Here is a 115,343-nt window from a genome sequence, read left to right on the forward strand (position 1 = left end):
TTCAATATTCTATCCCTGATCAGCTCATAACAATGGAGATACGCCGCTTGGAATCCTTGTTTAGACATTCATTATTCCCATCCTTCGTTTACACATAGAGCATGACTTATACACCGTCCTTAAATTATAGGGGAAAGCATGGTCCATTAAAAGCTTTCTTTCAATTTTTGTATCCACTACATCTACACTTGTATCCAATGATAATATTTTTGTATACAATTTTAAATTTATTGTGTACAATTAGTTCGAATTTTAAATATCGTTATCATCTAGGAGGAACTTACATGAATATTGGATTCATAGGTCTAGGTATCATGGGTAAACCGATGGCCGCAAACTTGTTGAACAAAGGTTACAGCCTTACCGTTTATGATCTGAATACAGAGGCCATCGATCATTTAACGCAATTGGGGGCAAAAAATGGACAATCACCTAAAGAGGTTGCAATTGAAAGCGATGTCATTATTACGATGCTTCCAAACAACGCCATTGTGAAACATGTCATTCTTGGAGAAGACGGTATCGTTCAAGGCGCTAAAGCCGGGACGGTTGTCATCGACATGAGTTCGATCTCACCGGTTGTTGCCAAGGAGGTCGCAGAGAGCCTGCAAGACCACGGCATAGAAATGCTGGATGCCCCGGTCAGCGGCGGCGAACCCAAAGCAATCGACGGTACACTGTCCGTTATGGCCGGCGGAAATGAAAGCGTTTTTGAGAAAATTAAGCCAGTACTGGCTTGCATGGGCAAGGACATTACGTGGGTGGGTCCCAGCGGCAGTGGTGCAACCGCCAAGCTCGCCAATCAGATTATGGTCAATGTCAATATTGCCGCTATGTCAGAGGCGCTTGTGCTTGCTGCCAAAGCTGGCATCGATATCGAAAAAATGTATCACGCTATTCGCGGGGGGCTTGCCGGGAGCGCCGTTCTTGATGCCAAGCTTCCAATGATCATCGAACGAAATTTCAAAGCCGGTGGACGCGTTGATATCAATCTGAAAGATTTGACAAATGTCATGGAGACGGCTGAAGCATTTGATATGTCCCTCCCATTGACCGAGCATGTCCGCCATATTTTTGAAACCTTGAAGGATGAAGGCAAACAGGCAAATGATCATGCGGGCATTGTCCAATACTATGAAAAAGCAGCAAATGTGGAAGTCAAAAAAATGCCGAACTAAAAATAATATCATTGTAAAGGTGGAAAATACATGTTAACAGGACCTATGCTCATCGTAGTATTCCTTATTGCGTTAGCCTTCTTGTTCCTGCTGATTATTAAATGGAAGGTAGAGCCGTTTCTGGCTCTGACCGTCATCGCATTCGGCACCGCGATTGCCATTGGCATCCCGCTCAAGGAAGTGCCGGGCATCGTAACGTCGGGATTTGGAAACACGCTGGTCGGGGTAGGCATTCTAATCGGTCTTGGCGTCATCTTCGGCCAGTTTCTTGGCGCTTCCGGTGCAGTTGAAAAGATTGCCGGCTCGCTTCTGAAAATATTCGGCATTAAAAATTCACCGGCCGGATTGGCCATGTCAGGTACCCTTGTTTCCATACCGGTGTTTTTCGATGCAGCCTTCGTCATCTTAAGCGGACTGCTCAAAAGCTTGGCAACTCGAACAGGCATCTCGATTGTTACATTTGTAACCGCTCTCGGCATCGGTCTCATTACTTCCCATAACATGATTGCGCCAACGCCTGGTCCGATGGTGGTTGCCGAGAATACCGGGGCTGATCTGGGATTGTTTATCTTGTACGGTATCCTGGTGGCAATCCCCGCAACATTAGTGGGCGGTTTTATTTACGGAATGTTTATAGGAAAACGCATCCAAACCACAGAAGAGGTCGTGGTTGCCGAGGAAGCCGAGAACAAAGCTCCGCGCAAAGAAATCAGTACCTCCTTGTCTTTCGGGATGCTGGCACTGCCCATTGTGCTTATTCTGGCTAATACCATCTCCAAAATGCTGTACCCGGGAACAGCCATAGAAACCTTCTTCGGTTTTATCGGCGATAAGAACATTGCACTGTTGATCAGCGTGTTCGCGGCTGTCATTTTCCTGCGTCCTTACATCGCGGAGGATTCGGGCAAGCTTTATTCCGAAGCTATCGCGACCGGCGGTATGATTGTACTTATTACCGGAGCGGGCGGAGCATTCGGGGCAGTCATTAACCATAGCGGCATTGGCGACTACCTGATCACAACGATGCAAAGCTGGAGCATTCCGGTGTTGATGCTGGCCTTCATATTCTCGCAGATTCTGCGCGCATCGCTGGGCTCCTCAACCGTGGCACTCGTTACGACCTCCAGTATTATGGGGCCGCTCGTTCTCGATCTGGGTGTTTCTCCTATTTTGCTCGGACTGGCCATCTGTGCGGGCGGTATCGGTTTATCGCTTCCGAACGACTCCGGCTTCTGGGTCGTGAACCGCTTCGGCAAGCTGACAGTAACCCAGACGCTGAAGGTATGGACACTCGGCGGTTTCATCGCCGGATTGACAGCGCTCGCATCGGTGTATGTATTAAGTTTGTTCAGCGGCATCTTACCAGGACTATAACGGGCACGACTATACAGATAAAGGGTGATGAGAACCTATGAATACGAAAAAGAGAATGGCAGCAGATGTGTTGGATCACCTGCCTCGCATCGATGAAACATGGGTAAGAGCCAAACTTGCGGACGAATTGGACGGATTTGACCGGAAAATCATCGTGCTGGATGATGACCCAACGGGGGTTCAAACGGTACATGGCATTTCGGTATATACCGATTGGACAGTCAACACCATGATCAAGGGATTTGAAGAGGAGCAGTCGATGTTCTTCATCCTGACCAATTCCCGCGGCCTTGTGGCAAGCGACACAAAAGCGGTGCATCGTGATATTGCCCTTCATGCGGAAGAGGCATCTCAAGCGACAAACAAGCCATATGTGATTATCAGCCGAGGTGATTCCACCCTGCGAGGCCATTACCCGCTCGAAACGGAAACACTGAAAGACACGGTGGAGGCACAATCCGGCATCTCGTTTGATGGCGAGGTTATAATCCCCTTTTTCAAGGCAGGCGGACGGTTTACGGTTGATAATGTGCATTATGTATTGTACGGTGAAGAACTGATTCCCGCCGGTGAAACGGAGTTCGCGCGCGACCGTACGTTTGGCTACACCAAATCCGACCTGGGGGAATGGGTCGAAGAGAAAACCAATGGCGTGTATACCGCCGCGAATACAACCTATATTTCACTTCAATCCCTTCGAGCCTTGGAAATCGAGACCATCGTGGATCAGCTCATGGCAGTTGAGCATTTCAACAAAGTTGTGGTCAACGCAGCCGATGATGTAGATGTCGAAGTATTCACCATTGCACTCATTCAAGCGATTAAAAAAGGGAAACATTTCATGTTCCGAAGCGCGGCTTCCTTCACCAAGGTGATCGGGGGTGTCAGCGACAAACCCTTGCTTACAAAAGAGGAGCTTATCCAAGAATCCTCCACAAGTGGTGGGCTCATCCTGGTAGGATCGCATGTCCAAAAAACGACAGAGCAGCTGGAACAATTGAAAACCGTTGATTCGATTACATTCATCGAATTTGATGTTCACCTGGTCACCGATGCGGCTGCATTCCAGTCGGAAACCGATCGTGTCATCGCTCTAGCCGAGAGTGCTATTGCTTCCGGCAAAACAGTTACGATTTATACCCGGCGCGAGCGGCTGGATCTGGGTGAAGGCAAACAAGAAGAAGAATTGAAGCAATCCATCAAAATTTCCGATGCCGTGACCAGCATCGTGGAGAGACTGCAAGCACGCCCTCGTTATATCATTGCAAAAGGCGGTATAACGTCCAGCGATATCGGCACGAAAGGTCTCCGGGTCAAACGTGCCACGGTAGCCGGACAAATCAAACCTGGCGTGCCGGTATGGATTACCGGAGATGAGAGTTTGTTCCCCGGTATGCCGTATATCATCTTTCCGGGCAATGTGGGAACACGGGATACACTAAAAGAAACAGTCGAACTGCTGGAACGGTAGAACCTGTATTTACGTTCTGCATAAACCAAGCTAAAGCCACCTCCCTAAATGGGAAGTGGCTTTGTTTGCTCTATATGAGAACCATGAACGTTGATCCAAGAAAAACTCCAACGGGCTGCGCCTATCGCTTCTGCTTGTAGAACTCGTGATACAGCTTCATCAGCGCCCTCTTCTCGATGCGTGACACATAGCTGCGTGAAATGCCAAGCTCCTTGGCAATTTCCCGCTGCGTCCGTTCCTCTCCGCCGGCTTCCAGGCCAAAGCGACCAATAACTACTTCCTTCTCGCGATCATCCAGTATATCGAGATTCCTATAGATCTTGCTCTTCTCAATCTTCAGCTGCACCGCATCCACGATATCATCCGCTTCTGTTCCGAGGATATCTATAAGTGTAATTTCGTTCCCTTCTTTGTCCGTTCCTATCGGATCGTGGAGGGATACGTCCTTGCGGGTTTTTTTAAGCGAGCGCAAATGCATCAATATCTCGTTTTCGATACATCGAGCTGCGAATGTGGCCAGCTTTGTGCCCTTGTTGGGCCGGAAACTTTCAATGGCCTTGATCAGACCGATGGTTCCGATGGATATGAGGTCTTCCAAATCCTCACCGGTGTTATCGAATTTTTTGACGATGTGTGCGACCAGCCGAAGATTATGCTCAATCAGTTTATTGCGCGACTGAGGATCGCCTTCGGCCATTCGCTGCAGATGTTTAGCTTCCTCCTCCTCAGTCAGAGGCTGAGGAAACGCGTTGTTTTTCACGTACGAAACGAGCAGGGTCAACTCTTTAATAAACAAAGCAATTGCGGTAAACAGTCCAGGCACTTTGGGACACCTCCTGCGAAGTTACAATGCAACCGGCCCTTATCGCGCTCGGTTTCTCGGTCTTCTCATTGTATGTAGGCAGCGGCCCAGAAGTGCCTGTACGGGGGAAAGTGATAAGTAAAAAACACAAGATGCAGACATATAACGGGACATATCATTACGCATTAACCATTTATGGCTTTCATAGTCGCACCAAGCTTTAAAAACGGATCCTAGGCAATGGCGGAGGCATATCAGGGCGGTTCAACTGCTCGAATAACCAATCGTAGGAATGCCTGCCGCTGATTTGATGGGCCCCCGGGAACAGATCGGTTTGCAGCTTCTCCTCAGAGCCTTCGCGCCGGTATATTTCCCTGAGCCGATCAACTGCAGCGTTAAAACCGGCAGCGGGAAATATCGGATCATGCGTTCCAGACTCCAGAAACAAGGGCCTGGGAGCCATCAGCCCCAGCCATTCGGGCAGCTCGGCATGTTTCAGAATACCGGGGATGTAATTGCACACGCAGTGGCGGATTTCCATGATACTGTCCTTGAAGGTGTTGGGATACCCAGCCAGCACAGCGGCCCGGATTCGTTCATCCAGCGCCGCGCACAGGAACGAGATCAGCCCGCCGCCCGAAAAACCCATAATGCCGATTCTGCCTGGCTGAACCTCGGGGCGCTCGGCCAGATGGCCCACTGCCCCAAGTGTCTCGGCCACGCGCAGACCGGCAACCGTCTTGCCATACATCATCAGCTGGGTAGACAACCGATGGCAGGAGTTCGGGGTATCCGGGTCCCGTGCGAGATCCGCCATAAGGCGACGTTCACCGAAACCGGCTACATCCGGGGCAATTACCACCATGCCCCGCCGCGCCAGCTCAACCGCGAAATGCCGATGGATGCCCGGTTGTTCGGTATCAGTTGATCCGTCCTCCCTCAGCCCCACAATCTCCCTGCTTCCATAGCCATGTCCATGAACGGCAACGACGGCAGGCATCGGCTTTCCCTGACTGCCATCCGGAATCAATACATAGGCAGCATAGGATACACCAGGTACGGCGGACAGCTCCACCCTTTCGCGAACATAGCCTTCACACGGCACCCGTTCAAGCAATACAGGCTTGTGGTTTACATTGATTTCGAATTCGCCAATCAATTGCCGAAGTACTTGCTTCAACAGCAGCTTCCTCTCTGATGGACTCATGGAAACCTGTCTGTCTTTCGCTTCTCTTATTGCTTCGTTATACATGTGCTCCAGCAAAGTATCTGCTTCCCACATCCCGAACTCACCTCCTTCGATTTACTCGCTGTTTCACATAAGGCGTCCCTTGCTTGGATTCATGTACATCCCTGGCCTACCGGGGGTATCAGGGCCCCATATTGCCGGGCTGACCACGACCACCCTGATCTGCTTTGCCATCTCTTATGTTCTGTTCCTCCGCCAGGAGATCAGAGGCCGATCCTAATCTTTCGGTCATACGAACAAGCTCATCTGAAGAATTCATCAGATGAGCTTGTTTTGTCATCAAGTGTTCTAAAGGTCATGCCCTTTCGGCCTTATTTTCCTTACACTTGTTGTATCGCGGCTTGCGACAAAAATCCAATCTTCCGAAGCCAGCCCTCGCACAGGCCCGTCCATTGCGCGACACTGACGTCCGCTTCGGCCAGCCCAAGTCCATGGCGCCCCTCCGGGAAGACATGAAGCTCAAACGGGATGCGCTGCTCGCTTAGTGCCCTGGCATACATCAGGCTGTTCTCGACCGGAACCGCCCCATCATCCGCGGTATGCCACAGAAAGGCAGGCGGGGTCTCCGGTTTCACCGCCCGCTCCAGAGACAGCGCCTGCCTCTTGTCCTCCGAAGGCTCCTCACCCAGCAGATTGAACATGGAGCCCTCATGGTAGTGATCTTTAAACGATATAACCGGGTAACACAGAATCGAAGCGTTCGGCCGTGAGCTATGCCGCTCCACAGCATCTGCCGACTCCGGGTTCCCTTCATCGAAATAAGTGCTGGCAGTAGCCGCGAGATGTCCGCCGGCAGAGAACCCCAGGATCCCGATGCGGTCCGGATCGATGTTCCATTCCTCAGCATGATGTCTTACCAGACGGATCGCTCGCTGAGCATCCAGCAGCGGATGGGGGTAGCGGTAAGGGGCCACGCGGTAATGAACCACAAAGGCCGATAAGCCAATCGAATTCAGCCACATGGCAACCGGATCGCCCTCGTGGTCTCACGTCCTCCATAACCACCGCCCGGCAGCACAAGCACGGCTCCGCGAGGCGAATCATTTTCCAAAAGATAAGGTTTCATGTACGGTGCGAATTTCTCTTCCACCGACTCATATCCGGGAATATCCTCTTCCCAAAGCTTCATTATACCCATTCCTTTCTGCCCTCTTGTCAATAGATTCACTTCCCTCCGTTCGCACCTTCCTCAGGTGCCAAGCAAATCCAGTCTGAGCGGTGTAAACGTATCCAAAAGAGCGGATGGCTCAAGGGCTTTCACCCCGTGCTCTGCTCCGCCGGGAATGACGATGGTGTCTCCCTGACGAACAAGGGTCTTCTCTCCGTTGATCTTAAATTCAATGGCACCCTTCAAACAGTAACTCATCTGCTCATGAGGATGGGCATGCAGTGCCCCTTCCGCCCCTTCTTCAAAATGAACCTCCATCATCATCAGCCCGATTCCCGGTTGAAACACCTTTCTTGTAACCCCAGGCTCCGCTTGCTCCCAAACTCCAATGGCCGCCATGTTCCTCCTCCTCTGCTAATCCATGTCTTAACTCTAAGCAATTTCTGCCTTCCGCAAGGAACAACAAGAAGAACAGCTGATGTCGATGTCCCCGCACCATCCCCGCTCTTCATGAAAAGGCGTCACTCCTGCGGCTTCCTTATGAACCTGTCTACTTCTTCGCCGCAGGTCCCGCGAATTCCTATATGAACGCCAGATTATTCACCGATCCTTTTCGCATCTGCCCAAAGAGGCAGCAGCTCGGCTTCCGCATAAGGCAGATGTCGTTCCGGCAGTCCTCCAAGCTCGCGCAGGGAGTAACGAATGAGAATGGCCTGCGTTCCGGCATTCATGTCCCCTTCCACCTCACCCATACCTAACGGAACAGCCGCGGGCATGTCGGGATAATACTCTCCCGGCTTTACCTGCGCCACATTCGGAGCTGGCGGGGAGTGATCGATCTCTCTGGAGAATCCTCCATCCTCACGCTTAAGCTGTGCCATGTTGTGCAGGGTAATCTCGGTGATCTCGGCCAATGCCTTCATTGGTAGTTCCATTCTCATCGATGACAGCAGACTGATCGGATTCCGAATATAACACATATCCACTGCCCTCTCATTTCGCAGGGCATGCCGCAATGACCGGTATATCTCTGTCGTCCGCGGCAGCGGAACATGGAATCGGTTATAGAAGGTCAGCAGCTTAAAGGTCCCTGAAATTTGGACGTAGGGGGCGCCTTCTCCCCACAACCCGGTCTCCGGATCCTGCATGCTGGCGAAATAAGACAGCGCTTCTCTTAAAAAGGGCTGCCGCTGCTCCGCTGTCATCTGCATCAGATGCGGAGCAGAATTGCACAATCTGTCGCAGCCGCGCCAGCTGTTCGCCAGACTGACCGAGCGGAGCCATTCGGCATAAACCTCCGGTGAATCGCAGTATTCCGGCGCCATATTGCGATGGCCCGGCAGCGGGTGCAAGGGGGCAGCTCCCAACTTGCCAAGAGCCCCCAGACTATAACCGAGTGCACGGCCGACCATCACATCGTCCCTTCTCATCCGGGGATCAGCATCATAGAAAAAACCCGTTACCGGGTCCTGCTTCGCTTGAAAAAAACGGACGATTCGAGCTCTCCTCTCTGCGCTCAGCAAGCTGCCTGCTCCGCAGCACTCGATGATATTCAGCGCTTGGGCCGTCGATTCGATATCGGGCGTAAACGCCTCTCCCTCCCTGGAGCTGCGTGCATAATAGAAACCGCCGCTCACTTCATCATACTGAAGCGCAAGCCACTCGAAGAAACCTTCAAACAGCCCGTCACCACGTTCAATAATGTCTTCTAAATAGGATTGCATTCAAAGCCCCCCCTTTCAGCTGCTTAGGACGTTATACGAAAAATTCCGGAAGATTACCTTGCCTTTACCAACGGCATCCAATCCGATGCGAAGGCTCTGAAATCCGCCAAACGTGTTGTGATGAAACCCTGAGACGTCCACCACCTTGTCGTACCGCACCCATTCCAACCCATCGAAGCTGTAATAGAATGAGACGATATGCGCATCGTTTACCAAACGCAAAAATGCCCTGCGCTGATCATTCGGCATCGTGCCGTATCCCTTGAAGGACCGGAAATGCCGGACTCCGTGCTCGTTGACTCCCATGCCGAGATATGCCGCATCATTATAATAGAGCAGCAGACGACCTTCTGCAGGTCCCTCCACAACGACCTCCACCTCTGCCGAATAACGCTTACTGCCCGCCATATAGAGCAGCGGAGAAGCTGTGGCTTCCTCCGCTGCCGCTTCAGCAACCAGCTCATGATTCCCCGAACGGAACCGGACCGCAGGCTCCACACCCTCGCATTGCCAGTGCAGGCCCAGTTCAGAATCGTCAAAGGTATCAAGAAACGACGCTGCCTCATCTGCTGGAATCGCACCTTCCACACCATCCGGATGATCGATCCCTTGACCGCTTCCCGCAGCACGAAACCACCCGTCCGGGGTCCACTCGACCGGCTCAAGCAGGGTCTGCCTGCCAAGCGAATGAAATCCGTTGGCATAGGCATGGTATACCATCCACCACTGACCGTCCGGAGAATCTATCAATGATACATGTCCTTTGGACCACCATGGCTCACTCCTGGATTCCGTGTGAACTATCGGGTTGTACGGAGAATGCTCCCACGGGCCCGAAGGCGTTCTGGATCTTGACGATACGGCCATATGGCTTGTAGGCGGACCAGCCGTCCCGCCTACAGCCACCGTCAAATAATAATAGTCATCGTGAAGGGTGATCTTCGGTCCTTCCAAACTGTATGCCTCCACTACCCAGTCATCCGGATATCGCCAGCCGTCATACACGTGTCTGATTTCGCCGGCAATCGCTAATCCATCCGCTGTCAGCTCTACACAATCACCTCCGGACATATGCAGATAACGCTTTCCGTCCGGTCCTGCCGTATGCCCTGGATCAATTCCCTTGATGCCCAGATTGATCGGTTTGCTCCATGGCCCTGCCGGACTGGGCGCCGTTACAACCCAGTTCGTTCTCCCCGCCGGATAATAGATATAGTACACCCCGTTATGCTCCACAAAATCCGGCGCCCACACGTCCCCCTCATAACGGGGGAGCGCAGCCCCAACCCTGCTCCAGTTCAGCAAATCGCGCGAATGCCAGATAATAAGCCCGGGCGTCAGCTTATAGGATGAATGCGTCATATAATAATCCGCGCCTACCCGGATGACCGAGGGGTCGGCATAATTCCCGGCAATAACAGGCGCATACTGTCTCTTTTCCATTAGCGATCCACAGCTCCTCTCTACCCCTTGATTGAACCCAGCAGCGCACCTTTCGCAAAATGCTTCTGCAGAAACGGATATACACACAGGATCGGCAGCGTCGCAATGACAATGACCGCCATCTTCACCGTCTGCTCCGGCGGACGGACAAATTCGTCCATACCGGACGTGTCCGCTGCCAATCCGCTGGCCAGAATGACAATCTGCCGCAGGATGACCTGGACAGGCCATTTGGCCGCATCATTCAGATACAGAATCGCCGACATATAGGTGTTCCAGTAGGTTACCGCATAGAAAAGCGATATCGTTGCAATGGCCGGCATCGACAGCGGGATGACAATCCGGAACAGAATGCCCCAATCGCCTGCGCCGTCGATCTTTGCGGATTCTTCCAATCCCTCAGGCAGGTTCTGGAAGAAGTTTCGCATGATAATGAGATTGAAGGCGTTGATGGCCGTCGGGACAATCAGCGCTGCATAGGTATCGATCAGGCCCATCTCCTTCACAACGAGGAACGTGGGAATCATACCGCCGCTGAAGAGCATCGTGAACAATACCATGAACATTATGAAGTTTCGGCCGTCCAGATCCCTCCGCGACAGTCCGTATGCCATCAGGCAGGTTAACAGCATGCTGAACAAGGTGCCGAAGAAGGTTACCCCCACGGAAACGCCAAGCGAGCGAAAAACGGTATTGGTTGAAAATACATATTTATAGGCATCCAGGGACCATACGGTCGGAAACAGGACAAACTGCTTCTGCGCCAGCTCCGTCACCGTTGTGAAGGATCCAGCGATGACATGAAGGAAAGGCAGAATCGTAACCAGGCCAATGATCGACAGCAGCGTATAGTTCACGATATCGAAGATTCGGCTCGAAATCGTTTTATCTTGTACCATAGCGGTCCACCTTTCTGTTATTTAATAGATGCCTTCTTCTCCGGCTTTTTTCGCCAGCTTGTTGGCCAGCATCACCAAGATCAGACCGATCAGTGATTTGAAGAACCCGACGGCTGTACTGAAGCTGAATTGTCCTTGCTTGAGACCCGCAGTATATACATACGTATCGAATATCTCCGCCACATCCCGGTTCATCGAGTTTAAGAGGAGATAAATATGTTCGAATCCAAGTTCCAGCACATCCCCGATTTTCAGAATCAACAGTACAACGATCACGCTGCGAATGGAGGGGAGGGTAATATGCCACATTTGCCGAAAACGGCTTGCCCCGTCCATTCGGGACGCTTCGTATAAACCGGGATCAATCGCGGCCATGGCGGCCAAATAAATGATGGTCCCCCAGCCCGCTTCCCGCCAGATGACCTGCATGACATACATTGGCCTGAACCAATCGCTGCTCATGAGGAAATTGATTTTGTCGAATCCGGCCATAACCATTAACTCATTAATGATTCCGCGGTCCATCGAGAGCATCACAAACGAAATGGATACAATGATGACCCAAGACATGAAGTGGGGAATGTACACCAGCGTCTGGATAAAACGTTTAAACACCTCGCGCCGCACCTCATTCAGCATCAAGGCTAGAATAATCGGCACAGGAAAATAGAACGCCAGGTTCAAGAAAAACAGCAGCAGTGTGTTGCCAAGGATCGTGAAGAACATCGGCTCGGTAAACAGCCGTTCGAAATGCTTGAGTCCAACCCAGGGGCTGCCCGTAACGCCAAGATAAGCCTGATAATCCTGGAAAGCTATGATCAATCCCGACATCGGGATATATTTAAAGATCAGAAAGTATAAAAATCCCGGAAGAATCATGAGGTAGATCGCCCGGTTTTTTATGATTCTTCTCATTCGGCCAGACTCCGGTATTTTGGGGGTGCTTTTGCGCATCCCGGCCTTCACTGCGGTTTCGCTCATGATCTAAAGACTTCCTTTCTGCCCCGAACCCCCGGGGGACTGCAGAGCATCGCAGTCCCCCGATTCCTCGGGATGCTGGCCTGTTCATTATTTAGAGGATGAGTAGGAAACATTGAATTCATCTATAATTTGTTGACCGCCGCTCTTTAGCCAGTTATCTACGACGGACTGAAATCCGGCCTCATCGATATCGCCAAGCATGTAGCGATACGTACCGTCCTTAATCATCTCCTGCAGCTGTACGCCTTTTTCGTTAAACGTCTTGGAATCGAGCGCGGCCGACGGGTCCTCAATCAGATAATCATTGTTCTCCGTAATCATCTCTTCGGATTTTGCTTTGACAGGGAGCATATGCTTCGGTTCATAAAATCCTTCGATTGTTAAAGGCCCGCCGACCTGGATCGCTTGATAGGGCTTCACTTCACGATCCGTCAGCTTGGTGTCCTCCGAAGGAATGACCTTGCCGTCCTCCAGCTTGTGATGCGTGCCTTCAACCCCCCAATAGATCAGGTTGCCAAGTTCTGGACTCATCAGTTGATCCATAAATGTAAGGACATTATTCAGATCCTCTTCTGTTTTAATGGCGGTTTTCGGGAAGAGAATAACCGAGCCATAGCCGGGCACAGACCAGATGCCATAGCCGTTCGGTCCGCCTTCGATTTTATTCTGGACGTCGAGCTCTGCATCCGGGTTCACTTCCACGACCTTCGGATGCAGGCTGGATACATCCCCCATCGCTCCGATGTAAACACCGGACTTGCCAGTGATGAACAGATTTTGCTGATCGGTTTTGCTGGTGACCGGAAAATCCTGATTAATCAGGCCTTCCTGGTGGAGCTTCTTGAAGAAATTCATCGTCTCCATATACTCAGGAAACATGAATTCGGGTGCCAGCTTGCCGTCCTTCTCGCCCCAGTTGTTAGGTGTACCGAGCCAGGAGCTTATCGTCTTGAAGGCACCATAGACCAAATCGTTTCGGTCCGTCAGCGGGATGGTATCATCTTTGCCGTTGCCGTCAGGATCGTTCTCCTTGAACTGCTTCAGCATGTTGTAGAATTCGTCGATATGGGTTGGAGCGCTGAGCCCAAGCTTGTCGGCCCAATCCTTGCGGTAAATGATGCCTTGGCGCGACAAGGGCACTTCACGGTAAAGCGCATAGATTTTGCCGTCCACCGCCGTGTTCTTTAACACCTCCGGTTTCAGCCGACTGAGGTTCGGGTACTGATCCAGCAGCGGGCCGATTTCCCAGAATTGACCGTTGCGGATCGCATCACGCATATTCACCAGCGAAGCTGCATTCTTTAGATATGTCACTTGCGGCAGCGTTCCTGTGGCAAAGGATGCATTAACCTTTTCGTCATATGTACCGTCCGGTACCCACTGAATCTCCAGCTTGGTGCCCGTTTTCTCTTCCAGCAGCTTCTCAATCATATCGGAGGGAACTTCAGGGGTATGGAGGTTGGCCATGATCGAGATGGCTACCGGTTCGCTCTTATTCTCCCCTTGCGCTGCACTGCCATTGGAAGTGCCGGTTGCCGCAGGCGCGGAGCTGCCGCCGCCACAACCCGCCACCACCGATAAAGCGGTTACAATTGCCAGGATGGAACTGGCTTTTTTCTTCTTCATCTTCTGACCTCCGTATTAAAATTTGAATGGGCCTGGCAAATAACAGCTTAGATTAGGGCGCTCCGTTACGTATATAATCCCAAGATTGGATGTAGCGATTTCGGGCTCGCCTCATATGTGGAACCACCTAATCAAATCTAATGATTATGCTGCCACTGTCATGGCACTCGCGCGCCAAGTCAAAAAAACCGCCAGGGAACGTGCTCCCCAGCGGTTTACTCATGCAGATACGCCCCAACCGTCCTTCGGTAAGACGCATTATATTCCTCGATAATTTGCCTGCCCCCATCTTCAAGCCAGCGATCAATCTCGGCTTCATATCCCTTCTCATCCATCATGCCGAGCATGAATTGATATGCGGCGTCCCGCATATGCTCATTCAATCTGACTCCGATCTCATTGTACAGCGGAGATTCCAGCGGGCCGGTCGGATCATAGATCAGGAAGCTTTCATTATCATAAATCAGCTGCTCTGCCTTATCCTTGACCTTATTCGCGTTAACCGGCTGCAGCATGCCCGGTATGGTGCTGAATCCTCCGACCATCAGGGCCTGGTAAGGCTTTACGTCCTTTTCCTTAAGCTCAAAAGCATCCACCGCCATGGCTTTGCCGTTCTGAACGGTGTAATGGGTTCCTTCGATTCCCCAATAAATCAGATTCGCAAGCTCGGGACTCATTAACGCATCATAGAAGGAGAGGATTTTCTTCAATTCCTCCTCCGTTGCAATGGCGGACTTCGGAAACAAGATCACCGTCCCATATCCCTCCGAGGCCCATATGCCGTACCCTTCCGGTCCGAGCACCCGATTATGCACATCCAGCTCTGCTGCTGGATCATGGGCAAGAAGCCTGGATTCCAAAGACAGCACGTCCCCCATCGCTCCGATATATACGCCGGCTTTTCCCGTAACAAACAGCTCCTGCTGATCCGTTTTACTGGTAATCGAAAAATCCTCGTTCATAAGTCCTTCACTATGGAGCTTGCGGAAGAACTTCATGGTCTCCATATAATTCGGGAACACAAACTCGGGCTGCAATGAATCATCGTACCATCCCCAATTATTCGGCGTTCCGTAATAGGAGCTGATGGTCTTGAATGCCCCGTAGATCAGATCATTCCGATCCGCCAAACCCATGGTATCATCAACGCCATTGTTGTCAGGGTCATTGTATGTAAACCCTTTCAGTATTTCGTACAGCTCATCCAGCGTTTCCGGTGCCGAAAGCCCGAGTCGGTCTGCCCAATCCTTACGGTAAATGATGCCTTGACGGGCTAAAGCGCGCTCCTGATACAGGCTGTACAGTTTACCGTCAATGGAGGTATTGTTCAGAACCTCCGGTTTCAGGTTCTTTAGATTCGGATAGTCCGCAAGCAGCGGTCCGATCTCCCAGAAGAGCCCGCTCCGAATCTCATCTCTGAAATAGGACAAGGATGCGGCATTTTTTAAATACAGCGCCTGCGGCAGCGTCCCTGTTGCAAGCGAAGCATATACCTTCTGGTCATAGCTGCCGTCCGGAACCCACTGAATGTCCAGCTGAGTGCCCGTTCGTTCCTCAAGCCATTTCTCAATCCAGTCGGATGGAACCTGTGCGGTGTGCAGGTTGGCCATAATAGAGATGCTGGTTAATCGACCAGAAGACGTACTTCCGTCATCCTCGCCTGAGGATCTGGCCATGCTGAGGCAAGCAGCAGAGACAATAAGGACAGCCAGCGTAAGAAATACATAGTTTGACAGACGGGTCATCACTTCCGTTCTACCTCCGTTCCCATCATGCTTCTTGCAATTCCCATATGAATGGGATGATCATACCATATGTACATCTTTTTACATGATAAGCCCATGATGATCAAATACAGTGATTATTCATTTCGAAATGATTATTGAATGAAACCAGGGTTGCCCATACAATGATTATACACTTTGTAAAATGGGAAGGTGTAACCTATTGCATCCAAAAAGTAGCTTTTATTCTAAAATGGTCCTGTTCGGCTGTGTCATCAGCATCCTCCCTCTTGCAGCCCTCGGCTTCTTCTCGTTCATGAAATCATCAACCTCTGTGCAAAACCATGTAAACGGCAGCAATATTCAGATTATGAATCAAACGAACAGCAATCTGGAGCAGGTGCTGCGGACGGTGGACTATACACTTAATTACGTGATTAATTCCAACATTCTGCAAAGTGCGCTGTATCGTCCGCTGTCCTACTATGACTTTCAATTGTATAACAAGCTGAGAGAAGAAATGAGCCTGCTGCAGTCTCCTGAAACTAAAGTAACGGATGTCATTCTCGCGAATACAACCACGAACTGGCTGATCAACAATCGGGGCATGTACCCATTTAATGAATACGCTTCCAAAGATACACTTTTGACACTGATGGAGCTTCAGGGGAATTCCAACTGGGTGATGCTGGATACGGAATCCCTGGGCTCCAGCGATACGCTCAGTTATGCCTGCCCTTACACCATTGCGCTTGTTAAGAAAATGCCGCTCTCCGCCTCCATCGCCCGGGGAGTCGCACTTGCCACCATTCCGAGCTGCAGTCTCGCCGCGATGATGGACAGCCCTTCCGATTCCCGTGAGGTCATGGTACTGGACCATGACTACCGGATTATCGTGCATCCCGAGCAAGCGAAGCTTGGTCAGTACCTGACGGATAACGGGTATGCGAAGGAGGCGCTGAACCATTTTGACAGCAAGTCGGGGCAATTCGAAACGAAGATACATAACAAGCCGGTGTCGGTTACCTATGTACGGTCCGATTTTAACGGCTGGCTGTATGCCTCCTTCACCGAAATGTCCGCCATTACCAAGGAGTCCCGCTCCATCGGCTGGTTTACGCTGTATATCTGCCTGCTGATGATCGGCCTTAGCGTTCTGCTGGTATGGGTAGGTACCCGCAAGATGTATACACCCATCCGCCGCATCTTCCAACATATCGTAGAGCGCCTGCCGGAAATTCAAGCGAATAAAAAGAGCGAGCTGCAAGTCATCGATGAACATATCCGTGATATGTTCAATTCGAACACCAAGCTCCGCAGCGAGCTGCGGCAGACCAGCCAGCAGCTGCGCACCTTTTTCCTCCATAAACTGTTCCTCGGCAAAATCAGTCCCCAGGAAGTGATGGAACAAATCGAATTGTTCGGCTTCGAGGAGCAAGTATCCGCTTGGGAGCACCTGGCGGTGTTTACCCTTCAGATCGACATGCTGGATGAAACGCGTTATGAACGCAAGGATTCCGATCTGCTGCTGTTTGCCATCAACAATATTATTGAGGAGATGATCCCCTCCGCCCATCGGCTGCCGTCCGTCATTATTGACCTAACGCAGGTTACACTGATCGGACGGGGCGGGATTTCCCTGGAGGAATTCAATAATGATCTCTATACGTTATCTGAAGAGATCCAGAAAACGACCCGCCATGTCCTGGATCTTGAAGTCAGCATCGGCATCAGTTTGCCATATGAGAGCTTATCCAAAACATCACGCGCGTATCAGGAAGGGCTCGAAGCGCTCAAGCACCGCATCAAGCTCGGCACCGGCGTCATCATTCCCTATTTCAGTCTCAACTCCGGCAAGCATACGCGGGTCTATTTCTATCCGATGCAGCTTGAGAACGAGCTGATTGATGCCATTAAGCTGGCTGACGAGGAACGGGCCATCGAGCTGCTGAAGCAGTGGCTTGATGAAGTGTTTCGCAAGGATCGGACGCCCCATGATTACCAAATCTCGCTCATCCGGCTGTTGAATGATCTGATGATTGTGATGCAAGAGAACGGGATCATGCTGGAGCAGCTTGATATCCGGGACAGCTCCCTGGTGGAGGAGCTCCTTCGGCTCTATACTAACCCCGATATCGAGAGCTGGTTCAAATCCCGTATTATCCGGCCGATGGTGAGTGTATTCCGGGATCGCCAAGACTCCCAATATCAGAATCTGTCGGAGCAGATGATTGAGATGATCCGCAATGAATTTGACCGCAATATTACGCTTGAGGAATGCGCGTCACGCCTGCACTACAACAATTTCTATCTAAGCAGTGTATTTAAAAAAGAAACCAACATGTCCTTCAGTGAATACCTGTCCCAATACCGCTTCAAAATGTCCAAGAAGTGGCTTGTCGAAACGGATATGCCGATTAAGGATATCGCCGAGAAGCTGAGTTACAACAATTCGCAGAATTTTATCCGCTCCTTCCGCAAGCTGGAGGGAATGACGCCCGGACAATATCGCAGCAAGTACAGAGCCGTGCCTTAAACCGCAGCAATACCGCATCAAATTACCAAAAAAGGTCACCTGTGTCCCGTACTTTTCCTTTGGTAGAGAACCTACAATTAGAATAGTCACTTTTTTGTTCTGATCATGTGGATCACTCTAAACCATCCCCAAAGGAGAATCTGTGTAATGACACAACAAATGCAGGCCGATATCGTCATTCTCGGCGGCGGGACAGGTGGAACAGCTGCCGCGCTCGCCGCTGCGAAATCAGGAAAAACCGTCATCATGACGGAGGAGACCGCCTGGATCGGAGGACAGCTGACAAGCCAGGCGGTTCCGCCCGACGAGCATCCATGGATTGAATCGTTTGGCTGCACGCGCAGCTACAGGCAGTTCCGCGAAGGCGTCCGCCAGTACTATCGCGATCATTTCCCCATGACTCCCAAAGCAAGATCCAATGTACAGCTAAACCCCGGCAGCGGCATTGTCAGCCGGTTGTGCCATGAGCCCCGGACCGCATTAGCTGTGCTGCAACAAATGCTGGCCCCCTATATTCACAGCGGGCGGCTCACGATCCTGTATCGATATGCGGCGGTGTCTGCCGACGTTAGCGGGGATCACGTGAACAGCGTAACCATTCAACATCTTGAGACCCAGGATCAAATCCTGCTCCAGGCCCCGTACTTCGTGGATGCCACCGAGCTCGGGGACCTGCTTCCGCTGGCGGGTATCGAATATGTTACCGGAGCGGAGTCCAAATCCCAGACAGGTGAACCGCATGCCGTCGATGGGGAGCCGCTGCCGCAGGACATGCAGGGCTTCACGTATTGTTTTGCCGTGGATTATCTGGAGGGCGAGGACCATACGATTGAGAAGCCAGAGCTGTATGATTTTTGGCGCGATTACAAGCCCGATTTCTGGCCGGATAAGCTGTTAAGCCTGACCGCCGTCAAGCCGTCCACGAATGAGCCGATTGAGTATGAGATTTTTCCGGGCCACGGCAAATTCCCTCTCTTTCAATACCGGCAAATTCTGGACCCGAAGCATTTTGCCGAAGGCACGTTTGAAGGCCCGGTTTCTCTGGTAAACTGGCCGCAAAACGACTATTGGCTGGGCTCCATTATCGATGTACCGAAGGAAGACGCGGACCATCGTATGTATCAGGCCAAGCAGCTGAGCCTGTCCCTGCTGTATTGGCTGCAAACCGAGGTGCCGCGGCCGGATGGCGGGCAGGGCTACCCCGGGCTGCGCCTGCGGCCGGATGTTGTGGGTACGGAAGACGGAATGGCCATGTATCCTTATATCCGTGAATCCAGAAGAATTCAAGCCGAGTTTACGGTACTGGAACAACATGTGGCAACTGAATCGCGGCCGGACGGTGTTGCCGAGACGTTCCAGGATTCGGTCGGCATCGGCTGTTATCGGATCGACTTACACCCGAGCACCGGAGAGCGCCCTTACATCGATATCTCTTCCCTGCCATTCCAGATTCCGCTGGGCAGCTTAATCCCGAAACGGATGAAGAATGTGCTGGCTGCAAGCAAGAACATAGGTGTAACCCATATCACCAATGGCTGTTACCGATTGCATCCCGTTGAATGGAACATCGGCGAAGCCGCCGGTTATTGCATCAGCTACTGTCTGGATCAAGACATCCTGCCGACAGACGTGCGAAACGATGCAGAAAGACTGGCCACGTTCCAGCAAAGGCTGGTCAGTGCAGGGATTGAGCTTGCGTGGCCGGCACTGCGCCCGGTCTGATCCCACTCATAACAGAAACGCCAAAAAACCAGCTCAGGGGCCATCCCCCGGGCTGGTTTTTTTCCTGACTATTCACAACTCCTCAGCCGTTACGAACCGGATGCGTTCGGGGAAATGCTGGCAGGTACTGCATACCGACAGCTTGTAGCCTTCTTCCAGTGCATACTGTTTAAAAGAATACGTCTCTCCACTCTCCCCAACAACAGGTGCCCACTTGCCCTCCTTCAATTCCAATGCAAAAGAATCCAGCGGCAGGTGCAGCCCCTTGCCCACTGCCTTAATATAACTTTCCTTTAACGTCCACAGATCAAAGAAGTGAGAAAGCCGCGCCGACGGTTCACGGTTTAACAGTGCGTGAAACTCGGTTTTATGGAAAAAGCGCTTGGCGATATCCATATCGATGGCCTTCATCTTCTCCACGTCGATCCCGACGGGCTCATGGCTGACGGCGCACACAATCCAATGCCCTGAATGCGAGATATTAAAATGCAGGTTCTCATAATCCTTCAGGAACGGCTTGCCATATGTATTTCTTATGATTTCTATGTGATTTCGACCTTGCCCCAGCTTCTCCCGAAGAACCCGGTGGACCATGGCATCTCCAAGCACTGAGCGGTGGTAATCGCCCACCCTTCTGAATTTGGATACGTATTCCTGCCTTTGGGGTGACAACGTCAGGAATAAGGCTCGGAACGTCTCATCACGGATATGGTCCAAATTCTTGATTGCATATACCTCGACAGCGCCGGGTTGTTCCTGATTCAATGTAGCCATAACTCCGTCCTTTCACCAAATAAATAGTCCACTGTTCACTTCGATGCACAGGTACAATTCCCCTGCTTGCCAGGTGCAGTCTGCCCCAATTACTGGTGTAACGGCTGCAGCCAACGCTGCCAATTGACAAGGAAATAATCCCCAAACATAATGGATGAATATCACATAAGTTAAAGGTGGGCATCAAGTTGGACACACCCTTGGTTTTGAATCGTGTTGTAGATTTATTTAAAGAGGAGCTTGGTGGCAATCTGGTCGGCATATATTTGCATGGGTCATTGGCAATGGGATGTTTCAACCCGGACACCAGCGATGTGGATCTGCTGCTCGTGGTACGGGACAAGCTGACCAGGGAGCAGATGAGACGGCTTGCCAAGAACATCATAAATTTACACGATACCATGCCCAATCAGCAGGGATTGGAGCTTAGCCTTGTTCTGGAATCCAGCCTGCAGAATTTCGTGTATCCGCCCCCGTTCGAATTCCACTATTCCGCCTTTCATCGCGAGAGGTACCTGACCGACAACGAATATGTTTGTGGTGGATTCGAGGACGCTGACTTGGCCGCTCATTACACCGTGATCTATCATCGCGGCATTGCTTTGTACGGGAAACCGGTTCGAGAAGTCTTTGATCTTATCGACCGGCAGTATTACATCCAGGCGATTGTACAGGATGTGGAAGGCGCGGTGCAGGACATCACCAACTCACCCATGTACTATACGCTGAACCTGTGCCGAGTGCTGTACTATCTGAAGGAGGGCGTGGTATCCTCCAAAAAAGAAGGCGGTGAATGGGGCCTGCACGCACTCCCCTCCAAGTATCGTCCCTTGATTCAGCGCGCTTTAGCTCAATATAGCGGCGGTGCCCGTAATGCTGCGGATTCCGCACCGGATGAACTCATGTCGTTTGCGAGCGATATGCTCGCTCAAATTTATGAGTCGCTGGAATAGACAAGGGATACGCAAACCTTATAGAATAATATCGTTTATGGTTTCAATGAATCGTTTTTGATCTTGAGGATTATAGGCATCAGGCAAAAGACGGAGCAATTCATCTGTTCGATTTTTCAAGTCTTCAAACGTGCTAATATCATAATCTTCTAAATTAAATGCAGACATCCGTTCAAACATTGCCTCGTCGATATAAGATAAAAATAGTTCTATGCTATGCGAGTTCATCTTGGTTGAAGCCATAGAATTCTCAAATCGTATAAACGAATGAATGGATAAGTTAAGCCTTTCATCTGCGTTAATCAACAGATTCATATTTTCAACTTTTCCATTTGTTTCTACGACCTCACCCATCGTTTGACTGAAATACTCAAGCCCGTGGATAAATATTCTGTACGAGTTGGTATCTCCGATTCCATAATTATTTTTATGATGTGTGTATTGATATAGAAATACAGCAGACAATAAAACATTCAAGATGATAGAAACGATTAGAGTGATTTTTAGAGGTTTTTTCAATTTTTTCATTCCATTCAAAGAGGATTCATGTATTGTATAATTAACAGGAGCAGCAATGATTCATCCATTGCCAGGATACGGTTAAAATCCTATCATTATTAAAATAAAGATAGTAAACGAAATATTTACTATTATTTGAAATAATCGGTTTTATATGAAAAAAATGACCGATCAAGAGGTGATTATGATGAACGGTAAGACATTTGTTATTATCATGGTTGTTGTTTTGCTGGTAATTGGCGCATTCGCTTTAATCGCAGCGGAGCTCCTGAATTCATTAGGTAGCCCGGATAGCAATTGACACCTGTTTTCGGCTGCTTCGGACTAAAGCTGCATCAAGATCTGTGCTATTCCAGAGGCCTAATACATAAAAAATCCCCGTTCGTTGATAACGAGCGGGGATTTTGACTTTATCGATTCATGAATTCTGCCATCTGCAGCATTCTGGTTAATACTACCGCTCCTTCAGCCCGGGTGGAATGAGCTCCCGGCACGAACCTGTCGGCCGAACGTCCCTCCATCAGGCCTAATCTTACGATGGCCGATACGGCCTCTTCCGACCAGGCTGCAATGCTGTCGCGATCCTTGAATCCTTCCAATATAGATGCGGGGTCTCCTGCCTCCAGTTCCGTTCCGGCAAGCTTCAGCGCCCGGAGCAGCAAGACACTCATCTGCTCACGTGTAATCTCTTCGTTCGGACGAAACGTACCATTGCTGAAGCCCTCGATCAGCCCATTCTCCACAGCAGTGGCCACAGCGGCTGCATACCAATCGTTTGTCTTCACGTCCTGGAAGCCCGCATCGGCTCCCTGCTCCTTCAGTCCAAGAGCACGAACGAGCATCGCGGTAAACTGCGCCCTCGTGATCGGCTCATTCGGACCAAAACGCGTATCACTTAAACCCTCGATCACTTTTTTCGAAGCCAGCAGCGATACGTCCTCGCGTGCCCAATGACTTGTTAAATCCGCAAACGTCTTCGCATAGGAGACAACGGAATACACTCCACTCTCCGTCCATTTAAACTCCGCATGGGATTTTCCGTTGGCCGTTCGAATGAGTGCCGGCACGAACACTGCCTTGCCGGATGCCGGATCCCATCGTAACACCGTCGTTTGGGATGGGCTGACGACACGGGACACCACCTTGGTAAACTTCGCGTAAGCTCCCTTCAGTGCTGGTAGCGTCGATAACTTGTCACCCTGTTTCCAGGCCAAGGTTATAGCAAGCGACGCATCCAGCATGGAGGCTCCATCCTCCATGGCTGCCTTCATCCGGTCCTCTTCTTCTTTCGAAGCAAAACCGATGCGAATTTGCAGGCTATCGGCCGTTCCCCGACGCTGCAGCGCTTCCGTCAGCGACTGCAGCGGAATTTCCAAGCGGCCAAGGGAGGATTCCAACAGGATGGATCCCTCTGGCAGCTCCTTCACCGCAGCGCTCAGTCCCTGAACCGGCAAGTGAAGAACGACGGAATCCGACGTGTCCGTCACCGTATACGTAAGCAGGCGCGAGGCCGCAGGCAGCTTGCTGAGACGTTCCACATCCGCGAGCATGGCGCTCTCGTTTGCATCCGCTACGATGACCGTACGACCACCCTCAGCCGTTTCTTTTTTGATACTCAGGCGCTCTGGCACAGGTGGTTTAGGAGGTGTCGTTCCACCAGATGAACCGGAGCCGCTACCAGGAGAACCTGGATGGCCTGGCTCCGATCCCCCATCACCCGTTGAGGTCCGGATCACCTCAAATGTTTTACTGTTTGTTTTGTATTCGTCAACGAATACATCCACCGTGATGGAGTTCACACCGGTCGCCAGCGGAATATTAGCAGTAAATTCTCCGCTCGCTGACATGACGGCCTCCGCACCATTAACCTTCACGGTTGCTTTGCCTGGTCCCAGAACTTCAACCATGCCTTTTAATGCAAGCTGGCTGTCGCGCGTTTCTTTGCCTTCATCATCCATCAGTCCGCTTAGTACCGCCGAACGAACCTGGTCGCCCGCATTATAGGCATTGGCAACAAGCTGCCGCAGCGTTCTTGTGCCTGAAGGATCCAGCGTCGAAATCACGAAGCCGCCTTGCGGAATGACGCTGTTGTTCTCCTCCGGCGATCCCCAGCTCCATTTAATGGCTTGGTTCCGATTGACCACGCGTGTGACGTGACCCGTGGGGTCCACAACCACTTCAACCCCGAAGCGGTTCGTACCGGTTGAGTAACCGAAGGCCTCCGTCATCACATTGACGTTGCCCTCAATCCGGTTAATATTATAGAAATTGCCTTCGAGGAACGAATCCGGACTTCCAGGCAAACTCATGCCAAGCTGGTAATCCTTCACCCACTCCTTATCCTGCAGAGCAGCTGCCGCAATCGGCCAGTTGACCTGGGATGCATCAAACAGCATAAGTCCGTTCGTGGATTTCAAGCCCGCCTGGAACACTTCGCGCTGAACGGCCGGTGCCTGCACATTGTTCATCGCAATGCCCGCATACAGCGGAATTTCCCCGTTCGTAACGATGTTGCCAAGCGTGATGTATTTCTGAATTTCCTGACTGGTGGTTTGATACGCCCCGATCATCAGGAAATCCAAATGCTCGATATACCCGGTCTGATAATATTCCGGCGTATACACCGATTCGTCCGGCATGCCGAGCGCGGGATTAAACCGGAAGTTCTTGCTGCCCCAGTTAACGCCGTTCAAATAATACGTTTCGTACCAGGATCCTACATAGGAGGAGACTTCGATCTTTCTTCCCTTTGACGCTTCGTAGGAATCCACCAGCGTCTTCACTTCGCCGAAGAAGCTCTGAATCGTCCCTGAGCGGAATTCCCACCAATCCTGAATCAGTGGGCCGTATACTCTTGCATTGTTTTCATAGTAGAAGATATCGTTTGGCCAATTGACAAGCTGCTTGCCCCGGGCCTGCAAAAACTGCTCGAACTTCACGCGGGTTTCGTCACTGAAATCGGCCCCTTCGTTGTCATACCGGCTCCGGTCATGGATAACGCCGTCCACATCATAGTTCTTCATGATTTCTTCAAAGGTTCTGAGCTGATAATTTCGGACCTCGTCATTGGACGGGTTGACAAAGGCTACCAAGCCCTGCTTTTTGCTTTCGCGAAGACGCTTGATCTCCCCGTTGTTTTCAGGAAAATACACGCGCTCCTCCCAGTCGAGGTGATCGTTCAGAACCGCATACTCGTTATGAGCGATCGATCCCTCGGCAAACACGTTGATTGCCGCATGAATCTCCAAACCAAGCGCATGGCCGTGGTCAATGAACTCCTGCAGCAGGTCCAGATCCGGGCTTGCTCCCGCTTTTTCGGGTGCCTTGATCTCACTGACGTAAGGTCTGCCTGTCAGGTCATTCTTTTTATACGATACATACCCTTCAACGCCTTTTACATCAAACGCAATCGAAGTAACACCCGTCTCCTTGGCTTTTGTCAGAAAAGCCAGAACATCCTCGCTGGTTTTGAACTTTCTCGCATTGGAAGCCTGGTCCACCCAGAGAATAACTTCTTTTTCCGGGGAAAACCCAGGTCTTGCAAACACCGCAAGATGACGAACATCCTGCTCGATGTCATTCTTCAGCACTTTGACTTCGATATAGTTGGTCCCATTCGCAAGCGTATAAGTGTAGGAGAATGAACCATCTGCTTGAAAAGAAATCTCGTTATCGTTCATCAGCAGTTTAATCGCCGTGATATCGTCCATGTTGTCAATGCGGCCAGAAATCACGGTGCTGCCTTCCGTTACCGTATACATCGCCTGGTTATCCAGCGTAAGCCGGGCAATAAGCCCGTTGCCGCTCATGATGTCGCGTACCTGTACCACTTCTCCGTTCTTGCGCAGCTTAATCATGTCCCCAACCTTAAAGTTCTCGGCCAAATACCGCTTGATGTTATTGCCTGCATAGCTGTTGTCCTGTGCCATCAGCACATAACCGCCTTCAGGTATTTCAAGATCGGTCGGTCCAGTCCATACCGGAGGTTTGCCGTCGATGGATGGATTAATGACCCTTAGTACACGATTGTTGGCATCCACCTGCACGGCAACATTGGTCTGAGGAATCGTGATGGCGGTGCCATAATCCCTTGTAAACACCGCCACGATGTTAGGCACGCCCGTGACATCCTTGTCAACGTAATCCAGCTGCTTGCGCGGACCTTCAATGTCGATGGTAATGTCCTTTGGCGCCGCCTCAACTTCAATATAATCCTGGTTCTCAATCGGTTCATACACGATGTTCAGCGTTTGAGCAGCCAGTTCGCCCTCTCCCTTGAACAGCTTAACTTCAGCTGCGTTCGGACCCGGCTCCAAATAAACATTCGTGCGAAACACCCCATCCGCTGTAAGCGTGCTCTCATCGCCATTGACGGTGACGCTTAAATCCAGGTCCTCGGCATAATTAGCCACAAAACCTGCAATCTCAACGACCGGAATATCCACGGTTGTATCGTTTGGTGTAATCAGATGCAGCTCCGGCGGCAGCGGATCCGGACCTGGGCCCGGGCCCGGGCCGGGCTGCTCCGGCAGGAAATCGGCCGCAGTCACCTCTACTCCAGCTTGCATCAGCTTCACCGAGTCTCCCGTTTTGTTATGATTAAAGAGAGGTTTCTGAAAAAGGGATTGATCCCACGCATTGGTGCCGCCAGCTACAACAACGTAACCCCCGACAGGAATCGGCAGCAATGTGCCGGGATCCCAGGCAGTCGGCGGATCGCTGTCCGGTCCAACGATATCCTGTACGATGCCGCTTGCATCCACAGCAACCGCAACCTGCAGCGTCGGAACCCACACCTCGCCGGTATATACGGAGCCCGTAACGGTTGCACCGCTGGTGTACAGTGCCAAATAATCATTTTCCCCTTCCAGCGGGTCACCTGCCACGTTAATATCCGTAAACTCCAGACTCTGTCCGCCTTGGGAGACCAGCGTAATCGGGTCGGGACTCGCGCTTTGAGCCGGGGAAGCTTCGTTATCCGCGAACGCGGAAGAACCAACCGGCACGATGAGTGATACGATCAGCGAAAGACTGAGGAGCAGAGCAATCCGCCTGCGAAATAAACGATACATTAATGATTACCACCCTTCTTGTATTAAGAATGAACCGTGCTCTTTAAATTCAACCAACACCTCTTTATTCTTAATTTTGAAAAAGCAGCTGCAAATGCAGACTGCTTCTTCAAATGAAATCATTTACTTCGTGGATTGGAACCATTCATTCGCTGCGTTTACCATATCGGCTCCACCTTCAGCTCTCCATTGAGCAAGGAATTGATCGTATGCATCAATCGGCTTCGCTCCGGAAATGAATTGCAGCACATTGTCATCCAGCATGGTTGTCAATTTCAACTGATATTTGGATACAGCTTCAATTGGCGGTGCTGTTGACATCGGATCCACTACGATAATACCCTCGGCATTTTTCTGGAAAGCTTCGAAATGTGCTTGCAGAACCGGATCCTTACGAACGCGTGCCTGCCAGTAGATCGGGTACTTCTCTTCATCGACACCTGTAAGGAAACTGCTTGCATTGTTGAGCTCATCATTAAAGATCGGCAGAATTGGATAGTACTTACCGTCCTTCACTTCATGATGGACGCCTTCTTTACCCAGCGCGATGCCTTTGAACGTCTCAGGCTCCAACTTCGCGTTCAGGAATTCCATCGCGGCTTCCTTGTTCTTTGAGGATTTCAGGATAGCTACATACCAAGTGGTGTTCGTTTTAACACCGACAACGGCTTTGCCGTCTTTGCCTTTCAGGTAAGGGATGATGGACGTTTTGGCATCCGGGAAGTTTTTCGTAAGCGCATCAATCGTTGTCCCGGCATTCCACCAGGCCAGCTCATACATCGCAGCTTTACCACCCGAAAACTTTTCAATGGATTTCTGTGCGGTATTAATCGGAGTCTCGTTATCGAGCAATCCTTCTTTATACAGTTTGTTCATAAAGGTTAGGTACTCTTTCATCTCTGGAAGCTCCGCCCGATGCATCAGCTTGCCGTCGACCTCTTTCCAATCCGTCAAAACACCAAATGTCGTGGCAATGTTGCCATAAATAGCAGGGGCCTTATTGCTCACCGTGAGCGGAATGACATTTTTCTTCTCTTTGATCGTTTTGAGCACATTGTAAAGCTCATCGGCGTTTGTCGGTGTGGACAGTCCCAATTCATCCATCCAATCCTGTCTAACCACCAGTTCCTCCCCGATACTTACGCCTGCTCCAGTCTCGGGAATGCCGTAAATCTTCCCGTCGATGGTGGCACTGCCGAAGGATTCCTGCTTAATGGATTGCTTAATATAATTGCCGTGGGATTCCAGCAGCTCATCAATTGGCTCAAGTGCTCCCGCAGATGCCAGATTGTAGAACTGGGCTGCATTCAATTTCACCAGATCATAATTGTCTTTGCTGGATACGAGCAGGTTCAGCTTCTCGTCCGCATTTTCTGCCGGCAGCAGTTCATATTCCACATTGAATCCGGTTCTTTCCTGGATGTACTTGGCCGCATATTCAGTCTTCGGATCAAACAATCCATATTGCATGATCATGCGCAGACCCGGTTTTTCAGCAGTTTTCCCTCCGTCCCCTTCATCTTTCGGGGTCGTAGCCGGCGTATCCGAAGGCTGAGCTGCCGGTGTATCGGTCGTGCCGCCTCCCCCGCCGCCGCATCCGGACAGCGCCAGCGTAAATCCGAGAATTCCAGCCAGTACTGCGGATTTTTTAATCTTGATCATGGATAACCCTCCTTGTGATTGAGAAATTCAATGAATCCTGCCACCTGAGCAATACGAAGCGCATCACCACCTTTATAAGAGAACCCCACAAAGTGGGGCCTTGCTCCGAAGTCCATTCAGGTACTTTGTGGGGACCCCGGAAATTATAATAATGTTAAGAAAAACGTCTATCGACGTGCTTTCTCTAGAGATCGACCGCTTATAGAGGACATTTTTCCTATGAAATAAGGTGGGTAACCTTCCGGTACTTCCTTGTCTCTTAAGAAACACCTGATGAATCTAGCCTTTAACCGAACCTACCAGCACGCCTTTGACAAAGTACTTTTGCAGGAATGGATACACCAGCAAAATCGGGATCGTTGCCAGCAGGATTGAAGAAGCCTGTATGGACTGAGGTGTTGCGTTAATCGCGGCGTCGACATTATCCTTCAGGAAATCCCCGCTGGACGAAACCAGCAGCTCCTTCAGGTACAACTGCATGGGTTTGATCGCCGGATCGGTAATGTAGATCATCGCCGCAAAATAGTCATTCCAGAAAGCGACCGCAAAGAACAATCCAATCGTTGCCATGACGGGAAGCGAGAGCGGCACAATGACCGAGACGAGGATGCGGATATTCCCCGCGCCGTCCAGCTTGGCGGATTCCTCCAGCTCATCCGGAAGACCCTCGAAATAGTTTTTAATAATGAGCATGTTGTACACATTCACCATCGCTGGCAGGAACAACACCGGAAAGGAGTTTACCAAGTTCAAGTTCTGCATAAGCAGGTAAGTCGGAATCAGGCCGCCGCTGAAGAGCATCGTGAATACGAAGATCAACAGCAGTCCTTTTCGTCCCCGCAGTCGGTATTTGGACAACGGATAAGCCGTGAGCGTAGTCAGGAACAGGCTGCAGGCCGTTCCCACCACTGTCAAAAAAATGGACACCTTGAGCGAATTCAGGAACATGGAATCCTGAAGCACATATTTGTAGGTTTCGAATTGAACCCCGACCGGGAGCAGCCCTACCTGCCCTGATATGACGGCGCCCTCGCTGCTCAAGGATTTGGCGATCAAATTCATGAAAGGCAGCAGCGTGGTTAAGCCCATCACAATGAAAAAAGCATAATTGAATACCGAGAAGCATTTTTCCGAAAACGAGGTTTGGATGACACCTCGGGTGGTGTTTGTTCCTTCCAAAGCTTTTTTGTGATCCATATGCGCCATCCTTTCTTTACCAGATCCCGCGCTGTAAGTATTTTCTGCTCATAGAATTGCCAATGATGACCAACGTGAAGGATATAATGGCTTCGAACAAGCCAACCGCGGTGGAGAAGCTGTAATCCTGGTTCCCGAGACCCTGCCGGTATACATAGGTTCCGATGACATCCGACACCTGGTACACCACCGGATTATACATGACAAGAATTTGCTCCGTTCCCGCTTCCAGCACGTTCCCGAGCCGCAGGATAAACATCAGGACAATAATCGGCGCGATCCCCGGCAGCGTGATATGCCACAGCTGCTTCCAGCGTCCGGCCCCGTCAATCTTCGCGGCTTCATACAGCATCGGGTCAATCATTGTAAACGCTGCCAAATATACGATCGTGCTCCAGCCCGTTTCCTTCCAGCCTGCGGACGTGATCAGCACGCCCCGGAACACGCTGTTATCCAGGAAAAAAGCAATCTGCTCCATCCCCAGGGATACCAGCAATTTGTTGACGATTCCTCCGTTTGTTGAGAGGAGATCGATAAACAATCCGCCAACGATGACCCAGGACAGGAAATGCGGAAGATAGATGACGGTTTGCACCGTGCGTTTAAATACCATATTCCTCAGCTCATTGAGCATCAGGGCAATCATAATGGGGAGAGGAAACAAAATCACGATTTTCAGGAAGCTGATGATAACCGTATTTTTGAATACCTGCGCAAAGTCCGGCGACGTGAACAGCTTCTCGAAATGCTTCCATCCTACCCACGGGCTGTCGGCAAATCCGGTGAAGATGTTGAAATCCTTAAATGCAATCGTAATCCCGTACATCGGTGTGTATTTGAACAGTAAAATGAACAAGATGCCCGGCACGAGCAGCAGGTAAAGATCCCACTCTTTCCAAATGTCCGTCCCTAAACGGCCCCAGTATCCTCGTTTTGGTTTTATCTCTCTATGCGGTGCCGGCGATGGTTCTATCGTGGGTTTCATCGACTCGTCTCCCCCTTTCTATTGATTCAATCTCCTTGGTTACTACACATTGTAATTCGCGCCGAGGAGACTGAGTAGGCGAGGATGATTACTATTTATGGTAATATGATGTTGTGTTGGGGCATAGACGTCAGTAATTATGACATGAGGTTACGGCAGGCGTTTCATGAGGTGTTAACTTGTCACGATCGGCTAATCGCTGCCAACGAAATTCAAATCTGAAATTCAAAGCATACCCTGCCAAAAAAAGAGGATGGTTCATCACTCCGCATACGGATTGTCCTTCCGATCCCTGTTACCCCCGGATTTCATCTGAATGGATAGATAATGTGGAAATCCGGGGATAAAGGAGACCGCTGCCGCTTCTCCAGAACAATTCCGCCTGCTCCGTTGAAGCTTGCTCATTAGGGTTTAGGCGGTCGATTTATGGCTTGCCGTGCACCGTCGCCAAAGGCAGCACCTCGTCTGCTCTGCGCCGAGCTTGGCCTTTCTGCACAACCATCTGAAGCGCCCATGCGGGTGATTACTTCCGTCCTGCCGATGGTTGGGTCTGGAGGGATAAACAAACGAGCCGTTCGGGATGTATGCCCCGAACGGCTCGTTTGGTTAGTTTATGTACTGCGCGCGCTCTGCTGCGCTGCGTTTTACCCCCTCCCCCACTTCAAGGGGGAGAGGCTTTGGGGGTAGTATGAACCCACGCGGACCAGCGGAGAGGACGTATCGATTCCGGAAAAGCGGTAGCGGTCGGCTGAAAGTTTTCCATAGGAAAACTCACATCGAAAGCATAATCTGGAGCCGAATTTCTTCCTCCGTAACCATCATTCCAGAAATTCGGCGACAACAGCGATTGGAGGAACGATATGACCGCGGAGCGGGCTTCACATCTCTACCTCCCCCACCCTCATGGGGGGAGGCTATTTGGGGCGGTTTGAACCCACGCGGACCAGCGGAGAGGACGTATCGATTCCGGAAAAGCGGTAGCGGTCGGCTGAAAGTTTTCCATAGGAAAACTCACATCGAAAGCATAATCTGGAGCCGAAATTCTTCCGCTGTCATCATCATTCCTGGAAATTCGGCGACAACAGGTATTGGAGGAACGATATGACCGCGTAGCGGGCTTCACGTTTCTTCCTCCCCCCAACTACAAGGGGGAGAAGCTTTTTGTGGGCATGACCCCCACGGACCAGCGGAGAAGACGTATCGATTCCGGAAAAACGATAGTGGTCGCCTTTGGAGCCGAAATTCTTCCGCTGTAATCATAATCCCAGGAATTTCGGCGACAACAGCGATTGAAGGAACGATACGACCGCGGAGCGGGCTCCCTCCTTTCTTCCTCTCCCCACTTCAAAGGGGGATACGTTTTTTGTGGGCATGACCCACACGGACCAACGGAGAGGACGTATCGATTCCGGAAAAGCGGTAGCGGTCGGCTGAAAGTTTTCCATAGGAAAACTCACATCGAAAGCATAATCTGGAGCCGAATTTCTTCCGCTGTAATCATAATCCCAGGAATTTCGGTGACAACAGCGATTGAAGGAACGATACGACCGCGGAGCGGCTTTCAGATGTGTGCAGTAGTGCCGTACAGCCTCTCCCGCATGCTCATCCCTTAAACTCCCCCGGGTTCACGCCCCAATACTTGCGAAACACCTTGGTGAAGTAACTGACATCGCGGTACCCGACCAGCCTGGCGGCATCGTACACCTTAAATCCATCCTGCAGCAGCGACTTGGCCCGTTCCATTTTGCGCTCCAGCACATAGGTAGAGAAGACTACCCCCATTTCCTGCTTGAACAGCCGGCTGAGGTAGGAGGAATTGACGTATAAACGGTCTGCTACCGTATGCAGCGTAATCTCCTGGTCCATCTCCTCCTCAAGCAGATTCAGAATATCCTTCACCACCTGATTGCTCGTCGTTTTCCGCTGCTCGCTCATAAACGCGACAATATGTTTCACCGTTCGCTCCAGGAGCGAGAACGTCTGCATTTTAGTGCTGAGCAGTTTGACGTTTTGGAAATAATCGATATCTTCGCCAACCACGCGTTTCACCGTCCAGCCCTGCTTCTGGATCATTCGGGTGAAAAAGCTGTTCATATAAAGAACCGCCTCATGGAATTCGTCCGAGGATTCGGATCTCGTAAAGGCCTCCTCCCACAACCCCTTGAGCGCCTCCAGCGCCTTACTTTCGTCCGCCGTTTCCAGCGCGATCTCAAGGGCCTTCTCCAGGTTCTGCTGCACGATCACGCCCTGGATATCCCGTCTCAGCTGTTCCCGGTAAGGAATCGCGAGATCGTGTCCATACACGACGCGCTCCTGCAGGGCCCGGCAGGCCTGTACATACAGCAGGCTCATTTCTTCAATCGTGCCGATGGATGCACATATGCCCGCACTTGCCGTTAACTTCAGCACTTCCCTCGTTTGCGAGAGGAGCTTGGATACATCCGCGTTCAGCCGCAGCATGGCCTCCTTGGCATCCTGGTCCTCCTCCACAATCAGCACCAACAGCAGCAGGTTGCCCGAATCCGATGTAATCCAGCGGGAAGGATGGGGCAGCAGCTCCTTCGCCAGGCACTGCATGGTAAACTGCAGCAGCTCCACATCTCCACGTTGAAACCGGGTCTCATGCTCAGGCAACGGGTCCAGATCCACCACAGCCACCGCAATACGGTCATGCTCCTTCAGCGGAATATATAACTCCCTGCTCTTGCTGAGAATGTCCTGCCTCGTATATTTGCCGCTGATCCATTGGATGAAAAATAGGTTTTGCAAATACGGAAGATTATCCTTCCATTTCTGCTCCAGCGCCGCCTTGCGCTGCCACTGCTCCAGATCCCCTCGAAGCTGCTGTCTCGCTTCCAGCACAGCCTCGAGAATTTCTTCCTCGCCGGCCGGCTTCAACAAATATTTGGACACCCCGTATTCCAGCGCAATCTGCGCGAATTCAAAGTTATCATGTCCGCTCAGGATGATCATTTTCATTAATTTGCTGATTTCCTGTCGGCTTCGCAGTTCGCCAAGGAGCGTCAGTCCATCCATTTCAGGCATCTGCACATCGATCAGCATGATATCAGGCTTCTTCCTGCTCACTAGCTCAAGTGCCTCGACTCCGTTAGATGCCATTCCCACCACTTCAATCCCGTGTTTGTCCCACGGGATATTGTGGGCTAGTGCATTGCGCAGCCGAGGTTCATCTTCCACAATCATGAGATTCATTCAGGTCCTCCCCTTTTAAGCCATCTAGAAATGAACTATAACTCCATATTAACTTCCTTGCAGCGGTCCAGCGGAATGGAGATGGTGACGGTTGTGCCTTCGCCAGGCACACTGTGCACCGTCAGATTGGCCTCCCTGCCGTAATACAGCTTCATCCGGCTAAATACATTGCGAAGACCAAACAGATCCTTCACATTCTCCTCATCCTGAGAGGAAGCCGGCACGCTCCGGGAGCCCATCATTGCAAGTTCATGCTGTATGTAACGCAGCCTTTCCTCTCCGATGCCCGGTCCATTGTCCTGTACACTGATCACTACCGTATTCCCCTTCTCAATACAGCTGGAAATCTTCAGGCATCCCCCTGATGACTTCCCCTCCATGCCATGAATGATGGCATTCTCTACCAAGGGCTGAAGCAGGAGCTTCAGGAGTGGTACTCTCTTGCTGTCTTCCGAAATCTGATAGTCTACGGTGAAATTGTCCATGAAGCGAAGCTGCTGAATGCGCAAATAGTAGTGCAGGTGGGTGATGCTCTCCTCAATCGTGAACACCTGCCTGCCCTTGTTCAGGCTCAATCGGAAAAACTTCGACAGATTCATGACCATCTCGCTGATCTCATCCGCATCATAATTCTTCGCCGTCCAATAGATCGAATCCAGCGTATTGTACAGAAAATGCGGGTTGATCTGGGATTGCAAAAATTTCAGCTCCGTTGTGGTCAATCTCAGCTGCTGCTCATAATGGTCCTCGATCAGATGCTTCTGTACCACAGCCATTTTGTTAAACGACTGGATAAGAAAACCGAACTCGTCCTTTCGCTTGGTATCAACGTGGATGTTCAGCTCCCCGCTGCTGAGCCGCTTCATTCCGCGGGCCAATTTGAGTACAGGGGACGCAATTCCACTGTAAACCACCCACGAAATAATGATGGCCAGCAGGACGCTAAGCACGATTATCGCAACCGTGAACAAGCGCAGCTGATCGGTTTCTTTATACAGCTCACTCTTCGGCTGGACCAGCTCAAGACGCCATGTTGAATAATCCGAGTCAATGGTGACGGTCATCTCTTTGTCGGAGATCTCCTCCTCGTACACTCTGCCGGTCTCCACCACCACTTCTCCCTTTTCGTTTAACAGGGCAATCCGGCTGTTCTCCGAAGGCAGCAGCGTCTTGATAATATTCAACAGCTTGCTCTCGCTGAAAGACACGACCAGCAGGTTCGACTGCCGTTCACCGTTATATAAGTCCATGGCCCGAATCAAGGAAATGCTGTCCGTGTTGGTCATCTGACCAAAAGAGACGCCTTCCGCCACAGGGTATTCCGACATAACGTAGGAAATCCCCGTTCCGTTTCTCCGGGCAGCTTCGACGAGCCATTCCTGCTGAGTTTCGCCCATCAACCTTTTTCCTCCGTAATGGGTGGAAATAAACATGTTGGATGCCTGGTGGTACACGGTAATCTGGGACACATACCGGTTCACCGACACAAAATCCGATAACTGATCCAGGATATAAGAAAAATCCACAATCGATTGAGGTGAGAAATTGGTGCTGTTTTTATTGAGCAGCTCGTTCATTCTAAGATCACCAGAGATTAGGGAAGAGATCTCCTCCACATTTTGCAGTGCCAGATCAAAATGATTCATCGCAGACGATAAGGCCATCTCTGTCCGTTCGACGGCCTGTTCATAGAGAATGGCTCTGGACCGCTCTACCGCAAACAGGCTGATGATAACCAGCGGCAGCAGGATCAGCAGAAAATAACCGGTCAACCGGGTTTGAATATTTTGCGAAAATCGATCCCTGATCCAGCGAAACATTGCCATCATTCCATCTCCCCCTCCCTCGCCCAAATCGTCCTCATGGTTTGGCATACCATTCATTAACTTCCTTCGTAATTTCATCTCCTCCTTCTTCCTTCCACGTCTTCACATAGTCATCGAAGGCATCCAGGGGCTCAAGTCCCATAATGATTTTCGTAAACACATCCTCCAGATTTTTAAGCTTATTGTTGTACTTTGTCATGGCAGGTGTAGGGACTCCGTAGAATGCGTTGGGAATGATATGATGATTAATCATCTGCAAGTTGTTGTATAAATTGAAGTCGCCGAGCGAGTCAAGCCGTTCCTTAAACAGCAATTCATCCGGCACGTCGACCAGGGACTGGTAGATCCCGCGATATAAATGCTTGTCATGAAGCGTAAAATCCGTAACAATCTCCCCGTCCTCCCACTTCCAAATTTCATTCTCGAAGCCCAGCTTCAGCGTTTTGTAATCACTGGCGATAAAATCCAGCATCTTGATCACCTCGGCAGCATTTTCCGAGCTGGCCGGAATGACATTGTAGCCGCGGATAATATCCTTGCCTTCCACCCCTTTAAAACCGGAAGGTCCAGTCGGATATGGAAGCGGAATCCATTCTGCCTCCGGATCCTTGTTCATGTTGGCCGCAATCGGCCCCCGCGTGTCATACCATGCCGCGGAGAACAGCCCTACCGTGCCATTTTCTATTTTTTCGAACAGATTGTTCTGTAAATTCAAAGGGAATTCCCGATCCAGTAAATTCTCCTGATACAACTTGGCAAAAAATGCGAGGGTCTCCTTCGTTTCAGGCAAAATGTTTCCGTTCACAAGCTGCCCGTCCCGTTCAAACCACATATTCCGCTGCGTACCGAAAGCACCGAAAAACGGGGAGGAGCGCCCCAATTTCGAGGTAAGGGTTAACCCGATCGTATCCTGAAGGCCGTTGCCGTCCGGATCATCCAGGGTAAAGGCGCGGATGACTTCATAATATTCCTCCAGCGTTTCAGGAGGTTTCAGGCCGAGCCGATCGAGCCAATCCTTGCGCGCATACATGAGCTCTGCTCCGGTCACTTCATTCAAGCTGGGAACCGCATAGATTTTGCCGTCATATCTCACCCGATCCCACACCTCCGGCGGAATTTTCTCTCTCAGATGGGGACCATACTTGTCAATTAACTCGTCCAGCGGCATAAACGCTTTCTGTTTGACATAGTTGTCAAACCATACCGGCTCATAGGTATGAAGCATATCCGGCAAATTGCCTGAAGACATAATCACATCAAGCTTCTCGTTGTATACCTCAGGCGGCGGCAGATTAACCCCAATCTCAAGTCCGGTACGCTCTTCAATGTAATTTAAATACGGATTGTCATTCTCATCCATGCCTGCAGGGAACGTCATCCCGAGACTCGAAATGACGATGTTGATTGAAGCACTCTTCGGTTGATTTTCCGGCGGGCTGTCCTCCTCTGCAGGATTTGGACCGCTGCATCCGGCAGCGAAGAATATCAGAAATACACATAGAAGAATTAGAACGTTACCTTTTAGCAGCCTTGACCCCTCTCGACCCACTCGTTGAATAAACTCATCATTACAGGCCTTGTTCTTCGGCATATGTCCTCACTCCCTCTAACTGGTAAGCTAATACTACTATATAACGATTTTATGGTGAGTTAGATCACCTTTATAATCATTCTGTAATGAAATCCGGCTTCCTTCACCCAGGCAAAAGAAAAGAGCCGATACCCTGGTCATTCCCGAACCAGGGTACGGCTCTACATGAAGCAACAAATATGGTTCCTGTCATACTCCAACTACTATTTCGGCTCCTCTTGGTCTCGAGTCTCCTCCAGCAAGGGGATTTCTTTGCGCAACTCTTCCGATTGCACTTGGATCACTTCGAACGTACGGCCGCAGTGGGCACAGAATTTGGCGTTGAGCGCTGAGCTGTTGCCACAGCCTCTGCATACCTTCTCATCCGTAAGATTGGCGATGTGAAGCAGATTTTGCTCGATTTCAAAATTCAATTGATGGATCTTGGCTACATAGCTTTGGATGCTCTCCTCTTCGGGCGGCCATTCCCCCGCCTCAGTTGCAGCAAATACAACTTTTCCGATTTCCAGCAGCTGCTCATCGATATCACTCTTCTTACCGTTGTTTTGCAGCTTTAACCGATTAACTTCAACCAGGATTTTGGCTTTGTTTCCGGCGTCAGACACGCCGGCCTTAAATTTATCAAAAAAACTCAAGCTGCACTCTCCCTCTCTGTTTGACTTCTTTTTCGAGCTGTCATCATTTTATTCCTTCAGTGCGATTCTCAGAATTTTATCATGGTCCGTGTAGTTAATGCCAGCACCAAGCCCCCTTGCAAATACCTGAACAGGCACATAAGTCACGCCATCGATGACCTTGGGAGCGACTGCCACGGTCTCCGATTTACCGTTGTAATATATCGTTTTGCTTCCGATCGTAAGCGTTATTTTATGATTCCCTCTTTGCACACCAATGCTGGCAGCTTCACGATTCCAGGTGACCCTAGCCCCCATTCCCTCTGCAATTTCCCGCAGCGGCACCAAGTTGATGTTGTTATACACCAAGGGCTCACTATCAAATTTCACCAGGCCGCCGTTGACATAAACCTTAAGACCGGACTTGGCATAGGCCGGAGCAGCCGGCTTCGGCGCGGACTTAGGCGTGCTGTTTTGCGATGATTTCGCCTTGGGTGCGGATGAAGACGACTTGCTGCCGGAAGAGCTTCCTCCCCCGTTATGATAATGATACTCCCCATATGACAGCCCCCAGCGTTCACAATTGGTTCGGCAGGTGTGCCCGCCGTTGGCATCCGTTCTTCCCGGATGTGCTGATACGACCGAGCCTGATACAAGCAGTAAAGCAAGGGTACAGCATAACATTTTTTTCTTCATGACATCGTAACCCCCTGGTATAATATCCCTCCAGTACATTCTAGCATATTCCTATATAGGAGATTCATATATTTAATTACATTATATAGAAGGAAAAATTTTTCCATTCTGCTTATGCCTTCATTGTTTCACTTTCTTCCCCTGCGTTTATTCGTTACATAGAACCGATCCTTTTGAGCCAAAATATTGCCAGAAAGGAAAGTGATCCTAATGAGCAAAAAGAAACCCGAATTCGACGGACAATTCCCTGGCGTTGACCCCATTCCCGAGCCAGACCGTCCGGATCAAGCCGCAACCGACAACATCGATGATCTTGTCCTTGGTATTTTGGAGGATAAGGATGAAACGAAACTCGATATCGAACCCCAGACAGAAAATTACGATAAACTTCGGAAAAAGTAGAATTAGACAAGCTTCAATATAATGTAAAAAATATAATCGATCTGTAAAAGTGTTTGAAAATTATTTATCGTTCTCATTTTGAGAACGATTATTTCTATGTTATGATTAACATAGAAGCTTGGGACGAAGGGGGGAGTAACTGTGAACCGTTTCTTAAAAACAGCAAGAATCGTATGGATGCTGATACTTGTTTTGGTTACGGCATTTGCTCTTTACATTCCCGTCCAAGAGTATTACAGCAACGAAATTGAAGATGATCGGTACGTCTACAAGAACGACCTTCATCTGAAAGCGGCTGTTCTGAAACACTCTCAAATTCTCTCCAAACTTAAGGCAGCTGGCAACTCCTTGCCATTGTTCTTAATGTTTTCGGCCGTCCTTCTGCAGCAGGCTCCCAGAACACGTCTGCCCTATCGGCCGATTATTCCACTTCGGCTCCGGCTTTTATTATTATTCCCCATTAAATACACATCCATATTCGTTTAGTTATTCCTCCCTTTCGCATTCAAACTGACTGCGGTTTCTTAAATTCGCCAATTTTTCATCACTCATGCAGCAACACAACGAGCCTGTGCTGATTGACCTATGCACTTAGGTTTATATAAGACTGTGCAGAACATCATGAATGGATTGTTTTATTTGGCTACTCGTAATTTGGATATCCGTGTGACGTTGGTCTACCCATAACTAAAAGTGTATTTTCTTAGGAGGATTTTAACCTATGCATGTTCGCGAAACGGATTTACCCGGAATTGGCAAAAAATTTGTAATCGATACCCGTGGTGGTGATAAGCTGGTCATCATCATTCATGACGACGGTCGCCGTGAAATGTACCATTATGAATATGACGATCCGGAAGAAAGCATCTCCATGATCTCCCTGGATGATGATGAGGCTCGTCAAATTGCCGCCATCGTTGGCGGTCTGACCTATAAACCCAAGGCGCTAGAAACAATCGATATGGCGCTGGACGAATTGATTATTGAGTGGTACCGCATCGAGCCCCACTACTATGGGGCAGGCAAATCCATTGGTGATCTGGGCGTACGTCAAGCTTCAGGTGCAACCATCATTGCGGCAGTTCACAAAAACAGCAAACATATCAATCCCGGGCCTGACGTTATTATCACGCCAGATTCGACGCTTGTCGTCGTTGGCGAACGTCAACAACAGCGGCTATTTAAACAAATCTTGATGAACGGACGTGGTTGATGAATGGATCATTTGGTTTTAGAAGTCGGACTGGCGATTGCGTTGATCGCCCTGGCGGGGTTGCTATCAGCTAAACTCCGGTTTTCCGTCGTCCCTTTCTATATTCTTGTAGGGATGGCGGTAGGGCCCCACGCATTTCATTTTGGATCATTTGATTTTCGTTTTATAGAAAGTGCTCCGCTCATTGATTTCATGGGGCGGATCGGCGTACTGTTTCTTCTGTTCTACCTCGGCCTGGAATTCTCTGTCGGCCGGTTAATCAAATCAGGCAAATCCATCGTTGTCGGTGGGAGCATCTATATTGCCATTAACTTTACACTTGGACTTATGATCGGAATTTTTTCCGGATTTCCGGTGGCGGAAACACTGATTGTTGCAGGAATAACCACAATTTCATCAAGTGCTATCGTAGCCAAGGTGCTCGTTGACTTGAGAAGGACAGCTAATCCGGAGACCGAAATGATACTCGGGATTATCATGTTTGAGGATGTATTCCTGGCCGTATATATCTCTATTCTGTCCGGTCTCGTATTAAGCGGATCTTCTTCGCTGGGTGGAGTATTGATATCTGCGGTTATTGCACTCGGGTTTATGCTGCTTGTCATTATTCTGGGCCGAAAAGCCGTGCCGCTTCTGAATCGGGCGCTGAATATACGGTCTAACGAATTATTTGCACTGGTTGTTTTTGCCGCATTGTTCCTGCTGGCAGGCTTCGCTGAAACGATTCATGTTGCGGAAGCCATCGGTGCACTGCTTGTCGGGCTTGTCCTGGCAGAGACAGAGCATCGTGAACGGATTGAGCATTTGATTTTGCCATTCCGCGATTTCTTTGGCGCTATATTCTTCTTTAGCTTCGGTTTAACGATCGTACCATCCGAGCTTGGTGGAGCTGTATGGTTATCGTTGATCGCCGTTGTCATCACGCTGTTGGGTAACTTTATTGCAGGTATGCTTGCCGGACGCAGTGCCGGATTGTCTTCCAAAGCGTCCTCCAATATCGGTCTGACGATTGTCTCCCGCGGGGAATTTTCCATTATTCTCGCCAATATGGGTAAAGCCGGCGGGCTAGCTGCCTTCATTCAACCGTTTGCAGCCTTGTATGTGCTCATTCTTGCCATACTCGGACCATTGCTGACCAAGGAATCCAAGCATGTATACAACTTCTTGAACAAAATATTTAAATTTAAAGACCATAAGGAGAAGAAACCGGTTAAACCGAAGCTAAAGGATGAAAGTCTTGGCGGATAAAGGAGGGTACATTGCCTATGGTTCAAGTCCCGGTTCGTGTCACGAACGGTGCACAAGACGCCGCAAGCAAGGCAAGTACACCCAGAAGATTGATCATGGCTGCCACCGGAGGGCTGATTGCGGCGTTCGGCTTAGATCTGTTTCTTGTACCTAGCGGAATCATTGCAGGCGGTGTGACAGGAATTTCAGCACTCGCTTCGCATCTGACAGGGCTTCATACAGGCATGTTTCTATTTGCACTCAATTTACCTTTGCTCCTGCTTGTTTATTACAAGTCCAATCGGGAAAAAGCCATTGCGGCAACGATCGGGCTGCTGACCTTTTCCATATGCTCGATCCTGTTCTTCCCGATGCCTGCTCTACTGGACAGCAAGATCGGGAGTGCAGGCATTGGCGGCATTTTCCTTGGGCTTGGCATCGGGATCTGCCTTCGTTACGGGGTTGTCCTCGATACCCTTCAATTACCCAAGATGCCGCAGCAGCTATCCCATCTGCTGACCCGGTTGAAGCTGCCCCACAACCATATCTTTATCAATATCATGGTACTGACATTGGCAGGGCTGCTGCTTGGCTGGGAACATGCGATGTATTCTGCCATCGCATGCCTGATGGCGCTGGAGACGGGTCGCATTACGACCTCCCGTCTTCCGCTTAAACGGGAGGTTCGGATTGATAGTACGAGTGAAGCAGAGATCAAACACAGTATGAAAGCCATCATGGGATATGAACCCCAAACGGAGAGTTTGAATGAAGATACAGGATTTGAGAACAACTCATTAAAATCCTCCCGGCTTGTCTACCGGGTTCATATTCTGGAGATGCCCAGACTAAAAGCGATCGTGAGAAGCCTTGATCCGAATGCGGAGATTACCATCATTCAGAAGTAAGTGTTCTCTCTTCCATGGAAACAGGCCGGCTAAGGGTTTGCCCTAGCCAGCCTGTTTTTTTAGATATCAGAGAGTGTAAACTCCGAAGTTTAGGCCTTCCTGATATCACAAGAAAAACATCCCCTAACCGCGGTCAGTCTTCTGAGAAAATACGTCGATAGACGTTTTTCTTATGAATTTCGTTATTTGCGAAACTGCTGGATCAGAAACAAAATCAAGGAGCCCACCACGCTGATGACTAAGCAGGTTACAATCGGAAAATAGATTTTGACATTGGGCTTATCCACAACGATGTCGCCTGGCAGCCTGCCGACAAATCGGCCAATGACAGGCCATAGCAGCCCAATCACGATCAGGGCGCCCCCTATCCATAACAGTGCCCTTGTTACAGGATGCAAACTATTTCACCTCATTCATCAAATCAATTCATCATACGAAAGGTTTCCTTGTATCATAATGGATTTGATGGACTCGCCGCAAGGTACGCGCCTCGACTTCGACTGTGTTCTAGCCTTTCACTGCTCCGGCCGTCATCCCGTCGATAAAATACTTCTGGAAGCCCATAAACAAGATGAAGATCGGAATAATCGAGAAAAAGGAGCCCACAATCAACAAATCATAGTTGTTCCCGTAAGGGGTCAGCAGTGTCTTCAAGCCAATCGGAAGGGTATATTTGCTGTCATCGCTGAGTACCATGAACGGCCACAGGAAGTTGTTCCAGCTGTTCATCCCGTTCAGGATCGCCATGGCTGCGAAGGATGGCTTCATCACCGGCAGGATCAACCGCACATAGATCCCGTATTCCGTAGCACCGTCCACCCGCCCTGCCGCAATCATTTCTTTTGGAATCCCTCTTAAATACTGCCTGAAGAAGAAGATCGTAGCCGCGCTTGCAATCCCCGGCAGCACAATGGCCGAGTATGAGTTCATAAGGCCGAGATTGTAAGTCAGCGAATACAGTGGAAGAAGAAGAATTTCAAAAGGAACCATCATGATGAGCAGCACGCATATAAACAGGAAATTCTTGCCGATGAAATCATAAGCTGCAAAACCATACGCAACGGTTGCGCTCACCAGCAAAGTTAATGTAACCTGTACCACCGTAAGCAGCAAGGAGTTGAAAAACCACATAAAATAAGAATGATTCCCTGTAAACAGATACGTGAAATTGTCCAGGTTCATTACCGACAGATCGAATTTTAAATTCAGGCCATAACGAATCAAGTCCTCACCGGGCTTAAAGGACGCGATGGTAACGGCGTAAAAGGGTACCAGGATCAGAAAACACAGTGCGGAGAACAAAATCAAGAGGATCACTTTGATCAGTGTTTCTCTTCTCATCCTCAATCCTCCTTCTTGAACATTCCTGAGAGTTTCAGCTGCGTCAGATTAATGATCATGGTAATGGCCAAAAGCACAATCCCCACAGCGGCCGCATACCCCAGATTGTTCTTCTCGATGCCTTGACGGTATAGGTAACCGACAATCGTAAGGCCGATATTTTTGGGAGAATTGTTGCCGTTCCACAGCATCATACTCTCAATAAACATAGCCAGCCCTGCATAAATGCTGATCGTTATTACATAAATCGTGGTCGGTTTCAATAATGGCATCGTGATTTTGGTAAACTTCTGAAAGGCCGAAGCCCCGTCGATGGATGCCGCCTCATAATAGTCATCCGGGATGTTCTTGAGTCCGGATAAAAAATACAGCATATTAACCCCCGTCCACCGCCATGTGGCCAGAGCCACCAAAGCAATGAAGCCGGTAACCTGTCCCTTCAGAAACTTCACCGGTTCCACCCCGAACCAGCCCAATATGCTGTTGATGAGCGACCCTTCCATCTCTCCAAACATCAGCCGGAAGATGGTACCCGCCACAACAACCGACGTCAGTGCCGGAAAGAAAAAAGACGATTTGAAAAACTCTCTTCCCCACATAAACTTGTTGTTGATCAGCACGGCAAACAGCATCGGAAACGGAATCAGAATAAGGAGTGTCAGCAGCATATAAATCGCACTGTTCATGACCGCCTTCAGAAAAATGCCGTCCCCCATCAGCTTCTCGTAATTAGCCAAGCCGATCCAATCAGCTTCCTGACCCAGCTGGATCTTCTGAAAGCTCATGCCAAATGAGCTGCCTAACGGAAGTACCCAGAACACAAGGAAAACCAGAATAAACGGCAGCACAAAAACATAAGGAGCAACCTTTTGAGAGTACAGAAATTTTTTAATCATCACTTTACTCCTTTGATAAGAGCCGCCCATCGTATGAGCAGCCCTTCGTTATGGTTACCGATGAGCCGGAATCATTTTAATTCCTGTTCGATTTGCTTCTGGGCATCGTTCAAAGCTTCTGTAATGTCCTTGCCATCCTCAAAAATCTCATTAAATGTCGTTGTGCACAGGACGTTGTTGATGGTGGGCGAAGCGGAGGTCGATTTGATTAACCGGATTTCATCCCGGATCTCATTCAGAACATCAAACGGGTTGTTCACAAAATATTGGACAAACTGATTCTCAGGGTTGTGCGTGACATCCTTCATATCCCAGACATCCATATTGACCGGATCAAACCCAAGCGTGTTCCATATCTCTTTGTTGGCATCCAGCGACAATTTGGCAAACGCCAGGAAGTCTTTCGCCAGTTGAACATCCTTTGCGGTCTTGGTAACAACGGTACCGGTTCCGCCGCCGCCAACGGATCTTGGCATGCCTTCTTCAATTACCGGGATCGGTGCGATCGCTATTTTTCCTGATAAATCGGACATGTAGTTGGTGTATCTGGACATTTGCCACAGCGGCATGAAGGCGGTAGCATAATTCCCTGCATTAAACTCGCCATAAGCCTCTTCCGTATCAGGCTGACCACCGGCGATAGTCGCAATGGCATTGCTGTCCTGCAGATCCTTGAGCAGTGTCATAGCCTTGATCATGGGCTCCGAATTCACGACCGGATTGCCGGAATCGTCGGTGAGGTCGACCCCTTGCTGCGCCAACAGCATGGATGCCTGCCAGGCTGCACTTGTATCCGCCGTTCCCATATATTTGCCGGTTTTTTCATAGACCTGGATGCCGGCCTGCTTGAAGTCCTCCCAGGTCACGATATCCTGATAGTTAACACCAGCCTCCTCCAGGATTTCGGTATTATAGAAGGCCACGGAGGCTCCAACATGAGTTGGGACGCCGTAATTCACGCCATCCTTGCTGTAAAGATCAATCCGGGATTTGACGATGGTATCTCGGTATGGATCAATAACGTCATTGAGCGCTTCCAGCTGCGGAGTTCCAGCTAGAAAATCCGGGAATTTGCCTAACTCGATATCGGCAATATCAGGGGCACCCGTGCCGGACTGAACCGCGATGGATAGTTTATTGTGCATGTCGTCATATGGCATGACCGTCACGTTCAGCTTAATCTGGCGATCCGGATTCTCGGCGTTCCATTTGCCCAGCATCTTCTCAAAATGCTGTCCGTGCAGCTCAACGAATGTCCAATAGGAAAGCTCCGTGGCGCTTTCTCCCGCCCCTCCGTCCAGAACCGAGGTTTCTCCCCCTGCATTGTTCGCTTTACCGCATCCCCACAGGAACAGCGTCATGCCTAACACCATAAGCACCATTATCCATTTTTTCCTCATCATACGGGACCTCCCTCAATTTTCATTCCTATATCCTCTACACTCGAAAACAGTACTTCAGCCTTTAGTTCTTCAGTCTTCAGATCTTCAATACTTTAGTTCTTCAATACTTCAGCTCTTCAGTACTTCTGTATCCTGCTGAATAGAAAGCGCTTTCATATTGTGTGTAATTTGATATGATTTTGAGAGATGGAGCAGCCCTTGGGACCGCTCCATAAGTTAACTCAGGCCTTTTTCAAACGAATAACATTCCAGGATGCCTTGGCAAGTCGTGCCGTCACATGTCCGCTGTCAAGTTTGGCTTCTCCCCGGTTGTGGGGTTTTACCGTCTCCTCCGACGCGGTATTCACGGCCTTGAGGTCGTCATGCTCCATTACGATATGCTCGATAAGCCGGTATCCTTCAAAGCTGCGCACATCGCATTCGAGGTCCAATGCTTCCTCCAGATGACGGTTCACGGCAAAGATCGTAATCTCTTCGTCGGCTTCGTTATGAACAACCGCACTATCCAGGTACGGAACATCGGTAAAGTCCTTGGAATCATACTTCGGCGAGTCGACGATCGGCAGCAGCGATACACCCCGGCCATACTTCGAAACGTGAAGATATGGATAAAATATCGTCTGCTTCCAGGCGCGTCCCCCATTCTCTGTCATGATCGGGGCAATCACGTTCACGAGCTGCGCCAGACAAGCCATCTTCACCCGGTCTGCATGACGCAGGAACGTAATGAGCATGCTGCCCACCAGAATGGCGTCCTCGAAATTGTACACATCCTCCAGCTGAGGCGGAGCCACGCTCCAAGGATCGATCTGCCTGTCTGCATCGTTGGAATGATACCAAACATTCCATTCATCGAAGCTGAGGTACATCGTCTTTTTGCTGCGTTTCTTGGCCTTGATATAGTCGCAAGTGGACTTGACCGTATGGATAAAGTGATCCATATCCAGCGTGAGCGCCAGGTAATTGGCCGTATCGTTGTCGCGGTTACCGTAATACTGATGCAGGGATATATAGTCCACCGCCTCATACGTATGATCCAGCGTTGCGGCTTCCCATTCAGGGAATGTTGGCATGCCGGTGCTTGAGCTGCCGCACGAAACCAGTTCAATCGCGGGATCAACCAGCCGCATCGCTTTTGCCGTCTCCAGTGCAAGCCTGCCATATTCCGCAGAGGTTTTGTGTCCAATCTGCCATGGTCCGTCCATCTCGTTGCCAAGGCACCACGTTTTGATCTTGTGCGGCTGTTCATAGCCGTGACTGCGTCGCAGATCGCTCCAATATGTACCTCCAGGATGGTTCGTGTACTCCAGCAAATTTCTGGCAGCATCAATGCCCCGGGTGCCCAAATTCACAGCCATCATGACCTCCGAGCCAACCTCCTTGGCCCAGGAAATAAACTCGTTCGTGCCTACCTCGTTCGGTTCCAGCGTCCGCCAGGCAAGCTCCAGCCGTTTCGGCCGCTCGGTCACGGGTCCTACTCCATCCTCCCAGTTGTAACCGGAGACAAAGTTCCCGCCGGGGTACCTGATAATGGGGACATTCAGTTCCTTAATCAATTCCTTCACGTCACTTCGAAAGCCCCCTGCATCCGCCGTCTCATGACCGGGCTCGTAAATCCCTCCATACACAGCACGACCAAGGTGCTCAATGAATGAACCATAAATGCGTTTATCAACTTGCGCGATTCGAAACGACTTATCCACGATCATCCGTGCCTTCATTTTCTCAGCTGCCAAGTCCTTCACCTTCCGTTAAAATAATTATGAAGCATTTTAAATAAACCTGAATGAATTCGTTTTCAGATATAAAATATCATATGAGGAGTGCTATGTAAATATACAAATATAAAATGATTTATATAAATAAATAATAAATGAATTTTCAGTAGAGAATTTAGTTTATTTTTGTCGAAATTCGCTTATTTTGTTGATATCCATGCTTTTTATTTTGATATAAACCTCAAATAAAAGAAGTGTCTGCTATCAAAATGATCTTTTTCTTCACAAGATTCTCGAAGATTTGGAACACATCTTTATTTCGCGCTGATGTTGATTTATAATTATTTGAAATAAACATCATTCCCTGTACACATCGTTATTTAATCCCTTAATCGGAAGAAGGTTCGAGATAAAATGATCTACATTAAAGATTTAATGAGCGGGCTTGATATCTTTAAAGCCCTTAGCTCCGAAATTCGCATTCAAATTCTGGAGCTGCTGGCCAAGAACCAAAGCTTGAACCTGAACGATCTGGCAAATAGGCTGAACCTCAGCAACGGTGCCATCACCATGCATATCAAGAAATTGGAGGAGAGCGGTCTGATCGAGATCAACACCACAGGCGGGAAGCACGGCATACAGAAGATTTGTTACTTGAATAAAGACACACTGATGGTTGATCTTCGCAGCAAGGACATTGATAATTTGTACGAGGTGGAGATTCAGGTTGGGCATTACAGCGACTACCAAGTCATTCCGACCTGTGGATTAGCCACCAAGGACAGTATCATCGGGGATTTTGACGATCCACGCTATTTCGCAGATCCAGAGCGGATTCATTCGGAAATCATCTGGCTTACCGAAGGTTTCCTGGAATACCGGATTCCGAATTATTTGAAGTCGAACCAGTCATTCCGCGAGATCCAATTCTCGTTGGAGCTCGGTTCTGAGGCTCCGGGATATTGCGATAACTATCCATCGGATATTTTCTTTTATGTCAACGGCATCGAGATTGGCAGCTGGACAAGTCCCGGTGATTTCGGCGACAAACGCGGCACCTTCAATCCCGAATGGTGGCCGCCCCATTTGAACCAGTACGGCATGCTGAAGCTGATCCGGATCAACAAGGAAGGCAGCTTCATCGATGGATGCCGCATTTCGGGCGTAGGCCTGGACCAGATTCAACTGGATTACAAGAGCGAGCTCACCTTCCGGGTTGCTGTCAACGAACGATCGGTCAACAAGCGCGGCTTAACCATTTACGGCAAACATTTCGGCAACTACAGCCAGGACCTGCTGGCGCGTGTGCTGTATGATGTGAAGGAAGAGTAAGGGTACATGATGGGGAAGTTCTGCGTAGGCAGCTTCTACTCAACATCGGACATATGAACAAAACAGCTGGATGCAGGGAAACCCTGCTCCAGCTGTTTTTCTGCCGAGGGTGGCCGGCCTCTGACGAGAGCGGTGGACTCTGCTGTAGGTGGCTGACCTCTGGCGAGGGCGATTGCTACTGCTGCTGGTGGCTGACCTCTGGCGAGGGCGGCTGGCATCTGCTGTAGGTGGCTCTGACCTCTGGCGAGGGAGATTACCACTACTGCAGATTGCCGACCTCTGACGAGGGCGGTGGCATCTGCTGTAGGTGGCTGACCTCTGGCGAGGGCTGCTAACTCTGCTGCAACTCGTGGATTTCTCAGGGCTAACGGACTGAGAATCCGTTATTCACGCCAAATGGCGTTATTTAAAAAACTAACGGACACGAAAGACGTTATTCTGTAGAAATTGCCGGAAATCAAACTGATTTTGTGATAATAAGGACTCCTGAGTCCGTTAAACTCGAAATCGGAGTCGATTACGGAGAATAAGAGCAATGGAGTCCGTTAACGCGCCGGGGGATGCAAAAAGAACGCAAAGAGCAGAGCTAACAAGGATCCTTGAACAGCACGCGAGCGGTCGAGCCTCCTTCATCGGTCTATGACTTTCTGGAGGAGGATAATATGGTGCAAACAGTGATAGGTAGAACAGTAAAATAAGGAGTATGACTAGAGGAACAGTCACAGAAAGACAGCCACAGGATGAACAACACTGGAGAGAACATAACTGAAGGAAAAGTGGCATAAGGAATAGTTACTGAAGGAACAGTTGAGGAACACGGGAGGGATAGAACACCTATAGGAGGAGCAACCACAAGTCATCAACCACAAGTCGAACTGCCTCAATTCGAACAACCACATGTCAAACTGCCTCGAGTCATACAAAACTCAAGTCGAACAACTACGAGAGGAACTGTGTGATAAAGAGCGTCTAAACAGAACAAAAAGGGGCATCCACTAGAATTCAGATCTTTTGGACGCCCCACCTCATTAATGAAACAAACGATCTCTCATATATGGTCGCCAGCATCGAGCCTGCCCTTGACCACGCACTGTGCGCAGTGGGAAGTTGCATCACCACGCGCAATGTGCGTACAGGGAGCCCCGTCTGCACCAATTCACACCGTACGTACAGGGAACCGTGCATACAGGGAACCGTGCATACAGAGAGCCGTGCATACAGGAAGCCGTGCATGCAGGAAGCCGTGTGCACCATGAACACACACGCACAGGGAACTACGCACCTCGCACAAAATGCAAACGAACAGCCAATCCCATTCGCAAGTTATATTCAGTCCAGTTAATTTCAGTACCTGTAGTCACCAGTTAATCATCCACTATCATGTTATCTCCCTATCGACTTGCCCCAACTTTTGCCTCATTTAAAGCCCTTAAAATAGTATGGCGGTCACGGAGCGCGTGCGCCTCCTTCAAGCTCTGATGAAACAGCTCCTCATCGATTCCAAGCTTCTGGAGGCTTGAAGGTCCTCCAGCCTGCTGCAGTAAGATAGCAAGCTCTTCCTTCGCAGGAACCTTTCGCAGCCATTCCTGAACTGACGTTCGGTACTGCTCCCAATCTGTAGGCTCGGCATACGGATAAACTCCGTGATCTGCCGCATCATGATAAAGGCTTGAAATCTCGCTGCAAGCCACCCCCACCTTGGCACCATGAAGGAGCGCGCGCTTGCCCAGGCGCAAATACGCCATCTCCCAATAATGGGACAGATGATGCTCCGCCCCTGAGGCGGGATGGGACTGTCCGAACAGCAGCATCGCGATGCCGGATTCAATCAAGGCCGTCATCAGAATGCGGATGCCTTCCTCCGTGCGATCGCCGATGGCCTGCACATGCTTGACGCAAACCTCCAGCGCCTGTTCTGTAATGGCGGCCACTCCTTCATCATAGGGCTCGCCTGCCGTGGTAGAAGAGAATTTCCAATCCAGCAGCGATGTATATTTGCCAAGCATATCGCCAAAACCGGCGGCAACCAGCGGCTGGGGTGCCTTAACAAGTATATCCAGGTCAGCGAATATGGCGAGGGGAGCTGTAGCCGCAAAGGTCTGCTTGATTCCCCGGACTACAATCGGCGCGCCTGCTGAAGTAAAACCATCCACAGAAGGAGCCGTAGGTACCGAAATGAACGGCTTGCCGGTCCGGTGAGCTACAAAGCGGGTAATATCATGAATCGTGCCAGATCCCACAGCGATCAGGCATCCTGTCCGCTCCGGCTCCACTTCAATAAGCAGCTGCATCAGCGAGCGCTCATCCGCCACAACGTCTCCTTGCTCATCGGGCTTGATCAGACAAAGCCGGGAATTCACACCTGCTGCTTCCAGGCAGTTCATCAACGTTTGTCCGGCAGCTTCATATGTGTTCGTATCCGCTACCAAGACCGGTGACTGAAGACCCTGCCGAATCAGATACAGAGGCACATCAAGAATAACTCCCCGCTCAAGCGCCATATCATCAAGACCACGGAACGTTGGCTGGACTTCCTTCATCTGACTCATCAAACGTTTTGCGTAGTTCAGAGATTCCGTCATGCAGTTCCTCCCCTTCATTCTATCCATGTATGATCCTTGCCAATTTCTCTCGATCTATTCCCATCCTGACAGCAGAGCTGACCTTGCGAAGCTATAACGCGATAGCCATCCCCGGTATCCCACGCTCAACCCTTCCAGCTGTTTCTACCTACCTATGGTTTATTCAGCCGACTGCTTAATCCGCTTCAGCCGTTTCATCACGTCATTTTCGCCCCGTCCAAAATAATCATGCAGCTTGCTGTACTCCCGATACAGCTGCTCGTACACTTCCACATGCTCCGGAATCGGTTTAAAGGTTTCTTCCTTCACCCGTGCCATCTTCGCGGCAGCATCGATAATCGAATCATATCCGCCCTGCGCCTGACCCGCAGCGACAGCGGCAAACATGGCAGCCCCGAGCGCCGGTGTCTGCTTGGAGTCGGCCACCACAATTTCACGATTGGTGACATCGGCATAGATTTGCATTAAAAGGTGGTTCTTCTGCGGCAGTCCGCCGCAGGCATAGAGGACGTCCACCGGCACGCCATTCTCGTGAAAGGCGTCCACGATTTTGCGTGTACCAAACGCCGTTGCTTCCAGCAAGGCACGGTAGATTTCCTGCGGCTTCGTCAGCAGAGTCATCCCTAATATCAGCCCGGTCAGGTCTGTATCCACCAGCACCGAACGGTTGCCATTCCACCAGTCCAGCGCGAGCAGACCGGTTTGGCCCGGCTTGTAGGCAGCCGCTTCCCGCTCCAGCCACTGGTGAATGCCGATTCCGTCTGCAGCCGCAGCTTCTGTTACATACGCGGGAAGCGCTTCCTCAACGTACCATTCAAAAATATCGCCGACGGCCGATTGTCCCGCTTCATAACCGTACAATCCCGGGATAATGCCGTCTTCCACGACCCCGCACATCCCCTCAACCCGCTTCTCTTCGGTACCGAGGATGATATGACAGATCGACGTTCCCATCGCCATGACCAGCTTGCCTGGAGTAACCACACCGACAGCCGGAACCGCCGCATGAGCGTCAACGTTGCCCACTGCAACAGCGATACCGGGGGTTAAACCCATCACCTCGGCCATGGTTTCTGTAAGTCCGCCCGCTCGGCTCCCGAGGGGTCTGACCTCGCCCCGGAGCTTGGTTTCCGCCAGATTCTCCAATCTCGGATCCAATGCTTTAAAGTAGGCCTTGCTTGGGTATCCATCCTGCTTATGCCATATCGCCTTGTAACCAGCCGTACAGCTGTTGCGGACCATATTGCCAGTCATTTGGAAAATGACCCAATCCGTCGCTTCCAGAAACATATCCGCACGTTCATATATAGCCGGCGCTTCATCGAGAATTTGCCATACCTTAGCCATCATCCACTCGGAGGAGATCTTCCCGCCGTAACGCGGCAAAAAGGATTCTCCGCGCTCAGCGGCAATGGCGTTGATCTTGTCAGCTTCGGGCTGCGCGGCATGATGCTTCCACAGCTTCACCCAGCTGTGCGGCTGATCCGCCAGCTCCGGGTGGAAGCAGAGCGGCTCGCCAAGCTCGTCAACCGGCAGCATCGTGCATGCCGTAAAATCAATGCCGATGCCAATCACATCCGCCGGATCAATACCGGATTGTTCAATGACAGCAGGCACGGAGACCTTCAGAACCTCCAGATAATCCCCCGGATGCTGAAGCGCCCAGTCATACTCAAGCTTCTGTCCGGAACCCGGCAAAAACTCATCGATGACATGATGCCGATATGGCGTAACATGATCCGCGACTTCCTGCCCGTCTGCCAGATTAACCAATACCGCACGTCCGGACTGCGTCCCGTAATCGACGCCAATGGTATACTTTTTCCCCATCTCATTTCCCCCCACAGATGAAATCATGAATGATGATGACCATGACAAATTTTACTTTTGACCGTAATAGGCATTAATCCCATGCTTCCGCAAAAAGTGACGATCCAGCAAATTCTGATCCATCGGTTCAATAGCAGGGTTGATTTGCTGCATGCGAGCCGCAATCTTCGCGCACTCTTCCAGAACCACTGCATTATGCACCGCATTATGGGCATCCTTGCCCCATACAAACGGCGCATGAGAATGGACAAGCACGCCGGGCACCCGATTCGGATCCAGATCCGCGAAACGCTCCACGATGACGTTGCCCGTCTCCCGCTCGTAAGCGCCTTCGATCTCTTCACGGGTCATGGGACGCGTAACCGGAATCTCCCCGTAAAAATAGTCGGCGTGCGTTGTTCCATAGGCAGGAAGCGCGCGTCCGGCTTGGGCCCAGCTCGTTCCCCATGGCGAGTGGGTGTGCACAATCCCGCCAATCTCTTTAAAATTCTGATAGAGCACCAGATGAGTCGGGGTATCGGAGGAAGGCCGTAAATCGCCTTCAACTACATTTCCCTTCAGATCGAGCACGACCATGTCATCGATTGTCAGCTCTTCATAAGGCACGCCGCTGGGTTTAATAACAAACATCCCGCGTTCCCGATCAATGCCGCTTACATTCCCCCATGTAAATGTGACAAGTCCGTACTTCGGAAGCTCCAGATTTGCCTCCAGCACCTGCTGCTTTAAATTCTCCAACATGAACAATCTCTCCTCTCTATATTTGAAAAATATAGTTGTACGTACAAGTTGGCATGCAGGGGTCCGTCTTTCCGGACCTCAAATCTTCTATAATGACCTACTGTTTTTTCACTGATTCTCTCTCCACCAGCTCAGGCTCATAAATCGTATCGGAAATTTCCGTTTGATTCTCGATCATACTGATCAATTGTCTCGCGGCAGTGATCCCCATCTCCGTCTTTGGATGAGTCATCGTTGTCAGCTTCACACCGGAAGCAATCGCAAGTGTCGAATCATCGAAGCCGACCATGGATACATCCTGTGGAACCTGTAGTCCGCATTGCCCCGCGGCCTCCACCAGAGACACGGCCAGCTCATCGTTGTAACATACGAGCCCTGTCGGGCGCTGCTCATCCGGCTGCTTCAGCAGTTGTACGGCCTGATCGTAAGGGAAGCTCCCCTTCTGCTCGGTTGTGTAGGTAACCACCCGCTCCGGCGATACGGGAATGCCCGCCTCTCGATGTGCCCGCAAGAAGCCTTTTAGCCGATTCACGCCCTGAAGATCGTCCCGCTTGAAAAACCCGGCAATCGCCGTGTGTCCGTTCTCGATCAAATGGCACGCTGCCTTGTAACCGCCTAACTCATCATCAAGCTTGAGGCAAGGACAATCCAGCTCCCGATACTTCTCGTTAATCATCAGAAAAGGAATTCCCTTCTCCTGCAAGGATAAGAAATACGACAGGTTTGGATTGCCTTCCGCACTCTTAGTCGGTTCAATAATCAGCCCGCTAAGCGGCTGGCTGGTCATAAGCTGAAGGCTGTCCATCTCCTTATCCTTGTTATTATCCGTGCTGGAGAGCAGCAGGCGATATCCCTTGCTTCGCAGCTCGGCTTCGGCTCCCCTGACAATATGCGGAAAGATGTAATCCGAGATGTACGTCGTAATGATCCCGATCGTCTTGACCTGCTCGCTCTCCCGGCGCTCCGGATTTCTTGCAAACGTTCCTTTGCCCTGTATCCGTTCCAGCCAACCTTCCTTCTCAAGCTCGCCGAAGGTCTGGCGTACCGTCTGCCGGCTTACGCCGAACTGATCCGCAATTTCATGCTCCGAAGGGACCTGTTTACCCGCCTGAAGCCGGCCCGATTCAAACCAGGAGAGCAGTTCGTTTTTTAATACAATATATTTGGGTATCCGTCTATTATTCATCATTCACCTCTAGCCTCACGCACTCATTATGTTAGGATTTGGAGTAATCCCAAGTTATCTCGCTATTGTAACACAGGCCAGGCGAATGCCGACAGAACCAGTTACCGCAGGCGATAGGCCGCTTCGCTCCAGCGGAGCTCATTCTTAAACCGCTGCAAGGTGGTATCCTTGTCAATAATAACCGCTTCAATACCCGCCATATCGGCCCAATCGCTCAGATGCTCAGACGTCATTGCATAAGAGAGGACGGTGTGATGCGCCCCGCCAGCCAATATCCATGCTTCTGCAGACTCGCGAAGGGATGGCTGCGGCTTCCATAACACGCGGGCCACGGGCAGCTTCGGCATCGGCTGCTCTACCTTGACGCCATCGACCACGTTCACGAGAAGTCTGAAGCGATGTCCCAGATCAATCAGCGAAGCGTTGACTGCCGGACCGTCCTGGCCGTTGAACACAAGACGGGCCGGGTCTCCCTTTCCTCCAATTCCGAGCGGATGAACCTCCAGCGTCGGCTGATCCAGGGCGATGGTCGGGCATACCTCCAGCATATGAGATCCAAGAATCATATGGTTTCCCGGCTCGAAGTGATAGGTGTAATCCTCCATGAAGGAAGTGCTTTTATTGCCCGCAAGGACCTTGAGTACGCGCGTCAAAGCCGCTGTCTTCCAGTCCCCTTCGCCGCCGAAGCCGTAGCCGGATTCCATCAGCCGTTGAACGGCCAGTCCCGGAAGCTGCTTCATGCCGTGCAGATCCTCAAAGGTCGTCGTAAATGCGCCAAACCCGCCCTCTTCCAGGAAACGGCGCAGTGCAATCTCGATCCGGGCTTGATACGCAATGGAATCACGCACATGCCCCTCGCTAAGCCCTTCTTTTGCTATCGAATACCGCTCTACATATTCATTCAGGAGCGCCTTTACATCCTCATCTCCCACTTCATTCATCGATTGCACAAGATCGCCAATGCCGTAACCGTTGACGGACCAGCCAAGCTTAATTTGGGCCTCCACCTTATCTCCTTCGGTTACCGCGACCTGGCGCATATTGTCACCGAAACGCGCCACTTTCAGCCTGCGGCTTTCGGCATAAGCCGCGGCCGTCCGCATCCAGCCGGCGATACTGTCACGAACTTCCCCATCTTCCCAATGACCCACAACCACCTTGCGGGCAATGCCGAGACGGGCACCGATATGACCATATTCACGATCACCGTGGGCGGACTGGTTCAAGTTCATAAAGTCCATGTCAATCGATTCCCAAGGAATATCCCGGTTGAATTGGGTATGGAAATGAAGGAGCGGCTTTTGAAGTTGGGATAGGCCTGCAATCCACATCTTGGCCGGAGAGAACGTGTGCATCCAGGTCATTATGCCTGCACAGGACTCATCGTTGTTGGCCTCCAGAATCAGGTTGTATATTTCATCCGGTGTCGTTACGATCGGTTTGAACAGAATAGGGTACGAAAATACAGGATCTTTCCCCATCTCCGTTGCCACAATGCGGGAATGCTCAGCTACCTGCTCCAGCGTTTCAGGACCATACAAGTGCTGGCTTCCGGTAACAAACCAAAAAGAATGCGGTTTCAATTTCATGATTAGAACGCCTCCTGAATGAATGCTTTGTCACTATCTTGTACATACCTATTATTAAATTATTTGTTTTATGATAAATTGTACGTACAAGTAGAATCACTCACATTCTACCCCCGCTCCTGAAAAATAGCAAGACGAAAATAAAAAAAGAGCTGTCCCATAGGCTGAAAATGCCGGCCTATATGACAGCCCCTGCTCCCTCAAACTGCATGTTCCCGGTCGCGATAATCCAAGATTCAAGGCAGCTCTATACCGTCAAATAATGCTCAAACTGCTCCATGTCAATGGCATCTTGAACACCTTCGGCTACAACCGTGCCTTTATCCATGACATAAATATAATCCGCTACGCTCCGCACAAACTCGATGCTCTGCTCCACCAGGATAACCGACGTTTCTCCTTTGGCTTTGATCCCGCGGATCACGTCTTGAATTTCCTCCACGATGGACGGCTGAATGCCCTCCGTCGGCTCGTCAAGCAGCAGCACCTTGGGCCGAGAGGCCAGCGCCCTTGCAAAGGCGAGCTGCTGCTGCTGTCCGCCGCTCAAATCTCCGCCCTGACGATGGTACATTTGCGGCAGTACGGGAAACAAGGCTAACACATCCTCCGGAAAAACCTTGCTCCTGGGCACGCATGGCTCAAGCCCGAGCAGCAAATTCTCTTTCACGGTGAGCTGAGGGAATATCTCGCGCCCTTGCGGGACATACCCGATGCCTCCACGCGCTCTTTTGACAGAATCCCAGCCGGTAACCTCCTGTTCTCCCAGACTCATCCGCCCCTGACGGATCTTCAGCTGTCCGGTTAAAGTGCGCATAAGCGTAGTCTTTCCAACGCCGTTGCGTCCGATCAGACATACAACCTTCGCCGGGTCGACTACCATGGATACGCCGCGCAGGACGGCGCTCTCTCCATAACCCGATTCAATGCCCTGCAGCTTGAGCATTGGTCTCCCTCCTTTTGCCCAGATACACCTCGGCAACCATCGGATCGCGCTGAATTTCCGCCATGGAGCCTTCCTTCAGCAGTTTCCCTTCATGCATCACCGTAACCTTCGCGGCAAAAGAACGAACGAAATCCATATCATGCTCAACCACAACAACGGAACATGCCTTGGCGATATCCTGAAGAAGCATTCCTGTCTTCATCGTCTCCTCATCCGTCATTCCGGCTACCGGCTCATCCAGCAGCAGCAATCGCGGCTTCTGAAGCAGCAGCATGCCGATTTCCAGCCACTGCTTCTCCCCATGCGACAGAGAACCTGCCCGAACATGGAGCCGATCAGGAAGCCCGATCTGCTCCAGCACCTTCTTCATCTCGAACGTGGTGCATCGATTTCTCCTTACCTTAAGCGCCCGAAACACACTTCGATCGGGATCGAGTGTCAGCTCCAGATTCTCTTTAACACTCAAGTTTGCAAAAATCGAGGGTGCCTGGAATTTCCGCCCGACACCGAGACCTGCAATTTCATAATCCCGCTTTTTAGTAATGTCCAGGCCGTCCCCCAGCAGCACGCGTCCGGCAGCAGGCCTTGTCTTCCCGCAGATCACATCCAGCATCGTGGTTTTTCCAGCACCGTTTGGGCCGATAAGAAAATGCAGTTCATTCTTGCGAAGCGCCAGATTCATGCCGTTTACCGCCACGAACCCGCCAAAAGTCACCGTGATATCCTCTGCGGACAACACGATTGGTGAAATGCCGATTTCTCTCACTTCTCCACGGACTGGGACGGAAAAATCAACCTTCTTTGCGTACGGCTGCATGGACAGTACCTCCTCTTCGGGATAATGACGAAACCACCTTGCTCCATACTCCTACCAATCCTTTTGGCATCAACACAACCACAATGACAAACAAAGCGCCCAATACGAGCAGCCAGCCTTCTGGGTAGGCTTCGCTGATCCCGGTTTTGGCCGAATTCAGCAGCACTGTACCGATAATCGCGCCGATAAGGGTCCCCCTCCCGCCCAGAGCCACCCATAATACCATTTCAATGGACGGGACAATCCCCATCATGGAAGGGGATATAATGCCTACCTGAAGTACAAACAGCATTCCGGCAAGCCCGGCCAGACCGCCCGAGACGGCAAAAGCAAACGTCTTGTAACGGGAAGGGTCAAATCCGAGAAACCGCACCCGGTTCTCTCCATCCCTTGACGCTTCCAGCACCTGACCCACGCGGCTGCTCACAATCCTTCTGCACAGCACATATGCCCCTGCCAAAGCAGCCAGCGTGATGAAATACAATCCGATTTTGGTTGACGGCGTGTTCAGGTTAAAGCCCAGAATCGAAGGGTATCCCGTCAGTCCGTTCGTGCCCCCCGTCCACTCCTGCTTGCCTACAAACAGCGTGACTACAATCATGACCAGAGCCTGGGTCAGAATCGTAAAGTACACGCCCACGATCCGGTTGCGGAACGTAAAGAAACCGAGAATCAAAGCGAGCAGCGCCGGAAGCAGCATCCCGAGTATCAGGGCAGCGGGAAACGACCGGAAGGGTTCCCAGAACCAGGGCAGTCCCTCCACACCGCTCCAGCTCATAAAATCGGGCAGGGACGTCCCGCTGGCCTCGAGCTTAAGATACATCGCCATAGCATAAGCGCCAAGTCCGAAGAACACGCCGTGTCCAAGACTTAGAATACCGCCATATCCCCAGATCAGATCAAGTCCGACCGCCAGAATCGCCAAAGCCAGAAATTTTGTCAACAACCCCAAGCGAAAAGGGGTCATGAACAAAGGAGCCATACACATGAGAAGCAGCAGAACACTCCACAGAATCCGTTTTGTCCGGCTGCCGGGATTTCCTGTCAACCATTTCAGCACCATACCATCCCCTCCTCTCTAATCCAGACTGCGCGTTCGAAGTGCAACAAGCCCGCGAGGCTTCCACTGCAGGAAAGCCACGATTAAGGCGAACACCAGCACTTTGCCGATGGAAGCCGAAGTGTAGGTCTCAAACAGCGTATTAAACATACCGATTCCCAGCGCCCCGGCAACCGTTCCGATCAATTTTCCAACACCGCCAAGCACGACCACCATAAAGGCATCCACGATGTAGTAGGTTCCAATAGACGGACCGATGGGTCCGAGCAGCGTCAATGCGCAGCCGGCAATACCCGCGATACCCGAGCCAATCGCGAACGTGAGACCATCCACACGCCGGGTTGAAATGCCAAGGCATCCCGCCATGTTCCGGTTCTGCATCACCGCTCTCATCCGCCTGCCCTGAACCGTTCGATAAATATAGAGATACATTGCCGTCAGCACCAAGGCCACCAATACAATAATGAACAACCGTTTATAAGGAAGCACGATGTTTGAAGTGATCGCAAGCCCTCCGTTCAGCCAGGATGGGCTGATTACGGCCACGTTCGGAGCGCCGAAGATGAACCTTGCGATCTGCTGCAGCATCATCCCGACACCCCATGTAGCCAGCAAACTGTCCAGCGGCCTTCCGTACAGGTGCCGAATCAGAATCATTTCAAGCAGCCAACCGATGAGGGCAGCAACCACAAAGGAAACCAGCAGCGCCGCTATGAAATAAGTATCAAACCAGGATTTCGGCATATACGCGGTAAACAAGCCCTGGGTGACATACGTGGAATAGGCGCCAATCATGATCAGCTCGCCATGGGCCATATTAATAACATTCATCAATCCGAACGTCACCGCCAAGCCAAGTGCAATCAATAATAAAATCGAGCTGACACTCAATCCGTTGAACACCTGCAGGATTGTCATTTCCATTTCGGGAGCCTCCTTTCACGAAAAGGCCCGGGAGCCTTTTCGTGCCTACTGCTTTATTCTCCGCTTAACCCCTTCGCCCAATCGTACGTTTTCAGATACGGATCGGGTTTAACAGGTTCTCCCGAGTTCCAGAGCTCTTTAAACTGACCATCTGCCTGCACTTCGCCAATGCGCACCGTTTTGTAGATGTGCTGATTGTCGCCGTCAATAGTGACTTTGCCTTCCGGTGCAGCAAACTCGATGCCTTTAGCCGCTTCCTTGACCTTGGCTACCTCTGTTGAACCGGCCTTCTCTACCGCAGCCTTCCATAAGTACACAGCGGTATATCCCGCTTCGATCGGATCGGCTGTAACCCGGTCGGAACCATACTTCGCTTTGTATTTATCAACAAAGGCTTTGTTCTCCGGCGTATCCGTAGACTGATAATAGTTCCAAGCTGCCAGATGCCCCTCAAGAATGTCAGCGCCGATTCCGCGAATTTCCTCCTCCGCCACGCTTACGGACAACGTGGTCATATCCTTGGAAGTGATGCCCGCATCCTTCAGCTGCTTGAAGAATGCCACGTTACTGTCGCCATTCAGCGTGTTATAGACGATATCGGGTTTCGCCTCTTTGATCTTGGCAATAATCGTACTGAAATCGGTATGACCCAGCGGTGTATATTCCTCTCCCGCAAGCTCCCCTCCCTCTGCAGTCAGCTGTGCCTTGATAATTTTGTTGGCCGTCCTCGGGAACACATAATCCGATCCGAGCAGGAACATTTTGCTGCCCCGATTCTCAAGCAGCCAGGATACCGAAGGCACGATTTGCTGATTGGTTGTTGCACCTGTATAGAAAATGTTAGGGGAAGATTCTAACCCTTCATATTGGACCGGATAAAATAAAAGACCGTTGTTTTGTTCGAAAACAGGGAGCATCGCTTTACGGCTGGCGGAGGTCCACCCTCCGAACACGGCGGCAACCTTATCCTGCTGCAGCAGTTTGCCCGCCTTCTCGGCGAAGGTCGGCCAATCCGAGGCACCGTCCTCGATCACAGGTTCGATCTGCTTGCCCAGCACACCGCCTGCCGCATTAATTTCTTCGATCGCAAGCATTTCGGCATCCTTGACGGATACCTCGCTGATCGCCATCGTTCCGCTTAGGGAGTGAAGAATGCCAACCTTGATTGAATCACCTTTGGCTTCGATTGGCGCGCTGCCGTTATCCGCTCCGGCGTTCGGAGCAGCTTCCTTTTCCGTAACACAGCCTGACATCAAAATGGCGCATAATACAAAAGAGGCCCATCCCTTTACAATTACGCTCTGTTTCTTCATACGCTCCCAACTCCCTTTTTCTGTTTCCGAACATTCTGTCTGCATCTTCTTATCTCTGTTCGTTAATCCACATTATAGTTGCCTTATATTTCCTGTGTCAATAATACTTACATAAATTTATTTCTTTTTTTCATTTTTAGTAAAATCGTCGCAATTTTTCAATATTAAATGTTAATTAACATAACATAAAATCGAAATTACAAATCGAATAATCGTCAATTTTTAATTTATGTAATATATTATCACACAAAAATAAAACAGCCTTTTCTTAAAAAGGCTGTGGTGTAGAGACTATCTATAAAGGTTGTTTATGTTTTTGACTATCGGATGGTCTTCCTGTTTGTAATTGAGATAGGTACCCGATCCGGATAATCCGTAATGATTCCGTCTACGTTAATCTGAAGCACATACGGGATTTGCAGCATATCCCTAATGGTCCAGACAAAGGTTTTCATCCCGGATTGATGGATCTTTTGAACTAATCCCTTGGTGACAAGCCTCATTGAGACATTCACGTATTCCGCGTAAGCCTTCATATCTTGCATTCGCTCCCTGGACAACTCGCCTGAACTGGTGATGACCACGCCAAGCGGAATATCTGGCATCAGTCTATGAAACCGGAGCAGCGCATCCGTGTCTGCCGACTGGACAACAACCATTTCCTTATATCGCTGAGGTCCGTTGGCACCCTTCATAACCTTTTTCAGCCCATCTGCAACCCCTTGCTCAATGCCTGGGTACAAATCAGGCGATTTCAATTCGATCAGCAGCCCGATTCGTCCCCCGAAATGCTCAAGCACCTCCGACAGTGTCGGAATCAATTCTCCTTTGTATTCCGATCCGTACCATGAGCCGGCATCCAGCTGCCGCAGCTCCTGAAAGGTTAAATCCCCCACATTTCCTTGACCGTTCGTCGTCCGATCAACCGTCGTATCGTGGATGACCACCATTTCTCCGTCCTTGCTCATCTGGACGTCCAGCTCCAACATGTCTGCTCCCATATCAAAAGCTTTGGCAAAGGAGGCCATCGTATTTTCAGGAGCGGCGCCCGACGCCCCCCGATGAGCGATATTGATCCAGGACTGATTGGCGTCACCCTCGGACCCGATCCAGGCTGCCTGTTCTCTTATGTCATGCAAAGGATAATTCGGCACATCGGCAGATATTCGGAAACCGGCAACCATGAGCGCGGCCGTCATGATAACGATCATTTTTTTCATATGCTATCAATCTCCTATTGGATCGAACCCTGCTGATTCATAATAGATGCCTAACTCAGACTCACGCTGAACCAGCTTTCGTTATCACTTCTGATGCTAATTCTTCCCTATACAGCCGAATTTCAGTCAGCCCGACTTCCCCTTACAGATAGATCGTGCAGAGCCTGGAGGGAATCATTTTTGTGCATTTTATATTTTTGGTATTGTAATATGAACGTAAATGGAGTAATTTGTACTTATATGAACATTATTTGATTTATTTACAATAGAATAACGAGGAGATGAATGATAATGGAAAGACGTTATGCCTCACACCCTAATGAAGTGAAACAATTTGACACGGACCGACTCCGCAAGGAATTCCATATTCCCGCCCTGTTCACACCTGACAAGCTGGAACTTGTCCTTACCCATGAAGACCGTTTGATTATTGGCGGTGCTGCTCCGGTTCGGGAACCCATCACACTGGAAACCGACCTTAAAGAGCTGGGCGTTTCCTCTTTCCTGGAGCGTCGTGAGCTTGGCATTATTAATATTGGCGAACATGGAACCGTACGGGTGGACGGCACGGAGCACGAACTCAGTAACAAAGAATGTCTCTACGTTGGCATGGGGGCGGAAGAAGTCATTTTCACAAGCTCGGATCCTGAACATCCTGCCAAATTCTATTTGAACTCGGCTCCGGCGCATCAAACCTTCCCGACTGCCAAAGCTACCCTTGAAGAAGCCGATTCCAGCGCATTGGGCGATATCAAAAACTCCAATGATCGTGTCATCTATCGGTTTATTCACCAAAAAGGCATTCAGAGCGCCCAGCTCGTGATGGGTATGACCCTGCTGAAGGAAGGAAATATGTGGAACACCATGCCTGCCCATACCCACCCAAGACGCATGGAGGCCTATCTGTATTTTGATTTGCCGGAAGATGCGGTTGTCATCCATCTCATGGGTCAGCCAAACGAGACACGGCACATCGTGATGCGCAATGAACAAGCCGTGATTTCGCCAAGCTGGTCTATCCACAGCGGAGTAGGCACAAGCAATTACACCTTTATCTGGGGTATGGCCGGAGATAATAAAAGATATGATGATATGGACCCCGTGTCCATGAAGGATTTAAAATAGAGGGGATTCATCATTAAGCTACGGAAGAGTTGAGATTCATATGAACCCGTTACGACGCTATGAAAAAATAATGGAATTCCTTCTCACCCACAAAGAAGTGACTGTCGCGGATTTGAGCCAGCAGCTGCAAGTGACAGGAAAAACAATTCGCGAGGATCTGACCAAGCTGGAGGAACAAGGCCTTATCGTTCGTGTGCACGGCGGAGCTGTCCTCGCGCACAGCGATCAGTTTGGCATCCTGCCATCCAAAGAGCCGCTGGCAAAGAATCGGGACGAAAAGACCGAGATTGCGCTAAAAGCACTGGCCCATATCAACACCGGCGACATCATTGCGCTGGATGGAGGCAGCACCACACTGGAGATTGCCCGCAGACTGGATGATGTGCCCTTAACAGTCATCACGAACGATGTGTACATCATCAGTGAGCTGGCCACCAAGAACAACATCCGACTTGTGGTTCCAGGCGGCTACCGGGTAAGGAACATGCTTGCAGGTCCTGAAGGCGTATCGTATGTGAAGCAGTTGAACATTCAAAAAGCCTTTATCTCGGCCACCGGCGTTCATCTTGATCATGGATTGTCCATTTACACCAGGGATCTGATCCCCTTCAAGCGTGCTTTAATCGAAACCGCGCTTTCGGTTTATGCCGTTGTTGACCACCATAAATTCGGTCAAACCGCACTGAGGACTTTTTCCACCCTTCAGGAGATAAGCGGCATCATTACCGATACAGGCCTGCCCTCCGATACGATAAAACAATATGATGCAGCGGGTGTCACCATGCTGTAACTCGCTTGCTTGAAAGGAAACACTCGAGCAAGCCACTTAATTTCAACCTTATGAAATGAACAAAATGAGAGGGGATGCTGTGCATGAACAGGTTTGATTTATCTGGCAAAACCGCAATCGTAACCGGATCTGCTCGCGGTCTTGGGCAAGGAATCGCGATTGCCCTTGCCGAAGCCGGTGCGGATATCGTCGCCGTGTCCATGAATACGAGCGCGGAAACAATTGAGGCGATCACATCTTTTGGCAGAAAGGCTTCTGAGATCAGGGTGGACTTAAGTGACCAGAGCCAACTGCAGCATACCTTCGACCAAGCGCTGGAGCTGACGGGACACGTGGATATTCTGGTGAACAACGCCGGCATTATCCGCCGGACGCCGGCCAAGGATCATGCTGCCCAAGATTGGCTCGATGTAATGGATCTGAATCTGAACACCGTATTTATGCTGTCCCAACTGGCAGGCAGACATATGATTGAGCGCGGCAGCGGTAAAATCATCAATATTTGCTCCATGCTTTCCTATCAAGGCGGAATCAACGTACCCGGCTACACCGCAAGCAAACATGGTGTCGCCGGTTTGACCAAAGCGCTGGCTAACGAATGGGCGGCCAGCGGCATCCAGATCAACGGAATTGCCCCGGGATACATTGAAACCGATAACACGGCAGCTATCCGCCAAGACGAGGACCGCCGCGCTTCCATAACGGATCGCATCCCAGCCGGTCGCTGGGGTAAACCTGAGGATATCGGCGGACCTGCTGTCTTCCTCGCTTCCGCCGCTTCGGATTACATGAATGGACATGTGCTTTGCGTTGACGGCGGATGGATGGCCCGCTAACATCAATACACGGTTCAACCTGAACCTGACGTTATCATAAAGCTCCTACTGTACGGACGTTTATAAGGTTACGCCTTCTGCTGCTATTATGCGCAGAGATAGCGTAACCTCTTTTTTGTAATTGCCCCCCTCTCTTTAAATGTTTCAACTCTCCTGATCCTCACTAAAGTCCTGACATTGCACGAATATACGAACCATCCTTTGGGACATGCTAACTTTACGATATGGGCCTCGAAGGACCTTGAATAAAGAAAGGATGGTTTGGGCGTCATGCGCGGAACAAAATCGATACAACGTATCCGTTTGCTCTCCCTGTTCACTCTGATCGGTTCCATTATGCTTGCCGGCTGTACGGTCAACAGCAACGACCGGGTGCCAACCCCGAATATGGGTGTAAATCCGTACCGGGTGAACACCGGCTACCTGCTTCGGAATGCCGTGGAGCGCGGAACCTTGCGAATTGCGACAGAACGGGATTACCCCCCCTTCAGCTACCATGGAACAGGTGGAAGACTAACCGGGTTTGATGTGGAGGTTGCCGAAGAGGTTGCACGTCATATGGAATTAAAGGCAGAATTTGTGGAAACCGAGTGGAAGAATCTGCTGCCGGGTTTAACGGAAGGCAAATATGATGCGGTATTTAACCAAATCGAAGACCGCCCCGACCGGAGGGCACTTTATGATTTCTCCGTAGCTTATCTGTCCTCTACTCCGGTTCTGCTCGTGCGTTCAGGCGAAGATCAAGTCCGTACCTTCCCGGACATTAAGGGAAAGCGCGTTGGTCTGAACCCAACAGGAACCTATAATGATATTGCCAAGAAACATGGGGCGATAATCGTTCCGGTCAAATATATATATGACGCAGCCCGTATGCTTGCAAGAAGCGAGCTTGACGCCATAATTTCAGACCCGCTGTCTGTGACCAACCTGAAGCAGCAGTTTCCGGATATGCCGGTTACTACCGTTCAATCGGCCAACCAGGCGTTCGAGGTCTCTGCCGCCTTCGTAAAAGGCAATCCGGATCTCGTAGCCGCCGTTGATAACGCTCTGGCTACCATGCAGCAGGACGGAACCTATCTGACCATATGGAACAAATACTTTGGAGATGCTCCATCAAGTTACAAAGGCATTCATGATCGCAAGAATAAGTAAAAATGGCTAGTGAATCTTGAGGACAACCATGCACCACTTTCAAAATTGTCATCTCACCAAAAATAAGACGCCTGCTCCGCTGGTTACCAGCAAAGCAGGCGTCTTTTTATCGTGCATATTAGGATTCTTCGGTTGTCTCTTCCGCATTCGCTTCCTCAGTACCTGCGTCCTCGGTCTCTGCAGCCTCCACAGCGCGGGGCACGATGACACTTGCCAGCACTTCCTCCTCCGATGCGTGTAAGGTAATGCCCTTCGGCACTTTGATATCCGCAACGGTGAGTTTGTCCCCAATCTCCAGAGCGGATACATCCACTTCAAGGGTCGAAGGCAAATCACCCGGCAATCCTTCTACGTCTATCGCATTCAGCTGGGTTTGCAGAATACCGCCCGACTTGGTGCCGACAGCAGTCCCCTGAAAATCCACTCCAATGCTGACGCGAACCGGCTTGTTCATCGAGATCCGCAGGAAGTCCACATGGGAGACATTGCCGCGTCTCTTCTGAATGTCCTTAATCAACACCGGGATTTTACCGGAGCCTGGAATATCAAGCTGGAACACCTCTGAGCGGCCCGTATGGAACAGCTTGGACGTATCTTTGAAATCAACAGCTACAGGGATGCTTTCCTCACCCGCACCGTATACGACACCGGGAATTCCACCATTCTCACGAAGCACACGGCGAGAAGCCCGCGTAAATTCATTTCGAACATCGGCTTTGAGTTGAACGTTGTTTCCTTTTGACATGAGTGACATCCTCCTTTATCGAAAACAAAGTCTATCTCATTATTACCCTATTTAGCTGCTAACTAATCATGCAAAAAAGATGTTTTGCAATTCAAGTCAGAGGGTAATACATGGTACCCCTTTTGAAAATATAAAAACGGGAGCCCCCTCTTCAAAAATGAAAAGGAGGCTCCTTATTTTTTTGCGCTGAAGATGTTTCAGCTGGCCATATCCCGCTGACCTTTCTTGTTGAATCCTTCGTCCTTCCCGCTTCGAAGTGAAAACCGGACTTCCACTTCATCTGGCGGAATATCGATAAACCAGTCATTCTCGCCTTCCCGATCCTCCCAATCGTTAAGCCTGACGATGCAGCCGACCCGCTTGGTTCCGGAAGCGACATGGAAGACCACCCGGGCTTTACCGCTGCTGCCCTGGGTAAACAGCACGCTGCCATCCTGTACACCCGTTCCCCATACCCATAGGTTCCAGCCATCATACGCCTGGTCACGTCTCTCGTACTCAACCTCAACGGTGACGAGCCCCTTCTTCATTTCGGTTCTATCCTCATATAAAACCATCAGGGATAGTCCTGGCACGGTGACGGCCCCTTGATCCGACGTCTCAATCGTCTCGGTTCCTGCATGTTGTTCATTCACAACGATATTCCAGCGATACAGGGTCGGCGGGAGATCAACCGACATTTCATGTTCATTCCCGTTAACGACAACCACGATCTGGCTCCAGCTGTCACCTGCAGCATTATTCATGAGCCGGTAGGCGATAATCCGGTCGCTGCTGCGCAGCACCTCCATATGCTCTTCGATCTCTTCTCTTGTGGTCATACGAAATGCCGGGTGGGCTTTCCGCAGGGCGATAAGACCCTTGTAATAGTCAAAGACGGGTCTGAAGCGTTGTTTGTTGCTCCAGCGGATCGCATTAATGGCGTCCCCGCTGCGGTAGCTGTTATGATCGCCGAATTTCGTGCGAAGCAGCTCATCACCGGCATGCAGCAGGGGAATCCCCTGGGAGAGAAGCACGATGCCATTAGCCAGCAAGCTGCGGCGAACAGGCACTGCCCGCATCACATCTTCATCCGATACACCGGCATATGGATTTGAAGCAGCCGTTGCCTGCCATATATCGCCGCCGTCTGGCAGCTTCCCGTCCATCAGATGCAGCAGACCCGCCTGCTGCTCCATCCCTTCTGCAATTAAGATTTTGTCCCACAGGTTTAAATTATCGTGAACTGTGACGTAATTAACCGTCTCGCTCGGATGAAGGGCAAAATCATGGATGGACCCCATCATCCCTTCCACAACAGCCCCTTCATACCACGGCTCGCCAGTAGCAAACCCCCGGCCCCGCCCGTCATTGTCGCCCTTGATGGCATGCCGGAAATGATCATTGAATACAGCAAAGCCTTGATCACGCTGACTTCCCTTGACGGTCTGCTCCGTCAGCGGGCTCATTCCCCCTGTCCAGGGCTCACCATAAAACAGAAGAGAGTTATCCACCTCATGACGCAGCTCGCTTACAATCTCTCTCATCGTAGTGGTATCGATCAAAGCCATCAGGTCAAACCGAAATCCGTCGATATGAAATTCTTCGGCCCAGTATCTTAGAGAATCCTTAATATATTTGCGCACCATCGGTTTCTCCGTGGCCAGCTCATTCCCTACGCCGGAGCCATTCGACAGGGCACCGCTTACGTCCTTCCGGTAGAAATACCCCGGAGCCAATCGTTCAAAGGGACCATCATCCACTGTATACGTATGATTGTAAACCACATCCATCACGACACGGATTCCCCTCGAATGCAGAGCCAGGACCATTTCCTTCAGCTCCCGAATGCGCGAGGCAGGATCTGTGGGGTCTGTGGCATACGATCCTTCAGGCACATTGTAATTCTGCGGATCGTATCCCCAGTTATACTCTCGACTCAAATGGCCTGTTGCATATCCATCCAGCTCGTTAACCGTTCTAAAATCAAATATCGGCAGCAGGTGCACATGCGTTACGCCCAATTCTTCAAGATGGTCCAGCCCAACCGCGTTCCCGCCCATATCCCGCAGGCCGCCCTCTGTAAAAGCCTTATACTTTCCTCTATATTTCATTCCCGAATCGGCATGGATCGAGAAATCGCGTACATGCAGTTCGTAGAGCACCGAATCCGTAGGCTTAAGCAGCTCGGGTCTAACATCCAGCTCCCAGCCTGGAGGATTGCTTTTTGCCAGATCAATTACAGCGCCGCGGCTGCCATTAGCCGAGACGGCTGTTGCATAAGGGTCAACGGCATAACGGACAGCACCGTCCGTTGACTCGATTTTGAACATGTAATAGGTTCCATGCAGATCCCTGTTCACTTTAGTCGACCATACACCTTCATCATTCCGGTCCATACCGTATAAGGTACCGCCCTCGTGATCTGTCACGAACCCCTGAGGATCATACTCTCCTGCACCTTCATACAAAGCCAGCGACACATGAACCGCATCCGGAGCCCACACCAAAAAGGCAGTCCCTTCTCTGCGATAAATCGCTCCCAGCTTCAGACTCGTGCAGCTCTTGATCATGTCCATACTCATCATCACCGTCACTTTTAAGTAGATTTACTTCCTAGTATGGGCGCCTGAATCATAAGACAGACCTCTAGCACATGAATTTTAGAACGCTTTCATATATCATGGTATGCCAAAAGCCCTGATTTGGTTTGGGTTTGAAGCCAAGTCACTATATATTTAGGCTATTATACTAGCAATTATGCCAGCTGTCTTTCTTTTGATCAAAAAAAACATCTGCCCAATGGACAGATGTTATCAAGGTCATATTTTTAAACGTGGAAAAAGTTTTGTAGAGTCCCTGGAGAAAACCCGGTTGCTTCATCAGGTGTTCCAAATTCTTCGATCGTCCGCCTTATTCGGCTGCAGCCTCTATGGATTCGACCAGAGATACAACTTCCTCTGCGGTACCCATCTCGAGCGCTTTGGCTGCGAGGGCCTGCATATCGCCGCGGGACAGCTTCCCGATCTGGCTTCGCGCTGGCAGAATGGATGTGGCGCTCATGCTGAACTCATCCAGACCCAGACCGAGCAGAATCGGAATCGCTGTAGAGTCACCAGCCATTTCACCGCACATCCCAACCCAGCGACCCTCGCGATGAGCGGCATCGATGACCATTTTGACCAATCGCAGAATCGCCGGATTGTATGGCTGGTACAGATAGGCCACCCGTTCATTCATGCGGTCAGCCGCCATCGTATACTGAATAAGGTCATTGGTTCCGATGCTGAAGAAATCAACCTCTTTGGCAAACTGATCGGCCAGCACGGCGGTGGATGGAATCTCCACCATAATCCCCAGCTGAATCTCCTCGGATACCGGAGTGCCTTCGCTCACAAGCTTGGCCTTCTCTTCTTCCAAAAGAGCTTTCGCTTCACGGAATTCACTCAGTGTCGCTATCATTGGAAACATGATGCGCAGGTTGCCGTGGACGCTCGCACGCAGCAGCGCGCGCAGCTGTGTTCTGAAGATATCCTGACGGTCCAGGCACAGCCTTACGGCGCGGAATCCGAGGAACGGATTCATTTCCTTCGGCAGATCCAGATATGGCAGCTCCTTGTCCCCGCCGATATCGAGGGTACGGACAACAACCGGTTTGCCTTCCATTTTTTCCAAAACCGATTTATAAGCGACATATTGGATCTCTTCCGAAGGAAGTTTGTCTCTGCCCATGTACAAGAACTCGGTGCGGTACAGTCCTACTGCTTCCCCGCCATTATCCAGTACGCCAGCTACGTCATTCGGTGTCCCGATGTTGGCAGCCAGCTCCACATGGATTCCGTCCTTGGACACGGTCGGTTCAGAGCGAAGTTTCTTCCACTCCTCGATCTGTTTGGCGTAGGCTTCCTGCTTCGCACGGTATTGCTCCATGATAGCTTCAGTGGGATTAATAATGACATCCCCTTCAAGTCCATCAACGATGATCCAATCCCCGTTTTGAACCGAGGAGAGCACGTTCTTCGTTCCGACAACGGCCGGAATTTCAAGGGAACGGGCCATGATGGCCGAATGCGAGGTACGTCCGCCGATATTCGTAGTGAATCCCTTAACGTACTTGCGGTTCAGCTGTGCCGTATCCGACGGAGTCAGGTCTTCTGCAACCACGATGACTTCTTCGCTGATCTCCGAAGGGCTGACATAATTTAGTCCCAGCAGATGCTTGAGAATCCGTTTGGTTACATCGCGCATATCGGCCGCCCGCTCCTGCAAATAGGCACTCTTCATGTTCTCGAACATTTGAATGAATTGGGTAGCCGTTTCATTCAATGCAAACTCAGCATTAACCGATTCGGAAGCGATTTTTGCCTTGACCGGCTCAATCAGTTCCGGGTCATTCAGGATGAGAAGGTGAGATTCGAAAATCTCCGCCTTCTTCTCCCCGAGCTCCTGAAGTGTGCGGGCTTTGATCGCCTCGAGCTCAGCCTGAGACTGAGCCAGTGCTGCATCCAGCTTCGCGAGCTCGGCATCCGTATCCGTCACTTGCTTTTCGGTGACCGAATAGTCAGGATGCTCAAGTGTAAACGCCCGTGCAATCGCGATGCCCGCAGATGCCGCGATTCCTTTCAGATTATTCATGAACCTCTCCTAACCCTTCGTTCACCATCACTTCTTGAAGTGCTGTAAGCGCCTCGCTCTCATTGCCGCCTTCTGTGATCAGTGTCAAAGTGTCACCTTGCTCCAGTCCAAGAGACAGAACGCCCAGAATGGATTTCAGTGTTACTTTTTTGCCGTTAGCTTCAGCGAATGAATTCGTGTCTTGAAATTTATTAGCTGTGTTTACCAATGCCGTTGCCGGGCGTGCGTGGATTCCATCTTCGTCAATAATTCTGAATGTTTGTTGCATGTTCATCATCCTACTTTCGTAAAGTTATTTTTTATGATTCCTTAATATCCATGTTGGGCTAAGGTTTCGTTATGGTTATGATTCCTTGTTCGCCACGTTTTACTTCACCCGTCTTGTTCAGCTTCACAGAAGCACCTTCCGGCAGATTTGAGAAAATAATAGGAGAAATAATCGATTTTGCATTCTCCTTCACATATTCCAGATCCACCTGCATGATTGGTTGGCCCGCGGATACCGAATCGCCTTCCTGTACAAGAACTTTAAATCCCTGCCCCTTCAGCTTAACCGTGTTGACACCGATATGGACAAGGACTTCTTTGCCGCCATCGGACATAATGCCGATAGCGTGCTTACTAGGGAACACATTAAATACCGTTCCTTTCACAGGAGAAGCAATGGTTCCGTTGTGAGGAATAACCGCAAACCCATCCCCGGTCATGCGTTCTGCGAACACAGGGTCAGGCACGTGGGAGATATCCACCAACTCTCCGTCGACAGGGGATACAACCTCCTCCATCACAAGCGTCTCGCCATCCTGAGTCGCCTGGAATTCCTCACTGGCTGCCGGCATGCTTTCTGATGGGGCTGCTTGAGGTGCCGAAGACGGTGTTATTCCGGACATAATGTCCTGAATTTGCGACTTAATCGTATCGGAGCGGGTTCCAAATATCGCCTGGATATTATTCCCCACCTCCAGCACGCCTGACGCACCGAGCTGCTTCAGCTTAGCCTTGTCAACACTGCCCTTCTCCTTCACCTCAACGCGGAGACGGGTAATACATGCATCCAGATGCGCGATGTTCGACTGGCCTCCAAGTGCAGTCAGAATGTGAAGCGGCAGATCATCTTTACTGCTTCCTCCTGCTGACCCGGATCCGGACTCCGCAGCCGATCCAGATGCTTCCTCCCGGCCCGGTGTTCTCAGATTGAATTTCCGAATGACAAAACGGAACCCAAAGTAATAGATCACTGCCATGATAACACCAACGATGAGCACATTCCACCATGGCGTCCGATTCGGAATGACACCGAATATCATGTAATCGATCAGGCCGCCGGAGAAGGTCATGCCAATCTTCGTGTCCAGAATATGCATCGTCATGAAGGAAAGACCCGCAAACAGAGCATGCACGGCGAACAGGATCGGCGCCACAAACAGGAATGAGAACTCAAGCGGCTCCGTGATTCCTGTCAAGAAGGAGGTCAGTGCAGCAGACCCCATAATACCTGCTACAAGCTTTTTGTTCTCTGGTCTTGCTTCATGATAGATGGCCAGGGCGGCCGCAGGAAGACCAAACATCATAAACGGATATTTCCCCGTCATGAATGTACCCGCGGTAAACTCCACGCCGTCCCGAAGCTGAGCCATGAATATATTCTGATCACCGCGTACCATTTGACCTGCCTGGTTCACATATTCACCGAACTCAAACCAGAATGGGGAGTAAAAAATGTGGTGCAGACCGAATGGAATCAATCCGCGTTCCACTACGCCGAACACAAAAGCGGACAGCGTCAAATTTTGCTCCAGCATGAAATGGGATGCCGTGTTAAGCGCCGACTGAATCGGTGGCCATATAAACACCATCAACAGACCAAGCAACACCGAGGTTGCGGCTGTCATAATCGGGACAAACCGTTTGCCTGCAAAAAAGCCCAGATATGACGGAAGCTCTATTTTGTAAAATCGTCGGTACATGCTTGCAGCCAATATACCGACGATGATCCCGCCAAATACTCCGGTTGCCAGTGTCGGAATGCCCAGTACGCTGGCATATTCGTAATTCGTGCCGATCATCGATGGCGTCACGCCAATGACACTTCCCATGGTTACGTTCATAACCAGGTAACCGATGATGGCGGCAAGTCCGGCCACCCCTTCTCCGCCGGCTAAGCCGACAGCAACGCCGACTGCGAACAGCAGAGACAAATTCGTGAACACGATTTGACCCGCGTTCATCATGACTGTTGCAGCCGCTTGCACCCAAGCTGCGTTCAGCCATGGAGCATACTGCAGGAAATCGGGGTTAACCAGCATATTTCCAAGACCCAGCAAAAGTCCGGCCGCCGGCAATATTGCCACTGGCAGCATCAGAGCTTTACCGACCCTTTGCAGTACGCCAAAAAGCCGTTTGAACATGAAGTTTCTCACCCTCTGTCTAGTTGTTGTCACAAGCGAATGTAAAAGGCACAGTAAAACAAACAAACCAAAAAAGGCATGAGTAACCACGGGAAATGGTGGTCTAATCTCATGGATTAGATTACCCAAAAATGGGTAATTACAACCAATTTCCTGCTGTACTCATGCCTGATCGAATCAGTTACACGTTAATTTGATGTTTTACTTAATAACTGATCGTATTGTAACACCGTTCATTTATCGTTGCAACCACATGAAGAGGACTTAATAAAATCTTCACATTTGCTCGTTCTGGCCTTTGCGCTGCATCAGCCGCTCCAGATGGATGGTCAGATAACCAGCCTCTGCTGGATAGACAGGCTTCTTCAGCCGCTGCTCCATGATCTTCGTCAGCTTCCACGCCAAGGAATATGTCTCAGGATATTCACGCTTCAGAAGACCGTCCAGCGAACTCGTCTCATTCACCGCTTCCCCCCGCCTTATCCGCTCCAGCGCGAACCGAAGATGGGTCAACAGGCGGGAATAATCCAGCGTATCCTTCGGTATGGCATAATCCATCTGCTGCTCCACGGTATGTACGAGATCCGCGATCAGCTCCGAATGCTTGCGAACTTCCGAAATATGCTGGTTCGTAAGAGCGCCATGAAAATGAAGGGCTATAAATCCGATTTCCTCTTGACCCAGATCCACCCCGAGTTTATCCCGAATGGTACGGACTGCGTATTCTGCCATCTCATACTCTTCAGGATACATCTCGCGAGTTTCATATAAGAAAGGATTATGAATGTAAAGCCCCTGGGCGTGACGTTTAATAGCAAATGCGATATGGTCGGTCAACGCAATGTGGATATGCTCATTCAGAGGAGCCTCACTGGATTTCGCAGCATTCAGAATAATATCATTCATCGCCTCAATCAGCTTCTCATCGATATGAGGCACCAGCTGCTTATACTGCTCCTGCTCCTCCGGTTTAGTCAAAATGAACATTTTCTCGGCAGCGGAGGCCGGGATGCTGTCTTTATTCCTGCGATTAAAGCCAATTCCCTTGCCGATGACAACAACCTCCCCGTGCTGAGGATGCCGCGCTATGATTACATTGTTGTTCAACACTTTAGCCACTTGTAAGCTGCTCACATTCGCACCTCTTTTTGATTCAAACGCGTATACTCGGATATCTTATCAGAAATATGAGAGCACAGCAAAATCATTTGTGGTTGCCAATGTATTCAAGGTGCTGTACCACTGCCTGTCAACACACATGCCCCGATTCAAATCGCATCTAACTGCGTTTAAACGATTATGATTCTTCCTTCGCTGCGCTTGTTTCTACAGGAACCGGCACTGGCACCAGCTCCGGCTCGACCGCAACCGACTTATGGACAGCTGCTGGTTTCTTGGTCAATCCCTTGATCAGCTCTTCCACATCAATTCCCGATACGCTCTTCAGCATTTCAGGCGCCGTAGACATAAGCTCGGTCACATAATTGCTCACGCGAGCCGCTCCCTCGCCTTTGCCTGTATCGACAACCGTCAGCTTATCGATGGACGAGATTGGCTGAGCAATCTTGCCAGCAAGCTCAGGCAGCATTTTTACAATGATGTCGAGCACCGCAGCTTCTCCGAACTTCTGGAACGCTTCGGCAAGTTTTTCTTTGGCATCGGCTTCGGCAATACCCCGAAGACGAATGACTTCAGCTTCAGCCGTACCTTTTGCACGCTCTGCATCAGCGACCGCCATACCATCCAGGCGCTTCTGTTCGGCAGAAGCTTTTGCCTGTGTCTCGATGGAGTACTGCACGGCATCCGCTTCGCGCATCTTGCGGGCTTTATCCGCTTCGGCTGCCTGCTCCACCGCGTAGCGATCCGCTTCGGCTTTTTTCTTCACGTCCGCATCATACTGCTTCTCGCGGACCATGATTTCTTTTTCCTGCAGATCGATTTCACGTTCCTTGCGGACGAGCTCGACCTTCATCTGCTCTTCAACCACTGTTTGTCTGGCACGGGCTTCCTGGATATGGTATGCCTGGTCGGCTTCCGCCTTCGCCGTATCCTGCTCCTTCTTAAAGGAAGCGACCTTCAGTTCTCTTTCCTTCTCAGCTTCAGCGATATTGGTATCGCGAACGACCTCAGCCTTCTGTCCTTCTTCTTCCGCACGGGCTTTCTGAATCCGCGCATCCCGAACCGCTTCCGCTTCGGCAATCTCTGCATCCCGCTTCACCGTGGCAATCCGCGGCTTACCTAGTGCTTCCAGGTATCCATGCTTATCGCGAACGTCCTTAATGGTGAAGGATACGATCTGCAGACCCATCTTCTTCAAATCTCTTGCCGCAACGCCTTGAACCTCCTGCGCAAACTTGTCGCGGTTACGGTATACTTCCTCCACCGTCATCGAACCCAGAATGGCACGCAGATGACCCTCAAGCACTTCCTGGGCTTCGCCTTTCAGCGCTTCAATCGGCTTGCCCATGAACTGCTCGGCTGCGGTCGCCACGTCTTCAATGGAGCTTCCGACTTTAATAATGGCAACCCCATCGGCCATCACCGGCACGCCCTGCTCCGTGTACACTTCAGGGGTCATGACATCCAGCTTATGGGATAAGAGCGATACGAATTCGGAACGTTGAAATACGGGTAGTATAAAAGCGCCGCCGCCGCGTACGATTTTGATTTTGCGGCCGGATTCATCCTCCGATAAATTTTTGCTCCCCAGGAATGAACCGGTTACAATCATCGCTTCATCCGGACTCACCGTTTTGTAACGAGCCCAGAATGCAAGTCCCAACACAACAATAACGGCTACGACAATGGACGGAATTACTAAGTACTCTGGCATTGAATCAATCATCTCCTTTTCGTTCTTCCAGTTCGGACACTCTCAGGACACCATCAACAACGTCGATAACTACCACGCGGACACCTGCGGGAAGGATCTGACGATCAAAGCTGGACGCAATGTGCATGGTGTTGCCTGCTCCAATCTTGACCATTACTTCACCAAATCCCTCTGCAGGGAGCGGTACAGTTACAACGCCAATCCTGCCCGCCAGCTCTTTAATAGAGAAGCCTGTCGAGTTCTCGCTGTTCTCCATCGGTTTGACATACCCAAAGTAGACGAGAATCGAGATGACGATAGCTGACAGGATAGACAGCGTTACATGGGCACCTGCTGCCAAATTCGTGTATTTCATCAGCATGATTCCGGTACCGCCAAATACGGTGATTCCCCCAGCGATTACAACCGGATTGAAAAAATCCACTGACAAAAAGTCCAACAATCCGTCAAGTGCCGAGCTGAGTATGTCACCAAGCACCACGGTTACGATGGCGAATAAGACGCCTCCGATCAGACAGCCCCAATATAACGCTTCCATGTTGATTGCCCCCTCTGGAATTCCTTACTGTGTATAACAAGTAATACGGCAAAATGTTTGCTAAAGTTTCAATTATTTGCCTCAAACGTATGAAAATCTCTGCATATCTATATTCCACACGCCATCGCAAAAAGCCTGCTCGGTATGAACCGGCAGGCTTGCATCGTCCCCCCTGCTATGCGAGCAACAGGTCAGGGCGCATTAAAGCGACATTTTATAAATTTCAACAACGTCTTCGCGCTGCAGCTTGCGGAAATTGCCAAACGGTCCAAAACGCATCGCTTTGTCGGCCATAGCCTCGATCTCACGATCGTCGATATTGTAAGCTCCCAATGTGCTAGGTGCGCCGATGGAAGTCCAGAAACTGCGAAGGGCTTCAATGCCTTCCAATCCGATCTCCTCATCGGTCTTTCCTGTCGGATCAACTCCGAACACATTCACAGCAAGCGACTTGAAGCGCTGAGGATCTGCGCTAAGATTGTATTTCATCCAGTTCGGGAAGAGTATCGCCAGGCCGCCGCCATGCGGAATGTCGTATACGGCAGATACCGCATGCTCAATATTGTGGGTAGCCCAGTCTCCCGCCATTCCCATATTGATCATGCCGTTCAGGGCCATCGTTCCACAGTACATCGTCGTCTCGCGAAGCTCATAGTTCTCCAGATCCTCTACGAGCTTGGGTGCTGTCTCTATCATGGTGCGAAGTATCGTTTCGCAGAATCCGTCTTGCACCGGCGTATTCGTATCTTGGTGGAAGTAGTGCTCCAGCACGTGAGACATAATATCAACGACACCATACACGGTTTGGTCCCGTGGAAGGGAGAACGTATGTACAGGATCCAGAATTGAAAATGCAGGGTAGGCGTGCGGGCTTCCCCAGCCCATCTTCTCCTGGGTCGTCTCATTGGTAATAACGGAGCCGCCATTCATCTCCGAGCCCGTGGCAGCCATCGTGAGCACGGTCCCGAGTGGAAGAGCCCCTTGCGGAGCCGCCTTGCGCTCTACGAAATCCCACATGTCGCCGTCATATTTGGCACCAACGGCAATCGCCTTGGAGCAGTCAAGCACACTTCCTCCGCCAACAGCCAGAATGAGGTCAATGTTATGCTTCCGGCACAACTCAACGCCCTTATGAACCGTGGACAGACGCGGATTCGGTTCCACTCCGCTCAGCTCTGTTACCACAGCATTCGCTTCTTGCAGCAACGCGATGACCTGGTCATACAGCCCGCTGCGCTTGATGCTGCCCCCGCCGTATACTAGCAATACATTCTGGCCGTATTTGGCCACTTCACTACTTAAAGCGCTCAGTTTGCCCTTGCCAAATATCAACTGAGTCGGATTATGAAATACAAATGGTCTCATATTTATTACCTCCATCGCATCGTGTTTGCAGCTATTATTCAATCATGCATGCTCATTCATTTTATATCATTCCTCCTGTGTAAAACAAACAACCGTTCCTCTCTGCGGAAAGGACCGGCTGTTTTTGCTATTAACGCAGTTAAATGGATATTTTTTATCACGGAGAACTACATGCTCTCACGCTGGAATCCCATACGGCTTAGAAATTGCTCAAAAGCCTGCTGTCCGTCTTCCGTCTGTTTGTACACACCGGCATGCTCCAGGATCGTGGTGAACTTCTTGCCAACTTCCTGGCGGATCAGCTCCATAGCCTCAGCCTTGTCGGACAGGGCGGCTCCCCGTTCCCGCAGCTCTTCGATCCAATCGCCGTGAACAGCAAGCGGATGGTCTGGGGCCTGGCTGTCCGCATACAGTTTCTCGTTCCCGACCAGAACCTCGGCAATTTGGTCCAGCTCTTCCTTGAGCCTGCCCGGCAGGATCGCCAGCCCCATAACTTCGATCAAGCCGATATTCTCCTTCTTGATATGAAACATCTCCCGGTGAGGATGAAAAATCCCTTCGGGGTGCCGTTCACTGGTCCGATTGTTCCGCAACACCAGATCCAGCTCATAGATGCCTTCGTCATTTCGCCGGGCAATCGGCGTAACCGTATTATGGCGGACTCTCTCTCCCTTCACCTCGCTGAACGCTTCAATGTCTTGCGAAGGGTCACTGTAGAATTTCCAATTCTCATAGATGCTGTTGGCACATTCAAGGAGCAATCCCCGATCACTTGAGGCCAGCCGGATAACCGACATCGGCCACTTCACGATGCTGACGGACACGCCGGGATAAGCCTCATGTGAGAAGCCCGCCACCTTCGGTGCTTTCTGAATCGGGAAGGAATGACGGCCTCCTTGGAAATGATCATGCGTAAGAATTGAGCCCCCCACGATCGGGAGATCCGCATTCGACCCGAGAAAATAATGCGGGTACGCATCCACAAAACTCAAGAGGCGGGCAAGCGTCTCCCTGGTCAGCTTCATCGGCACATGATCATGATGGAACACGATGCAATGCTCGTTGTAGTATACATAGGGCGAATACTGGAAGAACCAGCGCTCCCCGTTTAACTCCAGCGGGATAATCCGCAAGTTTTGCCGTGCCGGATGATTGACCCTGCCAGCATAACCGACATTCTCACGGCAGAGCTGACATTTGGGATAAACAGGCGGTGGCAGCAGCTTTGCCATAGCGATTTCCTTCGGACTTTTCTCCGGTTTGGATAGGTTAATCGTGATCTCAATATCGCCGTACGCGCTGGCATGTCTCCAATACTCATTCTTGGCTACCCGATCCATGCGAATGTAGTTGGAATCGATGCACAGATCATAGAACTGTTGTGTAGCTGCAATGATCCCCTGCTCCTGCTGGGCTGCTCGAAACCGGGCTGTCACTTCCGAAGGCCTTGCCATAAGACGGCCCATGATTTTGGCATCCAGCAAATCCCGGTACGTATCCGTGTTCTCCGGTATGAGTCCGTTCGCCGCACCGTAATCGATCAAAATGTCCAGCATGGCCTGGGGTCCATCCGGAATCTGCTCATTCACTTCGTCGCCATACGGCTCGCTGAAGCCGAAGTCCTCCAGCAGCAGATTGCGGCTGTAATCCACATCGGCTGCCTCGATAAGGCCTTTATGCAGGGCAAATCGCACCAGCATTTCAATCGCATGCAGAGCCTGCTTCGATTGCTTCAATTCGGGAGTTCCTGATGGTACTGATTTCATCGCCGTAGTCCCCCTTGGATTAATTGTCTCCGTAACCGTGCGGATGACTGCTGTGCCACTTCCATGCACTATCGATAATCTCTTCAAGCGACGTTTTGGATGGTGTCCATCCAAGGACGGTACGCGCTTTATCTGAAGAGGCTACTAATACAGCAGGGTCGCCGGAACGCCGTGCCTCCATGACAACCGGAATGTCAGCGCCAGTCACCCGCCTCGATGTCTCAATAACTTCCTTCACCGAGAAACCGAGCCCGTTGCCGAGGTTAAATACATTGCTGGGTTCCCCACGGCGGAGATACTCTACCGCGCGCAGATGGGCGTTCGCAAGATCGCTGACATGGATATAGTCACGCACGCATGTTCCGTCCGGCGTAGAATAATCATCGCCAAACACGGAGATGCTTGGGCGCTGCTTCAAAGCGGTTTGCAGCACAAGCGGGATCAAATGGCTCTCCGGGCGGTGATCCTCTCCGATGGAGCCGCTGGCATGGGATCCGGCAGCGTTGAAGTAACGAAGAGATACATATTTTACACCGAGCACGGTATCAAACCAGGACATCATCCGTTCCATCATTAGCTTGGTTTCCCCGTACACGTTCGTTGGCTGCGTCCGGTCTGTTTCCTCAATCGGCACCTTCTCAGGCTCACCGTAGGTAGCAGCCGTTGAGGAGAAGACGATTTTGCGTACACCTGCTTCATTCATCGCTTCCAGCAGACAGAGCGTTCCGTATACGTTGTTGTCGTAATACTTCACCGGGTCCTTCATGCTCTCGCCGACCAGCGAATTCGCAGCAAAGTGGATAACGGCATCGATATCATTCTCCGAGAACAGCTGGTTTAGCAGCGTCTTGTCGCGCAGATCGCCAACATACAGCTTTCCGCCAAGGAGCGCTTCGCGATGCCCGGTCTGCAGACTGTCGATAACAACAACCTCTTCTCCCTTCTCAAGCAGTTCCGCCACAGTGTGAGAACCGATGTAACCTGCACCGCCAGTTACTAAAATCGCCATATTATTCGCCCTCCTTCACTTCATGCACACCTTGACCAACGCCGCATACATAGAAATCCGGCTTCAGTCCGGTTCTGCTTTCATACTGCTGCCCCACTTCCGCTATGAAGCGTTCCACCGCATCCTCGTGGACCAAAGACACCGTGCAGCCCCCGAAACCGGCCCCCGTCATCCGGGAACCAAGCGTTCCTGGGATGCGCTGGGCTTCCTCAACGAGCGCGTCTAGCTCATCGCCTGTCACTTCATACAGATAACGCAAGGAGTCATGGGACTGGTTCATATACTGACCGAACGATTCCAGATCCCCGTTCTTCAATGCTTTCACGGAATCAAGAACGCGCTGGTTCTCCTCCACGACGTGCTGGGCACGTCTTCGGACCGTTTCATCCTGGATGTTGTCCTGTAATGTTACGAATTGATCCGGGTTCAGCTGTGCGAGATACGTTAGTGCAGGAAGCTCATTCTGCAAAATCTCCAAAGCATGGTCGCACTCACTTCGGCGTTCATTGTATTTGGAGTCGACAAGCCCCCGTCGTTTATTGGTATTGGAAATCACGATTTTATATGGTCCCGTCTGGAACGGTACAAGTTCATACTCAAGGGTATCGCACATTAACAGAATGGCATGATCCTGCTTGCCGTTAGCCACGGCAAATTGATCCATGATGCCGGAATTGACGCCAACGAACAGGTTCTCCACTCTCTGTGAGAGCTTCGCGATCTCCACGGTATCCGCTGCCTTGCCCTCCATGCTCAAGAGCGCGTAGGCTGTGACCACTTCGATGGAGGCAGAGGAAGACAGACCCGCGCCGTTAGGAATATCCCCATGGTAGAGCAGGTCATACCCGCTGCTAAGATTGGAGCCTATTTTATGCAATTCCGTAATGACGCCAACCGGATAATCCGTCCATTGATCGCTTTTGTAACGGTAATCCTCGTCCAGGCTGATCGTTAATTCATAAGGGATATTGGTTGAAGAGAAGCTTACCTTCTTATCGTCACGCGGACGGATAATCAAGGTTGTGCCAAACTCCAAGGCTGCCGGAAGAACGTAACCTCCGTTGTAGTCCAGATGCTCCCCGATCAGATTCACCCTGCCGGGTGCGTTAAATATCCGAACCTCATGCCGGCTTTCTCCGTGCTTGTCCATGAATCTTTGCATAAGCTGTTGTGTAGTCACTGCCCATCACTCCATCCTGTACATATGGTAGTTTTACTGTCTTCAGTATAATGGAAACCTCGTTTAACGATAATGAAATCTTGTGTGTTACATATGGATTTATGTGACTTTAAGAGGTACAATAAACTCATAATTAAAACAAATCTGCAATCCCGTATTTTCCCAATCCTATTCTAAAGGAAAAATTATGATGAAACCAACCTATTCTGTTGCCTCAAATCCTGCCCAGCAGGGCAGCGGGTGGCTCCACGTCCGATTTGCGGGGGAAAGCCAGACCAGACCTGAGCATGCCCTGGGGCCAAAAATATACGATCATTACTTGCTGCATATTATCGAATCAGGATATGGCATATTTCGAACGGAAACCGATATGTACCAGCTGGGTCCCGGCGATTGCTTTCTCATCCATCCCGGTCAGATTGTCAGCTATGAATCTGACGCGAGTTGCCCGTGGCAATACCGGTGGGTCGCCTTTGACGGAGAGCATGCCGGTGAAGAAATGAATCGCCTGGGGCTCACGCCCGACAAGCCCGTCCTGCATCTCATGGAGGCGAACAACCCGATTCCCGGATATGTCTCCCTCATCCAGAAGCATTTTCAATCCAGGGAAGAAAGCTCCCACATCGCCGCCATTGGTTACCTGCATCTGATCTGTGCCGAGATCCTGAACCGCAGCGACCGCCCGTCGCTGCTGTCGCTTGCAGAGCCTCAGGTTCAGCGCACAGTGAAGCAAATGATCAATTACATGACTTCCCAATATGCCCACCCCGTCTCCATCGAACAGATGTGTGCGAGCCTGGGTTACAACCGCGCTTACTTGTCGCGCATATTCAAGCAGGAAACAGGCATGACCCCGATTACGTACCTGCTCAAATTAAGGATCGACCAATCCAAGCGGCTGCTGCGCGAACGTCCCGATTTGTCCATCGAGCAGGTCTCCGCATCCGTAGGTCTGACCGACCCACTTTATTTCTCGCGCCAATTCAAACGCCTTGTCGGCCGATCGCCAACACGATACCGGAAGGACATCATGTCCGCAGCAACACCAACGGAGCCATAAGCGAGTTCATGATCATATTTGCACCAAAAAAGGAGCGCATATCAGGCCGGGTAATACATCCTGAGGCGCTCCTTCTTCGTTTCGCTAGGTTTAGTTTGGCTATTGCATCAATTATTCTGGCCCTCTGCAGTTGATCCGTTCTCCGTCCTCAGAATCGCTTCAATGCGATCCAGCTCTTCCTTCGAGAACTCCAGATTGTTCAAGGCAGCCACATTGTCTTCGATCTGGCTTACCTTGCTCGCGCCGATGAGGGCAGATGTCACTCTGCCGCCCCGAAGCACCCACGCCAGGGCAAATTGGGCAAGACTTTGGTTCCTCGCTTGCGCGATCTGGTTCAGCGCCCTGATCTTGCGCAGCACCTCAGGCGTGATGTTGCTTTCGTTCAAGAACACGGACGCGCTTGCCGCACGCGAATCGCCAGGTACGCCGTTCAGGTATTTATTGGTCAAGAGTCCTTGGGCAAGCGGGGTAAACGCGATGCTTCCCACACCATTCTCGTCCAGAACATCGAGCAAGCCGTTCTCCACCCAGCGGTCCAGCATGGAATAACTCGGCTGGTGAATAAGCAGCGGAGTGCCCAGGCTTTTCAGAATGGAGATCGCTTCCCGCGTCTTCTCCGGCGAATAGTTGGACACCCCAACATAAAGCGCCTTGCCGGAACGTACCAGATGATCCAAGGCGACCATGGTTTCTTCAAGCGGCGTTTCCGGATCCATCCGATGATGATAGAAAATATCGACGTAATCCAGGCCCATCCGCTTCAGACTCTGATCGAGACTTGACACCAGATATTTACGAGAACCATGGTCCCCGTATGGCCCAGGCCACATGTAATAACCCGCTTTGGATGAAACAACGATTTCATCGCGGTAGGCTTTGAGGTCACGGGAGAGAATTTTGCCAAATGTCTCTTCGGCAGATCCTGCAGGCGGTCCATAATTGTTCGCCAGATCGAAGTGGGTAATGCCCAGATCGAAGGAACGCGTAACCATGCTCCGCCCGTTTTCATACGTGTCGATACCACCGAAATTATGCCATAATCCAAGGGAGATTGCCGGAAGTTTCAGCCCGGAACGCCCCACACGGTTATATTTCATTCCTTCATAGCGGTCTTCGCTAGCCACATAGGTCACTTGCAATCCCTGCCTCTCTAAAGTGAATAGATCCATTGCTAAATTCATCTTAACGTGTTTCGCTGGACTTTGACAAGAAAACGATTACAGTTATGCGTGCAGCAACACGCCGCAGCTGTCGCCGCTACGTGCTGATCAGCTTATCCACTTGTGTCATGACCTGCCCGATCCGATCGGCGATCAAGAGGCCGGCCCGGTGATCGTACGGGGTCGGATCTGCATTCAGCAGAGCCACCTTGCTTCCTTGAAAATAGGATATCAGCCCAGCCGCAGGATGAACCGTCAGGGAAGTCCCGCCGATGATCAGCAAGTCCGCTGTCGATATTTCCTGAATCGAGCGCATAATAATGTTCTGGTCCAGCTCCTCTTCATACAGCACGACATCCGGTCTGATCAGCCCACCGCAATCCTTGCAGCGCGGGACAACTTCCTTAATGTCCATAATATCCTGCAGGCTGTAGAACCTTGCGCAATCCATGCAATAATTGCGGTGTACAGAGCCGTGAAGCTCCATCACATCGGAGCATCCTGCGCTCTGATGGAGTCCGTCGATATTTTGCGTAATCACCGCTTTCAGTTTCCCGTCAAATGCAAGCCTCGACAATAGCCGGTGACAGCCGTTTGGCTGTGCATTCGGATGAAGCATCTTGCTTCGGTAAAAATCATAAAACACGTCCGGATGCTTCATAAAAAACGTGTGGCTAAGCATAACCTCCGGCGGATATGGCGATTGATGCTCGCTCTGGTAAAGCCCGGCTGCTGAACGGAAGTCAGGTATTCCGCTCTCCGTGGAGGTACCGGCGCCCCCGAAAAAAACAATGTAGTCGCTCGCTTCGATCCATGTTGCCAACTGCTCGATCTTCTCCCTGTTCTCCACTCTAAACACCTCCGTACAGCCCTAAAAATATCACGTCTACCTGTGCACGTCTAATTCATTATAATCGGATATGACAACATCGGCATCTGTTAGATGTGATGTGTCCCCTTCATCCGTCAACAACCCTACGGCCAGGGCCGCACCTGCTTGTTTGGCCATCTGCATATCCCCATTGCTGTCACCGATGACAACCGTTTCTTCCGGCTTCACTCCGAGGAGACCGCATGCCGTTTCGGTCATCTCCGGATGCGGCTTACCGTTTCCAACCTGATCTCTTCCTATAATGACGGTAAAATAAGAGCGCAGCCCCATCCACTCCAGCTGTTCCAGTGCACCCGAGGTCTGATCGGACGTGACCACTGCCATTTTCACAGAGGCCAAACTGCATTTCCTCAGAAAATCTTCCAGCCCCGGCATCGGAAATGCCGGTTTTCGCTGACGAACTTCATACATCGCATTTTTCGTGATCTGATTGACCTGCACAATGGCTTCGTTCCAAGGCATTCCCGCTGCGTACAGTTGCCATGCCAGCAGCCCCGTCGTCTCTTCCACGGTCCCCATGGCGAGCGGCCCCCTGACATCGTAACCGGACACGCGCCCGCTTACATCATGCTTCGTGCCCAGCACCTTCTCTGTGGGCAGCGTGAAGCCGGCTCCCATCAGCCCCAGCCGCTCTTCCATGTACTTGAGGACATACTCGGCCCAGCCTCCCCACAGCGCCATGAAATGGAGCAGCGTACCGTCTTTATCAAACAAGATCGCTTTGCAGGGAATGGAGTGTCCCTTCACTTGAAAAAACGGCAATGTCATAAAACCTCCCTATCCTATTCATGATCATACTCTTATTAAACCATGAAATAAACTCTGATTTAAGCGGAATTGCCGCTTTCCTTCAGAAATTCATCCCAAACTGACATTTACCAATCTTTAGTCGATTGTTTTGATTCATGACAAATAAGTCGTGGTAAGTAACATATACGCATAGCAAATACGACGGTAAAGGAGTGATTTGTGATGGCACAAAACGGCAATCGCAAGATGACCCGCGAAGAAGCTGGACGTCTTGGCGGCGAAGCGACAGCAAAGAATCATAGCCGCGAGTTCTATAAGGAAATCGGCAAAAAGGGCGGCAAAGCGACGTCCAAAAACCACAGCCGCGAGTTTTACCAGGAAATCGGTCAGAAAGGCGGCGAAGCCACCTCGCGGAATCATGATCGTGAATTCTATCAGGAAATCGGCCGCAAAGGCGGCAAGAAATAATGATAAACACTCGAATGAGCAGCCTGCTCCCATTCATGGGACAGGCTCTTTTCATGCCGCAGCAACAGGCCTCCCTCCATTGTTTCCTAATTAATATCATGTAGAAAAACCTACCTTTTTGTGATAGACTCATTTAAAACCTATTCGCTGTTCACAGGTACCCGGCTGCTTTGCCGGAAGACCGCGCTAAAGCGCAACAATTTTATAATAGATCTGGGGGGAAATCGACATCATGGCAACCAAAAAAATGCGTTCAGACATGATCAAGAAAGGCTTTGACCGCGCACCGCACCGCAGCCTTCTGCGTGCAGCAGGCGTTAAGGAAGAGGATTTCGGCAAACCGTTTATCGCCGTATGTAACTCCTACATCGACATCGTTCCCGGTCATGTGCATCTGCAGGAATTCGGAAAAATCGTGAAAGAAGCGATTCGTGAAGCGGGCGGCGTTCCATTCGAATTCAACACCATTGGGGTTGATGACGGCATCGCCATGGGACATATCGGCATGCGTTACTCACTGCCAAGCCGCGAGATCATCGCGGACTCCTTGGAGACGGTCGTATCCGCTCACTGGTTCGACGGTATGGTCTGCATTCCGAACTGCGACAAAATCACGCCGGGCATGCTGATGGGCGCCCTTCGCGTTAACATCCCGACAGTTTTTGTCAGCGGCGGACCGATGAAAGCCGGCGTGGACAGCAAAGGACGCAAATTGTCCCTGACCTCTGTATTTGAAGGAGTCGGCGCTCACCAGGTTGGTAAAATCAATGATGATGAGCTGCTGGAATTGGAACAATTCGGATGTCCTACTTGTGGATCCTGTTCGGGCATGTTCACGGCCAATTCCATGAACTGCCTTGCCGAGGCGCTGGGTCTGGCTCTGCCGGGCAACGGTACCATCCTTGCCATCGCTGAAGAGCGTAAGGAATTCGTAAAACAATCAGCTACACAATTGATGGAACTTGTGAAAATGGATCTCAAGCCGCGTGATATCGTAACGGTTGAAGCGATTGACAACGCGTTTGCACTGGATATGGCCATGGGCGGTTCCACCAATACGGTGCTGCATACGTTGGCACTTGCTCATGAAGCTGGTCTCGATTATCCGCTTGAGCGTATCAATGAAGTTGCCGACCGTGTTCCTCACATCTCCAAACTCGCTCCAGCTTCGGATTACTTTATCGAGGATGTACACTTGGCAGGCGGTGTTAGTGCGGTCCTGCACGAGCTCCTCAAGAAACCGGGTGCATTGCATGGAGATCGTATCACCGTAACCGGCAAGACGCTGGCGGAGAACGTGGAAGGCTGTGAAATCCAGGACACCAACGTTATCCATCCGATTGACAGTCCTTATTCCGAGCGCGGCGGACTCGCTGTCCTGTACGGCAACCTGGCTCCTGAAGGTTCCATCATCAAGGTCGGCGCTGTTGATGCGTCGGTTGGCGGGTATCATAAGGGGCCTGCCATCTGCTTCAACTCTCAGGATGAGGCGCTTAGTGGCATTGCCAACGGCAAAGTTAAGGAAGGCCATGTGGTTGTCATTCGTTATGAAGGTCCTAAAGGCGGTCCGGGTATGCCAGAAATGCTGGCACCAACCTCGCAAATCGCCGGTATGGGTCTTGGAGCCAAAGTCGGCCTGATCACGGACGGACGCTTCTCCGGTGCTTCCCGTGGTATTAGTATCGGTCATATCTCGCCGGAAGCTGCCGAAGGCGGACCTATCGCATTCGTTGAAGATGGCGATATCATTGAGCTTGATCTGATCAACCGCACCATTCAATTGCTGGGCGTCAGTGATGAAGAAATGGCGATTCGCCGCAGCAAATGGGTCGATTTCGAGCCAAAAGTTAAAACCGGTTACCTCGCCCGCTATTCGAAGCTTGTAACGAATGCAAGCTCAGGCGGCGTATTGAAAATCTAATTACAGCATAGCAAGGGGGTTATTCCTCGCAGGCATTGAACAGCCTGCGGGAATAACCCCCTTTTTTATATCGATGAACATTTAATGTCATAATTAATCATGATAGCAGTAAAAAGTCCAATCTTTCCACTTACATTCCTTGCGATGCGCTGGCAACTGCCAAATCCCCCATCTGTTCCTGCTGCAATTGCTGCGGTTCCTCCTTTGGAGGCTGAACCTGTGTCTTCTTCTCAGCATAACGTTCGATCAGAACGTCCACTGGCATCATGAGCATTTTCGGCTCCATCATCTGGCTTCCTTCCTTCAGGCGGGCCTGACCTTTGGGATGAATAACACTGAGCAGCAGTTTAAGATACAGTCTGGTCGAACTTGCGAACAGCCCCCGCGGTAAATCCATGACATGAAATCCGAACTGCTCCGGTCCCCGTGAAATCATGGTAACGGCATACAAACCTTTGACATCCTTGAATTCGGGACGCTCCAGCACCATATTGGCGAGGGAAGGCAGATCGTTCTGCACGGCGCGAATCATTTTAATCGCAAGCTGCACCTCCGAACGGGAGCGGCTGCCAATCTCGAACAATTTTTTGTTGTCAAAATGAAGCTCAAGGACCTCGTCTCCCTTTTCCAGGCGGCTCCCATCCTCCATCACGACGGTTTTCCCGGCAAACGGCCGTTTACGGAAATGGAGCATCGGGTCTGAAGGAGAGACCGTTTCGAGTGCAAACACGGCATGAAAGACTTTTTCCCACAAAAGCCACAATGAAACCATCACGCGCTTCAGAGGAGACAGCTTCCTCGCTTTCGCTTTGCTCTCCTTAGCCATCATATCGTCGATTCGGATACTTCTCATCCCCTTCTGCTCTGCGGCATTCAGTACACGCTCCAATGCGATGAGCATCTGCTCCGGTGCGTCCGGGTTTGCTCCCATGGTCGTCCCGCAGTCATGAAGCAGCATCACCTCGCCGCCGCGAAGCTTGGCTAGCATTCGCTGAGTCAGTTTGTCAGCGCCGATCTTGCTGCGCCAGTCATTAAACATGGATGACCACAAGATGATGCGACAACCGGTATTCTTGGCAAAATCGAACAGATTCACAATTCCCCAAGGCGGTCGGTAATAACCTGAACGTTCACCAGTTATGGTGTAGATAATATCATCCGTTCGCTTTACTTGCTTACGAACCGTCACAGGTCTCATCAGCCAGTTGCTCTTGTGAACATAGTTATGGATCCCGATCAGATGGCCTTCGTGATGAATGCGTTTTACAACTTCTGGATGTTTCTCTGCATGGGAACCAACCAGGAAAAAGGTCGCTTTCATATCATACTGCTTCAGAAGATCCAGAAGCCTTGGCGTATAGAGAGGATCAGGCCCATCATCAAAGGTTAAGGCGAACTCGTTTGTGCCTGTGCCCCTGCGAAATACTCGGAAACCAAATATTCGGGTCAGGATGCCGGGAATAAATGCATAAAAAGATGAAAGGTAAAACAACCATAGCAGTAATGTTTGCATGCTAACTCCCCGCTTTTTCTTTCTTTTTCTAATTAACACACTATTATTATTTTAGCATAGCACTTAAAGAAATAGGCTTTTTTTTCACAAATCGTGTACAATGATATCAATTAATAAAGTATAAAGGAGCCGATATTCCACTATGCTTCCCTTGTATAAAAAATATTGGAGAACCGCTTTCGATATTGGATTAATCGTACTTACGGTTTACCTGGTCATGTACATATTCAGCAAGCTTTACCAGATTGCGGCTCCCGTGTTTTTATCTTTCCTCGTTTTCCTGATTATTGAGCCTTTATCCAAATTCCTGCACCGCAGGGGTCTTCCGAAGCCGTTTGCCGCCGCGATATCCGTTCTGCTCTTCCTGCTGATTATCCTCGGCATCTTGTTCGGAGCAGGGGCACTCATTGTATCGCAGTTCATGAACCTGCAGGAGAATTTGCCGGCTTACACCGCAACGATTCAAAAACATTTCTCCGAGGGTCTGATCTTCCTGCAAAGCAAGCTCGAGGCACTGCCGCCTGATCTGACAGAACGGGTTAACGGCTATTTTCAAGACATTACCGCTTTTGCTCAAGGGGCTGCCGAGTCGTTCTTTCATTATATCGTTGGTTTCATGGGTTCATTCTCCTCGTTCATCACCAGCTTCGGGGTAGCGATCATTCTCGCCTTTTTCCTGAGCATTGAGATTGGCAGCTGGCGGAGAATCGCAAAAGAAAAAACGCCCAAAACCTTCAAGATGGCCTTTGTCTTTCTGAAGGAAAATGTATTTAAGGCGATCGGTTCTTATTTAAAAGCTCAGATGAAGCTGGTCAGCATTACGTTTGTTATTGTATACATAGGGCTGTTGATATTAGGTACAGGCAACTCGCTGTCCATTGCGCTTATCTGTGCTGTATTCGATGTATTGCCGCTGCTGGGTGTTCCCGTTATTCTTATTCCGTGGATTGTTTATTTGTTTATTGTCGGCAATACAGGGCTTGCCATTGGACTAATCGTTCTGCTGGCGGTTGTCATGATCTCCAGACAACTGCTTGAACCGAAGATTACAGGCAACTCAATTGGCGTCTCATCTGCATTTTTGATGTTGTCCTTCATGATGATTTCGCTGTCCATATTTGGAGTTGCCGGTTTGATTCTGGCTCCGATCCTGCTGATTCTCATTAAGGAATTGCTTACACAAGGATACCTGCAGCAATGGATTCATCTGCCGAGAGAAGAATTCGATGTGTCTCCTTGGGACATGTCCCGCTCTTATGCGGAGCCCGAGCCCGAGGGCGATTCAACCGAAGCCAAGAAGTCAGAAACCTGACCGAATATCTCCGTCGCCTGATTGCTGCTGCTTGGACTCCGATTCTCCACCAACACAGCCACAGCGTATCGTGGCTTCTCCACGGGGCCGTAACCGACAAACCACTGGTTGTTTCGGGGACGGCCCTTTACGGTTACCTGAGCCGTTCCAGATTTCCCTGCAAGTGTCCATTTCCGGTTTTTCAAAGAACTGCCTGTCCCCTCTTGAACCACATCCTCCATCCATTCCAGCAGAATGGATGAGGTTTCCCGGGAAATACCTTGTGCTGACTTACGCTCCTTAAGCGGATGGGTATCCTGAAGCAATTGGCCATTAGCGTACCGAATCTGTTGTAGAATACGAGGTTTGGTCTTTACACCGCCGTGAAGCAGAGTCACAATCGCATTTGCCGCCTGCAGCGGGGACACGGCCGCATCCCTTTGCCCTATGCTAGTCTGTACCCTAACCCCTGCATCAGAAGCATCCACGGAGTCCGAGAATACCGTCCCCTTCTCCTCATGGTCCAATGGAACAAAAGAACGAAGACCTAAGAATTCCTGTGATCTCCAGCCCACAGTTTGCCCAAAACCAAGCGCCGATGCCGCATCCGCTATTTGCTGTGCGGATAATCTTTCCGCAAGGGTAGCGAAGACGACATTACATGATTCGGCAAAACCCTCGCGAAGCCCAATCGTTCCATGTCCACCCTCTTTCCAGCAGGAAAGTCCGAACTTGCCGTATTCGCCGTCACAATGGAAGTGCTCTTCAGGGGAGCTTAAATCATGCTCAAGAATTGCAGATGCCGTGACAATTTTGAAAATGGAGCCAGGAGTTGCCGCTTTCAAGGCACGATTTTCCCACTGCCCGTCCTTTGGATGAATCTGCTCCGGATTATAGAACGGCCTTGAGACCATAGAAACAATATCGGCATTGTGCGCATCCAGTACAACAACGGCCCCTTCCTTCATGCCCGCTTTCTCCGTTATAGCTTCGATCCCTTTTTGAATATCAATATCAATCGTTGTGGATACCCTCAAGGGATAGTACGGATTATCCGGCGCCTTTACCATCGGCTTGATATCCTGTATCACCTCATTGGTACTGTTGACTGGAAAATAAACGATGGTAGGACCTTCTCCCCGTATCAGTGAATCCATCGTTTTCTCCAAACCGCTCGTCCCCGTAACCTCCGGATAATCACGAAAAAACAGATTCTCCTTCCGCTGGCCGGATACAAAACCAAGCCACTGCATGCCCGATTGGCGATTGCCGTAGCGCTGCTCATAAGGAAGAACCTTCAGTTTGGGAAGTTCAAGCTCTTGGATCTGCTGGATCTGAGCTTTGGTTAGGGTACGAGGAATGACCGTATTCTCTCCATGCCACAACTTCGGCTCCTTTAGCTTGCCCCATGTCTGTACCAAACGATCCTTATTTGTCCCCAGGATGCGGGCCAGCTGAACTAACTGATTATGGGAGTCCTTCAGCTCTTTCTCGCTTACCGGGAACAACACCACTGTCCAAACCAGCTTACCCGTGAGCGGCTTTCCGTTCCGGTCTGTAAATTGACCGCGGCCAGAATCCAGCACAATGCCTCGTTCGCGCTGTATGAGGGAGGCCTCAACCATCGTATGCCGACTGCCGGGGACCCGCTGATGTTTCATCACAAGCTGCACCCATGCGAGTCTTAGGGTCAAAATGGCGATAAGCATCGTCAATATCAGCCATCCGTATGTAATTCGCTTATTTCGGATCAGCCTCATGTCCTGCTCCTCCAATTAGTTCTTTGTTTCTCCATTATTTCCATGTGGAACCTGAATCAATCACATTGAACTGATAGGGGAGGATTATCAGAAGGTAATGAGTGAGCCGGGTAGACAAAAAGACTGCTCCATCAGTCTTAACTGATAGAGCAGTCTATGAATGGAATATTACAGTCTAAAGCGAGACAAGGTCTCTTTAAGCTCATTCGATACATTTTCCAGCTGTGATGACAGATTAACCAACTGACTGCTAACACTTTGCTGCTCCGTTGAGAGAGAAGCTACCTCTTCGGAAGTCGCCGAGGATTCCTCGGCAACCGCACTGACGTTGCTCATCGCTTCAGAGAGCACATTCTGGGATTCGTTCAGCTCATCAATGGAATGCGTTACAGAATCCAAACGTTCGATAAAGTCTACCATCTGCTGCTGGACGGATACGAAGATGTCATTCGTTTCCTTCACGGCATCCATCTGGCCTTTGAACAGCGGATTTGCATCCAGCAGTACCTGAACGGTTTCATTCATTTCGGTCATGATACGGTCTGTGATCTGGCTAACCATATCTATGGATTGCCTGGACTGGTCCGCCAACTGGCGGATTTCATCGGCGACAACCATAAACCCTTTGCCCGCTGCTCCTGCACGGGCCGCTTCAATCGTTGCATTCAAGGAAAGGATGTTCGTTTGCTTCGTGATGTTCTGAAGTACATCCAGCACTTTGACAACCGAAGAAGTCGTTTCCTTCAAGCCATCCACCTTGTGCATCATGGAACGTGTCATATCCTCGGTCTGGTGTGTCTTGTCGAGCAAGTCGCTCAGATGCTTCGTGCCCAGCTCACTGGAGCTTTCCACATGACGGGCCGATTTGCCCATCTCATCGTTAGCCGTAACAACAATTTGCATCTGCTTCGAGATATTGTTGGTCAGATCGCTGCCGCGCTCGGCTTCAACTGCCAAGCTGCTGGCTCCGTTCGCAATCTCCTCGGTGGCAACGGCAATTTCTTTTGCAGAGATGGCCGTTTTCTTCGAGGCATCACTTAACTCTGCAGCCGTCTTGAGTACTTCCTGAGCCGTATTGCTTGTTTGCTGCACGAGGCCGGTAATCTGCTCCATCATATCGTTAAAACTTGCGGAGAGCTGACCGATTTCATCCTGGCTCTTATGGTCTGTGCGAACATTCAGATTACCTTTTGCGCCTTCCTTCATCAGGAGGTTGAGCTTGCCTAATGGACGGGCAATCATTCTCACCATCCAAATACCGATCAGTATGGCGAATATAACGTCAACGGCTGCCACTATCAGCGTAATTGTCAAAATGCTCGTTGCATCCTTCGTCAGTTCACTGGTTTGAACCGATCCCACAAGCTTCCAATCATTGGTGCTCAGCGTATTATAAACGGCCAATACCTGCTTGCCGTTCTCATCCTTGGTTCTTACGTTATCCGTCTTCGTTTCTGCCTTGAATTCCTTTGTAAATGCCCAAGCTGTCTCTGAACCCACGATCGAACTCTCACTGGAGGATACAATCGTGCCCTCTGGGCTGATCAACTGCAGCTGGCCGTTTTCACCCAGGTCAATCCCCTTCAGTTGCGTATCCAGTACGGAAGCGTTAAGTTCAAACATAACAACGTACGTAGAAGTCAGATCATTCATTGATCCAAGAGAGCGTGCAATCGTAAAGTACGGAGCTCCGCTGTTCTGCGTTGTTGGCAGCCACACAATCTTTTTGTCGCCATCCTTCAGCTCTGTATACCAGCTTTGTTCAAGCACGGTTTTGGAGGTCTCCGAGGTTTGCCCCGCCGAGATCATCTTCTCACCTTTGTCAGGGATCAGATAAATAGCCCTGATGGACGAATCTGACGTGATTTGGTTAGATAGTTTATCCCGAATGCTGCGTTCTACGGTAAACGAATCATAATCACTCAAGTTTTTATCCGAGTACTCTGACAACAGCTTCTGCAGTTCAATATCATAGAAAATTTGCCGTCCAGCGTTCTCGTACTTATCCAAGATGATGTCGATTTTCTCAGAAGTTTGAATGATCGTCTGCTGATTGCCGTTGGCAGCATTCTTCTCAATGGTGCTCTTCGCTTTACTGTAAGAGAGATAACCCAACACGATAACAAAAAATACGATCGCTGACAAAAAGATTAAAAACAACCGGATCCCTACGGATTTTGCCGGGTTCACAGGCATTCGGCTGATGGCCGTTCCCATGTTTGAAATGAACGACTTTGCATTATGTATTCCCGTTGATGCCGAAGGTGCTTTCTTTTTCTCTTTGTTTCCCCCGAGCTTCTTGTCTCTTTTCGGCTTCTTATCATGCTGTTCGACTTCTGACATTAGCTGTTCACCTACCACAATCATAATATTAATACGCCGGCTAATCTCTTGAACGTATTCGTTACTTTTTATTTCGACAATTGGAGGTGTTTTCCTTTGGGTTTTCGCAAAAAAATAATCCATTACTCCTAATTTTTTTGAAAATAAAAAGAATCCAAGGTCCATCCACGGACCCGGATTCTCATGTGTGTAGTTATATAGAACTATATCTTTTTTACCCTTTGCGCTTTCGCATCATATCAAAGTTACGCACCGGCTGATCCACTTGCAAGCGAATAAGCTGTAAGGGATGCCGTGCCGCGTTCAGCTCATTTCCATCCTCATCCTGAATAGGGCCAACTACCTGCTTGAAGAAGGTACCTTCTGGGCCAAAAAACTCAATTTCGTCACCAGGCTTAAAATGGTTTCGCTGCTGTATTACAGCTGTACCTGAGTGCTTGTCATACGCCATAACCAATCCGGCAAAATCATAAGGCACGGCCTTCTCTTCCGGTTCATAGATATGGTCCTCATGATCCGGGGTATCATAGAAGAATCCGGTATTCAGCGGTCGATTGGCCGCTTTGTTGATTTCCTCGATCCATTCCGGCTTCAGCACGTAATGTTCAGGGTCTGCCATATAGGAATCAATCGCCTGTCTGTACACATTAACAACCGTAGCTACGTAATGAATGGATTTCATCCGGCCCTCAATCTTGAAGCTGTCAATGCCGACCTCAATCAGGTCCGGAATATGCTCCAGCATGCAAAGATCCTTCGACCCCATGGTAAATTGGTTGTCCTCCGGTTGAAACAACGGAATCTGTGTAACGCCCGGTTTGAATGGAGACGGCCTCGATGCCCGCTGTTCCATCATCTGCACCTCTTCGGATACCCAGTTGCCGTTATCTTCTCTTCCATCCTCAAACAAATCGTATTTCCAGCGGCAGGATTGGCAGCAGCCGCCCCGGTTGGAGTCACGATCCGTAAAATGATTTGACAACACACAGCGTCCGGAAAAGGAGGAACACATCGCACCATGAATAAAGGCTTCGATCTCAATATCAACATGCTCTTTAATCGTTGCAATTTCTTCTATGCTCGTCTCGCGGCCCAGCACAACCCTTGGTAATCCTTCATCCTTCCAGAACTTCACGGCCTGCCAATTAAGCGTAGACTGTTGTGTGCTCAGATGAACCTCAAGTTTGGGCGCGGCACGCTTGGCAACCTCAATGATGGCCGGATCTGCGGCTATAATCGCTGCGATGCCCGCTTCCTCCAAGCTGCGCAGATAGGATTCAATCCCCTCTACGTCCTCATTATGCGCGTAGATATTGGATGCCACGAATACTTTAGCACCGTATTTCTTGGCGAACTCCACGCCTTCCTTCATTTCCTCGAAGCTGAAATTGTCCGCGTTCGAACGAAGACCGTATTTCTGTCCTCCAATATAAACTGCATCGGCGCCGTAGTGCACCGCAAATTTCAACTTTTCCAAATTACCAGCCGGGGCGAGCAGTTCTGGCTTGTCCAGGCGATAGCGTTTGCCCTTGTATTTTGGCTGTGCCATTGCTTCCATGCTGTACACTCCTTAATAAACTTGTTCCTTATAGAAAAATCCAAACGATAACTCTCGCTCCGGATCCTGAATGGCACGAATTTCATCCATCCAATCCTCCTGAAATGCATAGGAAGAAGGGTCCGCAGTATATAAATCAATCGCCTTGCGGTAAATGCTTATCACAAGCTTATTATATTGGCGCGGCTTCAGCAGCGTCTCCACCTTAAAGCTGTCAAGACCGGCTGCCATCAACAGATGCAGATCCTCGAGGATACAAATATCCTCCGAACTCATAATATGAGTTCCGTTGACATCTTCGTAAATGGGATATTTCTCGTCTTGGCGCTCAGCCTCAATGAGAAACAGTCCCCGTTCCTTGTCCAGACTGCCTTCATTTACGGGTCTACCTTGCTGCGACATATAACTGTTCACCAGACGCCGCTTGGAATGGTAGATATTGGTCATGCCATGGACCTGAACCTGTGCTTCCACTTGAAGCAGCGGCTTCATGTCCGTTACTTCATCCATATTTAATTCACGCGCAAGAATGACCCGGGATGCGCCTTTGCTCCCCCAGTAATTGGACGTTGAGTAGTTTGTGGCCGTCATTTCCGCATTCCAGTGCAGTTTAATCTGAGGAGCTAGCTCCTTCACCGCAGTAAGTACGGACGGATCGTTAAACTCCACCGCATCCACGCCGATTTCACCCAGTGCCTTGACATAAGCAGGAAGCTCAGGCAGCAAATCATTGGTCATCAGGTTATTTAAGCTTACATACACTTTACTTCCCTGTCCATGCGCATGCTGGACTACTTGACGAATGTCGTTCAAGGTCAGACTGCCGGGCAGTCGCATGCCAAAACGATCTTCACCAACCAGCAAAGCATCCGCTCCCGCTTCCAGGTAAGCAGCAGCATCTTCCAAGGAACCAGCAGCCGCCAATAATTCAGGTTTGATACTCATGAAATATTTCCTCCCTATTCGGGGTTGTTCAAAAAGGATCCTGTCTATTGAATCCGGATCTTTTGATCAAGTCATATTATGGTTGTGCCATTTTCTTACTCTTCTCAATGTTTTTCAAATGCTCTTTATACGTTTTAGCAAACAAATGCTCTTGCGTACCGTCTTTCTTGGTTACGTAGAACAAATAGTCTGATTTCTCCGGATTCAGAGCGGCCTGAATGGACTCCAAACTCGGGCTCGAGATTGGACCGGGCGGCAGCCCCTTTTGTCGGTAGGTGTTATACGGGCTTTCAACCTCCAGATCGGCATAAAGCAACCGTTCCTTCGGTTTATCTAACAGGTATTGAACAGTCGCATCAATCTCAAGCCGCATATCTTCTTCCAGCCTGTTATAGATAACGCCGGCTACAAGAGCTCTCTCCTGTTCTGCAACCACTTCCCGCTCAACCAGTGAAGCAATGGTCATAAGCTCATGGAACGTCACGCCGCGTGCCTCCAGTTGGCTCTGCAAATCAGGAATTTCCGCAAGACGTTTCTCGGTTTCCTTGAGCATGGTCTCCACAATGCCTTTAGCTGTTAGATTCTTCTTCGGCACATCGTAGGTTGCAGGAAACAAATAGCCCTCCAGATGGTGCCTGAGATCCGTTCCTTCCGGGATCTCACCTACAATCGGTACGTCCCAACCGGTAGTCTGATCCACAGCATCCAGAAATTCCTTCTCATCGATTCCGCTCTCACGAGCGATGGTTTCTGCCATCTGGAGAATGGTGTAACCCTCAGGAATGGTGAACCGGACCATTTCCTCCGCCTTCACTTCACCGTTGCTCATCTTGGACAGCAGCTCCTTGAAGGGGGTTCCCGGTGTAGCCTCATATGTGCCGGCCATAAGCCGGCTGCCTTCGTTCGTAATCTTCAGATAACCTTTAAGTATAAGGGCGTTCTTGATCAGACCCTTGTCCTCAAGCAGATCGGCAATGGATGATGTGCTCATTCCGGACTCCACCGTGAATTCAACCGGTGTTTCAGAGGTTGTAACAGGCTGTAAACCGTTCCAAATGTAGAACAAGCCTCCGCCGGCAATAAGGATCAGAACCAATACCGCAATAGCCAGTTTCTTCAATCTACTCATCCCTTCACACCAAAAGGGGCGGACAAGCTCCGCCCCTTCCTGAACTTTCATTTGAAAACGTAAGCACGTGCCTCTTACGAGAACAATTAATCCTCGTCTCCCTCGGGAAACGTCAGCTCATCGTACAGCTCCGATACGTTCTCCCATTCCTCGTCATCATCGATGGTTGAGAGTTCCAATCCGCCATCCGCATCCTTTACGATACGAAGCACCTCGTACTCCTCATCCGTACGGTCCGGCTGAACCAGAATGGCATATCCTTGGCCATCCACTTCAAATTCGGCGGCAATATCATATACCTCGATATGGCCTTTGTCGTCCTCAAGCTCCACACTCTCACCGAATGCTTCCTTAAGTACTTGGGTCCATACGATATTTTCAACCGAAAAATCAGTCATCATTCGTCTCTCCCGTCCAGCTCATCCACGAGCGTATTGAAGGTTTCCTCAACAATGGCCCATTCTTCATCGTCTTCAATCATAAACAATTTCAGATCTTCTCCATCTTCCTCATAACGGAAGGCGTAGACCTCGTCTGTTTCTTCGTCTGCGGACTCTCTTGGTACAACCATCATATATTTAGCATCCGAGCCATCAACCTCGAATTTCATGATGACTTCGAATTCTTCCTCGTTGCCTTCATCATCGGGAATATAAATAATTTCCGGTTCTTCTTCCATACCAATATGCTCATTAGCCATTGTTATCACCCTCACCTTTACCTTTTAGAATCCAAGTAGTTTTGCAAAATCAAGCTTGCCGCCATCTTATCTACAACCTGTTTTCGCTTCTTTCGGCTGACATCGGCTTCAAGCAATGTCCTTTCAGCGGATACTGTTGATAGCCGTTCATCCCAAAGGTGAACGGGCAAGGATAGGGACTCTCGCAATGTATTTGCGAATTCCATGCAGATTTCGCCCCGTGGACCAATCGTGCCATTCATATTTTTAGGCAAGCCGACTACAACCTCACCGACCTCGTTCTCTTTGACGAGTGTGGCAATCCTGACCAGCTCACCTTCATCACGGCGGCGTTCGATAACTTCAACCCCTTGGGCCGTCCATCCGAACACATCGCTTATGGCAACACCGATTCTGCGGTCCCCGTAATCTAATCCCATGATTTTCTTCATCCCTGTGTACTCCTAACGGTGACTGGCTAAATAGAACCGGACCAGTTCTTCAATCAATTCATCTCGCTCTTTCTTCCGGATCAAACTTCTGGCATTATTGTGCCGAGGTATATAAGCTGGATCCCCGGACAAAAGATACCCTACGATTTGGTTAATCGGATTGTACTCCTTCTCTACCAGCGAATCATATACCGAAAGTAGAATGTCCTGGGCGGAAGCCTCCTTCTCATCACCTTTTACATTGAACTTGACTGTCTTATCCATGGAGTCCATGTGTGACACACCTCGCTTCTTCAAAGAACATGAGTTACCATGCTTCGTCGAATAAATATTTACCAGCTTGATCTAGTTATATCATAACATAACCCTAAGTCTCTACGGAAATCCAAAGCGAAATATTTAGGAAGTGTTCCAAAAAATTCAGGATTGTGTACAGCAAAAATATTGATTCCGGTTTGCTGTACACAATCTGGACAAGAAAGGTTATACGCCCTTGGCCACAAGTTCCTCTGCGTGCTGCAGCGCTTGGGCAAGCTTGGAAGCATCCTTGCCTCCGGCTTGCGCCATATCCGGACGGCCGCCACCGCCACCGCCGCATACGGAAGCCACTTCCTTAACGAGCTTGCCTGCATGGTAGCCCTTTTTCACCAGATCCTGCGGAACAGCTACAACAAAATTCACCTTGTCGTCTGCCTTGGAACCGAGTACCAGAATGGCATCCGGCAATTTGCCTTTCAATTCGTCGGCGATACCCCGAAGTCCGTCCATGCTGCCTGCCTGTACTTCCACAGCAAGCAGAGGCGTATTTCCAACCTGCTTCACTTTATCGGTCAATTGGCTGGCCTCAATGGCTCCCAGCTTGCCTTGCAGGGACTCGTTCTCGCGGGCAAGATCCTTCACTTGTTGATTCAGGCCCTCAATCCGCTTCGGCACATCCGTAAGATTGCTCTTCAGCAGGCCGGCGGCTTGTTTGAGCAGATCCAACTGTTCCTCCAGATGCTCGTAAGCATAGCGGCCCGTTACCGCCTCAATCCGGCGTACGCCCGATCCGATCCCGCTCTCGCCCAGCAGCTTAAAGATTCCGATCTGGGACGTATTCCCCACATGACATCCGCCGCAAAGCTCGATGCTGTAATCGCCGACTTGAACCACTCGGACGATGTCGCCGTACTTCTCTCCGAACAAAGCCATGGCGCCCATTGCTTTCGCTTCGTCAATGCCCTTGCGTTCGATGACAACCGGGATGCTCTTCCATACCTGCTCATTAACCCGGCGCTCAATATCGCCAAGCTCCTCTTGCGTGATGCTGCCAAAATGGGAGAAGTCAAAACGCAGACGCTGCGGCTCAACCAGGGAACCTGCCTGGTTCACATGATCGCCCAACACTTCTTTTAACGCTTTGTGCAGAAGGTGAGTCGCCGTATGGTTCTTGACGATATCATTGCGCATGGAGGCATTCACCTGTGCTGTCACGGTATCGCCCACTTTAAGCTCGCCGAGTTCTACAGTTACAAAGTGTACATGCTGTCCATGAGGAGCCTTGAAGAGACCTTCGACTCGGGCACGGACAGATCCGCCCTCCAAAACACCCTGATCGCTCACCTGACCGCCGCTTTCGGCATAGAACGGCGTAGCATCCAGAATGACTTGACAGGTCTGGCCTTCGCTCACGCTGTCGGCAAAACTGTCATCGGACACGATGGCGAGTACTTTCGCCTCGCGAACGGTGTCATTATATCCAACAAATTCACTTTTAACCGTATAATCGGAAAGAACGCCGCCTTGTATCTTCATGCTTTCCGTCTCATGACGGGCTGCACGCGCACGATCGCGCTGTTCCTTCATCGCAGCGTCAAAGCCTTCGCGGTCCACGGTCAAACCGTTCTCAGAAGCATAATCTTCCGTCAAATCAAACGGGAAGCCATAGGTATCATACAATTTAAATGCGTCGCTGCCGCTGATCACCGATTTTCCCTGCTTTTTGGCTTCAGCGCTGACCTCCGCCAAGATGCCGAGCCCATCCGAAAGCGTTTTGTGGAACTGTTCCTCTTCCGTCGCAACCACCTTCTCAATGAATGCCCGCTTCTCCACGACCTCCGGGTAGTACACTCCCATAATATCGCCCACAGTTTCAGTCAAGGTGTACATGAACGGTTTGTCCAGCCCCAGCACCTTGCCATAACGCACCGCACGACGGAGCAAACGGCGGATCACGTAACCGCGTCCTTCATTCGAAGGCAACACGCCATCACCTACGGCAAACACAACCGTGCGAATATGGTCCGCAATAACCTTCAGCGCCACATCATACTCAGGAGACTCATTATATTTCACGCCAGCCAGTTCCGCCGTTCTCTGAATAATAGGCTGGAACAAATCGGTGTCGAAGTTGGAGTCTACATTTTGCAGAATGGATGCAAAGCGCTCCAGACCGGCGCCCGTATCAATATTCTTGTTGGGAAGCGGCGTATAACTGCCGTCCTTGTTCAGGTTGAACTGGGTGAATACCAGGTTCCACACTTCAAGCCAGCGTTCATTCTCTCCGCCAGGAAACATCTCCGATTCCGGAGTGCCCTTGCCGTATTCTTCGCCACGGTCATAGAAAATTTCGGTACAAGGGCCGCAAGGACCTTCGCCAATCTCCCAAAAGTTATCCTGCAGCTTAATGATGCGGCTCTCCGGCAGACCTATTTTTTCATTCCACAATTTAAATGCTTCTTCGTCTTCGGGATAAACGGTGACAGACAGCTTCTCGGGATCGAATCCGATCCACTTCTTGTCGGTCAAAAATTCCCAGGCCCACGTGATAACTTCTTCTTTAAAGTAGTCTCCGATGGAGAAGTTGCCCAGCATTTCAAAAAACGTATGGTGACGGCGCGTCTTGCCGACATTCTCAATATCGTTGGTACGAATACATTTTTGCGAGTTTGCAATTCTCGGATTCTCAGGCTTCACGCGCCCGTCAAAGTAAGGCTTGAGTGGAGCCATACCTGCATTAATCCAGAGCAGGGACGGGTCATTATGCGGTACAAGCGATGCACTCGGTTCAATATTGTGGCCTTTCTCAGCAAAAAACTCCAGCCATTTGGAACGGATTTCACTAGCTATCATCTCTACACATCCTCCAGTCGTAATATAGGGATCGGATTGACTTGCATCCAAACACAAAAAACGCCCCTGAAATAATTCAGGGACGATGTTCTCGCGGTACCACCCTGGTTATCGCCCATTTCAGCTCCAGACTGTTTCCCTGGAGAAGCACGTGACGATCGCCTTGTTGCAGCTTGATAACGGGGGCCAGCCGGTGAATTTGACTCACACTCAAAAATTAGCTGTTCAGCTTGGGACACTTCCAGGTTCTCGCAGCCAGACGGATGATTGCCCGTAAGGAACCTGTTCTCTGAGCAAGGTACTCTAAGCCTACTTGATTTTCTCATCGATTTGTACGGTTATGGATCTAACATTTCAAGTATATCTAGGGTGAATCTATCTGTCAATGCAGGAGCATGGCAAGTCTGAATTGGAGCAATCAGCCTGATTTCCTTCTTACATAATAGGCAAAAAAATGCTGCAGCAGCACTTTGATGACAGCAAAAACGGGCACAGCCAAAATCAAGCCCACTGTTCCTGCCAACTGCCCCCCGACTAACAGGGCAAAAATGATCAACAGTGGATGCATATGCAGCTTTTTTCCCACCACTTGGGGTGAAATGACGTTGCTCTCCAGCGTCTGACAGATCATATTCACAACCACCACAAGCAGCACCATCTTCCATGAAATGGTGGATGCCATCACAAGCGCAGGAGCCGCGCCGAGAAAAGGGCCTAAATACGGAATGATGTTGAACACCGCCACGATGCTGGCCAGCAGCAGTGCGTAAGGCATGCCCACGATAATATACCCCACGTAAGCCAGAACGCCGATGATCAAGCACACCAGAAACTGCCCGCGGACATAATTCCCAAGCGCCGTGTCGATCTCCTTAAGCAGCATGACAATTGATTTGCGATGACTCCGGGGCAGATACGATACGGCGGTTCGCTGGAACACCTCAAAATCTTTTAATATGTAAAAGATCAGGAACGGAACAATCAATACATTAAACAGGATGTTGATGGTGTTGCCGATATTGTCCATAAAAGCCGTGATGCCGCCAGCGAGCCTCGATTCCATCTGAAAGAACCAGCTGTTCATCCCCGTGCGAACCCCAGGCGGCAGCAGCCTGCTATCCAGATTGGTCATGAGACTTTGAGCATTCATTGTTAATTCGGGCAGATGCTCATTAAGCTCTTCCAGCTGCCGAATCAGCATCGGAATCATATTAATCAGAATGACCGCGAGCGAGGTCAGAAAGACGGCATAAATGATCAGCACGGCCATGCTGCGGGGAACTTTGCGGTCGGAGAGCATGCATACAACCGGATTGAGCACATAAGATATGATCATGGCAACCAGAAATGGTGCCAGAACAGCCTTGAGAAATCGATAGACATCCAGAAACAGCGGACGCAGCAGCCAGACAAAGTAAAGAGAGATCAATCCAAGCATCAACCATACCAATAATCGAAACCACTTGCTCTCCGTCAGCTGTTCCACAGGGTACCCTCCTTTTTCGCAAGCTATCCTGTAGTATATGTACAAGCTTCCAGAAATAAACTAAGATTTCCAGCAGCGGACATGAAAAAAGACTCCTGCTATACAGCCGCATCGGCCTTTGGCAAGGAGTCGTTTATCTTGTAATATGTACGCGCACTTTAAGAGGACGCGTGTATTTGAGGGAAATCCGGCTGCATTTCATCGCCGAAGAACAGGTCATCCAGCGAGCTGAGCGTGCCGTCCTCTTCTACTTGGTATACTGACATTTTCTCTCCGTTGACTGTCAATTCGATAAAGCAACCCCAGCAATAAAACTGGTGGGAGCCAATCTTTCCGATATCTTTGGAACTACAGTTTGGACATTTCATCCTACCTCACCCTATCCGTTCACAGAATTAATGGCTTTTTCCAGACGCTGTTCGCTCATCGGGGGTACCATGACGGCACTCTCGCCGATAGCCATTTCCGCTGTGCAAGGCAGCCATTTGCGACCTTCGATCAAATCCGATACAAATCCATCAGATATTTCTAACCCTAGTATTGTATTGCCCTGTTCCTGCTCAAAATAAACATCCGATATACGTCCAAGCAGGATTCCATCCTCGGTCAAGACCTGCATCTCTTTCAGTTTGCGCTTGCCCAACAGGTACGTAAGCGGTATATCATTGGCGCCCAGCTTTCGGACAGCCTCCTGGTTGCGAATCATGACGGCATCTTCCCCATAGGCTACAATATCTTCCCATGAGACGCTTTTCACATGAGTGGAAAACAAAGCCTTGCCGTCCAGTTCCAATCCGGTGATCAACCAGTTCTCATCTAGTATAAAATCGTGGATTTTGCCGATTTCCTTACCGTTCTCCACGTCGAATACAGCCAGTCCAATCATTTCTTGAAGTTTCATAATACGGTGGACACCTCCTCATCCTCCATGGGTTTAAAATCAACCGCCGGTCAAAACGACATCCGACTAACGGCCAATCTCAAAGGATGAAATGGACGAACGCATACCCCCTTTTCCTTAGAAGAAGAAATCCCTTAACATCTATTTACGTAACCGATTAAGGATGGTTCCAATTTTTTGGGCAGTGTACTCCATTTCTTGAGTAGTATTACCCAAACCGAAACTAAAACGAATCGCAGAGCGCAAAACAGGGTCAGAAAGTTTCATGGATTGGAGTACATGGGATACTTCCAGAGATCCCGACGTGCAGGCTGAGCCGCTTGCTGCCGCAATCCCTTCCATATCGAGGTTCATCAGCATAGACTCCGTGTTGGAACCAGAAAAGCTGATATTTAGGATGTGAGGTAGGTAATGATCCAGGTTTCCGTTGATCACAAAAGAATCCTCGCCAATCTCCTGACGAAGACCCTGAAGCAGGGTTGATCTCAGCCCGCTGTAATGCTGAATACGCTGCTCCATGTTTCTCACGGCCAATTCCACAGCCGCTGCAAAACCGGCTATTCCAGCCATATTCTCGGTTCCGGCACGACGTTTCTTCTCCTGCAGCCCTCCGAACAGGCGTGGGGTTACACTGATTCCTCTGCGGACAACCAAAGCCCCAACGCCCTGCGGTCCGTTGATTTTGTGAGCGGAGAAGCTCCACATATCCACCGGCAGGTCGCGGCATGAGATTGCCTCTGAGCCCAGAGCTTGCACAGCATCACTGTGGAACACAATTCCCCGGCTGCGGCATACCTCGCCGATCTCAGCAATCGGTTGAACAGTGCCTACTTCATTATTACCGTACATAATCGTCACAAGCACCGTGTTGTCCTTGATCGCGCCGACAATGTCCTCCACGGACACACGTCCTGTACTGTCTACAGGGACATAGGTCACCTCACAGCCCTGCCGTTCCAGCTCATGGCATGTATGAAGCACTGCATGGTGCTCGATCGCTGACGTAATGACGTGTTTGCCCTTCGTTCCGAGCGATTCCAGCATTCCCAAAATAGCCAGATTATCGCTTTCGGTTCCGCCTGCGGTAAACACCAGCTCGTCCGACTGGCATCCTAAAAGGGCCGCGATTTGATCACGCGCCCCGCTTATAATCTTCTTCGCTTCTCGTCCAAAGGCATGGACGCTTGAAGCGTTGCCGTATTGGCCTGTCATCACATTCATCATCCGCTGGGCAACTTCCGGGTGCACCGGAGTTGATGCGGCATGATCCAGATATATTGATTTCATAATAGGTCACCCTTAAATGTAGAACATATATCTGACAGGATCTACAAGACTAAAGTTCATTCTACAACAACCCTTTCAGATTCAAGATTTTAGTGTCTTCTATAATAGTACAATCTATAAAGACAAACAACAACCTACAAGCTTTTTGTGGTTGAGGTGTGGGTACTAATATTTATTGAAGTGCAATGAAAAAGGACTCCGCCGCTAAGAACTGGAGTCCTTTTTTTTCGATTTCTTTTTGATCAATTTGCCGAAACAATCTCGTCGATCTTAATCCAATGCCATTCTCCCTCAGGCATGGACAACTTGATTTCTCGACTAAACGTGTGGATCAGTACGACAATACCTGTTAACTTGGTGAATAATTGAATTTCCAGTTATTTGGAGTTATTCAAAGTCTAATCTAGTTATTCAGCGGATATAAGAGCTTATTTCTCTTCATCCTCTTTGATGAGTATAAGGAATATTTAGTAAAGTTTATGCAACTTATAGATAAGGAGGAATTACATTGAAGAAAAAGAAGTCAATTATCACTACCCTTGCCATGGTAATGTGTCTCTCGTTCCCAATAGCCACCTCCGCATCAACTACGTATCCAGATTCAACAGTTTCAATTATCTACAATAGCTCTACTGATGTGTACAGAGCAAGTGGCTCGGGAGGCGATGCTACAACACAATTTTTGTTATCCCCCACTGTTGGTTTAAGCAATGGAAAAACTATTTCAACACTTTTCACAATGGAGAACACAAGTCGTGGAGGGATTGTCCCTAGTCACTGGATAGGACTTCCAAACACTCATTTGCAGTTTAAAAACATGTACGCTTCTAGCGGAAATGATTCAGATGCATCAACATGGAGTGTAAATATTTCTGTTAGTGGAACTACCAGTACTTACCGGTATACTTTTGGAGATAATAACACCGGTGATTTCATAAACCCTGGTCAAAGTGTAAACGCTTGGGTAGATTATAACTGGACGGGGACATCAAATACTTCAATCAGCAATCTAATGCTTGCTCATGGAAATGAGAATTGGACATTTCTAAATGGATGGACGGCCTCAGGCTTGTTTGCAATGGACGCACAAATCGGGAGCAAATCAAGTATGTATCTGGAAACTGGTAGCAGACTCTCAGCAGAAAAAAACAATGCTAACGATCTTCCAGATGCTGAATTATTGAACATTAAAGAAGAACGAAAACAATTAGATTTAGCGATTGAATCAGGACAAGCCAAACCGATCAATCCAAAAGTAACAGTAAACGATGAGTCAGGTAGAGAAATCTGGTCGGGTAAAGCTGATGAATGGAATAAAGTCCAAGATGAGGTATTTAAGCAAAATAAGTTAGGAATATATTCAACCAACTAAGATATCAACCTTCATGAACTCTTTTCCTCGGAAATCATACAATGATTTCCGAGGTGCTTTTTTATTTCATTCGTAAGGAGGGGTTAAATAAAATTGAGGAAAATCATCACATTCCTTGTTGTCGGAGTAGTAATGTTTTTTATTTTACTCGCTATTGATCATTCCTACGTATCCATGAACAAATATATTAATGAGCTGTCCCCTGCAGCAAATATGGAGCGTTTGAAAATTATTTTGCTCAGTCTTTGTCTAGGTATTGTTTTCGATTGGTCAAATGTCATTAAGCTTGTAAAAAAGAAAATAAGCATACACTATTCATTAATATTTCCTTTTCTAGTCTCATTATTTTTAGCAATGCTCCCCGCATTCTTTATAGATATTGAACCCTCATTTTTCACAAACATCTTTATGAAATTACACGTTAATATAATATTCGGAATACTGAGTGGTATAATACTTACTAGAATTTTCGTGAAAAATGAATCATAAAAAATAAAGACCCAACATAGGGTCTTTATTTTTTATGTGCTTATGTGGTATTCGATATCCTGCAATACAAAGGGCAGGACCTGAGGAAGATACCGCTACTCCTGCGTAAAGGGATTCTTAACACTTATCTATCTACATGTCACCCAAAATCGTCAGTTAAAAATTGCAGATGATTTTGAATGGGCCTTAAAAACTAAGTGTTGTGGGTAACTTGTGGGTAACGCTTTTCCTCAATAACTCTCAATCCCTTTGAATAGTCGGGATTTCAAATCCCTGTCAAATGTAGAACATGTAATTGTCTGCAGCAGACTGTTCATGATAGTTGATCAGGTAATCGAGTGTTGTGGAATCCAATACTTCAGCAATGCTGTCGCGGATGCGCAGCCATAGATCCCGCTTCGCCGGATCGTCCTCTTCCGTAAAATCCACAGGGGATATCGGGCCTTCCAGCACGCGAATCACATCACCCGCCGTGATGGTAGCCGGGTCGCGAGAAAGGATATATCCTCCATACGCGCCGCGAATGCTTTTGACCAAACCCGCATTCCGAAGCGGTGCAATCAATTGCTCCAGGTAATGCTCTGATAGCTGGTTCTTCTCGGCAATGCTCTTCAGTGAGGTTGGGCCTTCGCCAAACTTGGCAGCCAGCTCCATCATAATCGTTAATCCGTATCTTCCTTTAGTTGATATCTTCAAGGGGGTGACACCTCTTTCGGTAATTTGTATATTGTGTTCATCCTGTACATAAATTGTAGGTGGTTGGGTGAAGCGATCATACGGCTCGCACAGCGAAGGATACACCGAATTCTGTGTTTTTCTCCGTATTCCGATCATTACCCTCAGCTTATGGTAACATATCCTGAACCTCAATGGGTAATATTCCAGCTGGAAAACCAAAAAATGTTCACCCTGAGTGGACAAAATGAAGCGTGTGAACCTTGTTCCAATATGTTAAAATACGTCCATGGGCATAATTCAATATGAAAATGGTGATAACGATGGCAAATGAAAATCATAACACTCGTATCGTTGTCGGCATGTCAGGAGGAGTCGACTCCTCCGTAACAGCGCTCCTGCTCAAGCAGCAGGGCTATGAAGTGATCGGCATCTTTATGAAAAACTGGGATGACACCGATGAGCTTGGCTACTGCACAGCCGAAGCGGACGCTGAAGACGTGCGCCGCGTGTGCGAGCAGCTCGACATTCCCTACTATACCGTCAATTTCGAGAAGGAATACTTTGATAAAGTATTTTCCTATTTTCTTGATGAATATAAAGCCGGGAGAACACCGAACCCCGATGTCATGTGCAACCGTGAAATCAAATTCGGTGAATTTCTGAACAAGGCAATGGATCTGGGAGCCGATTATGTGGCCACCGGCCATTATGCCCGTGTCATCGAAGAAAACGGACAATACCGTTTGCTGCGCGGTGTCGACAGCAACAAGGATCAAACCTATTTCCTCAATGCACTGAGCCAGGAGCAGCTCTCCAGAGCGATGTTCCCCATCGGGCATCTGCCTAAGCCGGAAGTTCGCCGTCTCGCAGAGGAAGCAGGACTGTATACCGCCAAGAAAAAAGACAGCACCGGCGTCTGCTTCATCGGAGAACGGAATTTCAAAGAGTTTCTTGGACAATACCTCCCCGCTCAGTCCGGGGATATGGTCGACATTGTAACCGGCGAAGTGAAGGGCCGTCATGACGGTTTGATGTATTACACGCTGGGACAACGCCAGGGTCTGGGAATCGGCGGTTCCGGCAACGGAGAGCCGTGGTTTGTTGCCGATAAGGATTTGACTAACAATATTCTTTACGTAGTTCAAGGCGATCATCCGAGTTTGTATTCAACCGGACTCGCTGCCTCCGGAATCAACTGGATTGCAGGTCAAGACGCTATGCCCAAAGACGCCTACACCTGCACAGCCAAATTCCGTTACCGTCAGCCCGATCAGGAAGTAACCATAACTCCGCGCGAAGACGGAACCGTTCATGTTGCTTTTGCCAAGCCGCAAAAGGCAATCACGCCTGGACAAGCCGTCGTCTTCTATCAAGGGGATGAGTGCATCGGCGGTGGAACGATCGAAACGGCGGATAAAGTGTCTTATTGATCGGCTAGTTTAAACTTGAAGAGCACACACTTCACCCGGAAGGTTTCCGTTCCGAGAAGTGTGTGCTCTTTTTATATAAGAAGAAATATTATCGGAGAACCCATTCCACAACGTCTCCATGCTCCACGCTGGCCGCTACATCAATTAATCGCTGATTCGAGCTGCCTCTGAAAGGAAGGGAGACATCTCTCAGCTCCATTTGAAATTTGCCATCCACGATCACGTCGCACAGCAAAGCCAATTCACGCCGCTTCGGCTGCCTCATCAATGCTTCAAAGGTGAATCCCGTATAAGCCCATACATTTTTCCCGGGACACAGCTTCCTGAAGCTGTGCAGAAATGCACTGCATTCCTCCGGAGAGAAGAACGGATCCCCGCCACATAAGGTCAAGCCATCCAGCAATGGATTATCCAACACTTCTTGGAGTATTCTCATGGACATCGCTTCTGTAAACGGTTCCCCTGCTTCAAAATCCCAGGAAGCCGCATTAAAACATCCTTCGCAGGCATGACGGCACCCGCTAACAAAAAGAACGGCCCGAAGCCCGGCTCCTTCATTGATGCTCTCAGGCAAATATCCGCACACATTCACAGATGTTTCACCCGGTCCCTGACCTCAGCCTGCTTAGCGGAATTGAAGCGCTCGGTATAATTGCCGGTTAAATACCCCGTTACCCTGCGCAGCCGCTGGAAGTTCCCATCTGCTTCCGAAGCACCACACCCGGGACAAGCGCTCCCGATAATCCCCTCATAATTGCATGCGGGGCACCGATCGACAGGGTGATTAACAGAGAAATACCCGATATTCTGCTGCAAGGCAAACTGCACGACCTCCCGAAAAGCAACCGTATTCTGTCTCGCATTCCCATCCAGCTCTACATACGAAATGGCTCCTGCATTACACAGCTCGTGAAAGGGTGCTTCCGAGCGGATTTTTCGATAGGCTGCCATCGGATGGTAAACCGGAATATGAAAGGAATTGGTGTAATACTCGCGATCGGTTACCCCCTTGATCACGCCGAAGGTATGGCGATCCAGCTTCGTGAATTTTCCGGATAACCCCTCTGCCGGTGTTGCAAACAAGGAGATGTTCAGATTGTATCTTTCACTGGCCTCATCGCAAAACTGCCGCATATGCCTTATGATCTCAAACCCCAGCCGGTGGCTGGTCTCATCCTCCCCGTGATGCTGTCCGGTTAACGCCTTCAGGCATTCAGCCAGCCCGATAAATCCAAGCGCAAGGGTGCCGTGTTTGATCAAATCCCGCACCTTGTCCTCCGGTGACAACACTTCGCCGCCTTCCCACACGCCTTCCCGCATCATAAAATCAGATGCTTTAGCCGGTTGATCCGCTTGCAGCTCATAACGATGAATCAGCCCCTCCACCGCAATGGCCATATAATGATCCAGCTGCTTGAAGAAGTGGGTCAGATCCGGTAAGTCCCGCTTCCCTTCGAGTATTCCATGCTCAATGCCAAGCCTGACCAGATTAATGGTGTTGAAGGACAAATTGCCTTTTCCACTCAGGCGATTTCGCCCAAAACGGTCTGCAATCGTCCTTGTTCGGCACCCCATGGTGGCAATGATTGTATCCGGATCGTCCGGGCTGTAGTAGGCAAGGTTAAACGATGCGTCCACATTGACAAAATTCGGGTACAGCCTGCGGCTGGAGCATTCTACCGCTTTCAGGAACAGGTCATAATTGGGATCTCCTTCCCTTTGATTGACCCCTTGCTTGCACTGAAATATATGCTGTGGAAAAATCGGCGTCTCTCCCCCGCCAAGTCCCCTCATCGTGGCGTCAAGCAGGGCATGGGACACCAGACGCCCTTCGGTGGACGTACACATGCCGTAGTTCAGCGAAGTGAAGGGAATCTGACCGCCTGCCCGGCTGCTCATCGTATTCAAATTATGGATCAAGGATTCCGCAGCCTGCTTCACTTCATTCACCGTCTCATTGTAGGCGTATCGGTAAGTTCGAGGGTATGTTTCCTTCAGCTGCTCATTGTCTATGTATAATTCAGTGTCCGGAAGAATACCTGCCGTCGATGTTCTCTGTGCTGCCTCCTCCAGATAGGCCACACCCTTGCGAAAATGCCGGCGAAAGGATTTACCGACATACGGTGCCAGATCCCAATCGATTTTACTGCCCGAAACACCGCCGAACTGACTGTTTTGCTGGGATTGAAAAATAATGGCTACCAGCGCCATTGCCGTCATAATACTCTGCGGCGGCCGGACGGATCCGTTTCCGGTATTAAAGCCCCGCTCCAAAAGACGATTGAATGGGATGAATATACAGTTCGTCGTTCCGAGCGCATACTGATCCAGATCATGCACATATACATAACCGTCCTTGACAGCTCTCATAAGCTCCGCCGGGAGAACGAAATGACTTGCCATCCACTTGGCATATTCGGAGCCGATACGGCTCATTTTTCCGCTGAAGGAATCCCCGTTCAGATTTGCATTCTCCCGCAGCAGATCGAGATTGGCTACCCCAATCACATCCCTGCTGATTTTGTACAGCTCCCCCCGGCGAACCCGCTCCAGGTCACGGATTTCCCTGTATTGCTGATAGGCCGCGGCTACCTCTGTATAACCGCTGCTCTGCAAATGTTCAACCACGATGTCCTGAATCTCCTCGACCGTCACCTGATCCATTCCCGCCGCTATATGGGCTGCTCGAACGCCAATCTCTAACGCAGCTTGCTCCCGGGAAG

91 protein-coding genes and 2 pseudogenes (2 of these 93 cut by a window edge) are annotated in these 115,343 nt (G+C 50.1%); 22 read left to right on the forward strand and 71 right to left on the reverse strand.

Annotation, left to right across the window (positions count from 1 at the left end):
- Positions 1–68 carry the 5' portion of a GntR family transcriptional regulator gene (locus WDY75_RS22865; RefSeq protein WP_006208957.1) on the reverse strand. It extends 556 nt beyond the left edge of the window, so 68 of the gene's 624 nt are visible here — the first part of the coding sequence; it begins with the start codon at positions 66–68; the stop codon falls past the left edge of the window.
- 216 nt (positions 69–284) lie between these two features.
- Here WDY75_RS22865 and garR point away from each other — a divergent pair, with 216 nt between their 5' ends.
- The 3 genes from garR to WDY75_RS22880 are packed head-to-tail and all read left to right on the forward strand — an operon-like array spanning position 285 to position 4,023.
- Positions 285–1,178, forward strand: coding sequence for a 2-hydroxy-3-oxopropionate reductase (gene garR / locus WDY75_RS22870; RefSeq protein WP_063478915.1), 894 nt, complete (start codon positions 285–287; stop codon positions 1,176–1,178).
- A 30-nt stretch (positions 1,179–1,208) separates the two neighbouring features.
- The gene (locus WDY75_RS22875) at positions 1,209–2,552 is read left to right on the forward strand and encodes a GntP family permease (protein ID WP_036644544.1); all 1,344 of its coding nucleotides are present in this window, start codon (positions 1,209–1,211) and stop codon (positions 2,550–2,552) included.
- A 37-nt stretch (positions 2,553–2,589) separates the two neighbouring features.
- Positions 2,590–4,023: a four-carbon acid sugar kinase family protein gene (locus WDY75_RS22880; protein WP_063478914.1), complete on the forward strand. Its 1,434-nt coding sequence runs from the start codon at positions 2,590–2,592 to the stop codon at positions 4,021–4,023.
- A gap of 121 nt (positions 4,024–4,144) precedes the next feature.
- Here the strand turns inward: WDY75_RS22880 and sigK are convergent, their stop codons facing one another.
- The 10 genes and pseudogenes from sigK to WDY75_RS22930 all read right to left on the reverse strand — a co-directional run bounded on the left by sigK (position 4,145) and on the right by WDY75_RS22930 (position 15,600).
- Positions 4,145–4,846 carry an RNA polymerase sporulation sigma factor SigK gene (sigK, locus tag WDY75_RS22885; RefSeq protein ID WP_006208952.1) on the reverse strand — a complete coding sequence of 234 codons (702 nt, stop codon included), beginning with the start codon at positions 4,844–4,846 and terminating at the stop codon, positions 4,145–4,147.
- A gap of 199 nt (positions 4,847–5,045) precedes the next feature.
- On the reverse strand, positions 5,046–6,107 hold the full coding sequence (locus tag WDY75_RS22890) for a dienelactone hydrolase family protein (RefSeq protein ID WP_063478913.1): 1,062 nt from the start codon (positions 6,105–6,107) through the stop codon (positions 5,046–5,048).
- Between the two features lie 287 nt (positions 6,108–6,394).
- Positions 6,395–7,203: pseudogene (locus tag WDY75_RS22895) on the reverse strand (alpha/beta hydrolase).
- A gap of 60 nt (positions 7,204–7,263) precedes the next feature.
- Entirely contained in the window at positions 7,264–7,581 is a 318-nt protein-coding gene (locus tag WDY75_RS22900; RefSeq protein WP_006208949.1) for a cupin domain-containing protein, read from the reverse strand.
- A gap of 197 nt (positions 7,582–7,778) precedes the next feature.
- Complete coding sequence (locus WDY75_RS22905; RefSeq protein ID WP_063478912.1) at positions 7,779–8,906, reverse strand: hypothetical protein; 1,128 nt, start codon at positions 8,904–8,906, stop codon at positions 7,779–7,781.
- A gap of 15 nt (positions 8,907–8,921) precedes the next feature.
- Positions 8,922–10,349, reverse strand: coding sequence for a family 43 glycosylhydrolase (locus WDY75_RS22910; protein WP_063478911.1), 1,428 nt, complete (start codon positions 10,347–10,349; stop codon positions 8,922–8,924).
- Positions 10,350–10,369: 20 nt separating this feature from the next.
- The gene (locus WDY75_RS22915) at positions 10,370–11,248 is read right to left on the reverse strand and encodes a carbohydrate ABC transporter permease (RefSeq protein WP_006208946.1); all 879 of its coding nucleotides are present in this window, start codon (positions 11,246–11,248) and stop codon (positions 10,370–10,372) included.
- 21 nt (positions 11,249–11,269) lie between these two features.
- Positions 11,270–12,163 carry an ABC transporter permease gene (locus tag WDY75_RS22920; protein WP_370511123.1) on the reverse strand — a complete coding sequence of 298 codons (894 nt, stop codon included), beginning with the start codon at positions 12,161–12,163 and terminating at the stop codon, positions 11,270–11,272.
- 153 nt (positions 12,164–12,316) lie between these two features.
- The gene (locus WDY75_RS22925; RefSeq protein WP_063478910.1) at positions 12,317–13,855 is read right to left on the reverse strand and encodes an extracellular solute-binding protein; all 1,539 of its coding nucleotides are present in this window, start codon (positions 13,853–13,855) and stop codon (positions 12,317–12,319) included.
- A gap of 215 nt (positions 13,856–14,070) precedes the next feature.
- Positions 14,071–15,600, reverse strand: coding sequence for an extracellular solute-binding protein (locus WDY75_RS22930; protein WP_063478909.1), 1,530 nt, complete (start codon positions 15,598–15,600; stop codon positions 14,071–14,073).
- A gap of 202 nt (positions 15,601–15,802) precedes the next feature.
- On the opposite strand from WDY75_RS22930, the gene WDY75_RS22935 reads away from it, so the two are divergent.
- Positions 15,803–18,115: a helix-turn-helix domain-containing protein gene (locus tag WDY75_RS22935; protein WP_006208942.1), complete on the forward strand. Its 2,313-nt coding sequence runs from the start codon at positions 15,803–15,805 to the stop codon at positions 18,113–18,115.
- A 147-nt stretch (positions 18,116–18,262) separates the two neighbouring features.
- Positions 18,263–19,837 carry an FAD-dependent oxidoreductase gene (locus WDY75_RS22940; RefSeq protein ID WP_063478908.1) on the forward strand — a complete coding sequence of 525 codons (1,575 nt, stop codon included), beginning with the start codon at positions 18,263–18,265 and terminating at the stop codon, positions 19,835–19,837.
- A 72-nt stretch (positions 19,838–19,909) separates the two neighbouring features.
- Here the strand turns inward: WDY75_RS22940 and WDY75_RS22945 are convergent, their stop codons facing one another.
- Positions 19,910–20,611 carry a 4'-phosphopantetheinyl transferase superfamily protein gene (locus WDY75_RS22945; RefSeq protein WP_082834314.1) on the reverse strand — a complete coding sequence of 234 codons (702 nt, stop codon included), beginning with the start codon at positions 20,609–20,611 and terminating at the stop codon, positions 19,910–19,912.
- A gap of 188 nt (positions 20,612–20,799) precedes the next feature.
- Here WDY75_RS22945 and WDY75_RS22950 point away from each other — a divergent pair, with 188 nt between their 5' ends.
- On the forward strand, positions 20,800–21,564 hold the full coding sequence (locus WDY75_RS22950; RefSeq protein WP_063478907.1) for an aminoglycoside adenylyltransferase domain-containing protein: 765 nt from the start codon (positions 20,800–20,802) through the stop codon (positions 21,562–21,564).
- Positions 21,565–21,582: 18 nt separating this feature from the next.
- On the opposite strand, the gene WDY75_RS22955 is transcribed toward WDY75_RS22950, so the two are convergent.
- From WDY75_RS22955 to WDY75_RS23000, 10 genes are all read right to left on the reverse strand, one after another.
- Entirely contained in the window at positions 21,583–22,083 is a 501-nt protein-coding gene (locus tag WDY75_RS22955) for a hypothetical protein (RefSeq protein WP_063478906.1), read from the reverse strand.
- 410 nt (positions 22,084–22,493) lie between these two features.
- Positions 22,494–27,155, reverse strand: a complete 4,662-nt coding sequence (locus tag WDY75_RS22960; RefSeq protein WP_063478905.1) for an S-layer homology domain-containing protein — start codon at positions 27,153–27,155, stop codon at positions 22,494–22,496.
- A 123-nt stretch (positions 27,156–27,278) separates the two neighbouring features.
- The gene (locus WDY75_RS22965) at positions 27,279–28,817 is read right to left on the reverse strand and encodes an extracellular solute-binding protein (protein ID WP_006208935.1); all 1,539 of its coding nucleotides are present in this window, start codon (positions 28,815–28,817) and stop codon (positions 27,279–27,281) included.
- 279 nt (positions 28,818–29,096) lie between these two features.
- Positions 29,097–30,014: a carbohydrate ABC transporter permease gene (locus tag WDY75_RS22970; RefSeq protein ID WP_006208934.1), complete on the reverse strand. Its 918-nt coding sequence runs from the start codon at positions 30,012–30,014 to the stop codon at positions 29,097–29,099.
- Between the two features lie 16 nt (positions 30,015–30,030).
- A complete protein-coding gene (locus WDY75_RS22975; protein ID WP_063478904.1) occupies positions 30,031–30,999 on the reverse strand; it encodes an ABC transporter permease in 969 nt (322 codons plus the stop codon).
- Between the two features lie 1,602 nt (positions 31,000–32,601).
- Positions 32,602–34,212, reverse strand: a complete 1,611-nt coding sequence (locus tag WDY75_RS22980; RefSeq protein ID WP_063478903.1) for a response regulator — start codon at positions 34,210–34,212, stop codon at positions 32,602–32,604.
- 35 nt (positions 34,213–34,247) lie between these two features.
- Complete coding sequence (locus WDY75_RS22985; protein ID WP_063479770.1) at positions 34,248–36,041, reverse strand: sensor histidine kinase; 1,794 nt, start codon at positions 36,039–36,041, stop codon at positions 34,248–34,250.
- 31 nt (positions 36,042–36,072) lie between these two features.
- A complete protein-coding gene (locus WDY75_RS22990; RefSeq protein WP_006208928.1) occupies positions 36,073–37,629 on the reverse strand; it encodes an extracellular solute-binding protein in 1,557 nt (518 codons plus the stop codon).
- Between the two features lie 203 nt (positions 37,630–37,832).
- A complete protein-coding gene (locus WDY75_RS22995) occupies positions 37,833–38,264 on the reverse strand; it encodes a hypothetical protein (protein ID WP_063478902.1) in 432 nt (143 codons plus the stop codon).
- A gap of 48 nt (positions 38,265–38,312) precedes the next feature.
- The gene (locus tag WDY75_RS23000) at positions 38,313–38,939 is read right to left on the reverse strand and encodes a stalk domain-containing protein (RefSeq protein WP_036643034.1); all 627 of its coding nucleotides are present in this window, start codon (positions 38,937–38,939) and stop codon (positions 38,313–38,315) included.
- Between the two features lie 210 nt (positions 38,940–39,149).
- Here WDY75_RS23000 and WDY75_RS23005 point away from each other — a divergent pair, with 210 nt between their 5' ends.
- The 5 genes from WDY75_RS23005 (at position 39,150) to WDY75_RS23025 (ending at position 42,689) form a co-directional block, all read left to right on the forward strand.
- Positions 39,150–39,341 carry a hypothetical protein gene (locus WDY75_RS23005; RefSeq protein ID WP_006208925.1) on the forward strand — a complete coding sequence of 64 codons (192 nt, stop codon included), beginning with the start codon at positions 39,150–39,152 and terminating at the stop codon, positions 39,339–39,341.
- Between the two features lie 141 nt (positions 39,342–39,482).
- A complete protein-coding gene (locus tag WDY75_RS23010; RefSeq protein ID WP_006208924.1) occupies positions 39,483–39,827 on the forward strand; it encodes a hypothetical protein in 345 nt (114 codons plus the stop codon).
- Positions 39,828–40,062: 235 nt separating this feature from the next.
- Positions 40,063–40,554, forward strand: a complete 492-nt coding sequence (locus tag WDY75_RS23015; RefSeq protein WP_006208923.1) for a cation:proton antiporter regulatory subunit — start codon at positions 40,063–40,065, stop codon at positions 40,552–40,554.
- A gap of 3 nt (positions 40,555–40,557) precedes the next feature.
- The gene (locus WDY75_RS23020; protein ID WP_006208922.1) at positions 40,558–41,802 is read left to right on the forward strand and encodes a cation:proton antiporter; all 1,245 of its coding nucleotides are present in this window, start codon (positions 40,558–40,560) and stop codon (positions 41,800–41,802) included.
- Positions 41,803–41,819: 17 nt separating this feature from the next.
- Complete coding sequence (locus WDY75_RS23025) at positions 41,820–42,689, forward strand: YitT family protein (protein ID WP_006208921.1); 870 nt, start codon at positions 41,820–41,822, stop codon at positions 42,687–42,689.
- Positions 42,690–42,871: 182 nt separating this feature from the next.
- On the opposite strand, the gene WDY75_RS23030 is transcribed toward WDY75_RS23025, so the two are convergent.
- The 5 genes from WDY75_RS23030 to WDY75_RS23050 all read right to left on the reverse strand — a co-directional run bounded on the left by WDY75_RS23030 (position 42,872) and on the right by WDY75_RS23050 (position 48,038).
- Positions 42,872–43,087: a DUF2905 domain-containing protein gene (locus WDY75_RS23030; protein ID WP_006208920.1), complete on the reverse strand. Its 216-nt coding sequence runs from the start codon at positions 43,085–43,087 to the stop codon at positions 42,872–42,874.
- A 109-nt stretch (positions 43,088–43,196) separates the two neighbouring features.
- A complete protein-coding gene (locus WDY75_RS23035; RefSeq protein ID WP_036643029.1) occupies positions 43,197–44,030 on the reverse strand; it encodes a carbohydrate ABC transporter permease in 834 nt (277 codons plus the stop codon).
- Positions 44,031–44,032: 2 nt separating this feature from the next.
- Positions 44,033–44,926 (reverse strand): carbohydrate ABC transporter permease, encoded by an 894-nt coding sequence (locus WDY75_RS23040; protein ID WP_063478901.1) that lies wholly within the window; start codon positions 44,924–44,926, stop codon positions 44,033–44,035.
- 71 nt (positions 44,927–44,997) lie between these two features.
- Positions 44,998–46,326, reverse strand: a complete 1,329-nt coding sequence (locus WDY75_RS23045; RefSeq protein ID WP_006208917.1) for an ABC transporter substrate-binding protein — start codon at positions 46,324–46,326, stop codon at positions 44,998–45,000.
- A gap of 224 nt (positions 46,327–46,550) precedes the next feature.
- On the reverse strand, positions 46,551–48,038 hold the full coding sequence (locus WDY75_RS23050) for an alpha-N-arabinofuranosidase (RefSeq protein ID WP_409348336.1): 1,488 nt from the start codon (positions 48,036–48,038) through the stop codon (positions 46,551–46,553).
- Positions 48,039–48,461: 423 nt separating this feature from the next.
- Here WDY75_RS23050 and WDY75_RS23055 point away from each other — a divergent pair, with 423 nt between their 5' ends.
- Positions 48,462–49,379, forward strand: coding sequence for a winged helix-turn-helix transcriptional regulator (locus tag WDY75_RS23055; protein ID WP_338840899.1), 918 nt, complete (start codon positions 48,462–48,464; stop codon positions 49,377–49,379).
- Positions 49,380–50,770: 1,391 nt separating this feature from the next.
- Here the strand turns inward: WDY75_RS23055 and WDY75_RS23060 are convergent.
- The 11 genes from WDY75_RS23060 to WDY75_RS23110 form a co-directional block, all read right to left on the reverse strand.
- On the reverse strand, positions 50,771–51,961 hold the full coding sequence (locus WDY75_RS23060; RefSeq protein WP_063478900.1) for a sn-glycerol-1-phosphate dehydrogenase: 1,191 nt from the start codon (positions 51,959–51,961) through the stop codon (positions 50,771–50,773).
- 159 nt (positions 51,962–52,120) lie between these two features.
- The gene (locus WDY75_RS23065) at positions 52,121–53,791 is read right to left on the reverse strand and encodes a ribulokinase (RefSeq protein WP_063478899.1); all 1,671 of its coding nucleotides are present in this window, start codon (positions 53,789–53,791) and stop codon (positions 52,121–52,123) included.
- A gap of 51 nt (positions 53,792–53,842) precedes the next feature.
- Entirely contained in the window at positions 53,843–54,532 is a 690-nt protein-coding gene (araD, locus tag WDY75_RS23070) for an L-ribulose-5-phosphate 4-epimerase (RefSeq protein WP_006208910.1), read from the reverse strand.
- Between the two features lie 97 nt (positions 54,533–54,629).
- Positions 54,630–55,718 carry a GntR family transcriptional regulator gene (locus WDY75_RS23075; protein WP_036643023.1) on the reverse strand — a complete coding sequence of 363 codons (1,089 nt, stop codon included), beginning with the start codon at positions 55,716–55,718 and terminating at the stop codon, positions 54,630–54,632.
- Between the two features lie 101 nt (positions 55,719–55,819).
- On the reverse strand, positions 55,820–57,307 hold the full coding sequence (gene araA, locus WDY75_RS23080) for an L-arabinose isomerase (protein ID WP_063478898.1): 1,488 nt from the start codon (positions 57,305–57,307) through the stop codon (positions 55,820–55,822).
- Between the two features lie 247 nt (positions 57,308–57,554).
- Positions 57,555–58,250 (reverse strand): urea ABC transporter ATP-binding subunit UrtE, encoded by a 696-nt coding sequence (gene urtE / locus WDY75_RS23085; protein WP_006208907.1) that lies wholly within the window; start codon positions 58,248–58,250, stop codon positions 57,555–57,557.
- Positions 58,228–59,067 carry an urea ABC transporter ATP-binding protein UrtD gene (urtD, locus tag WDY75_RS23090; protein WP_006208906.1) on the reverse strand — a complete coding sequence of 280 codons (840 nt, stop codon included), beginning with the start codon at positions 59,065–59,067 and terminating at the stop codon, positions 58,228–58,230. The genes urtE and urtD overlap by 23 nt, the downstream gene beginning before the upstream one ends.
- On the reverse strand, positions 59,042–60,130 hold the full coding sequence (urtC, locus tag WDY75_RS23095; protein WP_036643021.1) for an urea ABC transporter permease subunit UrtC: 1,089 nt from the start codon (positions 60,128–60,130) through the stop codon (positions 59,042–59,044). Before urtC ends, urtD begins: the two co-directional genes overlap by 26 nt.
- A 15-nt stretch (positions 60,131–60,145) precedes the next feature.
- Complete coding sequence (gene urtB, locus WDY75_RS23100; RefSeq protein WP_063478897.1) at positions 60,146–61,051, reverse strand: urea ABC transporter permease subunit UrtB; 906 nt, start codon at positions 61,049–61,051, stop codon at positions 60,146–60,148.
- A gap of 53 nt (positions 61,052–61,104) precedes the next feature.
- On the reverse strand, positions 61,105–62,364 hold the full coding sequence (urtA, locus tag WDY75_RS23105) for an urea ABC transporter substrate-binding protein (RefSeq protein WP_063478896.1): 1,260 nt from the start codon (positions 62,362–62,364) through the stop codon (positions 61,105–61,107).
- A 320-nt stretch (positions 62,365–62,684) separates the two neighbouring features.
- Positions 62,685–63,584 (reverse strand): glycerophosphodiester phosphodiesterase, encoded by a 900-nt coding sequence (locus WDY75_RS23110; RefSeq protein WP_006208903.1) that lies wholly within the window; start codon positions 63,582–63,584, stop codon positions 62,685–62,687.
- 291 nt (positions 63,585–63,875) lie between these two features.
- Here WDY75_RS23110 and kduI point away from each other — a divergent pair, with 291 nt between their 5' ends.
- The 4 genes from kduI (at position 63,876) to WDY75_RS23130 (ending at position 67,487) form a co-directional block, all read left to right on the forward strand.
- The gene (kduI, locus tag WDY75_RS23115) at positions 63,876–64,709 is read left to right on the forward strand and encodes a 5-dehydro-4-deoxy-D-glucuronate isomerase (protein ID WP_006208902.1); all 834 of its coding nucleotides are present in this window, start codon (positions 63,876–63,878) and stop codon (positions 64,707–64,709) included.
- A gap of 40 nt (positions 64,710–64,749) precedes the next feature.
- Positions 64,750–65,499 carry a DeoR/GlpR family DNA-binding transcription regulator gene (locus WDY75_RS23120; RefSeq protein ID WP_063478895.1) on the forward strand — a complete coding sequence of 250 codons (750 nt, stop codon included), beginning with the start codon at positions 64,750–64,752 and terminating at the stop codon, positions 65,497–65,499.
- 83 nt (positions 65,500–65,582) lie between these two features.
- Positions 65,583–66,335: a 2-dehydro-3-deoxy-D-gluconate 5-dehydrogenase KduD gene (gene kduD, locus WDY75_RS23125; protein WP_006208900.1), complete on the forward strand. Its 753-nt coding sequence runs from the start codon at positions 65,583–65,585 to the stop codon at positions 66,333–66,335.
- A gap of 270 nt (positions 66,336–66,605) precedes the next feature.
- Positions 66,606–67,487 (forward strand): transporter substrate-binding domain-containing protein, encoded by an 882-nt coding sequence (locus tag WDY75_RS23130; RefSeq protein WP_006208899.1) that lies wholly within the window; start codon positions 66,606–66,608, stop codon positions 67,485–67,487.
- Positions 67,488–67,605: 118 nt separating this feature from the next.
- Here WDY75_RS23130 and WDY75_RS23135 read toward each other — a convergent pair whose 3' ends face one another.
- The 12 genes from WDY75_RS23135 to WDY75_RS23190 all read right to left on the reverse strand — a co-directional run bounded on the left by WDY75_RS23135 (position 67,606) and on the right by WDY75_RS23190 (position 83,945).
- Positions 67,606–68,232 carry a 50S ribosomal protein L25 gene (locus tag WDY75_RS23135; RefSeq protein ID WP_006208898.1) on the reverse strand — a complete coding sequence of 209 codons (627 nt, stop codon included), beginning with the start codon at positions 68,230–68,232 and terminating at the stop codon, positions 67,606–67,608.
- 197 nt (positions 68,233–68,429) lie between these two features.
- Positions 68,430–70,784, reverse strand: coding sequence for a type I pullulanase (pulA, locus tag WDY75_RS23140; protein ID WP_063479768.1), 2,355 nt, complete (start codon positions 70,782–70,784; stop codon positions 68,430–68,432).
- 340 nt (positions 70,785–71,124) lie between these two features.
- A complete protein-coding gene (gene ptsP, locus WDY75_RS23145) occupies positions 71,125–72,846 on the reverse strand; it encodes a phosphoenolpyruvate--protein phosphotransferase (RefSeq protein ID WP_063478894.1) in 1,722 nt (573 codons plus the stop codon).
- Entirely contained in the window at positions 72,839–73,114 is a 276-nt protein-coding gene (locus tag WDY75_RS23150) for an HPr family phosphocarrier protein (RefSeq protein WP_006208895.1), read from the reverse strand. Before WDY75_RS23150 ends, ptsP begins: the two co-directional genes overlap by 8 nt.
- Positions 73,115–73,172: 58 nt before the next feature.
- Positions 73,173–75,254, reverse strand: coding sequence for a glucose-specific PTS transporter subunit IIBC (gene ptsG / locus WDY75_RS23155; protein ID WP_063478893.1), 2,082 nt, complete (start codon positions 75,252–75,254; stop codon positions 73,173–73,175).
- A gap of 276 nt (positions 75,255–75,530) precedes the next feature.
- A complete protein-coding gene (gene glcT / locus WDY75_RS23160; protein WP_006208893.1) occupies positions 75,531–76,388 on the reverse strand; it encodes a glucose PTS transporter transcription antiterminator GlcT in 858 nt (285 codons plus the stop codon).
- A gap of 163 nt (positions 76,389–76,551) precedes the next feature.
- Positions 76,552–78,087 (reverse strand): flotillin family protein, encoded by a 1,536-nt coding sequence (locus WDY75_RS23165; protein ID WP_006208892.1) that lies wholly within the window; start codon positions 78,085–78,087, stop codon positions 76,552–76,554.
- A 4-nt stretch (positions 78,088–78,091) separates the two neighbouring features.
- Positions 78,092–78,625: a membrane protease regulatory membrane protein gene (locus WDY75_RS23170; protein ID WP_036643002.1), complete on the reverse strand. Its 534-nt coding sequence runs from the start codon at positions 78,623–78,625 to the stop codon at positions 78,092–78,094.
- A gap of 201 nt (positions 78,626–78,826) precedes the next feature.
- Positions 78,827–79,990: an iron-containing alcohol dehydrogenase gene (locus WDY75_RS23175; protein ID WP_063478892.1), complete on the reverse strand. Its 1,164-nt coding sequence runs from the start codon at positions 79,988–79,990 to the stop codon at positions 78,827–78,829.
- A 167-nt stretch (positions 79,991–80,157) separates the two neighbouring features.
- Complete coding sequence (locus WDY75_RS23180; protein ID WP_063478891.1) at positions 80,158–81,756, reverse strand: UDP-glucose--hexose-1-phosphate uridylyltransferase; 1,599 nt, start codon at positions 81,754–81,756, stop codon at positions 80,158–80,160.
- A 19-nt stretch (positions 81,757–81,775) separates the two neighbouring features.
- Positions 81,776–82,765, reverse strand: coding sequence for a UDP-glucose 4-epimerase GalE (galE, locus tag WDY75_RS23185; protein WP_063478890.1), 990 nt, complete (start codon positions 82,763–82,765; stop codon positions 81,776–81,778).
- Position 82,766: 1 nt separating this feature from the next.
- Entirely contained in the window at positions 82,767–83,945 is a 1,179-nt protein-coding gene (locus WDY75_RS23190; protein WP_063478889.1) for a galactokinase, read from the reverse strand.
- Positions 83,946–84,132: 187 nt separating this feature from the next.
- Between WDY75_RS23190 and WDY75_RS23195 the strand changes: the two genes are divergently transcribed.
- Complete coding sequence (locus WDY75_RS23195; protein WP_063478888.1) at positions 84,133–85,005, forward strand: AraC family transcriptional regulator; 873 nt, start codon at positions 84,133–84,135, stop codon at positions 85,003–85,005.
- Between the two features lie 107 nt (positions 85,006–85,112).
- Here the strand turns inward: WDY75_RS23195 and mgrA are convergent, their stop codons facing one another.
- The 3 genes from mgrA to WDY75_RS23210 form a co-directional block, all read right to left on the reverse strand.
- Positions 85,113–86,138 (reverse strand): L-glyceraldehyde 3-phosphate reductase, encoded by a 1,026-nt coding sequence (gene mgrA / locus WDY75_RS23200; protein ID WP_006208885.1) that lies wholly within the window; start codon positions 86,136–86,138, stop codon positions 85,113–85,115.
- 124 nt (positions 86,139–86,262) lie between these two features.
- Positions 86,263–87,015: an NAD-dependent protein deacylase gene (locus WDY75_RS23205; protein WP_006208884.1), complete on the reverse strand. Its 753-nt coding sequence runs from the start codon at positions 87,013–87,015 to the stop codon at positions 86,263–86,265.
- A gap of 36 nt (positions 87,016–87,051) precedes the next feature.
- A complete protein-coding gene (locus WDY75_RS23210; protein ID WP_063479767.1) occupies positions 87,052–87,819 on the reverse strand; it encodes an HAD family hydrolase in 768 nt (255 codons plus the stop codon).
- 210 nt (positions 87,820–88,029) lie between these two features.
- Here WDY75_RS23210 and WDY75_RS23215 point away from each other — a divergent pair.
- Positions 88,030–88,269, forward strand: a pseudogene (locus tag WDY75_RS23215) (KGG domain-containing protein); the annotation flags it as partial.
- 238 nt (positions 88,270–88,507) lie between these two features.
- Entirely contained in the window at positions 88,508–90,196 is a 1,689-nt protein-coding gene (ilvD, locus tag WDY75_RS23220) for a dihydroxy-acid dehydratase (RefSeq protein WP_063478887.1), read from the forward strand.
- A gap of 130 nt (positions 90,197–90,326) precedes the next feature.
- On the opposite strand, the gene WDY75_RS23225 is transcribed toward ilvD, so the two are convergent.
- Positions 90,327–91,709 carry a polysaccharide deacetylase family protein gene (locus WDY75_RS23225; protein WP_063478886.1) on the reverse strand — a complete coding sequence of 461 codons (1,383 nt, stop codon included), beginning with the start codon at positions 91,707–91,709 and terminating at the stop codon, positions 90,327–90,329.
- Between the two features lie 142 nt (positions 91,710–91,851).
- Here WDY75_RS23225 and WDY75_RS23230 point away from each other — a divergent pair, with 142 nt between their 5' ends.
- Positions 91,852–93,021 (forward strand): AI-2E family transporter, encoded by a 1,170-nt coding sequence (locus WDY75_RS23230; protein ID WP_006208878.1) that lies wholly within the window; start codon positions 91,852–91,854, stop codon positions 93,019–93,021.
- Here the strand turns inward: WDY75_RS23230 and WDY75_RS23235 are convergent.
- The 14 genes from WDY75_RS23235 to WDY75_RS23300 all read right to left on the reverse strand — a co-directional run bounded on the left by WDY75_RS23235 (position 92,964) and on the right by WDY75_RS23300 (position 108,651).
- Positions 92,964–94,760, reverse strand: coding sequence for a peptidoglycan D,D-transpeptidase FtsI family protein (locus WDY75_RS23235; protein WP_063478885.1), 1,797 nt, complete (start codon positions 94,758–94,760; stop codon positions 92,964–92,966). The genes WDY75_RS23230 and WDY75_RS23235 overlap by 58 nt on opposite strands.
- Positions 94,761–94,928: 168 nt before the next feature.
- Positions 94,929–97,103 carry a methyl-accepting chemotaxis protein gene (locus WDY75_RS23240; protein WP_040680437.1) on the reverse strand — a complete coding sequence of 725 codons (2,175 nt, stop codon included), beginning with the start codon at positions 97,101–97,103 and terminating at the stop codon, positions 94,929–94,931.
- Positions 97,104–97,317: 214 nt separating this feature from the next.
- Positions 97,318–98,661: a peptidase U32 family protein gene (locus tag WDY75_RS23245; protein WP_063478884.1), complete on the reverse strand. Its 1,344-nt coding sequence runs from the start codon at positions 98,659–98,661 to the stop codon at positions 97,318–97,320.
- 12 nt (positions 98,662–98,673) lie between these two features.
- Complete coding sequence (locus WDY75_RS23250; protein ID WP_006208874.1) at positions 98,674–99,606, reverse strand: peptidase U32 family protein; 933 nt, start codon at positions 99,604–99,606, stop codon at positions 98,674–98,676.
- 76 nt (positions 99,607–99,682) lie between these two features.
- On the reverse strand, positions 99,683–100,726 hold the full coding sequence (gene mltG, locus WDY75_RS23255) for an endolytic transglycosylase MltG (protein WP_063479766.1): 1,044 nt from the start codon (positions 100,724–100,726) through the stop codon (positions 99,683–99,685).
- A 95-nt stretch (positions 100,727–100,821) separates the two neighbouring features.
- Positions 100,822–101,133, reverse strand: a complete 312-nt coding sequence (locus tag WDY75_RS23260) for a DUF1292 domain-containing protein (RefSeq protein ID WP_006208872.1) — start codon at positions 101,131–101,133, stop codon at positions 100,822–100,824.
- Positions 101,133–101,435, reverse strand: a complete 303-nt coding sequence (locus tag WDY75_RS23265; RefSeq protein ID WP_006208871.1) for a DUF1292 domain-containing protein — start codon at positions 101,433–101,435, stop codon at positions 101,133–101,135. The genes WDY75_RS23260 and WDY75_RS23265 overlap by 1 nt, the downstream gene beginning before the upstream one ends.
- Before the next feature lie 17 nt (positions 101,436–101,452).
- The gene (ruvX, locus tag WDY75_RS23270; protein WP_006208870.1) at positions 101,453–101,866 is read right to left on the reverse strand and encodes a Holliday junction resolvase RuvX; all 414 of its coding nucleotides are present in this window, start codon (positions 101,864–101,866) and stop codon (positions 101,453–101,455) included.
- Between the two features lie 12 nt (positions 101,867–101,878).
- Positions 101,879–102,139 (reverse strand): IreB family regulatory phosphoprotein, encoded by a 261-nt coding sequence (locus WDY75_RS23275; RefSeq protein ID WP_006208869.1) that lies wholly within the window; start codon positions 102,137–102,139, stop codon positions 101,879–101,881.
- Positions 102,140–102,349: 210 nt separating this feature from the next.
- The gene (gene alaS / locus WDY75_RS23280; protein ID WP_063478883.1) at positions 102,350–104,977 is read right to left on the reverse strand and encodes an alanine--tRNA ligase; all 2,628 of its coding nucleotides are present in this window, start codon (positions 104,975–104,977) and stop codon (positions 102,350–102,352) included.
- A 418-nt stretch (positions 104,978–105,395) separates the two neighbouring features.
- Positions 105,396–106,463 (reverse strand): AI-2E family transporter, encoded by a 1,068-nt coding sequence (locus WDY75_RS23285; protein ID WP_006208866.1) that lies wholly within the window; start codon positions 106,461–106,463, stop codon positions 105,396–105,398.
- Between the two features lie 158 nt (positions 106,464–106,621).
- On the reverse strand, positions 106,622–106,831 hold the full coding sequence (locus WDY75_RS23290) for a hypothetical protein (RefSeq protein WP_006208865.1): 210 nt from the start codon (positions 106,829–106,831) through the stop codon (positions 106,622–106,624).
- Positions 106,832–106,842: 11 nt separating this feature from the next.
- Positions 106,843–107,364 carry a PRC-barrel domain-containing protein gene (locus tag WDY75_RS23295; protein WP_006208864.1) on the reverse strand — a complete coding sequence of 174 codons (522 nt, stop codon included), beginning with the start codon at positions 107,362–107,364 and terminating at the stop codon, positions 106,843–106,845.
- A 141-nt stretch (positions 107,365–107,505) separates the two neighbouring features.
- The gene (locus WDY75_RS23300) at positions 107,506–108,651 is read right to left on the reverse strand and encodes a cysteine desulfurase family protein (RefSeq protein WP_006208863.1); all 1,146 of its coding nucleotides are present in this window, start codon (positions 108,649–108,651) and stop codon (positions 107,506–107,508) included.
- Between the two features lie 508 nt (positions 108,652–109,159).
- On the opposite strand from WDY75_RS23300, the gene WDY75_RS23305 reads away from it, so the two are divergent.
- Positions 109,160–110,023, forward strand: coding sequence for a hypothetical protein (locus WDY75_RS23305; RefSeq protein WP_006208862.1), 864 nt, complete (start codon positions 109,160–109,162; stop codon positions 110,021–110,023).
- A 765-nt stretch (positions 110,024–110,788) separates the two neighbouring features.
- Here WDY75_RS23305 and cymR read toward each other — a convergent pair.
- Positions 110,789–111,208 (reverse strand): cysteine metabolism transcriptional regulator CymR, encoded by a 420-nt coding sequence (gene cymR, locus WDY75_RS23310; RefSeq protein ID WP_006208860.1) that lies wholly within the window; start codon positions 111,206–111,208, stop codon positions 110,789–110,791.
- A 302-nt stretch (positions 111,209–111,510) separates the two neighbouring features.
- On the opposite strand from cymR, the gene mnmA reads away from it, so the two are divergent.
- Positions 111,511–112,620: a tRNA 2-thiouridine(34) synthase MnmA gene (mnmA, locus tag WDY75_RS23315; RefSeq protein WP_197477147.1), complete on the forward strand. Its 1,110-nt coding sequence runs from the start codon at positions 111,511–111,513 to the stop codon at positions 112,618–112,620.
- A gap of 88 nt (positions 112,621–112,708) precedes the next feature.
- Here mnmA and nrdG read toward each other — a convergent pair whose 3' ends face one another.
- The gene (gene nrdG / locus WDY75_RS23320; RefSeq protein WP_006208859.1) at positions 112,709–113,212 is read right to left on the reverse strand and encodes an anaerobic ribonucleoside-triphosphate reductase activating protein; all 504 of its coding nucleotides are present in this window, start codon (positions 113,210–113,212) and stop codon (positions 112,709–112,711) included.
- Positions 113,209–115,343, reverse strand: the 3' portion of a protein-coding gene (locus WDY75_RS23325; RefSeq protein ID WP_082834312.1) for an anaerobic ribonucleoside triphosphate reductase. 94 nt of this gene lie beyond the right edge of the window; the window shows 2,135 of its 2,229 coding nt (coding positions 95–2,229); its start codon lies beyond the right edge, outside the window; it ends in the stop codon at positions 113,209–113,211. The genes nrdG and WDY75_RS23325 overlap by 4 nt, the downstream gene beginning before the upstream one ends.

The sequence above is a fragment of the Paenibacillus glucanolyticus genome (genome assembly GCF_037333485.1).
Taxonomy (GTDB): domain Bacteria; phylum Bacillota; class Bacilli; order Paenibacillales; family Paenibacillaceae; genus Paenibacillus_AQ; species Paenibacillus_AQ glucanolyticus.

Excerpts from the sequence above, each read along its gene's own strand:
- garR (WP_063478915.1), top strand. The coding sequence starts at position 285 with ATGAATATTGGATTCATAGGTCTAGGTATCATGGGTAAACCGATGGCC.
- WDY75_RS22875 (WP_036644544.1), top strand. The coding sequence starts at position 1,209 with ATGTTAACAGGACCTATGCTCATCGTAGTATTCCTTATTGCGTTAGCC.
- WDY75_RS22880 (WP_063478914.1), top strand. The coding sequence starts at position 2,590 with ATGAATACGAAAAAGAGAATGGCAGCAGATGTGTTGGATCACCTGCCT.
- WDY75_RS22890 (WP_063478913.1), bottom strand. The coding sequence starts at position 6,107 with ATGTGGGAAGCAGATACTTTGCTGGAGCACATGTATAACGAAGCAATA.
- WDY75_RS22900 (WP_006208949.1), bottom strand. The coding sequence starts at position 7,581 with ATGGCGGCCATTGGAGTTTGGGAGCAAGCGGAGCCTGGGGTTACAAGA.
- WDY75_RS22905 (WP_063478912.1), bottom strand. The coding sequence starts at position 8,906 with ATGCAATCCTATTTAGAAGACATTATTGAACGTGGTGACGGGCTGTTT.
- WDY75_RS22910 (WP_063478911.1), bottom strand. The coding sequence starts at position 10,349 with ATGGAAAAGAGACAGTATGCGCCTGTTATTGCCGGGAATTATGCCGAC.
- WDY75_RS22915 (WP_006208946.1), bottom strand. The coding sequence starts at position 11,248 with ATGGTACAAGATAAAACGATTTCGAGCCGAATCTTCGATATCGTGAAC.
- WDY75_RS22920 (WP_370511123.1), bottom strand. The coding sequence starts at position 12,163 with ATGAGAAGAATCATAAAAAACCGGGCGATCTACCTCATGATTCTTCCG.
- WDY75_RS22925 (WP_063478910.1), bottom strand. The coding sequence starts at position 13,855 with ATGAAGAAGAAAAAAGCCAGTTCCATCCTGGCAATTGTAACCGCTTTA.
- WDY75_RS22930 (WP_063478909.1), bottom strand. The coding sequence starts at position 15,600 with ATGACCCGTCTGTCAAACTATGTATTTCTTACGCTGGCTGTCCTTATT.
- WDY75_RS22940 (WP_063478908.1), top strand. The coding sequence starts at position 18,263 with ATGACACAACAAATGCAGGCCGATATCGTCATTCTCGGCGGCGGGACA.
- WDY75_RS22945 (WP_082834314.1), bottom strand. The coding sequence starts at position 20,611 with ATGGCTACATTGAATCAGGAACAACCCGGCGCTGTCGAGGTATATGCA.
- WDY75_RS22960 (WP_063478905.1), bottom strand. The coding sequence starts at position 27,155 with ATGTATCGTTTATTTCGCAGGCGGATTGCTCTGCTCCTCAGTCTTTCG.
- WDY75_RS22965 (WP_006208935.1), bottom strand. The coding sequence starts at position 28,817 with ATGATCAAGATTAAAAAATCCGCAGTACTGGCTGGAATTCTCGGATTT.
- WDY75_RS22970 (WP_006208934.1), bottom strand. The coding sequence starts at position 30,014 with ATGGATCACAAAAAAGCTTTGGAAGGAACAAACACCACCCGAGGTGTC.
- WDY75_RS22975 (WP_063478904.1), bottom strand. The coding sequence starts at position 30,999 with ATGAAACCCACGATAGAACCATCGCCGGCACCGCATAGAGAGATAAAA.
- WDY75_RS22980 (WP_063478903.1), bottom strand. The coding sequence starts at position 34,212 with ATGAATCTCATGATTGTGGAAGATGAACCTCGGCTGCGCAATGCACTA.
- WDY75_RS22985 (WP_063479770.1), bottom strand. The coding sequence starts at position 36,041 with ATGATGGCAATGTTTCGCTGGATCAGGGATCGATTTTCGCAAAATATT.
- WDY75_RS22990 (WP_006208928.1), bottom strand. The coding sequence starts at position 37,629 with ATGCCGAAGAACAAGGCCTGTAATGATGAGTTTATTCAACGAGTGGGT.
- WDY75_RS23000 (WP_036643034.1), bottom strand. The coding sequence starts at position 38,939 with ATGAAGAAAAAAATGTTATGCTGTACCCTTGCTTTACTGCTTGTATCA.
- WDY75_RS23005 (WP_006208925.1), top strand. The coding sequence starts at position 39,150 with ATGAGCAAAAAGAAACCCGAATTCGACGGACAATTCCCTGGCGTTGAC.
- WDY75_RS23015 (WP_006208923.1), top strand. The coding sequence starts at position 40,063 with ATGCATGTTCGCGAAACGGATTTACCCGGAATTGGCAAAAAATTTGTA.
- WDY75_RS23020 (WP_006208922.1), top strand. The coding sequence starts at position 40,558 with ATGGATCATTTGGTTTTAGAAGTCGGACTGGCGATTGCGTTGATCGCC.
- WDY75_RS23025 (WP_006208921.1), top strand. The coding sequence starts at position 41,820 with ATGGTTCAAGTCCCGGTTCGTGTCACGAACGGTGCACAAGACGCCGCA.
- WDY75_RS23035 (WP_036643029.1), bottom strand. The coding sequence starts at position 44,030 with ATGAGAAGAGAAACACTGATCAAAGTGATCCTCTTGATTTTGTTCTCC.
- WDY75_RS23040 (WP_063478901.1), bottom strand. The coding sequence starts at position 44,926 with ATGATTAAAAAATTTCTGTACTCTCAAAAGGTTGCTCCTTATGTTTTT.
- WDY75_RS23045 (WP_006208917.1), bottom strand. The coding sequence starts at position 46,326 with ATGAGGAAAAAATGGATAATGGTGCTTATGGTGTTAGGCATGACGCTG.
- WDY75_RS23050 (WP_409348336.1), bottom strand. The coding sequence starts at position 48,038 with ATGATCGTGGATAAGTCGTTTCGAATCGCGCAAGTTGATAAACGCATT.
- WDY75_RS23055 (WP_338840899.1), top strand. The coding sequence starts at position 48,462 with ATGATCTACATTAAAGATTTAATGAGCGGGCTTGATATCTTTAAAGCC.
- WDY75_RS23060 (WP_063478900.1), bottom strand. The coding sequence starts at position 51,961 with ATGACGGAATCTCTGAACTACGCAAAACGTTTGATGAGTCAGATGAAG.
- WDY75_RS23065 (WP_063478899.1), bottom strand. The coding sequence starts at position 53,791 with ATGGGGAAAAAGTATACCATTGGCGTCGATTACGGGACGCAGTCCGGA.
- araD (WP_006208910.1), bottom strand. The coding sequence starts at position 54,532 with ATGTTGGAGAATTTAAAGCAGCAGGTGCTGGAGGCAAATCTGGAGCTT.
- WDY75_RS23075 (WP_036643023.1), bottom strand. The coding sequence starts at position 55,718 with ATGAATAATAGACGGATACCCAAATATATTGTATTAAAAAACGAACTG.
- araA (WP_063478898.1), bottom strand. The coding sequence starts at position 57,307 with ATGAAATTGAAACCGCATTCTTTTTGGTTTGTTACCGGAAGCCAGCAC.
- urtE (WP_006208907.1), bottom strand. The coding sequence starts at position 58,250 with ATGCTCAAGCTGCAGGGCATTGAATCGGGTTATGGAGAGAGCGCCGTC.
- urtD (WP_006208906.1), bottom strand. The coding sequence starts at position 59,067 with ATGCAGCCGTACGCAAAGAAGGTTGATTTTTCCGTCCCAGTCCGTGGA.
- urtC (WP_036643021.1), bottom strand. The coding sequence starts at position 60,130 with ATGGTGCTGAAATGGTTGACAGGAAATCCCGGCAGCCGGACAAAACGG.
- urtB (WP_063478897.1), bottom strand. The coding sequence starts at position 61,051 with ATGGAAATGACAATCCTGCAGGTGTTCAACGGATTGAGTGTCAGCTCG.
- urtA (WP_063478896.1), bottom strand. The coding sequence starts at position 62,364 with ATGAAGAAACAGAGCGTAATTGTAAAGGGATGGGCCTCTTTTGTATTA.
- WDY75_RS23110 (WP_006208903.1), bottom strand. The coding sequence starts at position 63,584 with ATGAAAAAAATGATCGTTATCATGACGGCCGCGCTCATGGTTGCCGGT.
- kduI (WP_006208902.1), top strand. The coding sequence starts at position 63,876 with ATGGAAAGACGTTATGCCTCACACCCTAATGAAGTGAAACAATTTGAC.
- WDY75_RS23120 (WP_063478895.1), top strand. The coding sequence starts at position 64,750 with ATGAACCCGTTACGACGCTATGAAAAAATAATGGAATTCCTTCTCACC.
- kduD (WP_006208900.1), top strand. The coding sequence starts at position 65,583 with ATGAACAGGTTTGATTTATCTGGCAAAACCGCAATCGTAACCGGATCT.
- WDY75_RS23130 (WP_006208899.1), top strand. The coding sequence starts at position 66,606 with ATGCGCGGAACAAAATCGATACAACGTATCCGTTTGCTCTCCCTGTTC.
- WDY75_RS23135 (WP_006208898.1), bottom strand. The coding sequence starts at position 68,232 with ATGTCAAAAGGAAACAACGTTCAACTCAAAGCCGATGTTCGAAATGAA.
- pulA (WP_063479768.1), bottom strand. The coding sequence starts at position 70,784 with ATGATCAAGAGCTGCACGAGTCTGAAGCTGGGAGCGATTTATCGCAGA.
- ptsP (WP_063478894.1), bottom strand. The coding sequence starts at position 72,846 with ATGAATAATCTGAAAGGAATCGCGGCATCTGCGGGCATCGCGATTGCA.
- WDY75_RS23150 (WP_006208895.1), bottom strand. The coding sequence starts at position 73,114 with ATGCAACAAACATTCAGAATTATTGACGAAGATGGAATCCACGCACGC.
- ptsG (WP_063478893.1), bottom strand. The coding sequence starts at position 75,254 with ATGTTCAAACGGCTTTTTGGCGTACTGCAAAGGGTCGGTAAAGCTCTG.
- WDY75_RS23165 (WP_006208892.1), bottom strand. The coding sequence starts at position 78,087 with ATGCCAGAGTACTTAGTAATTCCGTCCATTGTCGTAGCCGTTATTGTT.
- WDY75_RS23170 (WP_036643002.1), bottom strand. The coding sequence starts at position 78,625 with ATGGAAGCGTTATATTGGGGCTGTCTGATCGGAGGCGTCTTATTCGCC.
- WDY75_RS23175 (WP_063478892.1), bottom strand. The coding sequence starts at position 79,990 with ATGAGACCATTTGTATTTCATAATCCGACTCAGTTGATATTTGGCAAG.
- WDY75_RS23180 (WP_063478891.1), bottom strand. The coding sequence starts at position 81,756 with ATGAAATCAGTACCATCAGGAACTCCCGAATTGAAGCAATCGAAGCAG.
- galE (WP_063478890.1), bottom strand. The coding sequence starts at position 82,765 with ATGGCGATTTTAGTAACTGGCGGTGCAGGTTACATCGGTTCTCACACT.
- WDY75_RS23195 (WP_063478888.1), top strand. The coding sequence starts at position 84,133 with ATGATGAAACCAACCTATTCTGTTGCCTCAAATCCTGCCCAGCAGGGC.
- ilvD (WP_063478887.1), top strand. The coding sequence starts at position 88,508 with ATGGCAACCAAAAAAATGCGTTCAGACATGATCAAGAAAGGCTTTGAC.
- WDY75_RS23225 (WP_063478886.1), bottom strand. The coding sequence starts at position 91,709 with ATGCAAACATTACTGCTATGGTTGTTTTACCTTTCATCTTTTTATGCA.
- WDY75_RS23230 (WP_006208878.1), top strand. The coding sequence starts at position 91,852 with ATGCTTCCCTTGTATAAAAAATATTGGAGAACCGCTTTCGATATTGGA.
- WDY75_RS23235 (WP_063478885.1), bottom strand. The coding sequence starts at position 94,760 with ATGAGGCTGATCCGAAATAAGCGAATTACATACGGATGGCTGATATTG.
- WDY75_RS23240 (WP_040680437.1), bottom strand. The coding sequence starts at position 97,103 with ATGTCAGAAGTCGAACAGCATGATAAGAAGCCGAAAAGAGACAAGAAG.
- WDY75_RS23245 (WP_063478884.1), bottom strand. The coding sequence starts at position 98,661 with ATGGAAGCAATGGCACAGCCAAAATACAAGGGCAAACGCTATCGCCTG.
- WDY75_RS23250 (WP_006208874.1), bottom strand. The coding sequence starts at position 99,606 with ATGAGTATCAAACCTGAATTATTGGCGGCTGCTGGTTCCTTGGAAGAT.
- WDY75_RS23260 (WP_006208872.1), bottom strand. The coding sequence starts at position 101,133 with ATGACTGATTTTTCGGTTGAAAATATCGTATGGACCCAAGTACTTAAG.
- WDY75_RS23265 (WP_006208871.1), bottom strand. The coding sequence starts at position 101,435 with ATGGCTAATGAGCATATTGGTATGGAAGAAGAACCGGAAATTATTTAT.
- ruvX (WP_006208870.1), bottom strand. The coding sequence starts at position 101,866 with ATGAAGAAAATCATGGGATTAGATTACGGGGACCGCAGAATCGGTGTT.
- WDY75_RS23275 (WP_006208869.1), bottom strand. The coding sequence starts at position 102,139 with ATGGACTCCATGGATAAGACAGTCAAGTTCAATGTAAAAGGTGATGAG.
- alaS (WP_063478883.1), bottom strand. The coding sequence starts at position 104,977 with ATGATAGCTAGTGAAATCCGTTCCAAATGGCTGGAGTTTTTTGCTGAG.
- WDY75_RS23290 (WP_006208865.1), bottom strand. The coding sequence starts at position 106,831 with ATGAAATGTCCAAACTGTAGTTCCAAAGATATCGGAAAGATTGGCTCC.
- WDY75_RS23295 (WP_006208864.1), bottom strand. The coding sequence starts at position 107,364 with ATGAAACTTCAAGAAATGATTGGACTGGCTGTATTCGACGTGGAGAAC.
- WDY75_RS23300 (WP_006208863.1), bottom strand. The coding sequence starts at position 108,651 with ATGAAATCAATATATCTGGATCATGCCGCATCAACTCCGGTGCACCCG.
- mnmA (WP_197477147.1), top strand. The coding sequence starts at position 111,511 with ATGGCAAATGAAAATCATAACACTCGTATCGTTGTCGGCATGTCAGGA.